The sequence below is a fragment of the Planococcus sp. VCh962 genome, assembly GCF_057748275.1.
Genome location: NZ_JBYLHS010000006.1, coordinates 1 through 115,343 on the forward strand (window position 1 = coordinate 1; position 115,343 = coordinate 115,343).

Consider the following 115,343-nt stretch of genomic DNA (forward strand, 5'->3'; position numbering starts at 1 on the left):
TCCAAGCGAATGAAACCCTTCCGGACAGAAAAAATGACCGGAAGGGTTTCGGGGAAAGTCTTAAGTTGACAGCTATGTCACGCCGAACTAACTCGGGACTGGCGCCCGAGTGGATTTCGGCACTTCGCTATCCCGCTGGAGTCGCCGGTTTCCGCTACGGAACCTGGCATAACCTTAGAGGAGTATCATTATATTATTGCAGAAGCTGGGATGACTCTTAGTATGTCCCGAGTTGGAGAAGAATAATGATATACATTGAATTTTATAATGAAGAACAATACCAAGAGAAATTAAATAGCCCAGCACCGTTAGAATATCGGTACCAGGCTGTGGCATAGACTTTTTATTTTTCACCGTTTAACAAGGCGCAGTTCCTCATCCTTCCTGACCTAATTCAACCCATACTCCTTCATTTTCTTATAAAGCCACGGCCTGCTAATACCCAATAACTTACTAGCCCTTGTTTTATTCCCATGCGCCTCCTTCAAAGCAGACGCAATTGCTTCTTTTTCGGTCATATTAATTTTTTCCTGGTAATTATAAGTCTTCTCGGTGGATATTCCTTCACTATTTACCGGAATAGAAGAGAGGTCATCCACCTCTATATAATCCCCAGTCTTCAAATTAGCCGCTCGCTCCAAAACATTTTGTAACTCCCTCACGTTACCGGGCCATGAATGGCTCATTAATTTTGTCAGAGCAGAATGTGTCACACCTCGAATATAAAAACCATCTTGATTCAGTTGCTGAATAATGTGATTAATAATATCTGGTACATCTTCCATCCTTTGGCGCAATGGAGGAATTGTTAAGGTCACAATGTTTAGGCGATAGTATAAGTCTTCTCTGAATTTGCCATCCTGGATTAATTCTCTTATATTTTGATGGGTTGCTGCAATTATTTTCGTATTTAAGTGAATCTTTTTAGGACTCCCAATTGGTTGAAATTCTTTTTCCTGTAATACGCGCAGCAATTTTGTTTGTAGTGGGAGCGGCATATCACCAATTTCATCTAAGAAAATTGTGCCATTTTGTGCAAGTTCAAATTTCCCTTTCATCCCGCCAGGCTTTGCACCTGTAAAAGCGCCGCCTGCATATCCAAAAAGCTCAGATTCTAGAAGTTCTGACGGAATTGCAGCACAATTTATTTCTACAAATCGTCCTGCTTGATTAGAAGCGGAGTGGATTCCTTGAGCAAACAACTCTTTTCCCGTACCAGTTTCCCCAGTGATCAAAACGGTAGAAAGACTTTTCGATGCTAGCATGGCATCATCTTTGACCTTCTGAATGACCTTTGATTCCCCAACAATATCATGCAACGTATATTTCGTTCCTTTGCTGTTATGGATTTCATCTTTATAGGCAGAAACTTGCTCTTCTAATCTTCGTACCTTTGTAAGTGCTTCTTGCAGATTTTTTAATCCGCGAAAAGAGATTTTACAAATCGCACTATTTACTTCACCGTTTTCCCTAATCAACTTGATAGAAATGAGGCATTGCTGGCCACCTATAATTTGCGGTATGTTGCTAATGCTTGTGCCGTGTTTCATAATATTTTCAATTTCTAATTCAGGGAATAATTCTGAAGTAGATTTAAACAAAACTTCCTTACTGCTTAGCTGAAACAACTCGGAGAAACTGTTATTAACCATTGATACTTCCGCATTTTTATTTACAAGAATCATAGCATCGTAGGCAAAATCGATGAGAGAGGTTAATTGATTATGAACGATATTATAGGAATCCAATAATTCCTGGGTTGAAAGTAAGCCAATCGGATTTCCTTCCTTATTGATTACAGGGGCATGTCCAACATTATGTTTCAATAAATAAATTCTTGCTTCTTCTCGAGAGTCCATTTCACTTAAAGATATCGGATCAGCTATATAAAAATCCCTAATGCTCGTCTTGAATGATATTTTGCTTGCTAACAGGCGAAAAATTTTATTTTGTGTAACGATACCTATTAAAACATTTTCCTCATTCACAACTGGCAATATTTTAGAAGGTGTATTTAAGAACTTTGCGGTCACGTCTTCTAATGTCTCTTTCATTGTACAGCTTACAAAGTTGGTCGACATATAATCTGTGATTAACAAATACGTTTCCCCCTTACAAAACTTAAATCCATTATAACGAATTAATAGGAAAAGTGAAAATTTTCTGTTAATTAAACTTATCAATTTACACTCAACTGTTAACAAGTATTAACAAAGCACTGCATATATTCCTTGTTACTCAGCCAAAAATAATTGGCATGATTCTTGCTACATATATAAGTAGGAGAAGAATAAATGGAGAGGGGTATATACTGTGGAATTAAAAAATAAAGTAGCAATTATTACAGGTGGAGCGAGCGGAATAGGATGGGCTTGTGTTGAGAAACTTTCGGAAAAAGGTGCACAAGTAGTCATTTTTGATTTGAAAGTAGATAAAGTAAAAGAAGAAATGTCTAATAAGAAGATAGAAGGACTAGCAATGGCTGTAGATATCACTAATAAGGAGCAAATTGAACGTGGTGTAAAAGAGGTCATTAAGGAATATGGGAAGATTGACGTATTAGTTAATAATGCTGGAATTTTTAGAGATGTTAGACTTGTAAATATGTCCGAGGAAGATTGGGATGCGGTAATGAATGTAAATTTAAAAGGGTTGTTCTTTGTATTACAAACTGTAGCCCCATATATGTTACAAAGTAAGTATGGCAAAGTTGTAAACATATCATCCATAGCTTATAAAGGTAATTTTGGTCAAGCAAATTATTCAGCCTCCAAAGCGGGTGTAGTAAGTATAACTAAGACAGCTTCAATAGAACTTGCACCTTACATTACAGTTAATTGCGTCGCTCCTGGAACAATTGACACTCCATTATTACATTCAATGGATCCTAAAGGAAAAGAAAAGATGCTTAAAAAAGTTCCATTAGGTAGAATTGGGACACAACAGGAAATTGCAAATACTGTATTGTTTTATGCTTCTGATGCATCAAGTTATATAACAGGGACAGTTTTAGATGTTGATGGGGGAATGACACAAGGTATGAATTTAAGGTAGTGATAGATAGTAAATTGGCCAATTGTTGATTTGGGCGAGGGAGTTGGGGGAGAGAAACGGTGTCTGCGAATCATGTCGGCAGAGGGCTTTGTGAAATGAATTCAAACCAATAAAAAAGACAGAAAACGGTAAATTCTGGGTCGCTTTCTGTCTTTTATTTTTAGTAAAGCTTAAGAACTTTTAATATTTTCCTTAAACTACTCTTATTTTAACTGATTAAATTCTTAAGCCAGTTGCTCAATATAGGTATTTCATCATTATAGATTGTAGCAATGACATTATTTCCATCTGTTATGATCAGGGAATCCAAAGGTACATTGTTTGCCTCTACAACTTCAGATATTCCACTAGCCGGCCAGTTAGTTCCACATAAAAAGGGTGGCTCTGCTCCAACTAAAAATCTTGAAGGGTCTTTTTCCAACTGTGAAATCAACTTATCATTGAGATCATAACCTGCAAATTCATACCCTTTATTATTTACTTCTACGATAATTGTTAATTTATATAATGATGTTCTAAACAATCTTTTTTGTTCTTTAATGTCAGGTTTAATCATAAAAATTACTTCTTTTAGTTTCAGTGATTTCGTTTTTTCTACATGAAAAGTTGCTTGGTCTAAATTCATAGGCACTTCCATCGTCTCAGTCCTTCATTGACATTTTGTTGTTCCATAATCTAGCCCGTTTGTTGAAGATTGACCTTTCTTAATTGCATAATGAGTTAATCTAACACGTTAATAAGCCATAATATCAACAGCCTCATTCATACTTTCTTTCAATAAACATACCATTTAAGTACAGAAATTAGAAGATTGTCAGTATAGGGTCTTGCTGAACGAAATCTAGACTAATTTGAAAAACCAGGAAGCGGCAAAATGTCTGCTGCTTCCTGGTTTTTATTTAGGGATTTTATACTGCAAGAAAAATCCGTTATTAAATAAAATAAATATTCAGAATATTTAATAATTAATAAATTTTTTATGATACAATATTGATAATTTTAATTCGAAGAAAGGAGCGATACCGGGATTGATAGTTAAGCTTTAACGTAAAAAACCAGAATAAAAAATGCAGAGTGGAGGAGAAAAAATGAAACTTGGTCTTATTCCTAAATTATTACTTGGTCTTGTCATTGGAATTTTAATTGGATTGTTCGGTCCGGATTGGATGATCCGTTTTACAGAAACAGGGAACATGTTATTGGGGAATCTAATTAAATTCTTCATTCCATTAATAATCTTTGCATTTGTTGCAGCAAGTATCGCAGAGTTTTCTTCAAAGGCTGGTAGATTGCTTAGCTTTACAATTGGTATTTCTTATTTAGATACGATTCTTGCTTGTATGCTGGCAGCCATAGCAGCTTATCTAATCGTACCAGGTTTCGCTTTACAGGCTAACCAGGCTATAGCAGCTGTGGAAATCGGCGCTCCTTTCGTGGAGTTGGATATCCCGCCTATTATGGGAATCATTTCAGCGCTTGTATTAGCAATTGTCATCGGGATGGCATCATCTTGGGGAGAAGCGAAAGTTCTTTCTGCTGCGGTCATAGAGTTTAGAAACGTAGTTGAACGTGTTATAAGAGGATTTATCGTTCCAGTTATCCCGATTTTCATTGCTTGTATATTTGCGGGCTTAGCTGCAAAAGGAGAGCTTTTCGGCACAATGGCGGTATTTGGAAAGATGCTGGCGTTAATTCTGATCTTACAGGTAGTATGGCTGATTATTGAATATGCTGTAGCGGGTGTAATTTCGAAAAAAAGTCCGTTTACAATGTTTAAAGCAATGCTTCCAGCATATTTTACAGCTATGGGTACAATGTCGAGTGCTGTAACAATGCCCGTTTCCCTTAAGCAAGCACGAACGGTTCCATACCTCAATAAAAAAATTGCAGACTTTGTGATGCCATTATGTGCCAATGTTCATCTTTCGGGGGCGGCTATGACATTGACGATCAGCGCCATTACGGTTTCACTATTGACCGAAGGAAGCTTACCGCCGGTTGGACTGATTATTTCATTTATACTGATACTGGGTGTGATTGAAGTTGGTGCAGTTGGTGTGCCAGGAGGTTCTGCTTTAGCAGCCATCGGTATTTTACAATCCACACTTGGCTTTGATGAAGCAGCAATCGGACTTATGCTCGCTTTGTTTATGATTCAAGACAGTTTTGGCACTGCAACCAATATAGCAGGAGATGGTGCAATTGCTATGATCGTTAACCGTTACTTCGGCAAAGAGGATGAAGATTCCGAAACCGTCGAAGAACCGGAAGTTGCTCTTGACTTGGAGGAAGCAAGACCATGATAAACAGTTATCTGGATTTACGAAGCGATACAGTCACCTTGCCGAAAGCCGAAATGATGGACGCCATTGTGAATGCCTCGCTTGGAGACGATATTATGGGGGAAGATGCAACGGTAAATGAATTGCAGAGAAAAGCAGCGGACTTGCTTGGCAAGGAAGATGCGCTGCTCGTCACTTCAGGAACGATGGCCAATCAAATAGCTATCATGAATTTCGGACAAAGAGGCCAGGAAGTCATTGTAGGAAATGAATCTCATATCCTAAATCTGGAAGGTGCAGCGTTAGCAGCAGTTGCACAAGTCCAAGCAAGGCCCATGCCTGTTACAAATGGATATTTTGATCCCGAAGTGGTGGAATCGTTAATTTCTGCTGGAGACATCCAACGAGCCAAAACTGCTTTAATCTCTATTGAAAATACGTACAATTTAAATGCCGGACAAATTGTTTCCATAGAAAACATGAAGGAAATTAAAGAAATTGCCGTTCAAAATGGTCTCCCTGTTTACTTGGATGGCGCAAGAATCTTTAATGCTGCCGTCGCTTTAGGGGTAGAACCGAAAGAATTGTGCAAGCATGTGGATGCAGTACAATTTTGTTTGACGAAAGGGTTGGGCTGTCCTCTTGGATCAATTCTTGCCGGCTCAAAAGAATTTATCCAACATGCAAAAATGAATCGCCAACGGCTCGGAGGCGGAATGAGGCAAGCAGGGATTATAGCGGCACCGGGAATTTATGCGTTGGACCATATGATTGACCGCTTGAAAGAGGATAATCAAAAAGCCTATCAGCTTGCGAAGAAGTTAACGGCCATTGAAGGGATAAGCATTAACCTAGACAATGTCCAAACGAATATTATTGCTGTAGATATTATTAAAGAAGGCATGGATGCGGATAAATTTATTGAGCTTTTGAAAGAAAAGAAGATTAAAGTGAAAAAGATAGGCAAGAAAAAAGTGCGGATGATTATTCATTATTTGATTACTGAAGAGAACCTCGAATATCTTTTCGAAAGCATGCACGGCATTATGAGCGGCAGTCGAACTGTTCAACATCAGCTTTTTGATTGAAAAAGGAATATGTCTTTTATGCTTTAGATATCAAATTGCTCAAAGAAGTATTAGAATAATCGGGTGCAGAAATGTAGACAGTGAAGTATTTTGAAGAATTTATGAGGAAATAGCGCAAGGGGAATTACAATTGCTTAAGCTAAACAAGAAGACCTGAAACGCAGGAAATGCGCTTCAGGTCTTTTTTGGTAGTGAAGAATTTAGGTTTCTCTTATTTAAAGAATTGCTTCCGCAATCAATTTATCCAGTTTGCGGATATCGACTTTTTTGTTCAAGTTCAACTTGAACTTTCCTGCTTTCGTCCATAATTCTAGCTCTGCATTCAAATCGAAAGTTCCTCCGTTTTCGGATGAATACATGATGATCGATTTGAACGGAATTGTATAGACTTCCACTTTTTTGCCGGTCATCCCTTGCTTATCTGAAATAATAATCCGCTTGTTTGTCACCACTGCTACATCACGGATAGTTTTATAGGCGATATGTGCTTCTTCACCTGTTATTAGTAAATCATTGATGGAATCAGGTATATCGATTTCTTGTGTAAATGTCCATGCCATCATGGAAGTTAAATTAGTCATTATATATTCCTCCTTTTATTTTTCCTTCAGCACACCTGCCGCAACTAAGTTAGTTAACGCACCTTTGTTTTTGAATCTAAAGTAGCCGCTCAAGCGGTTCAAGTCTTTCTGGGTCAATGAAGAGTGATCAATGACCAGCTCATAGTCGTCTTCCAGTTTCGCAAGCAGCGTCTTAGCAAATTCAATCTGTTTAGTGGTTAACGGCTTGTCTTCTTTTTTCTCTGTCTCTTTGTTGTTTTTTTCTTTTACCGGTGTTTCTTCGATGGCAAGTATGGTTTGCTGGATTTCCGCCGTATAAGTTCCTGCTTTGATCCAAGCAAGATCTTCTTTAGTTAAAGCAAACCATTCCCCTTCCAGTCTTTTATCTGAAAAATGCTTATGGAAAGCAACTTCTGTTTGATGATGATTTCCAGTTTTAATAAGGTAAATAAGCTTATTCTCAAAAGGCAGCTTTACGCCAAAAATGTTCATTCTTTTTTCTAAGTTTTTCGTCTTGCCGATTTTAAAAGAACCATTCATGTACTCTTGGACAAAATAAACATATCCAGGAGCTTTGCCCGGAAGGTCAGGAGATTCGATGATTTGTTCAAGTTCATGCTGGTTTGATTCAAAAAGATAGATTTTATGTAGCTGAGCAATAGGTGGGATGTTTGATGGTTTTGAGACAGGGTTATTAGACAAGAATTTATTCAATAGGTTTTTAATCATTACAAAACAGTCCTCCAATAATCGTTTGAGGTTAGAATTCAATTATATCCTAAGTATAGGTCTATTTGTTATTTATTATCAAATATATGTAAAATATATAATAAAAAAGAACCTATCGAATTAAGTTATTAAATAGCTTAATCAGTTTTACTTAATTTCTATACCGGAGTTTTCAATAAAAATGAAAATTATATCAAATAGAATGAGAAATTAATAAAAGTGATGAAAAATTAAGAAAAGTAAGTTCAAGAAAGGAAAATGATGCTAATATAAATGTAATAAGAGACAGATATTTACATCGAAAGTAGAACTGAGGTAATAGCTAATGATTGTTTATGAAGCGACAAAACAGGAATTCCTCCAGCACGTTCATCAAGACGTGTTAGTCACGCGGATCATAGAGCAATTTGAGAAAAAGCTCGGTAAATCAAACAAATCCGAAATTCGGGCATGGGATAATTCCATGCTCCATATGTATAGAGTCCTGAACGATGAAGAAATACCTGATGACGCAGGTGTGGCGATTGAGTATAAAATTCCCTACACCTCAAAACGAGTCGATTTTCTGCTGTCAGGCCATGACGGAGACCGGGATACAGTGATTATCGTGGAATTGAAGCAATGGTCGGAAATGGAATTGGTGGAAGGCAAAGAAGCGATTGTAAAAACGGCGATCAACAGTGGTCTGCGGGAAGTTGCGCATCCTTCTTATCAAGCCTGGTCCTATGCGGCTTTAATCGAAGACTATAACGAGAACGTCCAGACGCAAGATATCCAATTGAAGCCTTGCGCGTATCTGCATAATTACCGGAAGTCTGCTCACCAGGAAGACCCGCTGACCCACAGCAGCTACCAATACTACATGGACTTAGCACCAGTCTATGCTAAAGGAGACGTTGATAAGCTCCGGGCGTTCATCAAGAAATACATTCGCAAAGGCGACCAAAAAGAAATCTTGTATCAGATCGAACTGGGACGCATCCGCCCATCCAAGTCTCTTCAGGACGCCTTATTGAACATGCTTCAAGGAAATGAAGAATTTATCATGATCGACGAACAAAAAGTGATGTATGAATGGGCGCTTCAACTAGCCAAAGAAGCGGTTGAAACCGATAAAAAGCATGTCTTGATCATCGAAGGCGGCCCAGGGACAGGGAAATCCGTTCTTGCCATTAACCTGCTTGTTGCACTGACCAATCAATCGATGACTGCTTAGTACGTGACGAAAAACGCAGCACCGCGACAGGTGTATGCCACAAAATTGAAAGGCGGCTTTCGCAAGAACCACATTGACAATTTATTTAAAGGGTCCGGTAGTTATACGGAAACTGCTGAAAATGAATTTGATGTCCTCATTGTCGATGAAGCGCATCGCTTGAATGAAAAATCAGGCATGTTTCAAAACCTGGGTGAGCACCAAGTAAAGGAAATCATCCACTCATCGAAACTCTCCATCTTCTTTATTGATGAAAACCAAAAAGTGACGTTAAAAGATGTGGGAAGCATCGAGACCATCAAGCATTTTGCGAAAGAATACAACGCCGATGTTGCAGAAGGGTTTCTCGCATCCCAATTTCGCTGCGATGGATCGGATGGCTATATTGCCTGGCTGGATGACGTTCTGGAAATACGAGAAACTGCCAACGCAAACGACATGGGCGGCGATTACGATTTCCGCGTTTTCACAGATCCGAAAGAACTCCGAAATACAATCGAAGACTTGAATCAAACCAATAATAAATCCCGCATCGTCGCAGATTATTGCTGGGAATGGCCAAAAGCCAATAGAGGGAAATCGGATATGCACGACATCCTGATCGAAGAAGAGGACTTTGGCATCAGCTGGAACCTTGATAGTGGCGAAACCTGGGCCATTGATGAAAATTCGATAGCAGAAGCAGGCTGCATCCATACAGCCCAAGGGCTTGAATTTGATTATATCGGCGTGATTATTGGAGACGACATGCGCTATGAAAATGGTAAAGTCATTACTGACTATACAAAGCGCGCCAAGACAGATCAGTCGTTGAAAGGCATCAAAACAATGGCGAAAGAAAATCCGGAAAAAGCGCAGGAGCTTGCAGATCAAATCATTCGGAATACATATCGGACTCTTATGACTCGTGGGCAGAAGGGGTGTTATGTGTACTGTACAGATGCTGCTCTAGCTGAATATTTGCAAGAAAGATTAAATCAAGAGTTTATTTATGGGGAGTTGGAAAGAATGGAGATGAAGGTGGCGGAAAAGAAGAAATAATCTTATTATAGAAAGTTGTTTTTGAAGAAATTACTAATAATTTGAGGTGATTTAGTTGATAATGATTAAAGAAATGAAATACAAAAATATGTTGAGAATGACTGAATATCTGCAATCAAATAATTATTATCTGTCAGAAGAAAAACTGGTTTTTTCATTTTCAAACTTGAAATTTATAGAACCTGCTGGAGCTATAATATTTTTACTAACAATAAATAAAATAGAAGAAAATAAAATACCTTATGAATTAGAAGCAATTGATAATCTTCAAAAGCCAGCAATAACATATGGAGAAAGAATGGGGATATTTCAAAAAATTGGACTATCGAATGCTCTAAGTTATAGTGAAGGACCGACATACATAGCACCGACAGAAGTAAAGATAAATGAATTATTTAAAGAATTGAGGCTTCAAGAAACAACTATTGAAAACTATTACGATGATATCTCAGAGAAAATTGTTAATAAAATTTTAATGCAATTTGAAGGAGTTACTGATGAAAATGTTAAAGATTTATTTTCATTTGTAATTAGAGAAATGGTTAGGAACATTTTTGATCATTCTAAAGCGCCTAGCTTCTTCTATGGAGCACAGATGTACCCTTATCTTGGATACGTTGAAGTAGTATTAGCAGATTTAGGAATAGGATTAAAAGAAACAATTCCATTTGATGAAGAAGAGGTATGGTATGAAAAGGATACGGATGAAGCGGCTATAAGAAAAGCAGTTGTGCCCGGTTTATCGGCTTGGTCTAACCATTCTTATGCACCGGAAGATTATAAAAACTCTGGTTATGGTTTAGCATTAGTGAAAAGGATAATAGAACAAACAGAAGGAGTATTGTGCATAGCATCAGGTGCTAAGTCAATAAGTTTTTCGTATGATAGAGAACAATTGAGCGATTGCGATATAGAAGGAACGGTAATTAGAATGAAATTATATCCCGAGAAATTGAGTCGAGTTAATTTTTCTCAAATATTAGCAGATGCTGAAAAAGAGGCTACAGCTAAAGGTTTTAGCAATGCTCCTTCTACTGCATCAAAAAGACTCAAAAGCAAAACTGTATAGTTCAATTCAAAAAGGGCGATTAAACAATTCTAAAAGATTTTGATCATACACTACAGTAGTTGTTAAAAATACATTGAGATAAGGAGAATTAGAATGGGGAAAAAATCTAGTGCTGGTAAAGAGACAATACTATTGGAAAGTTTTGAAATTTTGAAAGAAAATTTGGAGAATAACCGCTCAAAGTTAGGGGATATTGTAGTTAAAATTGGAGCGAAAAATTTAGATTTAGCTGTAGAAATGTGGAGTTACTTAGTAAGTCATCCAAAGGCGAACCTAAAAGAAGAAGGCCATTTTTTCACATGTCACATTATGAGTGAATTAGAAAAGAAAGTGGGAATTGAAAAAACCCTAGAAGTTTTAAAAGAGAATCTAGATATTTTTGAAGCATGCTACGCTAAATCAGATTCCGTGAATCATTATGGAGTTTTTGATATGTTGAAAGCTGGCGAATATGATATGGCAGATGAAGCATTTAAATTGATTAAATCCAATCGGTACAAAGAAGAAACTTTTGCCTCTTATTTGGAAGATATTTGCGAGGCGTTTGTAGACGAATTCTCGGAAATCAATGATTTCGATGAAGAATGGGACGATAAAGAAGAACATGATCAGAAAGTAGCTATAGCAGGCGAAGCAAGTTCTTTATTGTTGAAATGGGTGAAAACAATTTCTGATAAGCAACAAAAAGCTCGTCTAAATGTGACGTTGATCGATTATGTCTAACTCATTAGAAAAGGTGATTTATCAGTTAAGCGATGAATTCTTGCTTGAAGCAAAGAATTCGCCTCAATTATTTTCAGATATGGCCGCAATGGAATCGTACATGGCTGAAAGTTATGGAGAAAGAGTCTTTATTGAAATGCTTCAGAATGCAGATGACGCGAGGGCGACAGCTTTCTACATTGCTGAAAGAGGTAGGCATGTGTTCATAGCGAATAATGGAAAACCTTTTAATGAAGTAGATGTTAAAAGTATCTGTAGATCAGGAGCGAGTGAGAAAAAAAGAGGAGAAACGATAGGATATAGGGGTGTAGGATTTAAAAGTACAACACATTTATCAAATACTATTTATATCCACTCAAACGATTGTACATTTTCGTTTTCTAAATCGTTAGCTGCTAAAAGTCTTGGTCTTGAGGATGAGAAGCGCGTACCAACTATCCGTATACCATTCCTTATAGAAGCAGTAGAGGATGAAATTCAAGATGTGCTGGAAGAATTGAAAGGAAAGGGTTTTACAACTATCTTTGTTTTTTATAAAGCTAAGAAAGAAATTTTGCTTCAAGAAATAGAGTCGATAGAAGCTGATTACTTCTTATTTTTACGGAATATTAGCAAAGTGAATATCGACGTTGCCAACAATCATACAACTAGTGAAATAGAGAAAGCTACAGATAAAGTCTCGATTCATTTCCATGGGAAGCGTTATTTATGGCAAGTAGTAAAAGGAGAATATGCACAGATTGCTTTTGCATTGAATGAAGATGCAGAAATCTTGCCATGTGAAAAGGAAGAAGCAGTGTTTCATTGTTACCTGCCTACTTATGAACCAAGCCCATATTCCTTTAAGATTAACAGCGATTTTTCGACTGATCCAAGCAGGAAGCACATTACGTTGGATTCTCGTACAGAAAATGCGATTAAAGATAGCGCGCTAATCTTGTTTCATATGCTAAAAAATGCAGCCAATTCACACCAGTATAATCTCATTAATCTTATTGAAATCGTCAAGCAAAAGAATACATTCGCAAAAATTCCCCGATATTTTGAGCAGCAGTTCATGGTTTTGCTTAATACGGATTGGATCACTATGAAGAATGGTACGACAATCGCGCCAGCTGATTATGTGAAAAAAGCTAATTTCCTTGATGAAGCAGAGTGGAATTGGGTTCGTCAAAACACGCCATTAAAGGATACGCTGCCGTTGGTAGAAGGTAATGATTTAAGCGCATTAGATAATTACCTTAAAGATTTTGCGAACGAGACATATTCGATTAATCAGTGGACCATTATGTTGAGTAATGAAGGATTTATAAAAGCTTTGCCAGAACCGCTTTTCATCAAACTATATGCAAATGTGCTAAAACAAGTGAGAAACAAGTATTTGGTTAAAAAAGAGAAGTTTGATCTAAATAGTTGCCTTTTGCAGAGCGGGGATCAAACAATCCGATTGGCTGATAGTGATAAAGCTTTGCTAGCTCAATTCGTTAGAGCGCTAGAACGGCATTTAGTTTCTGGAGAAGTGATATGGCTACAAGAATTTTTTAATATAGGAAACATTGTTCTTCAGGAGACTGATGATAGCTCGCCAGCAATTGAGTCGAGCAAAGATTTAAATACTGAAGTGAAAAAGCAAGTCGTTTCTCGCTGGAGGGCAGCAGAAAAGCAATGTATAGAGTTTGAAGAGATGCAGGGGAACAAAGCAAAAGATGTAAGTAAACAAAATCTAGGATACGATGTGTTAAGTGTCACGCCAGATGGCATTGAAAGATATATCGAAGTGAAATTTGTAAAATCTCGTGGCACAAAAATATCCATGACGAATAACGAGTATACAGCTGCTCATATTCACGCTGATAATTATTACATTTGCATCATGTATGAAGACTCCGAAAAACTTGCATTTGAGTATGTTCAAAACCCACTTGTTAGTCTTAGTCTGGAAAAAGTAGTGAGGCAGTGGGAATGGATTTGCGAGCGCTATAATGGAGAAGTATTCAAAGTGAGTTATGAATAAATTTATTGAAAATCGCGTCTATTGGAAAGAAAAAATTCCAAACGATTTGACAACAATTACTCGAAAAGAGAATAAAGTATTGTTTCAACAAATTATAGTTTGGCTTTCTTATTTATTCATGTTTATGTAAATTAAGAAACTCTATGGAGATACAAAGAACCCGTTTGAGACAATACGTTTATCTAGTAAAGTTGAAACTGTCACCGCTTGGGTTATTTAATATCCGAGTAGGTGGCTTTCGTTTGTAGTTTTGAAGTTTGATAACACCAAAATGATTGAATTGAGCATGGAGGAATACATATGACCAAATCCATTCTTTAATGTACAGTCGCTTCAATAGTTATGTTATTAGCAACTCTAATTTTTGTAGCGGGGATTACACGAAAATGGAATAATAAAAAAAGATGAACTGCTATCAAATGGACGGTAGTTCCAATGAACATAATTATGACACTGCTTGCTTTCTGCATTACTGATTTTATTTAATAAAGGAACTCTTTAAGTATTTGCACTGTATGAAATATCAATATGGACAGTAAACTTTATTACTAAAAATTTAATAAAGTTGTTTCTTGAAGTGATGAAATAGACCAAACGCTAAAATACTCCTGATCGTGATTCGGGAGTATTTTTTGTTTTCTAATAAGCATTCTATACTAATACTTTGATAATTTACTTGTTACAAAATTTACAAGTTGTATAGATATAACACCATAATAGGTGATATGATTAGATGAAAAATAAACGACGGGGGAATTTTTATGATAATTTTTGGATGGTTTGATGACCTCTTCAAATATATATCTGAGAGAGGTTTAGATCCTTTCACGAATGGATTTATGGGATTTCAGTTATTTGTGTTTGCAGGTTTGATAGTCCTACATTTAGCAATGAATTGGAATAACTATAGCTCAATGAAAAAGGTGAAAAATGGGCTTAAGGAATTGGATTCGCAAACTAACATTGAAGAGCTAAATTTTGAAATCAATAAAATATTTGCTGCAACTTCTGATAAGTCCCTTTATAGAAAACAGTGGGAAAAATATTATAAACGAATTAAAAAAGGACAGGCAGTAGATGAAAAGATCCGTGTAGAACCTTTCTTTGGATATGATGCTTTGCATGATACTTTAGGCAGAAGGCATATCTTAGATTACGGTGGAGGACTTCATGTATCTCTAGGAGTTTTAGGGACTTTTATAGGACTAGCCATTGGTTTATCTGGCCTGAACGTTATTGACCCTGAAGTTTTAAGAGAAGGAGTTGCAGGCTTAATCGGTGGGATGAAAACGGCATTTTACACGTCGGTGCTTGGTGTTGTTCTCTCATTAATATGGATTTTTGTGGATAGGGCTATATCAACTAAAACAAATAAAGATATTGATTGGCATATCGATCGGCTGCATTATTTCTTGAATGCAGATGACGAAGAAATTTTCTTGAACCGTCTTGAAAAAATTACTCAACAGCAGTCAGAACAAATGAAGACTCTTTTAACAGATGCGTTGGAAAAAGCGATGAATCCATTTATCCAGACGATTGAAACAGGAAATAGAGAAATTGCCAACCATTTGATAACCCAATCAGAAACTTCAAAAGAGCATCTCGATATCATCAAAAATCAAGGAGACGAATTAACTTCTAAGCTTATAGAGCAAGTAACAGCTGCTACAAGTGAAACCATAGAAGATTTCAGTAAGCTATTACGCAATTCCCAAAACGCTCAACAAGAAATGTTTAGCTCTATGGATGGAGTCGTCAACCAAATCAAGGATGCTTCTACAACAAATGTAGAAATGCTTACTAGAACAAATGAAATGGTATCTGGTTTTTCTTCGCTTACTGAGCAGATGAATTCTACGCAAAAGAATTACGCAGAGTCGCAAGAACAAATTGCCAACCTTGCGGCTGATTTAGGGTTGATGCAAGGGATGATGATGCAACATGTAGAATTGCAAGACGGCCTGAATCAGCAAAACCAAGAATTTATGTTTAAATCAGATGAACTAGTAAATCAATTTGTTGAATTTGGAAATAAAATGAGTGAAGTCCAACAAACAATGATCGAAGAATTAGTTGAAAAGACAGACATCGTTTCCCGGCGCTTTGAAAATCTTTCTAATGAATTAGTGAAATCATCAGAAATGCAGATGGGCGCCTCAAAAGAATCAGCAGAATTTATGGAACGGGCAAAAGTGGCTATTGCCGAATTGATTCCGTTAAGTTCATCATTAACAGAAACCGTTACAGGGTTGAGCGGGTTAGCTCAATCATTAATGGAAATGAAAGAAGTGCAGAGCGAATTGATTCCGCAGCTTGAAGGATGGAATGGACATTTAGCTAATCGAATGACAGAGTTCATGGGAATAACCGAAACGAATTTAAAAGAAACAACTTCTCAAATCAAATATTCCAAAGAACAGTGGGATTCAACTGCTAAAAACTTTGCAGCAGTGAAAAATGAATTATCAAATTCATTAAGCGAGTTTAAAGTGAACATTGAATCAGGCGTACAAACCACGTTCCAACAATTTGACCAAGAGCTAAAAGAAGCGGTGCAGCACTTTAAAGTTATCTCGAATAATTACGGGGATTCTATTGAAATTCTAACTGATTATGTAGAGCAATTAAGAAATAAGGTTGAATTAGAAGTATGAGAAGACAAAGAAAAGAAACGAATTACTGGATGTCGTATGCCGATTTAATGAGTGCGATGCTGATGGTATTTGCTCTTTTGCTGACAATAGTTATTCTGGATTATCGGGAAGATATGGTAGAGAAGCAAAAACAAATAGATGCCGTAACCAATGTGAAGAATGATATCATTGCTGCGCTGACTGAAGAATTCAAAGGTTCTAATTTGAATATTGAAGTGGATGCGCAAACAGGTGCAATCCGGTTTCCAGGAAACATCCTTTACAAAACTGGGTCAGCAAAAGTATCAAAAGAAGGAGAGAAATTCTTAAGCACCTTTGTTCCTAAATATTTCAGTATTATTTTGCAGGATAAATTTAAAGAAGAAATTTCTTCAATTATTGTAGAAGGCCATACGGATAAAGAAGGCCCTTATATTTATAACTTAAACTTATCGCAAAGCAGAGCATTCTCAGTGGTAGAGTTAATCTATTCTGATGACTTTAAGGACTTTCCTTCGAAGGAGTTATCAAAAAACTATTTAACTTCTAACGGCAGAAGTTACATGGTCCCAATCAACAACAAAGATGGATCTTATAATGCTGAAAAGTCCCGGCGAGTAGAGTTTTTGTTTCGTTTAAAAGAAGAAGAAAGAATTGAGGAAATTCAAAAGTTGGTGAATGAAGAATGAATTTCGTATACAAGCCGGTTTTTATTACAGACTGGGTAAACCGCGAAATTAAACACCGCAGGAGAACTGAATATGATACTCCTGAATTTCAGACGCTGCTAAATGAGTTCAAAACTTGGATTTATCATTATGCGGAGAAAGAGTTTAAGGAGTTTGAAAATTGGTTTGAAAGGATAAATCCAAAAAACTTAAAAGTATTCCCTTTTATCATGGAACATATTTCACCGAAAAACAGATGGCAGCTAGTTCAAGATAAGTTGTTAGAGCGGAGCAAGAAAGATTCACGGTTGTTTGATTATGCGTTAGAAGCTTGTTATATCGATCATCGTTTTGAGGGCAATTGGCATATTGTTTGTGAAAGTTATATGGAGAATAAAGCAGCAGTAATTCAAGGGTGGTCATCTCGAAAAAAAGTTTTTTGGGACGACTTTGTAAAAGTGGAAAATCGGCAGCAACATTTCATAGTTGGTGAAATGAAAAAATCGCTGAATTTTAATGATTTAATTGATTTTCTTATGCTGAAGGAAAGCCATAGTTTTTATAATAGTGTCCTATTAGAGTTATTTTCCAATGGTACTCAAGAATTTTATAAAGACCAACAGGAAAAGTTCATTGAACTAATGAATCAGTCAGACAATGTAAAGCAGCAAATACTTGCTAGAGGATTTATTCGGTCGAATAGTGTTTATAAGCTGCAAAAAATTAGCCAAGCCATTTATAAAAATCTTGGAACTTACGTGCGCCAGCCAATGAAGTGGTCAGATGTTGGCGAGAAAGAAAAAATCGCTTTTCATGGCTGGGTAATGTCCAAAGAACTTAAAAACTTCTTCGGTAACTTAAACCAGAACCATGAAAGATTTAAGTATTGGGAGAAGTTCGCTACGAAATTAGAGAAAGTAGTGGTCTTGAATCACGATAACACAATGTTAATGTATTTCAATGATGTTGTAATCATTGAAGTATTAGGCATTGGTGCAGTATATGTATATGAAAATGAATTTTTTAATCAACAGTTTGGTAAACGCATCGAAATGCATGAAAATCAAGTTCAGTTAAACAGGTCTGCTTATTCAAAAGCTGTTGTCAAAAGATCGTCACTGATGGAAAAAAATCGGGTAGTTCCAGGCGGCTGGCTATCACATACCTACGGATGGCAAGAAAATTTTGACAGGTTCCTTAGCAGAAGACTAGGTTGGGAAGTGAATGAAAATGAAATTATTCGCAAGCAGAAAATTTTCGATGATATGTGAGTATAAAGTTGAGAATGGAAAGATCAGCTTCGAGTTTTTTGAAAAAGTGAAATCACAGCTTAATCCTATTAACGTGCCGTTAACAGATGCTGATTTCCGGAAGTATTATAAGCATGAAGGTTTTGATCAGTACGCAGCTTTTGAGGAATTAAATGAGACTGAGTACATGGAAGAATCCTTTTTGCCCATTGAAAACTATTACAAATTAATTAATACAGAAGATTTTAAGCCCATTCTAACAAGAATGGGCTTACCTGTATCCTTAAAAGAAGTGAAAGCAAAATTGAAAATGATTGGGGATTCCGGCCGAGACCCAGTATTTTCTTTGAATCTGTACAATAACAAAAACGAATTGATTCAGTATGAAGGGAGAGTAGAATATCCCTTTTACAAAACAATAAACGATACATATTATCTGCCGAAAGAGGTATGGCAATTGCATGAGGCTATTGAAGATTCTTCTTTTTCTTCGGGGTATGAAAAGATTGCAAAGATACAAAAGATTGCCCGGTTGAATAATTTTGAAACTGACGATTTTTTGGAAAGAGAAAACTATGAGTATGTAGAAGAAATTACAATTGAACCTGAAATGCTCAATCCTGATTCGATGAAATTAAAAATTGTGGGAGAGAGTTCCGAAATTACAGCACACCTTAACGAGAACTTACAGAACTCAACGATTCGTAATGGAGATAATAGAACGCGCATCGCTACCAGTAAAAAGCTGCGTGAAGACATTTCGGTAATTCAATCTCATGACGTGTTACAGGGGGATGAAATTCCTCAGTTCTTCGAAAATCCAAAGTCTTTATTTCCAGACCATGAATTCAGTTTTGATATTGAAGCTTTTTCGGAAAGAGTAAAAGGGTTTGTAGTCATAAAAAAACCGCGCCCTGTTGTTCGGGAAGGAAAGTTGCAGTGGTTTGATGCTGAAACGGGTGAAGAAATTCTATTTGATGAACAAGCGTTAAAGGACGAAATTACAAAGAGTCCGGAGAAGAGTTTTTACCAGCTTAATCGTGAATTCATATATGCAGATAGTAAACTAAAAAAAGCTTTAGGATTCGGCAATGAAGAAGAGAAGCGGGACAAAGAACGAATGGCGCTTGATATTTTTGATAATGAGCAGGCTCTTGAGTTTAATACGACAGCTGCTTCTGAAAAGGCATATGAAGATTTTACGGTTCCTGCTAATCTGAAAGCATCTCTTTATGATTATCAAAGAGAAGGATTTAGTTGGATAGCTAGCCTTGAAAAAAGTAATACAGGCGGATTATTGGCAGATGATATGGGACTGGGCAAAACGCTTCAGGTTATTGCTTTTCTGCTTTACCAGGAGTCGCAAGGAAAGCTTGCCCCTTCCCTTATTATTTTACCTATAGCCCTTATTGAAAACTGGAAAAATGAAATCAAAAAGTTTGCTCCATCGCTTGCTAATCAAGTCTATATTCATTTAGGCAGCCACCGGATAAAAGATGTAGAATATCTAAAGAGCCGGCCAATAACATTTATAAGCTATGATACTTTAAAATTGGACCAGCTGATTTTTGGACAAATTAAGTATAAAAATATTATTGCAGACGAAGCTCAAAACGTAAAATCTCATGGCACTTCTAGATCGAGAGCTATACGAGCCATGCAAGGGGATTTTCGGTTAGCGATGACAGGGACTCCTGTCGAAAACAGCCTTGAGGAATTATGGTCTATTATGGATTTTGTAGAGCCTGGAGCAATGGAATCACTTGCAGATTTTAGAAAACAATTTATAAAAAATCGGAATGATGAGCTGTTAATGGAAACATTAAAACCTTATTATTTACGGCGTACGAAAAAAGAAGTGTTATCAGGGAAGTTGCCAGCCAAACACCTTTTAGAACCGAAATATTTAGATGCATCGCGAAAACAGAGTGCACTTTCTGAAGCGATCGTATCTTCATTGCGTTCAAAACAAGGCATGGTTTTGAACGCTATTATGAACTTGAGACAAATTTATGCACATCCGGCAGTCATGTTTAGTGAAGAACCGATATTAGAAGACTCTCCAAAGCTCGTCGAATTAATGAAGTTATTGAAAACAGTAAAAAAGAAAGAAGAAAAAGTATTAATCTTTACAGAATTTAGAAAAGTACAATCTATATTGAGATCAGAATTAACAAGAGAATTTGGAATCCACGTTCCAATCATTGATGGCATGACAAAAAATCGTGCTGAAGTAGTAGAGTCATTTAATAATATAACTGGTTTTGGAGCAATGATACTTTCTCCAAAAGCAGCTGGCGTAGGATTAACTATAACAAGTGCGAATCATGTTGTTCACTATACAAGATGGTGGAATCCAGCGGTAGAAAACCAAGCTACCGATCGGGCATATCGAATTGGCCAGACTAAAGACGTCTATGTTTATCAGTTTATCACGCAAGACAAGCGTAACTTTCCGAATGGTACAGTAGAAGAAATTATGCATAATTTGCTTCTCGAAAAATCAGAACTCGCCGAGAATGTGATTATTCCATTCGATACGGCGTCTTTTCAGAATCAAGTGCTTCAACAGATTCAAAAATAAAGTGAAGTCAATTTCAAATAAGCGGCTCCATTCGGAAGCTCCTGAATGGAGCGGCTTATTTCTTTGCATATCTTAATGTAATGAAAGTACTATTTTTGTTTACTAACTTTTGCTTTAAATGTCGCGTCCATATGCACTTAAGGATTCAGTCAATATAATGCAATTATATAGAAGAAAGCCGCCTTCAATGAAATCAATCGATTTCGAAGGTGGCTTTCATTGTTACTGTTGAATTTTGAGTGCAATTTTCATAAAAAGGGTATGCTAAAATCATATAATCATGCTATGAATCACCTAAACGAAAATACTTCTGAGAAAGAAATGAGGAGAAGAAAGTGGAGTACATCCTTCCAATAGCAGCCATTCTATTAATTTTAGCAGCTCTCCTGTTATTTTATTTCAGCAGAAAAAAAGCGGTCCCTTCACCTGTTGACGAGAGGCCTGACCAAGAAAGCGTTGCGGAAACCATAAATAGTGAGGCAGAGCCAGAAATAGATCCTTATATTGACTTGATGCCGCACGTTTCGGAAGTGGAAAGCGAAGAAACGGTAAAGGACCGTTATATAAAGATTGAAGTCCCTGCCGTTTTGAAAACGGATATCCTGCAAACTCTGTCAGCTGGGGCAGTGGTGGTCCGGGATCAAATAATATACAAGGTGGAATTCAGCCCTGAAGTTGTAAAAGGGCTAAAGGATAAAAGCATGACGCTGATTGAAAGAGTAAGCGGCAAGGCGTATCTGCCTTCCGGAAAAAAAGAAGGTGCGACAGGCATCTATAAACAAGCCGTGCTAGTGAAAAATATCAATCCATCTCTCGTGGTGCATGCAAGTGCCAACCTGTTGACAGCGGTCGTCGGGCAGCAGCAACTGATTGAAATCCAAAGGTCCTTAAAGAACATGGAAGAAAAGCTGAATACAATCATCCAGTATAGGGATAACGATTTTTTCGGCAGCATCGAATCGCGGTTCACGTACTTTAAGGAAATTGTCGAGCGGTTCAGAACCAACGGCATCAACCTGGGAGGCGTGGAAGATCAGAAAATAGAAGATTTCTACGCTGCAACGCTTCAAGACTTGAAGGTTTTAAATAAGGACCTTAAAGACATTGGCGACAGCATTGATCGGTTGAAAGAGCATGAAACGATCCGAAAATGGGGCGAAGCCGCCGTTATAAAGGATTACCGGAAACTGATCGAGGCGTTCAACAGCAAACAGGAGCTCGTATTGCTGAATATCAAGTTTATTGAAGAATGTTACGAGCCTTATTTGACTGCGATAAGAAATTACCAGGAAGGAGCTTCAAAATCCCGCACCTTGGATGAAATTATGGCTAACAACGACAACATCATCAGTGCCATTGAAACGAAAGTGAATAACATTGAAGAAAATTATAAAGTGAAAATGAACTTTGGTGTGAAAGCTTTGAAATACAGAAATCTGGAGAGCTTAAAAGAAGTCGCTCCGTTGAGGATCAGCCAGCAAAAACTTGCTGCAAAAGAGATTCCTTCCGAGCTGCTGTTTGAAATCACAGATGAAGAGAAAGTGTACGCGTATGTGCCTGAATAAGGAAGATAATCACTTGATATTCAGAGTTGAAGCCACAAAAAAGCCCGATTTAGCTGGACTCTTCCACACTAGATCGGGCTCTTCAAATTAAACGGTAATCTTTGATTTCTGGACAGTGAAATCGGTTTTCGGGTAATAGGCATCTTTCACTAACAAATTCGGCCCCAGGCATTTTGCCGCCGGGCAATGGCAGCCGATCGTTTTGGCTAACGGCCGATCCAGCCAGCGGTCCAGCATGGCCGGCAGGGAATCGTTCTGGATATTGCCCATCGCAGGGGTATCGCCAAAATCAGTGACGATGACTTCGCCGGTGAAAATATTGACGTTTAACCGGGAGCGGCCATCCGGATCATTCCGGACGGTGACGTTTTTGCTGGCATGGATGCGGTTCAGCAATTTGGTGTCTTCTTCGTTTTGGCTGCACGGGTAAAACGGCAATGTGCCGAATAACATCCAGACATTTTCATCACGGGCATCTAGTAGTTCATGAATGGCTTTTCTCGTTTCATCCAGCGATAACACTTCCAATTGGCTGGCGAAATCGCTTGGGTACATCGGATGCACTTCGTGGCGCGCGCATTTCATTTCTTCAACGATCTGCTTGTGGATGCTCTGTAAATGAGGCAATGTCCGTTTATTCAGCATCGTTTCTGCCGACACCATCACGCCTGCCTCCGCCAGCGCGCGGCTGTTGTCAATCATTCGCTGGAACTGTTCGGCCCGCCGCTCTCTGGAAGGTTTGCGTTCCATATTGGCAAATCCGCCATCGACAAAATCATCGATCGTGCCCCAGTTATGGGAAATGTGCAGGACATCCAAATAAGGAGCGATTTCCATATAGCGGTCAAGCGGCATCGTCAAATTCGAATTCATCTGGATGCGGACTCCGCGTGCATGGGCGTATTTTAATAGAGGCAATACATAATTGGCTACCGATTTTTTTGAAAACATCGGCTCTCCGCCCGTCAAACTGATCGTCCGCAAATGCGGGATTTCATCCAATCGCGCAAACAGCAGCTCGATCGGCAAAGCATCCGGATCTTTATGCGCCAGCATATAGCCGACAGCGCAATGTTCACAACGCATATTGCATAAATAGGTCGTGGTAAATTCGATGCTGGATAAGGTCAGTTTGCCGTGTTCTTCAATATCCATATACGCTTCCCACGGATCGTATTGCGGTGTAATTTTAGTAAGTGTTGTTGCATTGTTTTCCATATATACCGAACTCCTAATAATTTTCTCGACTATTAAGTATGCGCTTTTCGAATTGCTTGCGCAAGGGGCGGTTGTTAACTCTTGGTCCAATTGATAAATTGTGCCACACCTTGGGAAGCTGAATTTAAAACAAAATTTAAGACCTGCCATCCGATTTCGAGTGGCAGGTCTTTTCTTCTTATTTGAAGCTATGTGATTAATTATTGATGAACACCAGTAATCTCTTCCATCAACCGAATCCAGTCTTCTCTCTTAAAATCATACATATCCAGTTCGATCTTCCGCAGAACCAAATGGATGCTATCGAACTTTTCATCTGACCGGAATCTCCACCAGCTTTTCACTGTGGGAGCTTTAGTGCCTGGCGGGTAATACATCAAAGTGCCTTCCGGGTTTATGATGTCCTCGACCCGGTCAACGTCCAAAAGATTGTGCGGGAAATCAATATAAAGGCCGAGGGACGCTTTATGGGGCGTGATAGACCCAATTTTGTGCATCGATTCCGCGTCCGTTTTCTCAAGAGAATCGCTCCAGGGAACCGGGTTATGGCTGGCAATCAAAATCTTGCCTTCTGCATTCGTTTCAATCTTGCAATTCGGAAGACTGTTAAAGACTTCAAGCATTTCGTCCATTTTTTTCGTTACTGATTTATTCACTTTGCCACTCCTTCAACTAACCTATTCGTCCTATCATAATTCAAAACCCCACTACTTGTAAATGTGAACAATATCTTTAGCATTTTCGTCTCTCTGTGTAAAAAACAATTCCAAACGATTTTGACCATTCACTGCGATTTATGCTTTATACATTTCTGTCCCCGTAGATAAGTGTTTAAGAAGTGGGTTATTCATTTCTTCATTTTGCTGTAATAAAAATAGCTAAGAAAAAGCTGTCCCTAAAAACTTCCCGGGACAGCTCTTTTTATACGATAGAATAAAGTCCTTAATTCCGTTCCAAAACATTGGTGAGCATATGGTGGACGACTTCATGGTCGCGCGGGTCGTTTAGGATGTATTTCCCGCCCGGCAGTGTATACCATTCTTCGGCGCCAACATACGTGATTGAAAGCGTTAAAGCCCCGTTTTCATCGCAGCTTGTTCGCAATTCGAGTTCACCGCTAATTACGCCGACTTCCTCGGTCATGACTCCATGGGACGCTGTGAATACCGATGATTTTGTTTCCAAATCTCCACCTCCATCTTCTGGTTAACTACTGAAATTTAGTAAGAGCATGAGTAAAGCATCGTTTGCAGGGCTGTTTTTTCTGATGACTGTAAGCTCATGTCGTAGCTGTACTTCGTGTTGATCCACATCTTTGCATAAGCGCACTTTGCTCCCGCACGCGGAGGCTGCCATGTCGATGGGTCCTGGTCACCTTTCGAACGGTTGACGCTTGCTGTCACTGCAATTAGCTTTGGCCCGTTCAGATCATTAGAGAAATTTTGGCGTTTTGTCTGGGTCCAGTTGCTTGCACCTGAACGCCATGCTTCAGCAAGCGGGACGACATGGTCAATATCAATTTCTGAGGGTGAATATACGGTGACACCATCATAATAACTATACCATTTGCCGGATGTGACCGGGCAACTTCCGCTGTAGTAGTCGGCGTCGCGCTTCAGCACGACTTGGCGCGTATCACAGCCTCCGCCTTGGCTGATCCAGTGCGGAAATTTGTCCCGCGAATAGCCGGTCATGGAACCCTCTGTCTTTACGGTCAGAGCGTTCAGCTGGGTTTGGGCGTCAGCTTTTGTCGGAATGCCAGGAGGCAAGCCGGCAGATGCAGAATTCGGATTAAACTGAAAAACACTGAACATCAAAACGAGAGTTGCGGCAAATAAGAAAAACTTTTTCATTACAGAAATTCCTCCCTTGTAGTTTATATGTATCACCATCCATCCTGAAACTAATGAGATGCTAATGCCTCGGTGCAATGGTGCGGTTAAAGCAGCAGATAAAATAATCCTATATCCAAATCGTAATGCATAAACCGCCTATATAAAAGTAAATAATAGTAAATATTATGTAAATATTTGAAGTGGTGAAGGATTTCTTAACCACTAGCCTTACAGTTGGCTGGGGTTTTCCACTTGGATAACTGTTGAACATTTAGTCGAAGCATATCTCGATATTTGTTTATAAAATCCTCCTACACAATTAACTCACGGAGTATTACGAAAAAAGGTCATATAGGAGTGGCTCTCAAAATGCATAGAAAAAAAGCCACCTTCAATGAAATCAATTGATTTCGAAGGTGGCTTTGTATTTTTATGGAGTTGGCAGGTATTCATAATTGGGCCGGCCGCAGGGACCATTTAGTACTGGTCGGTATAAGGTAAAAGAAGAAAAATTAGCTTCCTAATCGAAGTTTTCAGCATATTCCTCCTTGAATCTGTAAAACGTTTCTATAACAATTCCCGTGCCAGCAACCGGTAGACATCCAACCGTTTTTCCTGGGAATGCGGGATGCTGCAGATCATGGCTTCTTCAAAACCGTATTCCATTTGCTCCCGCTGCAATTGAAGGGCCACGTCTTTGGCGGAACCAACTAAATGGATTTTGCGGCTTGCCTGGATTTGCAAGCGGTCCATTTCCGTCAGTGCAGAGTTTTGCGCTTCTTCCGGTGTCATGAGCGGCATGATGCGCCCTTTCATCAGCATCAGGCGCGAAATGTCCTGCGGCAATGCTTCGTATTCCGCTTCTTCGGCCGTTTCGGCGGTTGTCACTAAATACGACACCGAAATTTCAGGTTTTTCCATAAAAGCGGAAGGGACGAAATTTGCCCGGTAGGAATCCAAAATGTCTTTCGTCATGCCGCCGTTGAAGAATTGTGCAAATGAATAGCCGACGCCCATTCGTCCCGCCTCCAATGCGCTATTGCCGCTGGAGCCGAGCAGCCAAGCTTCCGGCAGCTTGATATTTGTCGGAGAAGCAATTGTTTTATTGTACATATTATCTTCAGGCACTTCGTCGTTGATCAGTTTCAGCGCCGTGTCAAATTTCCCATACATATCATCCGTCATGGCCCGGCGTCCTTGAGACAAGGCATAGATGGAACTATGATCGCCTCCCGGTGCGCGTCCCACACCGAAATCGATGCGGCCTGGCGCAAGTGCACTCAGTGTCTTGAATACCTCTGCAAGTTTCAAAGGCGAATAATGCATCATCATCACGCCGCCTGTACCGATCCGGATGTTCTCTGTTTTGGCGCTCAAGTAGGCGGCAGTGACTTCAGGAGCGGAGCTGGAAAATGCGCCTGAGCCATGATGTTCCGCCATCCACATCCGGCTGTAGCCTAACTTGTCGGCAAGAACCGCGAGTTCCACCGCTTTTTTCATGGCATCTTCTGCCGTGTTTCCTGTCGTCACGGGAGCTTGGTCCAATACGCTTAGTTTCATCTATATAACTTCCTTTCTTGAATTGCAAGTTTGCATAGTAAGGAGTATAACAGTCCGGCATAATGGAAATCATGTCATCTGCCTGTGAAATGATCACGTCCCTGTGTTGAACACAATTTCCACTATACAAGAAAGCTGCATATCGATACCCATGCTCGCCGATTAAAGGAGTGACGATTGTATCTTTATAGAGGGAAGAAATCATTCATAATTTAGCCGTACACAGGGACCATTTAGCAACCACTGGAAAAACGTTGAAATAAGTAAAGTAAATACTATAAAAACGCCACTCCGAGGAATACTCATTTCCTCGGAGCAGCGTTTTTTATTTATACTTATAGATTAATGAGAATTAGATTGATGCCTGGCACTGGGACACTTCAATTTAAAACGCCCCAGATCCTCCGCCACCGCCACCAACTCCTGCACCAGAACCTGCCGTTCCGCTGCTTGCACTGGCGGCAGTAGTCGAACCGGCTGACACGAAAACGGCCGTCATGAATATCGGATTCATGACAAAGCTTGAATCGTCTGCTGTCGTTTGGGCGATAGTGAAAGCCGCAACTTTCCGTTCGGCGGTTGTTGGATCGCTGCCGAGCAAGTAGGCATAGGCGCGCTGCTTTTCATCCAGCGTCAGCCGGTGCCATTGTTCTTCAGGCAACTTTGCCATGGCCGCTTTCAGTTTTCGCCAATGATGGCGGATTTCATGCCCTTCAAATGTGATAGGCGTATAGCCGATGGCAAAGCCGAACGCAAGCAACGCCAAAGCGATGGAAGCAGCCATCCAAGGGAAGAGCTGGTAGATGCCGGTATAGATGGCGAGTCCGATGAATATGGCACCCAGGATGCCGGCAGCTCCTCGCAGATCCGGGTGTTTTTCGTAGTAATTCTTTTCTTTCACTTCAAGGCTGACGCCTTTATTCCATTCGGCTATGGCGTCGTTATACCCCGCATGATTCAGTTTGTTTTTCGTGAATTCTTCCACTTGTTGAAGCGTGAATTCCTGGCCGTCGCCGATGCGGTCGAATAACAGCTCGATCAAAGTTGCTTCATGAGCATGATCGGTTTTTCGGTGAATCAGCTCAAAATGATCTTCCGTGAGCTGCCGGATATTGCCTTTTCGCATAAGCTCCAGGATGGCTGCCGAGATGGCGTTTGGCGCTAGGAACACTGAGTTCGTGAAATAAAGCAGCGCCGGAATGCTCATCGACTCTTTCGGCACAAAAAATTCATAAGGGTAGTTGCGGATTTGCCGTTTCCGCTTGTAAGTACGCATCCACGAGAGAAATATCCCGGCCAGCAGCAAGGCACCAAGAATCGTGAGGGCTGGAATCCCGACGTTCTTTGCAGTTTGCTGATTCTGGGCGAAAGCCGCCGCTTCGTTTTCCAGGTTCACGCGGTCTTTGGCAAGATCATCACGGACCGTACCAGCGAGCTGCGCGGCACCCGGGAACAGCTCGGGTTCAAAAACCGCCCGGACATTGGCGTTTTTACCGTACGGCACATAGCCCAACTCGAACACTGCAGCACCATCATCTTTGACACGATCTGTGCCGAACGCCTCCTCGTAGCCAAGAGCTTCCGTATTTTCAGCCGGAGCAGGGGGAGTGACGGCAATCGTCATGTCGCCATATTCGCTTTCGTTGCTTTCGTCGAAGAACGCCCAGTAAAACTGCGCACCGTCTTCAAATTTTTCCACCGCATTGGCAATTTCATAATTCAGTTCGATTTCAATGGTGTCGCCGTCTTCACCTGAGCGGTAAATCTTGTAAAGGCCATCTTCCATTTCCACCCTCAACGATTTACCGTTTTCCGAAGCCGAGAAATTCTCGATGGCCGTTCCTTCTTTCTCGATGAGGCTACGGGTGATGCCATTAAAATCATCATCGAATTCGTACGTAAAGCGTTCCGTGACATCCGCTGTGCCGTCCGCATTTAACTGCGCATCAATCCGGACTTCCTTAATGTCAAAATCAATCGCGTATACCTGCACCGGAACCAGCAAAGCTAAAATAAAAACTAATACGTATGGAATGATTTTTCTCTTCATGATCCATCACCTCTTGTACAAGCATACGGATGGCGCTTGGAAAAGTTTCAAGAAGGGAGTCACGAAACGATATAGAGCGCAAGGAATTTTGAGGAAAGCTGAAGAAGAACGATCAGCTGTATTTCTTGGCGGACTGCTGTAAACCCTTAACTCCCACCTAGAAAAGAACAACTCCCCCCAACTGGATTTGTTCTTTTTTAATTTTTATTGAATGCGAAGTAATGGTTAAAATAAATAAGTTTTTTGAATAATAAATCTTTTAATTCTGTTAATTCGGATGTATTATATATCTAATAGATATATATCTTTTAGATAGGGTGAGCGGATTGAAAAATTACAACTATACGACATATGCGATTCTTGGAATATTGACGACAGGTTGCAGAACCGGCTACGCAATCAAGCAAATGATCGATCGCAGCCTGAATCATTTCTGGAAAATCAGTTACGGGCAAATTTACCCGACGCTGAAATTGATTGTTGATGAAGGCCTGGCAACAGTCAGTACTTCGCCGGATGAGACCAAGCCGGGGAAGAATGAATATTATCTGACCCCGAAAGGAAAAGAAGTGTTGAAAAACTGGCTGGAAGAACCGATTGAGCAAATACCGGTTGAACGGAATGAGCTTTTGCTGAAACTGTTTTTCGGACGCCATCAGTCCAACGAAAAAACGGTTCATCAACTGGAAGAATACAAACGAAAACTGGAAACCCGCTACGCTACTTATACAGGCATCGAACAAGCGATCACAAATGATTTAGGGAAAGGAGCAGATGCGAGGTATTGGCTGTTTACATTGGATTATGGGAAACGGGTAACAAAAGCCGCAATCGAATGGTGCACGTTCACTCTTGAAGAGATTTCGAAGGAGGAGTAGAAATGGGACAAGAAGTTCTCACCGGACGTTTTACGACCGAAAATAGCGAAAACATCGTCGTCTTTCTTATCGGAATGCGAATCAACAACCGTTTAGCAGTGAATAAATGGCTTCCTGTTTTTAACGCCATGCCCGGAATGATAAAAGAGCTTTACACAAACAAGGACGAGCTGGGCTTTTTGTCAATGGAAAGCTATTTCGGGTTGAGAACGACTGTCATGATCCAATATTGGCGGTCAACGGAAGATTTGATGGCTTATGCGAAAAACGAAAAACATCTGACTGCATGGAAAAACTTCAACCAAAAAGCAGGGAATAATGAAGCAGTCGGAATTTATCACGAAACTTATGAATTAAAAGCGGGGAATTATGAATCCATTTATGGCAATATGCCGCTCTACGGATTAGGGAAAGCATTGAAGCATGTCCCAATCACTGTAGAACGCGGCTCGGCCCGAAAACGGATGGGCAACGGGAAATTCAAACAGACAAACACTCAATAAAAATCGTTTTTGGTATATAGAAGGCCAGGTGAAAAAACAGTGAAATCTTACATTATCAGAATTGAACTCGAACACTCAGACCCGCTGATTTGGCGGCAGGTAATCATGCCAGCAGGAGCCACGTTCAATATGCTGCATGACGTAATTCAGCAAGTAACAAATTTTCAGAGCGGTTATCCTTTAGGAGGGTATCATCTGTTTGAATTCGATTTGGCGGAAGATAACATCCGGGTGACGAATGACGAAGAAGCTTACAGGGAGCATCAGTATTTCAAGAAGAACTGGAAAGAGTTCGCAGAGAGATTAAAGAATATGGAGCCGGGGCATAGACAATTCGAGGAAGTTTACCAAAAGCGACTTTCGACGGTGATTCGGAAACCTTCAGGTATCAAGATTGATGAATATTTAGAGAGGCAAGGTGAGCTGCTTTATAGGTACGATTTTGGCGAAGGGTGGGAATTTCAAATTCGGCTGGAATCGATTGTCGATGACTACTATTTCGGTTTTCCAACACTGCTTGATGGCGCAGAGACGGCACCGCCGGAAGATGTGGGCGGCCTTCCTGGATTTTATGAATTTCTGCGGATTTACCGTGATCCGCAGCATCCGGAGCACAAAGAGATAAAGGCGTGGGCAGATAGCCAGTATTTCAGGGAATATGACGCTGACTGGATAAATAGTATGTTGAAAAGCCGGATGTACAAAAAGACGGAGTGGAGCAAAATCCATCATGAAAACCACCGGGTGATTGAGGATAAATACCGGAAGGGTTGAGGGGGCTACTATTGTCCAGCTATGAAGAGAAACGAGGTTTGAGCGCAAAGATTCCCGGTTCATAAAATCGCGCCTCTGTGAACAGAATGATGCAGTTTATAAGCTGCAATTGCATAGGAAAAAAGCCACCTTCAATGAAATCAACTGATTTCGAAGATGGCTTTTGTATTTTTAACGGGTAGTGGTCAATCGATAAAAAATATCTTTAACTAAGGTTTTGTCTTTAAACGAATGTAATGGCTCTGAAAACAGAAAAACCCCAAATGGCCCACTTTGTTAAAGTGTGTACCATTCGGGGTTCAGTTTAATCTGCGTTACTCCATAGAAAATTGATATTATTTTTTTGCGTTGCTGTGTTCGGGAGGATTGCCATTCTTTTGGCCGTTTCCTTTATTGCCATTTCCTTCTTTGCAAACACCAAGTGCTTTTCCTTTTCCATTCCCTGGTTTCTCACACGCTTCTGATGATGCAGCCATGTTTCCGTTTTTATCAAAATAGATCGTTTGAACATCATCGTAGACACGGCGTTCTGTTTTGACCAAGTCATAGTTGTCATCAAGAATCGGGAAAATATAGACGGGTGATAGGGTTAACTTCGCACCGTTTGGTGTATTGACGAAGTCCATCTGCAAATGGCCATAATGCAGTCCACCGTCGACCAACTGTTTGACGCCATTTTCATTCGTCTTCCATAATTCGGGCTCATTTCGGCTTGCACTCCACTCGCTGTGCGTATTGTAGTCCAGCGGTACAAGCTTTCCGTCTTCATTTCGGACCATTTTTTCGCCGCGTAAGCCATCCCCGGCTACACCGACGTCATATGAATGGAAGCCGGTGCCATCCTTGTTTGAATCAACCCAGCTGCGTTCAAACATTTCATCATGTCCAGACAGGACCACAGCTACACCGTATTTTTCAAACATCGGAGTATACACTCTCATGGCCACACCAGATTGGCTGTCCGGGTGCTCATGATTTGGCGGCGTGCCATGGACTCCATTTGAATACGCAGCATGGTGGAATTGGACAAGAACGATTTGCCCTTTTTCGCGTGCATCTTTTAATTGTTCTTCTGCCCATTTGTATTGCTCCGTTCCTGGGTTGAAGTTCGGCAAATCGGAATCTTCCGGGCTAGTCCCTTCGAATACTTCCGTGAACGCTTCGTTATAGGCTTCAGCTGTAAATTCATTTTGCGTGTCTGTCGTATAATACGGATCACCCGCAGTGCCTTCTTCTGCCCATACCGCTTCGTTCAAGACAGAATCATCTTCGCTGTATTTTTCGCCAGTCAACGTTCCTGTTTTCGCTGATTCATCAGGAACGCCATTTGTGGAGTCCAATGTCAATAAAGTCACCGGACCGATATCTGTTCGGTAATAAGAATCTTTATACTGCGGATTATTCGCATCCCCAGGCGTATCGAAATATTCATGGTACCGATTGCGCGAAATCACGGGAGGTGTCCGGTCAGCATCATTGCCATATCCACCGTTCAGGGAGGCATACGTTTCCCAGTTTCCTAAAGCAGGCAATAAGGGGGTGCGCGAAGCCAAATCTGTGTAGTCACCTGCAAAATGACGCCAAAATTCATCCCAGGCAGGCTGGAAGCCTGAACCTTGTCCAAGGTCACCTGCGATAAGCAGTGCATCCGGGTTTGCCGCTTCGATATGGGCTAAATTTTCATTTAACGCCGTTTGCTGATCCAGTGGATAACGGACTAAAAACATATCATTGCGTGATTTGTTTCCATATTTCTGATCAAAGGCGGACCCTTTGCCTGGACGTTCCTCTGAACCCGGTGCATAGGTGTTCACCGGATGCGATTCCCATTCCCGGTGCTCTAATGCCCCGTATGGTTCTGTTTCCGAATCAGAAAAAGCGACTAGTGTTAAATCATCCCAATCATCGCGTTCCGGATACGTTTTAAACGTGGCATGATGTGTTTCTTCTCCTTGCTTTACTTTATACGAATAGGTGGAATTCGGCTTTAGCCCTTCAATGGACACCGAATGCTTATAATTGGCATTCGATTCCAGCCATGAGCCTTGTGGAATGGTTTCTGTTTTGCCATTTCCGCTGTCATACGTTAATTCCTGTTTTAATTCTTTTTCGGTGTACTCCATCAAATCCATGTAATATGGATCGGACGTGACGGTTTTCTTGCCTTTGATTCCCGGGCCGGTGACCGTAACCGTACTCGGTTCATCCAATTCGGATACCCAGCTGATCTTCATCGATGTACTCGCTGGAGACTGCAGATAGGGCAAGACCCGAAATCCGGTTTCCGGTTCACGCAAGGTGAATTCAGAACTGTCCGGACCTTCCTCTGCCATTGGGCTTGTGGGGAGCAGGCCCGAAATGCCGATTAATAGAGCCAATGTTGAAATGGTCAGCTTGTTTGAAAATTCCTTCTTCACTCGAACACTCCCTAACTTCAATTGTCTCTATCATTTTAGCAATCTACTATTTCTGGAAGGTGACCCCACTGTAAAGGACTGTGGAGTTTGTGTAAATAAGCCGCAAAAAACGCGTCCTAAGAAAGAAACAGATCAAAACGATTTTGATTATAAACTCCAAGTTAAATTCTATACATTTGCCTGTCTATAAAATTAGATTTTAAAGCGGCGGTTCTTGAGTTTTATTCAAGATGAATAGATCGTTTGGAAAGTTTGTTGTTTCTTGGAAAGCAACATTAAACTTTTGAATCTTTTGCAGCTGTGTTCCGTATAATTAAAGCGAGATGGAAAAATACTCATCTTCTGAAGAGGTGCTTTTGAAAAGTCTTATCTAATCTAATGACTTTTTACAGTATCGTTTCTCATTTACTCTTTGCGAAAGGCATGATTTAATGGGCACAGTTTCACTTGTCATCTTCCTCTTTTTTCTTCCGTGCGCCTGGTTTTTCTGGACCAGCATGAGTTTGAAAAGCGGCAAAACCGGGAAATCCCGCTGGAGAATATCCCTAGCGGCTCTTATTGCAGTGGTCCTCATCAGTGTTGTTTTGAACTACTATTTTTCCAATGCCTATCAGCTTTCTTTTTTCCAGAATGGTTTTGAAAGCACCATGGCCATCATTGTTACCGCAGCGTTTCTGCTTGTTATTACCATCATTAATGTGATTGTAAGCATCCTATTCAAAGGCGCCCCAAAATCCTTTCATAACCCTAAAGCGGTATGGATTTTAGCAACGGTATTCTGCGCAATAATCCTGTTTTTCACGATGTGGGTTTATCCGTTGGCGGAGAAAGCATCCTATATCCAGAAAGTTGAAAAGGCTTTAGCTCTGTCCGAGCAGCAAGCCGATGAGGAAATCACCGTCCTGTTTATGAGCTCTGAAAAGGACTGTTTACGGACTACAAACTCAAATTGCACTAACGATAAATATAAAAATGCATTTTTCCTTAAAAACAATTTAGATACACAGAAAGAGATCCAAGTGCGGATTCGGGCACTGGACTCCGAACAAAAAGAATTGAAGGTCATCGAATCCGATATCATGACGCTGGAAGCGGGAGAGTTGAAGTTGGTCGAGACGGAGGAATCTTCTGATATGGAAAGCATCTGGAGCCGTTCTTCCTTTGAAACTGATTACCGGGTTCATTCCCATGAATCTTTATACCGGTACCGCGAGACCAACTAAAAATAAGGCGCCGGTGTCAAAGACAATTCAATAAATCTGTATAAGAAATCCGCTCTATTCAACGATAGAGCGGATTTCTTTTTTATGGATGTTTAACATTCCTTCCATCGTAAATGCAACAGGTGCATTCAAGCTTGATTGTATTCGCTAAGACTAGAAATGCTATGGGAAATAATCGTCTTCTAATATTCTCCGTATATAGCGACCCATGTATTCACGCCGACAATGCCGTCGACTTTCAAGCCTTTGTCTGCCTGGTATTGCCGGACATTCTTGTCGGTCTCGGGTCCAAAGATGCCATCAACCGCCGTTTCTAGTCCATACTGATTCAATGTCCATTGGAGGAGTTTCACTTCAATGCGCTTACTGCCTTTCCGCAGGATGAATTGATGCTCTGGAGCGATATCCATTAAATTCCTCAGTTCGGCCGGCAGCTTGTCTTCCTTCACTGCAGCTGCCTGGTTTGTGGCTTCCACCGGCTGTAAGGAGAAGGGAGAGGCAACCAATAACCCGAATGCCAGCAGCATTGAAATCCATTTTTTCTTCACGGCTGATTCCTCCTGAACTTATAGTTGCCTCATATGTACCCAGTCGCTTATTAAACGAAACGGTCATATAGAAAAATAAAGCGGCTGGGATTTGCAGCTTTTTTGGACAGTTGAAAAAGAGGCGAACCCTAACGAACAGCCATTTATTTTTTCTAATACTTTACATTTATGGTGAAAGCTATAATTTTGGTTGCCAAGAGGGTATACTTAAAAAAAGAAGCATACAGGAGGCGTACGTCTTGGGTTTATTCGATAAAATAGGTCTTTTTAAAAAGCCGGAAAAAGAAGAAAAGATCAGTGGCATCTCATTGAAGAAAAAAGCGGCAACGATTGTGTTGGAGAAGAAGAAGTTGACTGGGGTTTCTGCCAGAGTCGGCGTAGTGCTTGATATTTCGGGGTCGATGAGAAAACTGTACAACGAAGGTGTTGTACAGGATGTGGTAGAGCGGGTACTGGCAGTCGCAAGCCAGTTCGATGATGACGGCGAGTTGGATGTCTGGGTCTACGACAACGAATTCTCACGGCTGCCGGCAGCGACCGAGGCGACGTTCATGGGCTATGTGGAAAAAAACATCCTGTCGAATACGGGCGTCCACAAATTCGGCCGCAACGACGAGCCGAAAGTGATGGAAGATGTCATCCGCAAGTATACGAAACAGGACCCGAGCGATGAGCCGGTGTTTCTCGTCTTCATCAATGATGGCGGATGCAAACCGGGCATCAAGAAATTCATCGTGGAATCATCAAACCAGCCGATTTTTTGGCAGTTTGTCGGAATCGGCGACTCGAATTTCGATGTCTTGCGAAAACTCGATACGATGGGCGGGCGCGTCGTCGACAACGCGAACTTTTTCCATCTTGACGACATCAGCCAAGTATCGGACGAAGAATTATACGATCAGTTATTGAACGAATTTCCAATGTGGCTGAAGGAAGCGAAAGAAAAGCGGATTTTGAAGTAAAAAATCATTCAAATGAAAGATTACGAACACTGAAAGTCTGTGATTTCAATAAATAACAATAAAATCCAAACGATTTTCACCGGTCATGGTATGATTTGAATAGAGCCGTGTTTCACGCAGTGCTAAAATCGCTGTGTTTGCCGTCTGTACGAGTTCAGTTGAAGCGGAGGGTTTATTATTTACACATTGGGATTTGTCATCAGCCATAAAAACAACGAAAAACGCCGGGCGATTTTGCCGAAGGATATGGCGGGCATCAAGTTTCCTGAGCGCCTGTATTTTGAACAGGGCTATGGAGAAGCATTAGGCATAGCGGACGAAGAATATGCGGCGCACGGCGTCCATATCGTCTCGCGCGAACGCGCATTGGAATGCGAAGCGATCGTCGATGTGAAACTTGGCGACGCCGATTATTTCGACCAAATCACTGAAGGCAAACTATTGATCGGCTGGGCGCATGCTGTCCAGGACATCCGTTTCACTGATGCGGTCCTTGCAGGGAACCACACGGTCATCGCATGGGAAGAAATGTTCGAAGGCGGCCGCTATATCTTTTACCGCAACCGCGAAGTAGCGGGCGAAGCGGCTATTCTTCAAGCGTACCAGCATGTCGGCAAAATGCCGTATGAAACGAAAGTGGCAATCCTTGGCAACGGCCATACCGCCAAAGGCGCAATGCGCATCCTCCACGGACTGGGCGCGGACGTTGATGTGTTTGGGCGCAGGCTTGAATCGCTGTTCCGCGAGAAAATGACTGAATACGATGTTCTCGTAAACTGCGTCATGTGGGACACGAAACGCACAGACCGCATCATCTACAAAGAAGACTTAAAGCGCTTGAAAAAAGGCGCCACAATCATCGATGTCAGCTGCGACCCGGAATTGGAAATCGAAACGTCACGCCCTTCGACGATCGACAATCCGGTGTACACGGTTGACGGCATCATCCATTACACAGTCGACAACACGCCGGCCATGTTCCCGCATACCGTCACGAAAGTATTGAGCGAAGGTTTCTGGAGCATGGTTGATGACTTGACGGAAGGCAATTGGTCCGACATGGTCAAAGAAGCAGTCGTCATTGAAAACGGCCGCATCATCGACCCTCACATCACCGAGTTCAGAGAAGCACGCGGCTTGTTGGTGAAATAGATTAAAGCAGACTCCCGCACAGAAATTTGGTGCGGGAATTTTTTTGAAAAAACGCTTCTCTGGATAATTGCTGATTGATACTAAACATACGGGTTGTGAAAACTGTTATACAAATAAAAACGGCAATGCCTAAGCATCACCGTTTCTACTTCTATCTAGATCAACTCTTGCATATGGTTAAAAACCGTGAACCTCATAAACGGTTCTTCCGCTCACTTATTTCACTCCAAGTCCCAGCTGCTTACTCACCGACCATGCCGTCATTATCATTATCCCGCATATAAGGGTATAACCAATGATCGCTCATGATCGGCATACTGAAACCGGCATCTTTTGCTTCTTTGATCGTCACTTGTCCATTGCCGTTTGTATCAACGCTGGAAACATCTCCACCTGTGTTTGCAGGGGCTGACTCCGCAGGGGCACTCTCTGTGGCTGCAGGGCTGGAATCAGCAGGCTCACTGCCTGTTAAACCGAGTGATGCGTTTACTTCATCCGGGTTCACGTTGTCAAAGGTGTCAACGGCTTCGTTGCCCATGACTGTATACGTATACTGGTAACTGGAAGGGATCTGCGTTTCCGTATCTGGATAGGTGATGATGGCTTCAAAATTCGTTGCGCCGCCTGCATCGCGAATCACTTTTTCCATATAAGCCTGGTCACCATGCCGGTTGAGCGTACTTTCCTGCGGGGTGATGTTATAGGCATTCGATACCCCACCAAGAGAATCCGCAATGACATGCCCTTCATCTAAAATATCACTTTCGACGCCCGGAACCTTCGCCTCATCCGAGTAGTATCGGCCAGACGATGTTACCGGTTCGCTGCTGTCATCTTGCAGAACGAGTTCGTCCGCAATGACACGCACAAGCTGCCCGTATTCATTCGTAAAGGCCCAGTATTCACGGTCCCCATACCCGATATCAACGACGACGTTGGCTTCGCGGTATCCAGACACATCACCGCCATCCACTTCAATCAGGTCATATCCTGCGAACAGCTCATTCTTTTGTTGGGCCGCTGCTTCTGCAGCTGCTTTTTCTTTAGCTGCCAGTTCCTGCGCTTCTTTCTCTTTCGCAAGCTCCTCAGCCGCCGCTTTCTCTTCGGCTTCTTTCTCTGCCGCCAGACGCGCTTCTTCTTTTTTCTTATCTTCTTTAGCCTGTTTCGCAGCTTCTTCCTGAGCAAGACGCTGTTCTTCGGCTTTTACCTCAGCTGCTGTATCTTCTTCTGCAGCCGTCTGTTCACTTTCGATGCCTTCTGCAGTTTCTACTTCATCTGCTGTAGATCCGACGCCGATAGCAGAACCAATAATCACTGCAAATGAAACACCTGCCGCTAGGCCAGCTTGCTTAACAGTCAGCCCTTTTTTGAACAAAGCACTGACGAGCAACATAACGATGCTTGCAGCAAAAGCCAGTAAGGCAGCCAGCAGCAATAAAACAAATAAAACGCTCATTTATTATTTCCCCCTGTTTTCTCTCTTTCTAGATCTATATTGCTATTTTCCAAAGATGACTATAACATGATTTAGAAGGGAAATACTAGGGAATGTTAAATTTATGTTTGGAAGTATTTGGCTCGCTGTTTTGAAACGCTTCCTCTGTAAAAAAACTAAAGGTCATCGAGTCTCATATCATGACGCTGAAAGCGGGAGAATTGAAGTCTATGAATCGTTGTACAAATACTGAGAGGCCAACTAAATTAAATTTCCTGTGTCGAATACATTTCACTCTATCTAATAAACGCCAAAAGAAATCCGCTCTATTGTTGAATAGAGCGGATTTCTTTTATGGATATTTAAGCTTTATTCATCGGGTGCGTTTAAGCTGGCTCGTATTCGAGTGAACCAATCAGTTTTCCGCCTCCTGAGCGGCTTTCACGCTATTCGGATCAAAAAACTTATCGACTAAATCATAAATCGTAATGAGCTCGTAAAGAATCGTGAATTCTGGCGGGAATAGGGTAGGGTGCATGGCATCGCTTGCCGTTACGCCTTTGCTGTTCTCCCAAAACAGGTCGGTAATCCGTTTTAATTGGTGCTGATGCTTTTCGTGGTCGTAGTCAAGGGAATGCTGCAAGTCGTTCGCAAGCTCCGTAACGGCTTGCATAATACTATTCCGCTCAGTTATTGTCCATTTCAAATCATGCAGTGGGATGCGAAGCAAAGCATCTAAATGGAACTCGAGATTATGTAAAAACAGCAATTGCCTTTCTGCCATCTGAAGCTCCGCCTCTCGACCCCGAACCCATGGATATAAGCTGAAATCATCCCGCTGGAAATGGATTAATTTCTCCGTCTTTCTGATTTCCGTAGTCAGCTGCTTCACAATCTCCCGATCTTCTTGAAGGTTCGCATCACCATCAAACAGGATGGTCCGAAATGTGTGTTCCAGCATACTTCCGGCACGTTCACTGATGCTTTGGATGCTTTTTAGAATATCGCTCCGATAATTTGGCGGAAAAATGAGCATGTTGACAGCGGTAGATACGAGCAGCCCAATCGTCGTTGTGCCCAGTCGGATGAAGAAAGCGATTAAGAAATGATCGTGGATGACTTCGACCATCGCAACGGATGTCAATGTGGCAACGAGTAAGCCGGCATGCAGATTAAGTTTATAACAGACTGAAATCGTGGCAACAGCAGCGAGTGTATAGGTGATCGGGGAATTCCCGAAAAGTGTAATAAAGAAAACAGCGAAGGCAGAACCAATCGCAGATGCGGGGAACCGGACAAGCCCTTTTTTGATTGAATCGCTGACCGTCGGCTCAATCGTAACAATGGCCGTGATGACCGCAAAGACAGGAGGCCAATTAAACCATTCGCAAATAATGGCTGTTAAAAAGATCGCTATCCCTGTTTTCACAATCCGGCTGCCATTGAAATGAAAGGATCGCATCATCTTTTAACCACCCTCCTTTACGTAGTATTTTCACTGTAATTCAGTATATCATCCGTTTTCTTATGTATTCCAACACCATACATTGCCACATCCACTGCATTTCAGTTGCGGGTGTATTTTTTAATTCTTCTGCAAAAAATATGAAGGGATTGGGCGGTGCGCGGTGAACATCCACTATTTCCTGCATTCATTGGTTAATTCGCTCGAATCCGTTTAACGTGTTTTGTGAAAGGAAATGTGAATAAGAAAGGTGGAATCAACGGTTTCATCTCTTAAATTCAAGGAGGTTATTTGATGAAGAGAATTCCGCATTCACGACTTGCTGCTCTGGAAAATGCGAATTTCCATACTTTGAAAGCAACGCCGGAAACTGTGCATTGGGGTTATTTTGATAATAGTATGCAGCCGGTACTGACCATCGATTCAGGGGATCTTGTTTACGTGGAGACGGTAACCCATCATGCTGGAGACGCACCCGACCTAATGATGGATGAAGGGATACAGAAAATTTACGATACGATTACGGAAGATGAACGCAAACCTGGTCCGCATCTTTTGACAGGACCAATTGGAGTGAAAGGCGCGAAGCCGGGGGATGTGCTTGAAGTCCAGATTTTGGCGCTTGAACCACGTCTGCCTTACGGATCCAATCTGGCAGCGCCATGGGGCTATTTAGCTGATGATTTCAATAATGAGGAGCGGGTCACCATTTATAAAATCGATGCGGAAAAAAACTGGCTGACCGCCCAGTTTGCTTATCAGTATCCCACAGGTTATTATGTAGCCGGCAAAGTTTATCAGCCTGAGGAAGTAAAGCGGGTCGAGGCACTCAAGAATATGCAGATCCCCGCAAGGCTCCATGTCGGAACAATCGGCGTGGCTCCACCCTGGAATGGCAGAATTGATACTACTCCTCCTGATGTTCATGGAGGCAATGTAGATAATTGGCAAATTGGCGAAGGTGCGACGATGTATTATCCTGTCCATACCGACGGTGCTTTACTTTCGCTTGGCGATTCCCATCTGGCACAAGGAAATGGCGAATTGAGTGGAACCGCTGTCGAAACATCGCTCAATTGTCTCATTAAAGTCACATTGCGGAAGGATCTGTCGCTTTCGCTTCCGGTTCTGGAAACGGATGATGCTTGGATGATTCATGCTTTTCATGAAGATTTGGACGAAGCTGTCAGAATCGGTGCCCATGAAACGCTGAAATTCTTGAAAACCTATTATGGCATCAGCAATGAAGACGGCTATTCGTTCCTCAGCGTCGCGGCGGACATCAATATCACTCAAGTTGTCAATCAAAACAAAGGAATCCATGTCACTGTCCCTAAAAAATTTATTTTGCCGAATACTGATTTCAATGTCGAGCCTGAATGAGTTTTTTAAAAATGGCCATATTAAAAATCGCGCCACTGTGCATGGAACAAGTCAGCTTATAAACTGCAATTGCATAGAAAAAAACATCTTCAAATGAAATCAATCGATTTCGAAGACGGCATTTGTATGTTCAGCGATTTTGATAAGTCTTCATAATTGAGCCGCGCACAGAGGAAAGTTGGTATTAATCGTGAAAGGGGAAAAAGTAAAGTTAATACTATACAAAATGCCGCTCCGAGGAAATAACTATTTCTCGGAGCGGCATTCTGTTATTTATGCATTCATCTCTCCAGCAGCAGATAAAAAGAAGCGCAAACAGATTTGACTCCAAAGGAGGGGAGTATGGGCAATAAGACGAAATTTATCCATTGGCTGAAAGAGCCGATTTTCTCAAAGAAAGCAGATCCATTCATCAATTTTCTTCTCGCCTTTTTAGGTGCAGTGCTCGGTACTTTAATGTATCCAAGAACAGAGATGCCCTTCTGGCAGTTCTAAATCTGAATGATTCCCATCGCTGTTCTGTTAGTCTTCATTCTTAAAGTGCTCGGAACTGTTTGGAAAAATAACAGAAGCAGCGTCATATGAAATAGCAGTCCGTGCAGCTGAAGAATACATAACTAGAAAACCTTGCTATAGCAATAAAAACGACTAGCAAATTAAGGTGCAATTTGCTAGTCGTTTTTGTTTTTAAGTTTTGTAATAAGAAACGGTCCTGCTCAACTGAAGTCTTTTTACAACTCAGTCGAAAAGGAAGATCAAGGAGTTCGGTTATTGTTTCTGTTTGTTAATTTATTGTTTTCATCAGGCATGTGCGCTTGATCTTTCAACGATTGGTTCTTTTGTTCTTGTGGATTGGAATTTTGTTTTTCTGAAGTTTCCTTGTTTTTATCTTCAAGGAGTTCATTCATTTTTTCGATGTTTGTTTCTTGTGTAGATGATTTGTCCTGGCTCATAAAATACCCCTCTCTCAGTTGTTTTTATTTGTATTCCCGGAGGACATAGAGATAAACGCTGGACGGCGAAGCCGAACGAACGATAAAGGAACTTCGGAGACTGCTGACGGCTAAAGAATAACAAGCAGCATGTGAATAGTCAGAACCGCAGCTGGTATGAGATGCCGGCTTGCGGTTTTTATGCTGTATTACCATAGGCTTTTTACTTTTCTCTTGCGGTGTCTTTTATATTCCTCTGGGTTTACACGGCGAGAATCCTGCCGGTTCTGGCAGCCGTCTTTCTTGGAGGCCTTCTGCAAACCCTTGTTACGCATAAAGTGGTCAATGAAGAAGAGTTTCCATTTTCCACGTCGTTTGAATTTGCCCAGGATGCTGGAACCGCGAAAATGCTGGGGCTGTCCCTTCTGACGGACGGCTTTATAGGTACGCATTTCATCGCCGCCTTGACCGATTGGGGCATTTACATTTACATCGTTATTTTGTTAGCAGCTTTATGGATTGGCTGGCAAAAGTTTTCCCGGAGAATAAAAAACGCGGTGAAGAAAATTCGGACTTGGCGTTGAATCGGGGGGATTGAAAACAGCCAAAACAAACTCCTTGATAGTAGAGTCAGAACGCACGCTCTCCCGGTTTACAAAATTCCCTTCCATTGGTATAGTGGGCGTGAATGCGATAGTCCACAAATACAGTTGAGGAAAAGAGGTTGGAAAAATGGATGTGAAATATCCAATTGGAAAATTACAGGTTCCGGAAAATGTGAAAGTGGAACATATCCAGGAATGGCTCGGGAAAATCGGAGATTACACGATGCGCCTGAGAGAAGTCGTCGATTTATTGGACGAAGAGCAATTAGGTAAGAAGTACAGAGAAGGCAGCTGGACCGTCCGCCAGCTCGTGCATCATATTGCGGATTCGCAACTCAATATGTATCAGCGCCTGAAACTGGCTTTGACGGATGACAATCCGACGGTTCCGGCTTTTGATCAGGAAAAATGGGCGGCACTTCCGGATAATGATCTGCCGGTGGAAAGTTCAATCCGAATGCTGGAAGGGCTGAACGTACGGATCGTCGCACTTGGGCAGCGTGTGACGGACGAGCAATTGGATCGCGTCTTCACCCATGAAACGAATGGTGAAATCAGCGTCGCAACCAAACTGGCGAAACTGTGCTGGCACGAAGAGCATCATTTGGAGCATATCAAGATCGCCTTGGCGAACTGAATCGTGTCCATATGCCAAACATAATTTAAGCTATACCGTGACATCACATTAGGAATCCGCTCTATTTACCAATGGAGCGGATTCCTATTTTTGCTTTATGAACCATGCAGAAGAGTGGTTGTAGGGTTTACACCTTTCAGATCCGGAAAATACATTCGCTTTGTGACATGTACAAAAATCAGCGTCCGGACATAAAAGACAGGATAATTTGAGTTTGAAATCAACTAAGCGTAGTCTTAAAGCAGAGATGAGAGGAGTGAAAGTGAATGGAAAAAGCAATACCAGAAGTGACGTTGAACGACGGAACCATGCTGCCGGTTACTGGACTCGGTACATATGGCCTTTGGGGCAATGCAGGGGCGAACGCAGTCAGCAGCGGAATCAATGCCGGCTATCGGCTGATTGATACGGCTTATAATTATGAGAACGAAGGAGCGGTGGGGGAAGGCATCAAGCGCAGTGGCATATCCCGCGAGGAATTGTGGATTACTTCCAAGCTGCCAGGCCGTTACCATAATTACGACAAAGCGTTAATTGCCATTCAGGAATCGCTGTACCGTTCGAAGCTGGATTATTTTGATCTGTACGTAATTCATTGGCCGCTTCCAAATCAAAACCAATACGTGGAAGCGTGGCAAGCCTTGATCGATGCGAAGAAATGGGGACTCGTCCGGTCGATTGGCGTGAGCAACTTCCTGCCTGAACACCTGGAGCGCATCATCGGGGAGACCGGGGTAACGCCGAGCCTCAACCAGGTGGAATTGCATCCGTTCTTCAATCAGGAAGAACAGCGGCAAGCGCATGAGAAACACAATATCCAGACACAGTCATGGAGCCCGCTTGCTCGGGCTGCAGATATTCTGTCGAATGAAACAATCCGTAACATCGCCGGGAACCACAATAAGACGGTTCCTCAAATTGTGCTGCGCTGGCATTACCAGATTGGTTCTGTCTCGATTCCAAGATCCACTTCTCCTCAGCGGCAGCGGGAAAACCTGGAGATCTTTGATTTTGCCTTAAGCGAAACCGAGATGGCTGAAATAGCCGGGTTGTCACGGCCGGACGGCAGATTATTTGATATGGATCCCGCTACCCATGAAGAGTTTTAAAATAAGCAACATCATTCCATCAATCGCGCTTCAAGGAAAGAACCAGTTCTAAACGAATTGGACAATGCACGGCCATTTATATTTCGTACCAGGATACACCTGCTGCAGCACACTGGCGGGTGTGTTTTTTCATGTTCCTTGGCTGGATTTTACAGGGAAACAGTTTTACCAAAAAGTTAATTCGGGAAGAGATAGGGGAGGAGGGGGATACGAATGGATTCTTTTAAAGCGATTGTCGTCAAAGAACAGGAAGACGAAGTGATTTACGGAGTGGAACAAATAGGCGAGGACCGGCTATCAGACGGTGAGGTCTTCATCAAAGTGGCGTATTCTTCGATCAATTACAAAGATATGTTGGCGGTACAGAAAAAAGGGGGCGTGATCCGGAACTATCCGATGATTCCCGGGATCGATTTGAGCGGCACCGTTGTCCAGTCAGCAGATTCTCGTTTCCAGGAAGGGCAGGAAGTCATCGTCACCGGATTTGAAATGGGCATGAGCCACACAGGCGGATTCGCTGAATATGCCCGGGTGCCTGCAGATTGGGTGGTACGGTTGCCGGAAGGTTTAAGCCTGCGGAACGCCATGGTCTTCGGAACAGCCGGCTTCACAGCCGCATTGTCCATCCTGGCATTGGAACAGAACGGCATGGACCCGAAAAACGATCCTGAAATACTGGTGACTGGATCTACTGGCGGAGTCGGCAGCACCGCGGTGCAGATGCTTGCTAAAATCGGCTATAAAAATATTACAGCGCTGGTCCGCAAAGACCATCAAGTGGACGTAGCGAAATCACTCGGCGCGCATACCGTCATTTTCCCAGACGACTTGGGTGAGTTGAAAAAGCCGTTGAACAAAGAAAAATTCGATTACGTACTGGATACCGTCGGAGGAGACATCACCTCTGTTTTGATTCCGCAGCTTTCCTACGGCGGCAGCATGACCACCTGCGGAATGGCAGCTGGTATTGAGTTAAAAGCAACTGTCCTGCCGTTTATCTTGAGAGGAGTGAACCTGCTCGGCATCGATTCCGTTAATGTACCGATCGAAAAACGGCCTGCGATCTGGGCGAAAATAGCGAATGACTGGAACATTGCCGAAACGACGCTGGCAGACGAAATCTCAATCGAAGAAGTGCCGGGCACCATTGAAGCCATCAAAAATGGAGAGCATTTGGGGCGGACAATTGTGAAGGGTTAGCGGGGGGACGGCTGATTCCAAGCTTGCATAGCCTGGTGCCGATTTTGTAGAGATTTTCTTTGGACGAAAGAAAAACAGCTAGCGAGAGGAACGGTTACTATGGATGAAAACACGCTGAAAAAAACGAAGATATTCACCGTTTTAAATCTGGTCGTTTATTTTTCAACGCTCGGCGTCAACTACCTCGGATCTTCAGGATTTTTTTATGGAAACAGCCAAAAGGATATCTCAGACAAATACATGACGCTCATATCTCTGGCACCTTTTACTTTTTCCATTTGGGGAGTCATTTATAGTTTGCTGCTGATTACGCTAATCTACTTGTTCATAAAAAGAAAAGACAAGAATGTCAGCAGGCTAGTTTTTTTGATTTCTCCATTATTCATCGTGAGCTCTTTATGCAATATGAGCTGGATTGTCGCTTTTTCCTATGAACGATTAGGTGTATCTACGCTGCTGATTTTCGGGATGCTGTTTTCCTTGCTCACCATCGTGGAAAGGATCTATAAAAATCGCTTTGAATTTCCTTCCACGCTTGCAGGGCTCAGTTTCACCTTCTATGGCTCGTGGGTGTTCATTGCGACCATCGTCAATGTCTCTTTGTTTTTAGTGCAACTGGAATGGAACGGATTCGGGATTTCCGATTCCATCTGGACCATCATCGTATTGGGGATGGCCATTGCATTTGTCCTCTTTTACCTGTCACGATATAAAAATGCCGCTTTCCCGATTCCTCTGGCATGGGCGTTCTTTGGGATCTATAGTTCGTATGCGAGCGGACAACTCGATCCGGCTATGTCCACGGCCATTCAAGGAGTTCTTCTAGCGGGGATCGGGATCTTTGTTATTGCTGCTGTGTGGAGATTCGTTAAAAATGGTAACGCACTTTTTTTGAGACATACGGTTTAAAGGTGCTCTTGACAGACAATTGAATTCAGAGGAGGAAGTTGCATGGAGTTCTTGAAAGTGGAGGGCAAGATTAGCCCTGGAAAACTGGCATTGAGCATCATGGTGCCGGTTGTCGGCGGCTCACTAGCCGGCGCGTTCGCAAACCGCAATACCCAAGAAGAGTATGCTGAATTGAAAAAGCCTTCCTTTTCCCCGCCGCCTTGGATTTTTCCTTTGGCATGGACCGCTTTATACACTTCCATGGGGATGGCAAAATACCGTGCGGCTCAAAAAGCCGCGTTGAAAAACGAAGCGGGGAAAGTGCTGGTCCCTTACAATCTGCAATTGGGCCTGAACTTCCTGTGGTCATTCCTTTTCTTCAAATGGGGGCTGCGCGGCACCGCGCTTGCGGAAATGGTTTTGCTGCTCGCAACGATAACGTGGACGACGTATGAATTTTACCAATATGATCAAACCGCCGGCAATCTCATGGTCCCTTATATCGCTTGGGTAATGTTTGCAATGGGCTTGAACAGCTCAATTTGGAAGCTGAATAAATGAACGACAGAAAAATAGCTTCCCAGTGAAAGAAAAATTTTAAACGGTTTTGGCCCCATACACTAAAATTTATATCAGATAAATAGCCGCTCCGAGGAATTCAACATTCTTCCGAGCGGCTATTTGTTTTATTCTTACTGATAAATTGTTTGGGAATTGTATGTTTTCATGGACTGACTTAAAGAGCTTTCCCATCGTCTTTAGAGGAAAGCGGGAAGTTCGAATCATATTCGGTATATAGCATGTTACGATGAACGGTATAATCTATCTTAAATAAACTAATATAGAAGGTGACGATGAGATGTTTTATATTAGTACCAAAAAGCTTTTGGCAGCAGGCATGATAGCAGGCCCGTTATTCACCTTTTCTTGGTTAATAGATGGCGCTGTCCGTGAAGGATATAATCCCCTGCGGCATCCTGTCAGCTCATTGTCTATCGGCAGCAACGGCTGGATACAGGCCACTACCTTCCTTATTGTCGGCATACTGCTTTTGGGGTTTTCACTTGCTCTTATTCGGATTTTAAAATCTCAAGGAGCACGAGTTGGCGGTCCGCGTTTTCTCACATTATGTGCAATAGGGTTGATCGGAGCTGGCCTGTTCGTATGCGACCCTTTGAGCGGTTATCCATCGGGATTACATACAGCTCGTTCGGATAGAAGCATTTCCGGCATATTGCATGATATTTTTTCTGCGTTTCTCTTCTTTGGGTATCCAATTGCGGCTTTCAAGTACTATAAAATATTCGTGCAGAAAAAAGAGAGGGCTTGGGCGAATTACACCATAGTTTCAGCATTTGCTTTTATTTGTTTTTTTATAGTAACAAGTATGGGTTTTGGCCAAGTCACCGGCTTTGTTGAGTACGGAGGATTATTTCAGCGTATCACGTTAACGATATTTTGGATTTGGGTAACGTTAATTTCTTTCTATTTTTTGCAGCGAGACAGAAAAGAGAGAATGAAATAATTAAAAAGCGTGCTTTGATAATAAGGGGAACTCTTCTTTTATGAGTTCCTGCTTCAACATACGGTGTATCATTCTCAAGGAAAGCAAGCACAAGTAACACGTCTGGCATTTTGCCGGATGTGTTTTTTTCTTCTGGCAAAGGCCAAGACCTGCGAGCTAGAATTCTTGTAGTCGGTCGAAGCCTATGCTAATTTGGATAAATGAACCAAAAAAGAAAAGAGGAATATAGATGAAACCACAATATAAAGCTTTATTCGAAGAAATCACTTTACCGAATGGCGTTGTATTAAACGACCGTTTAGGCGTTGCGCCGATGACTACATATTCAGGGAATCCGGACGGCACGGTATCGGACGAAGAACTTGCCTATTACCGCCGCCGCTCGAATATCGGCAGCTTGTTCATCTCTGCATGCATCGCGGTTTCGGAAAATGGCATCGCGTTCCCGGGACAATTTGTCGCGTTCAGTGAAGATGTCATGCCACGTTTGACGCGTCTGGCGACTGAGATGAAAGCGAACGGCAATAAAGCGATTCTGCAGATGCAGCATGGCGGACGCCAAGGGCAGCCGGAATTGATCGCTGCGAACGAAACGGTTGCGCCGAGTGCAGTCGGAGGGACCGCTCATAAGCCGGCACCGCGAGAACTGACAGCGGAAGAAATCACAAACATCATCTGTGATTTCGGCGAAACGACGCGCCGCGCGATCGAAGCCGGTTTTGACGGAGTCGAAATCCACGGGGCCAATACGTACCTGCTCCAGCAATTCGTATCGGAAATGACCAATCGCCGGGAAGACGAGTGGGGAGGCAGCTTGGAAAATCGCATGAAATTCCCGCTCGCTGTTCTTGCTGAAGTTAAGCGCGTGGCAGCTGAATATGCGAATGAGGAATTCATCATCGGCTATCGTGTGTCACCGGAAGAATACGGTGAATTGGGAATCGGCTATACGATTGAAGAAACCAAAATTCTGACCGAGAAATTGATTGCGGGCGGCATTCATTATCTTCACGTGTCGCTGATGGATTTTAAAAAGCGCCCACACAATGAAGAAATAAATCGCGGCATCGTTGAAATCCTCTCCCAGCAAATTTCTGGGCGTGTGGCATTTGTAGTCGTCGGCAGTGTTACAAAACCGGAGGACGCAATTGCGGCACTCGAAGAAGGTGCGGACATCGTCGTGATGGGACGCCAAGTGTTGGCAGATCCGGAATGGACGGAAAAAGTGAAACAAGGCAAAGAAAACGAAATCTATGAGAACATCCCGAAAGAGCGAATCGGCAAGCTCGATATTCCGGAATCTCTTTGGGAAAAGATCGTTCAGTACAAGATGGTAGAAGTTGAAGAAGGCGTAAACGTCTAAGTTCGATTAAGAATTAATAAAGCTCTCTGGCCAAAAGGCTAGGGAGCTTTGTTTTATTGTTCATTGGTGTTCTTCATGTTTCTGATGTTTGCACTGTCCTTGAAAAACAGCTCGCTTTATCGATTTTAAAGTTTTTCCACATGCTCGAATACTTGCAGCGCTCTGGCCAAATTCACTTTTAACAACTGCTGACCGGCATATATACTGGAAGAGGATTTTTCAATTTACATAAAGTATTTTACACTCTCTCCTTGTTGGCTTCCAAAAAGCTTTGTATGGTACATATGTTTATCTGCTTTTTTGAATATCTCTTGAATTTCAGATTCCTCATTATTCTTCGTTTCATGGCCAAATGAAACAGATATAGTAATTGAGCCTACTTTTTCTAGTAATGATAGTTCACTGATGCGCTTGATAATTAGCTCTGCTTCAACAGCACTTGTTTTAGGCAATAGAATAACAAACTCATCACCGCCGATTCTGCAAATAATATCATCCGTCCGGCAGCCTCGTTTAATTACTTCAGCAGATTTTTTCAGCAACTCGTCACCCATGGAATGTCCATAGAAGTCATTGATCAGCTTTAAGCCATTTACATCTCCAATTACTATAGTCAAAGGCAGGTTTCTTGTTGTATCAAGTCTTTTTAATTCTTCTTCGTAAAATCTTCTATTATATAAACCTGTTAATTGGTCATGATAGCTAAGATATAAAATCTCTTCGTTTTGAAAGATCAGCTCTTTATTTGCAGTGACTAGCTCGGCTGCACGTTTATCTTTCTCACCATTTTGAAAGACCAGCTCTTTATTCGCGATGACCAGCTCGGCCGCCCGGTCTGCTTTTTCATTGTTTTGAAAGACCAGCTCTTTATTCGCGATGACCAGCTCGGCGGCCCGTTTATCTTTCTCGCCATTTTGAAAGACCAGCTCTTTATTTGCAATGACTAGTTCTGCTGCACGGTCTGCTTTTTCTTCAGTTTGAAAGGCCAGCTCTTTATTTGCAATGACCAGCTCGGCCGCCCGGTCTGCTTTTTCTTCGGTTTGAAAGGCCAGCTCTTTATTCGCAATAACCAGCTCGGCCGCCCGGTCTGCTTTTTCTTTGGTTTGAAAGGCCAGTTCTTTGTTCGCAATGACTAGTTCTGCCGCGCGGTCCGCTTTTTCTTTGTTGTGAAAGTAAAAGTCATTTCCCATATAACACTACACTCCAATTTGTTTTTTATTGGGATCTCCAGAATTCTAAGCATCTTTAGGCAACACCCATAAGTTCATTAAATTTTTCTGCCATCTTTATTGAAAATGTTCTGACGTAAATAGAACTTCCATGCCTGTTCAAATAATGACGACTTGGTTTTTGCCCTTTTCTTTTGCTGAATACAGCGCCTTATCCACCCACTCCGCCATGGAGTTAAGGGAAAAGTCGCCTAAGAAACTTTTACCGCCGATTGATACGGTGACATCAATTAGGCAATTGCTTGGATTTATGATTTTCAGCTGTTGGATATCACGGCGTAGTCTATTTGCAAGTAGCTTTAATTCTGTTTCACCGGTGTCAGGCAAGAGGATTGCAAACTCGTCTCCGCCTATACGTGCTGCAGTATCTGAAGATCTTGCTACATCCGCAATTTGAAGCGCCAGTTCTTTTAATACTTGGTCGCCTGCAGGATGGCCATAAGCATCATTAATTTCTTTAAAGTTGTCGGTATCAATGTATAACAAAGACAGGCAGGTGCCGTGTTGAATAGCGCGACTCACTTCTGTTGTTAGTTGTTCTTCGAAATAGCGTCGATTAAACAGAGAAGTCAAAGGATCTTTTTCTGCGTATTCCTTCAGTTCGAGTTCCAGAAGCTTTTGTTTAGTAATATCCACATGGCGAATGACCACCCCTGCAATAGCCTTGTCGTTTGTTTGAAGAGGGGTAGCTTGCATCAAGAACCATCTTTCTATAGAAGGGGAATGACAAGGATATTCAAAGTTGAAACAGTCTGCGTCTCCTGTCAGAATAGCCTGCAAACCTTGAGTTACCACCGGTTCTTTTTCGCACTTGTTAAGGTAATTTGTTCCAATTCCACAGCTGGATAATGTTCCGCCATTGCGTAACGCAAATTGATCCCATTCTTTGTTAGCAAAACAGATAATTCCGGTTTCATTAATCAAACAGATTTGATCTCTTAAGGAATTTAGGACGGACTCGCCTATTCTTGGGAACATTGATAAAAAAGTTTCTGCATGTGCTTTCATTGCCATCACCATCTTTCTGTAGGAGGGAAGAGTTTACGGTGCAGTTCTTCCATTCCTTTTTCTTTTAATGCAACCCTTGCAGATATTTTCTGTCAAAAGCTTCTGGCGACAAAGGCTTGTCGTGAAAATAACCTTGATGGATAGGACAGCCATTCGCTTGCAGGAACCTGGATTCTTCTGAAGTTTCCACTCCTTCAGCGAGCAGCTCACAGTCAATGCCTCTTATAAACTGGATCAGAGATTTAAGAAACACTTCAGATTTGGTGTCCTGGCCAATTTTATTGATAAACGATTTATCCAATTTAATCTTGTCGATCGGATAATCCACCAAATAGGCCAGCATGGAAAAACCGGTGCCAAAATCGTCCAAGGCAATTGAAATTCCCTTTGATTGGCAGTCCAACAAGTTAGTTAGCGTGATTTCTGAACTGATCAGCTCTACACTCTCTGTGATTTCCAGTTCAATCTGTTCAGGGGAAATGTGATGGTTTTCCATCAGGAGAAACAAATCCTCAAAAAACGTTTTGCTTGTGACCAAGGACGAAGTCACATTAATAGCGGCTTTAGGGAAATTCCCACCCTGTTCTTCTTTGTCTTTAATAAAGGAAAAGACTTCCTCCAGCAGATGGTTTGTTAAACGTGAAATGGTTCCTGTTTCTTCGGCGATGTCAATGAATTCAACAGGAGAAATAGGGCCGAGAATAGGGTGGTTCCATCGCGACAGCACTTCGATACCGGTAATGCTGCCGGTTTCGCAGTTAATCTGCGGCTGCACAACAAAATGGAAGCCGAGTTCTTTGAGGTCTCCTGATAGGCTTTTTTCGATTACCAATCGCCTGGCCAAATCAATTCCCATATCAGGGCGGAAAAGGGAATAGGAAGAACCGGTTTGCTTTTTAGCAGTCCGCATGGCTGTTTCAGCAAATGCAATCAGCTCTTCGGTGCTATCAGAATCCTGAGGATAGGAAGATATTCCGATGCTGGCATTTACAGCAACCGACTGAAAGTCCTCCAATACAACAGTACTGGTAAAGATTCCTTTCACTCTTTCCGCGAACTCCGTAATCTTTTCGCCTCTCTGAGGCAGGCGGAGAAGGATCAGTTCGTCACCGTCAAGGCGGCCCACTATATCCTGAGAATTAAGTAGTTTCTCTAATTCTTTCGCTATGCTTCTGATGACGTCATCGCCTGTATTGTGATTGTAAAGCGTATTGATGTGTTTGAAGTTATCTAAGTTAAGATAAAGGAGGGAAAAGGAGGATTCTTCTTGCAGGATTTGCTCTATCTGCTTCTCGAATTTTCTGCGGGTTGGCCAGCCGGTTAGATAATCGGTGCAAGAAACCTGTGAAAGTAAAGTTTCTATTTCCTCTTCTTTTTTGATTTTCTGGTAATATACCGCCAATCCACCGTCTGTAACCGGGGACACTTTTACACTGAACCAACAATCCATCGGCGCATAGTATTCCTCGAATTGGAGGGTAAGGCGGGTCTGCATGGCCCGGTTATAATTGGAGTAAAATTCGGTGCCGACAGCTTTTGGGAAGCAGCTCCAAATATTACGGCCAATCAGCTCTTCTTTTTTATACCGGAGGACTTTTTCGGACTCGGAATTTAAAAAATAAAATCTCATCTGATTATCGAGAAGGAAAAAGGCTTCTGTCATACTTTCAAGGATAGTTTCTGTATTCAAAGAACTTACGACAGAGGCATTGGTCAATAACTGCTTATAAAGGATGATCCCTTTTGTATTGCTGCCAAGTGAAAACAGCTGATATTTTACGGACAAATAGTCCGTTGCTTCTCTGTTGTAAAACAGTGACAGTTGCATTTCTTCCTCTGCGATTCCAATTAATACATCATCTATGCATTGAAGCTCGTTGAATTTCTGCATTTCTTTCAGACAACTGAGGTAATTCTCTCCAACCTGCCAAAGAGCCGTAGGCAGTTGATGCATCTGACAATAATCCATCCAATTTTGATTAGAATGGACGATGACTCCGTCTGTATGAAGAAGAACAACAAAATCTCCTCCTATTTCATTTAATTCATGTTTTTGTTGTCCCATGATTTGCATCCTCAGCCACTCCCATCCATCTAAGTTGTCTTTAAATTGCCAACGGGCTTTTTAGTTCTGCGCTTGCTAATAATTAAAGCTGCTGCAGTGATTAAAACCGGTTCGAATCGGACACATGGTTATTGCCAGACACATTTATATTCCTGTGCGGATAAGACATCGATATCCAATGTATTCAATAGATTGCAGACCTGATAAAAGGCCTGGAGATTTTTAATCACCAATCCTTTTTCTTTATGTTCATCAAGATAGACAAGAAGTTCTTTCCTGCTATCGAGAGAACGTGCTGCGGTGTAAAAAGGCGCCCTTGGTCTAAATATATTTTTTCTGTCGGATAAATCAAATTTTGAGAGTTGAAAGATGTCCGTTAAAAGATAATGGCCTTCCAAGGAACAGACAAGCACCATGTCATAACTTTTGAGAATATTTAACGTATCGTCCTTTGATGCCAACATTTTTTCAATGGTTTGGCTGACGAAATTCTTTATTTCGTCTAATTCCGGATCCGTTAATGAGAAGTTCTTTTTAAATATAAACATGGTTCTAACCTCCCAATGAACTTTCAAAAAAATCGAGTAGATTAGATTTAAAAGTTATAAATTTTGTTTTATAGTATATTTTTTTCATATTAAAGAGTATCATATGCTTATATTGTATAACTTAATATAGGTAAAAATAACTAATATTATAATGTTGTAATTTACAGATTTCTCTTGTTGTCGGATTCAGGTTGTAATGTTTAGAGATTTTTCACTTCACTCTAATGAACCGATAAAATCCCGAATTCTCTAGTTTCAGCCACTCCATATAGAAGCAACTTCTCCAAATAAAAAAGGTGTGCAGCTGCACGCCCTTTACGTCTGCCGACCTTTACTTTTAAGAACGTTTCTCTATATTTCTAACGTCTTTCACAATCGCATAGCATTAGTCTAGGTCAATCGACAAAACGTCCTTCTACAAAACAAATTTGAGAACTAGAAACAGACGGTCAATAAACACAAAATTTCTTCCGAAGCTCCTCTTCGTGTTGACTATTCTTTAACTTCAAAAGGAGAAGAGTTCATTGCTATCATTTTACCTCTATAACAAAAAACTTATAATTTATAAATAAGAAATGCACTCACAACTAGCAAATGAAAAGAGATGAATTAGAAGGCATAACAACAATGAAATTGAATAATCTAAGACCATCTAGAGGACAAAGGATGCGGTATTTGACTTATAAAAGTTTGCAGATCATGGATTGCGGGAAGAGAAGAAGCTGAAGCTGCTTCTTCTCTTTTTACTGGAAACTTGTACTTCTGCGAACGCCATAAGAAGATCACATAAAGGCAGAAGTCCGATCTCTAAGTAATAGAGAAAAATTAGAGGAACAGTTCTAATGTTTCTGTGAGGCATTAGACACTTCCTTGGTTTTAACGGCTTTATCAGCGTTGCATCCGAATCACATTCGAGGCAGGGAAAAGTAAATTAAAAGAACTGCATAAGAGTGGTTCGCCGCCTTATGTTTGAAGAAAATATCAATATACTGATATAATGAATAGCCGTAAAAAGCAGATACAAATTGTATAAAAGGAGAGGAAAGTATTATGAAAATCAAAGCTGCAGTCACTCCCGAAAAGGGACAAGCTTTTAAAATCACTGACGTTGAATTGCCTGAACTTGGCTCGAAAGATGTCTTAATAAAAGTAATGGCATCCGGGATTTGCCATACGGATGTTTCAGGAAGAGACACAGATATGGTCAATCCACCCTCTGTTCTTGGCCATGAAGGCGCTGGAATTATTGAAGAGATCGGGTCTGAAGTTACTGAACTTCAAAAAGGAGATCATGTAGTTGTGTCATTTGCCAGTTGCGGGGAATGTGATAATTGTTTAGCTAATCACCCGGCACATTGCCGTTATTATGGTGACCTTAATTTAAATAGCCATATCGATCAAGACACCAATCAATTGGTTGCCAGATTCTTTGGCCAATCTTCATTTGCAACATACTCACTTGTTAATCAAAGAAACGTTGTGAAAATTGATCCGGACATGGACTTAGCTTTAGCAGCTCCACTAGGTTGCGGCTTACAAACAGGAGCTAGCTCTGTTCTGAATGTGCTCAAGCCTGAAGCAGGCAGTTCGATTGCGGTGTTTGGAGTGGGGGCCGTTGGATTAAGTGCCATCATGGCGGCTAAAATTGCCGGCTGCAAAAATATTATTGCCATTGATCTCCATGAAAATCGCTTGGAACTTGCTAAAGAGTTGGGAGCAACAGCTACGATAACAAGTGGCAAAGATGTAGATATTGCAGGGAAGATCCAAGAAATTACTGGAACTGGCGTGCAGCATGTACTGGATACGACTGGAGTAGATGTCGTAATCGCACAAGCTATCTCATCATTGGACACTTTTGGAAAAATAGTTACGGTCGTTACTGATTTTAGTCTTTCTATCCCTTTGGAAGCTTTAGCATTAAAAGGCGGCAGTATTATCGGAACCAGCCAAGGCGATGCAACTCCACAAAAATTTATTCCGGAAATGATTTCTTACTATAAAAATGGACAATTTCCAATTGACCGAATGGTAAAATACTATGAGTTTGATGAAATCAATAAGGCCTTTGAAGAATCAGAGAATGGTTCCGTTATTAAACCTGTTTTAAAAATTAATCAATAAATTTTAAATGAATGAAATGAAAAGCACCTTTCAGGCAGTTTACAGCTGTTTGGAAGGTGCTTTTTCTATGCTTTTATCCCATAAAAAAGTGGAATGAATTTCAAGGGAAGGATGAATAATTACGTTAACGGAATTTTTACCAAGAATATATTTAAAAGAAATGGGTTCTTGTGTATAAATAAAGGCAAAAATGAAGCGGGATTAAATGAGTTTAATATGACGCATTATCAGCAGTTTTTATACACGGAGCATATAATTCAAAAGCCAGTAACCTCTCTATGTAGGGTTACTGGCTTTTTCAAATCCATGCAAAATAAAGCTTACACACGACATCCATCACTGATAGATCAGTGGATATCCCGCTTTCTAAAGCTTCCGCCTCTGACTTCAGCTACGTCGTACACGGCAATGAACGCGTTGCTGTCGATTTCATAGATGATTTCTTTCATCTTGCTGTCTTCGAGCCGGTTGATGATGCAGGTGATTTCTTTGTGTTCCTCGTTCGTGTAGGCACCTTTGACGATATTGTAGGTGGCATTGCGGCCGAGGCGGTCGTAGATGGTCTGGACGAGCAGCTCCGGTTCACGCGAAATGATTTTATATGTTTTGGAGCCGCTGAATCCTTCTTCAACCAAGTTAATCACTTTGGATGCAATGAAATAAGCGATTCCGGAAAGGAAAGCACCTTTCAGGCCGAAGACGAAGGAAACGATGATAAAGACGAATACATTAAGGAATAGGATCATATCACTCGTTCCAAATGGTAATTTGCGTGACAGCAGCACAGCCAGCATGTCGATGCCGTCGAGTGCTCCGCCGTTCCGCAGGGCAAGGCCCATGCCAATGCCGATAATGATTCCGCCGATGACGGTGACCAGCAAAGTATCGTTTTCAACGATAGTCGGAACATGGTGCATGACAGTCGTTGCATAGGCAAGAGAAGCGATGCCGATGACGGAATAGATGGCAAAGCTTCTGCCGATTTGTTTATAGCCTAAATAGACGAACGGAATATTCAGGACAGCAATCAGCAAGCCGAGCGGCAGTTCGGATAATTGGGAGCCGACGATGCTGATGCCCGTGATTCCGCCGTCCGATACATTGTTCGGAATCAGCACGGCCTCAAGGCCATATGCGGTGATAAAGGCTCCGATGACAATAAACAGCGCCCGCAAAAGCATTTTGGTCCGATTCGTTTTTCGTTTTGTGTCTGTTGCACTCATTCTATTTTCCCCTTCTCTGAAGTCTCATGATGGAATTTTTTCACGCTAATTATTAAATATAACCTTTTTTTGGCTATTTTAGTAGGGGAAACTTGATTGAAACAGGTAAGGAGGAAAGGCAGCTGATCGGCAATCGAATAATTTATTAAAAAAAGGGATTGGATCCGGTTGTCTTGAATTTTATTAAGGATGAGCAAAATCATAGCAGAAGTTAAAAGTTAAAGGCTGCAGCCTTAAAAAGGAGGAATTTCCATGCGCTTTATGTTGATCGTCAAAGCTTCGCCCAGTTCAGAAGCCGGAAAGCGCCCAAGCAATGAGTTGATAGAAGCCATGTCCAGGTATAACGAGGAGTTAAAGGAAGCGGGCGTTCGGATCATGGCAGAAGGGCTCTATCCCAGTTCGAACGGAATTCGCCTTTCGTATGGGAAGCCTGGTGAAAAGCCTGTAATTACAGAAGGGCCTTTTGCAAATCCAAAAGAATTAATTTCCGGTTTCATCTTGATTGATGTGAAATCGAGGGAAGAGGCCATTGAATGGGCCAAGCGGATGCCGGACCCGATTGGATATGGCGAAGGTGAGATTGAATTGCGTCAATTGCACGAAGGGCCAATGGAGACGCAGAGTTTAGAAACGCTGTCCGAATAAGCTTCACTTGGTAATGGCATGGCCGGTGGCTTTTCACCGGACAAAAAAGGGGGACGGAAAATGAAAGCCATGGTCTGCACCCGGTACGGGCCGCCGGAAGTTATGGAACTTCAACAGCTCGGCAAGCCGGTGCCGAAAGCCGGTGACATTCTGATAAAAGTTCGTGCGTCCACTGTAACAGCAGGGGATTGCGAGATCCGGAGCTTTAAATTTCCGGTGCTGCTGTGGGTCCCGCTGCGGCTGTTTTTCGGTGTGCGAAAACCGAGGCTGAACGTGCTGGGACAGGAATTTGCCGGAGAAGTCGAATCCGCGGGAAATGAGCAGACGCTATTCAAGAAAGGGGACCGTGTATATGGCGCGACTGGCTTGAAGTTTGGCGCGTATGCCGACTATCTCTGCCTTCCCGGCAGTTCTGCCATTGCCCACATGCCAGAAGAGCTTAGTTTTGAAGAAGCCGCCACCATCCCAACCGGAGGAATGAATGCCTTGTTTTTTCTTCGGAAAGCGGGAATCCAAGCTGGCCAGAAAGTGCTCATCATCGGAGCCGGTGGAAGCATCGGCACGGTGGCCGTTCAGCTCGCCAAAAATTCAGGTGCAGAAGTGACGGCCATCGACAGCAAGGAAAAGTTGGACATGCTTTTATCCATCGGCGCGGACAAAGTGATCGATTACCGGCAAGAAGACGTTACGACAAGTGGCGAAACTTATGATGTGATTTTCGACGTCGCGGGAAAAAGCCCGTTTTCGAAAACCGTCAATTTATTGAAGCCAAAAGGCATCTACTTGATGGGCAATCCGAGCCTTGCCCAAATGTTCCGGAGGCTTTTGCCGACGAAGAAAGGCGACCGTAAAATCATAGCGGGAGCGGCCAGCTACAAAGCCGAAGATTTGCGCTATTTGAGCAAACTGTTGGAAGAGGGCAAGATCAAACCGGTCATTGATCAAACATTCCCGCTGGAACAGCTGAGTCAAGCGCATCATTATGTAGAGAGTGGAGTGAAGAAAGGGAATGTTGTCATCAGCAATCAATAATGCCAGCCAATCTGTTCTGAATGCGCTGGTTATCCAGGAAAAAGATAGGATAACTAAATAACCGCCATTTCGAAAAGAAATGGCGGTTATTTAGTTTAATTGATTTCGAAGATGATGTTTTGGCCTTAATCCATTGAACAACAGCCATTCACAAATAACCCGTAAAAAAATCAATCCAGGATAATTGCCTTCCCTTGTTCACGCAAGGTTTTTAAAGAGGCAAGCATGTGGTTGATTTCTTCATCAGAATGGCGTTCCCAGGAACCTAATTCAGCGACGATCTTTAGCGGCGATTTGGACCGGTACGAGCGTGTCGGATTGCCTGGAAACCGTTTGTCGGTCAAGTTCGGATCGTTCTCGAAATCCCCCAGGGGTTCGACCAGGTAAATCCGTTCTTTGGCATCGGACGCTGCAAGTTCGGCGCCCCATTTGGCAGCATCTAGAGTGGCTGTGAAATAGATGTAATTGGATTTCTTGTCCTGATAATTAGATCCGTATTGCGCCTCTAACAGATCGCCGATATTCAATTGGGCTTTTGTTCCGTGAAAGAAAGCGCCGCGATCTAAAACTTCTTTTTGGTCGTTCATCCGGATTTGCCTCCTGTGCTAATAGCGTTGTATAGAATAGTATAGGGCAGGGATTCGGAGAAAAGTAGTCTGTAAATATTTTTTTATTGGGAGTATAATGGAAGTAGAGAGAATCGAAACGGCTATTAGAAGTGCCAAAGCGAGCAGTTTAATTCAAAAGCAGTTTGGAATTCCAGAGAATTGAATCGCTTGCTTAAATGAATTACAAAGTTATGTCACCGGAGCCGCAAGAGAAAATGGACTTTTACAACCGATTTGATGACAGATATTAAAGGAGAGCGGAGCTCATGTACTATTTATGTGCTGCTATAACTTTAATTAGTGCGTCAATCAGTTTGTTTTTTTCTTCGCTAGCAGTGGTGAAAAGTAAAGGTGATGCTGAGGAAAAAGCTTTGTATGTAACTGCACGCAGCATTGCCTTCTTTGTCATTTCTATCGTACCTTTCTTTATTATTTCAAAGGAAATAGTAGTCATAACTGCTGCAGGGATGATTATTGTGCAAATTTTGGATGGATTTATAGGGATTAGAATTAGGGATAAGGCTGAAACGTTTGGGCCATTTATAACTGCAGTTGTGCATTTGATTGTTTTAGTGCTTTTCCTTTTAAGGTAAGTTGCTTCATTACATTTCCATTTAGATTCCAAACACTGCCACACTCGCTGCATTAGGCTGCCGGGTGTGGCTTTTCATTTTAGTCGCCATTAAAGAAAGCTATCCGGAAAAGCCGTGATTTACGGCCTTTCCGGATAGCCTTTATTAGAGAGAGCATTTCCAATCCATTAGGCAATATAATCTTTTGGATTCACATCTGTCGCTTCCACTTTCTCATAATAAGCGCCTTTTGTGATCAGCGCCAAAACTACTGTCATGACAGCTGCCATCATTGCGGCTAGGAAAGCGGCGGTGCTTTGGAGGAAAAGTCCGAAATAACCAAGTGCGGCAACGGTTCCGATTATAGTCGGTACAAGAAGTGAAACCACGCCGACGGGATTCCATTTAAACAAATTCTCTTGCCTTGCGTCGTAATATGGGGGTCCGATTTTCAGCAGTTTTTTGACGATGAGCGCATCGGTTACGAGAATCGCTGCCCACGACATTAGCGCTACCCCCTGGAATGTCATCGCTGTTTGCAGGTGGTCGATGATGCCGCCAAGCATCAGCGCCATGGCCGTAACTGCTGCCATGACTACCCAGAAGCGCCGGCCTGGAGTGAACCGGAACATATTTTCAAAAAAGCTCGATAGGGAAAGCGAAGCGCTGTAAATATTCGTGATATTGATGCGGACTTGCGTCAATGTCGTAAACAGGACGCCGCCGAGTCCGAGCAGCACAACGATATAGACACCGGGGTTCGATTCGCCTATTCGGACCCCGAACCAGATACCGAGGCAGCCCATGACGCCGAAACAGAAAATTTGCGGAATAAAACCGATTGCGATGGAGCCGATTTTCAAATCTTTCGGCTTCAGGAAACGCGCATAATCAGAAGCGATCAGCGCTGTCAGCCCCATGATGCCGTGCTGCATCCCGATGCATAATAATAAAGCTGTGCCGCCGATCTGGGCACCTTCCGGCATATACGTCCAAAAACTTCCGTCGTATCCGGACGGACGGTTGTAGGCAACGACGATTGCCGCGATTAAAAAAATACCGAAAATCGGCAGCGACCATTTTTGGAGCTTATCCAATTGTTTGATGCCGAACCAGTTCAGCGGGATGACCAGTGAACCAAAGATGATGATGAGAATCCACTGGGGGATTACAGGAAAATATGCATGGATTGCGGATACCAGAATCATGCCTTCGAAAGCACAGTACATGATGAAGTTTGACGCATAAATTAAAGAAGTAAGCGAGGCTCCGATGTAACCGAATCCTCCTCGGGATAGTAAATTGACGTTCATCCCCGACTTGGCAGACAGGTAGACGATAAAGGAACCGACAATTCCCGCTGCAATAATCGCATAGGCAGCTGAAATGAGGGCATTCGCCGCTCCGAATTGAAGTGCCATAACGCTGCCCATCTGGAAATAGAAAATGGCAGTTGCGATTCCGAATGTAATGTTCGTGATGCTTAGCCAGCCCATTCTCCGATATTCCCGCGGAATTTTGTCCAAAGAATAATCCTTTTTTCTGTTTGCTTCCATTTCTCGTTCAAGATCTGCAGCAGAATCAGTTCTCATGTCAGCTCCTTCTTTCCTAGTTAGATTTCTGCAGTGCCTGTTTTGTACATATAAAAAGCAATGAAATGTACGACAGTCTTAAAAATCAATGCCAAGAAAGCAGTCGTCCTCTTGATGGAAATAATCCGGAACGGTTTCAGTAATTTGTTGTCCATATCATTCCGTACCCGCTATTTCAGCATTTTAGGCATCCTATTGATGCCAAAGAGGCGGCGAAGTATACGGTCATGCCATCAGCAAGTTTTGAGCAGGAGATGGGATGCAATGATTACGAAAACATAAAAAACACCAGGAAAGCTAGCGATTCCTGGTGTGTTGTATGCTTATTTCGTTACTTCGAATTCAATATTCTGTGCTTCTGAAAGGGTCTCGTAACTGTCAGTCGCCATTGACTCACTTAAGACAACTCTCACTTTTTCTACTTTGCTTGGATCAGTTTTAATGACTACTCCAACTTCTCCGGTCTTGCTGATGGCGCCGTAATAGTCTGGATCTTGTGCTTCATCGTAATCGATAAAGTCTTTCCAATCATAGGCGACATCAATTTTTTCTTGTTTTCCTTCTGAAAACAAGACGATTTCGTCGATTCCGTTGAAAGTGACGTCTTGGTCAGCGGTGTTCTCTGCATTGTACTTGATATAGAAATAATTGAACTCTTCACCTACAGGTTCATCTGAATACATGCTGTTGATGCTGTCCTGCTGATCTTCTGAAACATTCATCGCTTTCTTAAAAGAAACTTCTTCGAGTGTCACGTTTATCGGTTTTGCGTCATATGGCTTGTTTTCAGCTACCACGGTTAGAACTTCTGACGTTTGTTCTGGCTGTTCTTCAGTTCCTTCAGTTTCTCCCGCTGCGTCACTGTCTTCACTGAACATATCTTCCAGCTGAGAGATGTTCGCAAAGACCGCTTCTGTTAAATTCTCGTCGTCTACAATTTTGAAGTTTCCTTCTTCATCTTTTTCCGAATTGAATTCAACTGTTCTAGTAGCAAGAGCTGCATTTTCAGCGGTCATGTGCTTAACCATGGTCTTTTCAGTCATTTCTTCTAAAGCTTTTTCTGACTCTGGCGTCTGTTCATCAAAAGCACTGGCAAAAGCTAAAGGCATGATTTCCGCCATCGTGCTGGCCATCACCGTTCCCATATCAAGAGAAGTGATTTCAGCTTTCACAACGGCTTTGTCGCCATCCGCTGATACTTCTTCAATCTTTTTAAAATCATAGTTTTTAGAGATGTTTTCAAGCATGGTTAATGCCAGCTCTTCATCGGTTGCTTCCTGATCGGCAGTCAAACTCTCGGTACCGCCTTTCACAAAGGTCCCTGCTTTTTCTAAATCATTTTTTTGGATGGCAGTTAAGAAGCCGTCAACAGTAGCGCTGGGTTTTTCTGCTCCACAGCCTGCTAGAAGGACTAAAGTTAGTGCGCCAAACATTAAAAGGGTTAAAATCTTCTTTCTCATCTTTGCGATCCCATCTTTCATTTTTACTATAAATCCTAATAAATAGTATCATCAAATGTATTATATTGGAATAGTAATTATGACATTTGTAGTAACTATATATTTTATTTTGGGAATATCTTTATATTCCCAAAAGAGTGTAAGCCGTAACTGCGTATGTATGAAACTGAACATCTCCAGAAATGGCTCGGAAAAATCCAAACTCACACAACCTGTCTGAAGGAAGCCATTGATTCGTTAGACGAAGAACAATTGGACAAGAATTACAGGGAAGGCAGCTGGACAGTTCGTCAGCTGGTGCCTCGTATTGAAAATTTGCAATTACAAGTCTAAACGATTCGCCTTTGCACGGAAATTTATATTCCATACATTGCCACACTCGCAGCCTCAGCATTGCGGATGTGGTTTTCTATTTTATTCATCTATAAACCCGCACGGCAATTAATGCTTTGGTGAAAGCTGAATCTCTTAAAAAATAACAGAAAAATAATCCCGAGCATTCCTATAGATTTTATTGACTTCATTACTCATGACAGATAAAATAAAATTTGCCTGACTGACTGGTCAATCAATAGGGGGTGGGTCATATATCTATAAAAGAGCAAGCTTCTAATCGAAGAGAACAAATTTTGGAGATTGCCTTAAAGCAGTTTTCTGAATATGGCTATCACAAGACAAAAGTAGCGGATATCGTTAAAGCGGCAAAAGTTTCCCAGGGGACTTTTTATTGGCATTTTGAAAGTAAAGAAGCTATAGCTTTAGAAATTATTCATAAGAAAGAAGCCGATCTTTTTGAAGTAGTTTCACAAGGATATAGGGAGTCCAGAGCAACTGTACAGGAAGTGGTTAAGAATTCAGAAACCTTATTCGAGAATTTTTTTCTGTTCTCTCAACAAAACAAGTACTTTATGGGACTGCTTATAAAAGGGATGGAAACAGAAGAATCCGTTCAATCTGCCATTCTGGAAACACGGAAAAAGCTTGAAAATGCTTTTCAGAAAAACATAGAAAGGGCAGCTGAACTAGGCATTCTCCCTCAAAAGGATCCAGTGATACAGTCTGCACTTTTGGTAAGTCTTTTGGAAGGCATGCTGGAGAGATGGTTATTTATGCCGCAGCAAGAATATTCGAAGCTGCAAAGTAAAACTGCGAAAGAACTGGCCAAAGAGGTCGTTCAGTTTGAATTTTTTGGATTGCTTGGTATTTAAGTTTAAAAAAGAAAGGGAGATTACGATGAAGAAAAGATCATTTTTACTAATTGCACTGACGGCATTTTTTGCTTTAATACTAACTGCTTGTGGGTCAGGTACGGAAACAGGAGAAGGCGGAGCAGCAGAGGATACGAAGACAGAAGAAACTACATTGCTGGATCAGATTAAAGAAGATGGCGTCTTGAGAGTAGGTTTGATGGGTACGTACCGGCCATATAATTTCTTGAATGAAAATCAGGAGATGGACGGATTCGATGCCGATATCGCCAAAGAAATTGCTGACGGCTTAGGAGTAGAAGTTGAGTTTGTGGCGCAGGAATTTTCAGGGATGATTGCGGGCTTGCAAGCGGAGAAATTTGATGTGGTAATCAGTCAGATGACGATTACTGACGAAAGAAAAGAACAAATGGACTTCTCAGATTCATATATCACAAATCAAGTTAAAGTGATTGTTAGTGAAGATAACGATGAAATCACTTCAGTGGAAGATTTCAAAGGGAAGAATATCGGCGTTGGCTTAGGAACAAATGATGAAACTTACTTAAGAACGGTGCTTATGCCTGAAGTCGGTGAATTTAATATCATGACCTATGATGATGTTATCACTACATTGAAAGATCTGGATTCTGAACGTATCGAAGCGACAATCAATAATATGTATGCGATAAATCCAGTTGTAGAGCAAAACGGTTTTCAGATCAAAGCTGTAGGTGAGCCGATTAAATCTGACCAAGCCGGAGTTGCAACCCGTAAAGGGAATCAGGAACTCATAACTGAAGTGAATAGCATTTTAGCAGAAATAAAAGAAGACGGAACTTATAATGAAATCTTTGTGAAATGGTTTGGGGAAGAGCCTCAAGAATAACAGAAAGGAATTTTAAAAATGGATATTGTAATTGATAATTTGCCATTTTTGTTCCAAGGAGCATATTATACGCTCCTGATTACCATTACTTCAATGGTTTTCGGCTCTATCATTGCAGCGATTGTTGCAGTTGCCAGACTAAAAGGGGCTCGGCCAATCAGATGGCTGGCCAGAGCGTATGTATCGATCATTCGAGGAACCCCGACCTTGGTTCAGATTATTATTATTTATTATGGGCTCGTGGATTATGGGATTAAGCTGCAGCCGCTAACAGCAGCAATCATCGCTCTCAGTATAAGCATCGGGGCTTACTTATCAGAAACCTTGCGTGGTGCCCTGCAAGCCATTCCGAAAGGGCAGATGGAGGCGGCTTATGCGTCAGGAATGACACCGTTTCAAACAATGAAACGGATCATCTTTCCGCAGGCGATACGAATTGCCATTCCTCCCGCCGGTAATACATTTATAGGGATGCTGAAAGAAACATCGCTGGTTTCTGTCATTACAGTCACGGAATTGCTGCGGTCTGCGCAGCTATTGATTGCTCAATATTATGTCTATATGCCGTTTTATCTTTCGATCGCACTCATGTATTGGATTATGAGTACAGGTTTTTCATTCATATTAGAACGATTGGAAAAGAGATTGTCCATTTATGTATAAAAGTTGGTGTTGACTAATGATCACAGTAAATAATCTATTAAAGAGTTTTGAAAAACTGGAAGTGCTTAAAGGCATTAATCTGGAAGTGAAAAGCGGTGAAGTCATCGCTATTCTAGGGCCAAGTGGATCAGGGAAAAGCACGCTTCTGAGATGTTTGAACGGATTGGAAAAAATGACCAGTGGTGAAGTTGTAGTAGCAGGATCCACACTAAATACGAACGACAGCAAGAAAAAACAATTAAAAGCAGTTCGTCAGATCCGTTTGCAAAGCGGGATGGTTTTTCAGCAGTTTAACTTATACCCACATAAAACAGTACTTGAAAATGTCATTGAAGCCTTATTAGTTGTGAGAAAATGGCCGAAGGAAAAGGCTGTTGAAAAGGGAGAAACATTACTGGCAAGAGTCGGACTGGCTGAAAAAAGAGATGTATATCCATCGCGATTATCCGGGGGGCAACAGCAACGGGTAGCGATTGCACGCGCTTTGGCTGCAGAACCTGAAGTGATGCTATTTGACGAACCAACCTCTGCGTTAGACCCTGAGTTAGTTGGAGAGGTATTAGCAGTCATAAAAGAACTGGCCCAAGAGGGAATGACCCTGGTTATTGTCACCCATGAAATGGAATTTGCCAGTGAAGTGGCAGATCGCATCATTTTCATGGATGACGGGTTTATTGTTGAAGAAGGTTCGCCAGACGACTTCTTTAAACAACCTAAAACAGAGAGAGCGAGAAAGTTCTTGAAAAAAATGTAGGCTGAACTTATGCTGCTGTATGGCAAGCTACATAATAGAGATTACATGAAGTTAAAGTGGAACCCGGCTACGGAAGCGTGTTCTTAGGAAGGAGTGTCTGCAATGAAAGTGCAAACAAAATGGAATGGACAACGGGCTTTCACAGCAGTAGGCGATTCCGGGTATGAAATCAACATGGATGCTACTGAATTGTATGGTGGGGAAGGACAAGGTGTAACTCCCACTGAAATGCTGCTTGCCTCTGTCGCAGGCTGCATCGGGATTGATGTAACCATGATTTTAAAACCGCATCTTGATGCTATTGCTAAACTTGAAATAGAAACAGATGGAACGAGAAAAGAAGATCTGCCAAAAGGATTTACGGCCATTGCTGTAACCTTTGCCATTGAAGGAGATATAGATGCCAAGAAAGTTTGGAGAGCTATCAATCTGGGGAAACAGAAGTATTGTGCTGTTTCAGATTCATTAAAAGCTGATATTTCATTCCATCTGCTGTTGAATGGAGAAGTTTCAGAAAATGTTTATTAAAAATGGGATTGGTGTTTGAAACCGCCCCGCAGGCAAATGGACAACCATCATAGATGGAGAAAAAAAGCGTAACGCCATTGAAGGAGAAACCCTCCAGGTGTTGCGCTTTTTATATTAAACAATAATTATACTTTCCTAATATCTTCTGCCAGAAACTCCCTGTCGGTGGTAAACTTAAAAGAAAGAAGAATCAAAAATAACCCGCTCTTGAGTTGGCAGCTCTGCAGGTTATGTAATGTAAAAAATCTGGATGCTAATCCCTTAGAGTGACCTGTTTGTTGCTGGACCATCTGGTGTCAGGCGCATCGAACAGCTTTTTGTTTTCTTATAGGTGTCGTATACCCGGATTGATGAAGTTTGATGCAAGCAATTTCAAATGTGCCATTGATATATTTAAGGGTATAAAAGCTATTCATAATTCAACGGAATATAAGAAAGTGAAATTCTAAAGCTTTCATCCAATCAGGTAAGGAGGCCAATCATGAACATCGGAATCATCGGAACAGGCAATATTGCCACGTATTTATTGGAACAAATAAACTCCAAGCACTTGGCAGATGGAAGAATCACAGCCATTTTCGGGCGCAATCAGGAAGTGGGGCAGCGGCTGAGCGAACAGTTTGAGGCCGATTTTTATACAGATCTTCAAGGTTTTTTGAATATGCCGCTCGATATTGTGGTGGAGGCAGCGACGGTGGAAGCGGCTAAGGTTTATTTGAAAGACGTGGTCGCCCATCAAAAAGATATCGTCGTCAGCAGCATTGGCGTCTTTAAAGATGTCGCTTTCTTAAATGAATTGAAAAGTTTGTCAGAGTTCAACGGCACGCATATCTTCCTGCCATCCGGTGCGATTGGTGGATTGGATGTGCTGCAATCGGCGAAAGCGGCTGGTGGGTTAGAGCGGGTCCAAATCACGACACGGAAATCGCCTGCATCACTTGGGATGGAATCGGACGAAGAAAAGGTGCTATTCGAAGGCTCCGCATATGAAGCCGTTGAAAAGTTCCCGAAGAATGTCAACGTGGCATTGGTGCTGGCACTTGCCGGAATCGGAGCCGAGAAAACGAAAGTGCGCGTCATCGTCGATCCGGCTGTCGAGCGGAATACCCACACCATCGAAGCGGAAGGGGATTTCGGCAGGATGCAGCTGCAAGTCGAAAACAATCCGATGCCGAGTAACCCGAAGACAAGCCTGCTCGCTGCCTTGAGTATTCTGGCGGTGCTGCAGAATAAAGACCAGGCTTTGCGAATCGGGAACTGAGTTCTTGTTCTGAACATGAAAAAGTAGCCGGACCGGTGAGTTTTTATGTTTCCTTACTCATCATTTCCAGACTTTGTCTACAGTCTGTTTAAGCAATTTGCCTTTGAATCTTTTTTTTATTGAAGCATCTCATTTTTAAAAATGAAAGCGACAGCCGGACATGCGATGTCCGGCTGTCGCTTTTTTAATCGGGTTGAATCCCCGTTTCTGAATGAGTTGTCCCAAATAGCTTTTGATAAACTGCAGGGCATCTTAAATGGATTATCTGATTTATTTCTTTTGCCTTTGCCTTAAAATAATAAAAGCCGTAACGGTCCCTCCGACTAACCCATCGATCATATCAATCATGGTGTCATCCGGGTTCCGTCCTTGGATTGTAAAGTTAAGCAATTTATCTCCAGCGAACTCCATCAATTCCCAGACCGCTGCAGAAGCAAGCGAAAAACAAATGATGTAAAGGCCGATAAAAGCATTTGGCAGCCGGGCTGTCAACTGTTCTCCCACCATTTTCTGCAAGATGATCCAGCTTCCAACCGCCAGCATGATTCCTGATGCGATATGAAGAAAATCATCAAAATGCGGAATATCATAAAAACCGCCAAAAGTACCCAACCCCACTGAAATAAAGATAAAGCCATAAACGATGTTCACAAAAAAGCTCGGCAGCGAAAGTTTAAGCCGTCTTTGCGCAAAAGCGATCGCTCCCATCAGTATAAGTGTGAAAATGCCCATTATCACTTTTGTGTTTTCTCCACTGGCAAACATATAACCCGTGCCAATGGCCAGCAAAATGAAGACACTCCACCAAACAGTTCTTTCCCCTGTTTCCCCGTGGCCGTTCTTCAATAATTCCATCTACGTTCATCCTTTCAAAAACCTTTCAAAAAATGCCTATTAAATCATTTTACTTCATATCCGTCTCAAAGGGTTGGATTTACTATTGAATCGCGATTCAGTGGCGTTGTTCATTTGGGCTTTTAAACTTCAATGAAAGCACAATCGCAGTACCTCTATGGACCCGAAGGCGGCTCTAATTACCGGTTCGATTGTGACGGTAAACCGCCACAACTGGAATTTAAGAGTAAATTCAGGGAAAAAGGGTATGTATTATACGGTAGGGCTAAAAAAGTCCAGCGAGTGAGTATCAAACGGATTTTTGTTTGGTATGGACACTGGCCATAAAAAATGTGCTCCTGTCACTTCCTTTACATCGCTGAGCTATTGTTTAGCAGGATGGCAGATGGTTTGATGCGGGCGTTGATTTGTTGGAGATTACCAGGTATACAGTATTTCCAAGCTTGCCGTTATTGCTAAAAAACGGCGGTGACGGAAGAATTATATGGAGTAGCATTTCGAATAATAAAAAATGGAGTGGATGTAATACATGGAAAACGTCATCATTAGTTATTTTAAAGTGGAAAGCGAAGCTTATCAGGCGTTATCGGATTTGAAAAAAGCCAGTACATTCAATGAGAATTTTACATTGTCACAAGCGGCATTATTAAAAAAATCAAATGGGCAGATCATCATGCAAGATGGTTTTGACACAGGCAAACGGACGCAAAATGATACGTGGAAAGGCGGGTTAATCGGTTCGCTTGTTGGGATTTTAGGCGGTCCGCTTGGCATGCTGCTTGGCTTCGGAATCGGGTCAGTGGTCGGAATGGCCAAAGATACAGGCGAAGCCAGGGAAGAATCGAGCCTTATTACAGCGATCTCTACCCGTATGACAGAAGGGGAAGTGGCAATTGTGGCAATCGCCCAAGAGCTGACTGAAGAATCCTATAATCTGATTTTAGAGAAGTACGGTGCGGTAACAGTGCGTTACAGTGCCAGCGATATCCAGGAAGAAGTGGAACATGCTCAGAATGTGGAGAAAAACCTCCAGGATCGGGCAAAAGAAGAAATGCGGCAGAAACGTTCTGAGTATCGTAAATAAAAAGCCAAAGAATAATACGGCAAGTTCATGGAACAGTTTGAAAACCTCGAAAAGCGGTTTTTTCCTCGGCTAAGCTTGAATTGAGTAAAAACGACGCAGGCTGCAGGAATGTTTGAGAATGTCTGCTGTTGAGTAAGAAACGAAATAAACGGATACAAAAGTAAACCGCCATTCCTTTTTCGGAATGGCGGTTTTTCCCGTAATTGCAAGACTCATAGGAAGTATTTAAGAAATGCTGGATAACTATAAAATACAGTAAAAGAAAACAATCCGATGCCGAGCAATCCGAAGACAAGCCAGCTCGCTGCCTTGAGTATGCTGGTACATTCAATTGGTTATTAAATTTAAACCGATGGACCAAAGACACCTGTCTCAGAGAATCTCTGAGTTCCAAAGCGGGTATCTTTCAATTAACAGCATTTTATTGGAAGCAGGCTGATCTGCTATGGCACGCATGCTGGATTCGGAGTTGTATATCAAGTGTGGTTTGGGAGCGGCATCCCATAAAGTGAAGGAGAATTAAGATTGAATTCGAAAAGCGATCAAAGAAAATATTTTAACGTCTAGAAAGAGTTTCTTAGGTGAAATTGGGATAAATAACGGGAATATTAGAATCAACGGAGTACTGGAAAGATGGGATGTCCATGATTACAGAGAAGCCATTGGTTTCGTATGATAAAGGTATAGCAGAACAGAAAACTGGCCAATTTATACAAACAAATTAAGGTTTGGAGGGTGTGATCAAAATGAAGGTTAACCATCAAAGATTAATGGATCTGCTGGATGAATTGAACCAGATCACTTCGGAAGGTGAAGGAATCACTCGCCTCGCTTATACGGAACAAGAACAAGCGGCGCTGGACTGGTTCATTGAAAAATGCGAGCAGCATTCCATTAGGACGCACCGTGATGCCATCGGCAATGTATTCGGGACCATCGGGCCGGACGGCGAAAAAGGGATTCTGATCGGCTCACATCTTGATACGGTGAAAAACGGCGGAAAATACGACGGAGCACTTGGTGTTGTTGCGGGTTTGGAAATATTGATCACACTTTTGGAAAACGGTGCTCAATTAGAGAAGCCGGTGACGGTCGTTTCGTTCCGCGGTGAAGAAGCGAATATTTTGGGCGGCACATTCGGCAGCCGTGCATTTTGTGGAACCATTGAAATTGATGACGATTTTATCAAGAGACTGGAAAGCACGCCTTTCAGCCTTCAGCAAGTGAAAGAGACTGCCGGAGCAGAACGGTACAGCAATTATCTGGAACTCCACATCGAACAAGGGAAAAAGCTGGAGAACAATGGCGCGGACATCGGAGTTGTGCACGCGATTGCCGGCATTAAGCGGCTGGACGTTACGGTCCACGGAGAAGCTGCGCATTCCGGGACGATGGGGATGGAAGATCGGGACGATGCGCTGATCAACACAGCAAAAATCCTGCTGGAATTCGAGCGTATCGTCAAAGCATATGGTGAACCGAATGTCGGGACAGTGGGGGAATTGTACGTGCATCCGAATTTGCCGAACGTCGTGCCGGGGCGGGTGGATTTCACCCTTGAAGTCAGAGGGACGGACATCGAGACCATGCGTGAAATAGCAGAGCGGTTTTCGGACTATGCCTCCACTTACCACCAGGTGGCCATCAAGCCGAATATCGAAAAGCACCCGTCCGACCTGTCGCAAAAAATAGTCTCGGCTGTCGAACAAGTTTGCAGAGAAGCTGGCATGGGCTATCGGGTGATGATGAGCGGTGCGAACCACGACGCGAATTCACTGGCGGCCGTCATGGATTCCGGCATCATCTTCATCCCGTGTGTCAACGGTGTCAGCCATAATCCGAATGAATGTGTGGAAGCAGGGGATATTGAAAAAGGTGCGACGGTATTGTTCCGGAGTGTTTTGAGCTTGTTGAAGTGATTGTTTTCACCGCAGCAGAATGGATGATAAATAGAAATAAATGAAAAAACCGCCATTCCTTTATTGGAATGGCGGTTTTTTGCATGGTCTGTATTGGTTGTTGACCAATTGAAGTAAACATTTTTTCGCATGCCTGTATCAAAAGAAAGGCAGTTTATTAACTGCAATCGCATGATTCTTCAAATTTCAATCATTTTAATCGTGGATGCGATTTCCTCTTCTGCTGTCTGCAGCTCCCATTCATGCGGGTAGTACCCAAGCGGATTGCAGATCACTTCAATGTTTTTGTAATGCTCATGATAGCGTGTATGGGTATGCCCGAAAATAACCTTCTTGACCTTATACTTCAACGCGAGTTCACCAAAGCGGGAGCTCCCCATCATCGCGTTGAAAAAGTCCCAGCTCGGATCGTCCTTTACTTGCAGAAAATGGGCGAACGGCACAACATGCGTGACTAGGATGATGTTTTTGCCGCGGTATGCTTTTAGCCAGTCCTCCATTTTGGCCGCGTAGCGCTCCGTCAAGGCAGCGTCGGACAACGGCCAATGGGCATGCGTTTTATCGGGCCAAGTAAAATGGCCGAAGGTGCCTTTGGAAAATTGCGGTTCGGTGAAACCTGCAACGCCGAATGTGTAATCGTACCAGCCGCCATCACCGATGACGACCCAGCCGTCGTTCAATTGCACCGGGCCATTCCCCAGATTGCCGCGGAATCCGAGCAGGTGGGCGTAGGCAGCGGCAGAATCTTCGGCATAGACATCGTGATTGCCATGAACGAATAAAAGCTTGGTTGCCGGAAAACTGTTTTGCAGCCGATTTAATAAAGCCAGGCTTTTTTCAGGGCTGGCAGCCATATCGCCACTCATGATGAATACGTCGGGTGAGTTGTTTTTTACCCATTGTTCCACTATAGCTAAAATATCCACTCCTGTTTTTTTACGGTTTAATCCTTCATGGATATCCGACAAAATAGCAATTTTCAATAGCGCTTCCTCCTGTTCCGAATGCATCTATTATTCCGTTTCAACCCAACATTCCAAAATAAAAAAACTGAATTTCGAAAGCATTTTCTTACATTATAGCGCAGATGTGGAGCTTGATGAATTATTCAGTGGATTAGATGGACACTGCTAGTTGTGACTTAAGTAAAGTATATGAAATCAAATTATTTATGAGTGGGCGGCTTTCGACAGCGGAATTGCAAATACCAATAAAAAGGATATTGAAAAAGCGGTAGCGAATTATACTTGTGAAAAAGAATTTCGAATTTTCCGTTTTTTAAGCGTGTAATGATGGAGTCTGCTGACCTGCAAAGAAATGGGAGGTATTATTTATGAACACAGCTGCTCGAGATGAAATGATAAAGCAATTGGATTTTTTCATCGGCAATTGGAACATGGAATTGATTCACCCACATATTGAGCCAAATCCGATTTCAGGCCATACCAGCTTTGAATGGATGGATGAGAAGTACGTCATCCAGCGCACGCATATCAATAAAAGCGAATTTCCCGACTATACGATCATTTACGATTGCAATCCGGAAACGGGTCAGTATTTGATGCATTATTTTGATTCGCGTGGAGTCACCCGTTTGTGTCCCATGAGTCTGGAGAACGGGGTTTGGAAGTGGTGGAGAGACACTGCCGATTTTTCGCCTTTGAACTTTTATCAGCGTTTTACCGGGAAAATTGATGAGACTGGAACGGTCATAGAAAGCATATTGGAAAAATCGGATGATGGCACAAATTGGGAGCATGATTTTAAAGTTGTGTATAGAAAAGAATGAGGTGCGAAGAGTGGAACAGCTTTAAAAAGCCCGTGAAGTTTTCTTCTCAAGCTTTTTAAAGCTGTTCTAAAACTAACGGATGGGAATGCGGCGGCTCATGGAGCAGCTTCAGTTGGTGGAATAAATATTTTTTCATTATCCGGCATCAATCACGGTTCTCCTTAAAAACTTCTGCCATGGAATAAGCAATCTGGATTCTTTTCGGATTGAAATAAATTTTATGATTGAAAACGCCATTGCCTCCTATGAAAAATTCGGTAGATTCGTTTCTTTCTGCGATGTCCTCCAATTGCTCAAACAAATGGGGATTGTGTTGGAACGGTGCTGCAGTTGTTGCAGACAATACTAGTTTCTGTGGGTGCAATCGCTGTACTAAGCACTCAATCGATGACAGCTTCGGGGAAGGCCCAGCTGCGATTGTTTGCCACCCATGCATCATCGCCTGGAGCAAAATGATGTGCAAAGGAATTTCATGTGTTTCGTGAGGCAGACAGCACCCGAGCATGAGAGGGGAACCTTCCGCAAGATCAAAATTTCTTCGGATCTGCACCAAAAAATCACGGACGACCAAACTCGTGATGGTTTCTTGGCTTTCATCCCACTTTCCGCTCGCCCATAGGTCACCGATTTCCTGCATCAACGGCTGGATTGTGGTGCTTAAGAATTTCTCCAATCCGTGCCGGTGAAGTGCTTGCTTCAATAAAAGCAATAAGCCTGCCTCATCGTAGACAGCGCCTTTCGCTAATAGGGCAAGCACATCTTCGCTGACAGGCATTTTAGGAACAGGCTCTGGCGTCTGGTGCGAACGGAACAAGTGCAGCGCTTCTTTCATTGAATGGCCTTGGTTCCGCAGTCTGCAAATCTTCATCAATGTTCCTACGTCTTCGCACGTGTACAACCTATAGCCATTGTTATGCCGTTTCGGGCAGATCAGTCCATAGCGCTCTTCCCATTTACGGATCACTTGCGGAGATAAACCAGTAAGTTCAGAAACTTCTTTTACAAGAAGACCATGTTCGTGGTTTGTTTTCATTGTGCCGGCCTCTTTCCTCGAAGAAATCCTAGTATTTGTTATATACTTACCTTATACTAATGCTATATAAACATTATACAAAAATTAAACAAAGTAGGTTTCAAACCAAATGTGAGGGGTATAAAAGGTACTAATACACTGTACATTCAGGGGTATCTGTAAAAAGTTCCGACAGAACCTTGTACAAGTAGAGCGTTAGACTAAAAGTGAGAAACGAGGAGATTCGTTTGAAAAAGAGTGTTAGTGTCGTCGGGGCGGGCGTGGCTGGTCTTGCGAGCGCTTGTCGGTTGCAGTGTGCTGGATACGAAGTTACGTTATATGAAAAAGAAGCGATGGCCGGCGGGAAGATGCATCGGATCGAGCAAGACGGTTATCAGTTCGACTTAGGGCCAACCATTGTCATGATGCCGGAACTTTACCGTGAAGTATTCGAAATGTGCGGCGTTGATCCGGACGACTATATTCCGATGCAGCGTCTGGATCCTATGTACAGCGTCTTTTTTGAAGGCGAGAGGGATGAACATTACGAAATCAGCTCAGATTTGATCAAGCTGACGAAAACACTCGAGCAATTTGGAGAAGAAGATGCGCAAGGATTTTTTAAATACATCCAAGAAATCTACAGCCGTTTCGTAGTCGCAAAAGAACATTTCCTTCAAAAACCTTTCCGTAAACCATCTGATTTTTACAACCTGTCGGTGCTGCGCCAAGGCTTAAAATTAAAAACCTTCGATAACGCGGATACGTTCATCAGCAAATACATTAAAAACGAACGCTTGAAGCAAATGATCAGTTTCCAAACCTTGTACATCGGCGTGTCGCCTTACAGCGGACCTTCTCTTTATACGATGATCCCGATGATCGAATTCCTTTATGGCGTGTGGTTCATCAAAGGCGGAATGTATACGCTGGCCAAATCGCTTGAACGGTTATTCCTAGAAAAAGGCGGTACCGTTCATTACAACTCCCCGGTGGACGAAATCGTGATTGAAAAAGGGCAAGCGATCGGCATCCAAGTGGACGGGGAATTCATTCCGTCAGACTTCGTGATGTGCAATGCCGATTTCCCTTATGCGATGAAAAATCTCGTCACCGAACCAAAGGCAAAAGGAAAATACACGGATAAGAAAATCGACAATATGAAATACTCTTGCTCTTGTTTCTTGATGTATCTTGGAATGGATAAAAAGTATGAGGAAGTGCCGAATGCCCACAACTTCATTTTCAATGAAGAACTGGAGCAGAATTTGAATGATATCTTTTCAGGAAAGCGTCTCGACACCGCCTCATTTTATGTCTACATCGGTTCCAAGCTGGATCCGAGCCTTGCGCCTGAAGGAAAAGATGGGCTGTATGTGCTCGTTCCGGTATCTGACAAATCATGTTCTCAGTACGAATGGAATGATGAAACAATCCAGCATTACCGCAATAATATATTAAATGCTTTGGAAAAAATCAAAGGCTTCGAAAACGTGAAACAGGAAATCGTCTCTGAATCGTATATGACCCCGCCAGATTTTGAACGGCGCTTTAACGCATACAACGGGGCCACTTTCGGCCTTCAGCCAACACTTGCCCAAAGCAATCACCTGCGCCCTCAAAGTAAAGCCACTCATTGTGAAAACCTTTACTTTACTGGAAGCAGCACTCATCCGGGCGCTGGTGTTCCGATTGTTCTACTGTCCGCACGTATTGCCACGGAAGAACTTTTGCATGATGACAAAGGGATCCTATTCCACACCCGCTGAAAGGGGCGCTTTTCATGACTGCTCAATCGTCTGTCCGAGAGGACTTTGCGTTTTGCGAAGACATCATTAAACGACATTCGAAAAGTTTTTACTATGCCTTTTCAAAACTTCCCGAGGAAAAAGCTCAAGCTGTTTACGCCCTTTATGCCTTTTGCCGGACAGCGGATGACAGCGTTGATGAAAACCTTGGAAGTGCCGCTCAATTAAAAGCTTTGGACGAACTGAGGGAGGAACTCGATCGATTTGCCCAAAAACAGGAAATCAATCATCCTTTATGGCGGGCATTGCGAGTTGTCTTCAATAAATATGAAATGGATCTCGAACCATTTTATGACCAAATTAAAGGGCAACGCATGGACATCTCTTTTTCCGCCCCTCAAACGCTGGAAGATGTGGAAACATACAGCTATTACGTTGCCGGTTCAGTTGGCCGCATGCTGTTGCCGATCATCGCATCCGATTCGAAAGTGGATTGCACAGATTCGGCCGTCAGCCTGGGCGTGGCAATGCAATTGACGAATATTTTACGGGATGTCGGAGAAGATTACCGTGGGAAGGGAAGAATCTATCTTCCTACAGAGGAATTAAAGCGAGCTGGATACCGTGTGGATCAACTGGCCAATGCAGAAATCACCGGCAGCTTTATAGAGGTTTGGGAAGGGATGGCGAAGCGTGCAGAAGATCTTTACGATGAATTTCTTGAATGCGTGGCGAACTTTGACGAAGACAGCCGCTTTCCTGTCCTTGTCTCGGCTCAAGTCTACCGAGGGATTCTAGGAAGTGTCCGACAAAACAACTACGATTGTTTTGCCCGGAAAAACTATGTGACCAAACGTGAAATGGTGCGGATTTTGAGTGATTCAATTATATAAGTTTAGTTAATAATCATCACTTTTTGATATTCCGCAAAACAGCTCCGCTTTCCTGCAGGCTCGCGCCAAGCCTCCTCAGGCGCTTCGCAACTTGCGGGGTCTCGGCTGTCTCGTCGCTACGCTGCCCTGCGGGAGTCTTCGCTGTTTTGCTCCATATCTTCTAGTTAAAAAGAGAAATAGCCTCTGAATACTTCTTACAAAGCAATTTCTTTGCGACGAGCTTGAGCAGGAGCACAAGTCTTTGCTTTACTTAAAGCGGCCGAAGCGGTATGAAAAAGTGAATTTCTTATTCAAGTTATATTGATGAAAAAAATTCCGGAAAGAAGGACGGTGCATATATGGCGAATCCCAACAAATCCGTACTCGTTATCGGGGGAGGTCTCGGCGGCTTATCTGCCGCTATTTCTCTCGCGCAAAACGGGTACGCTGTTTCTTTATATGAGAAGAATGCGCATGTAGGCGGCAAACTGAACCGTCTGGAACAGGATGGTTTCGGCTTTGACCTGGGCCCGTCCATTTTAACGATGCCGCACATTTTCGATAAGCTGTTTCGCGGCAGCGGGAAGCGGATGGTTGATTATGTATCGATCAAGCGGCTTAACCGGGAGTGGCGCTCGTTCTTTCCGGATGGCACGGTGTTGGATTTGTATGGAGACCTCCGGTTAATGGAGCGGGAAAATCCGTGGCTTACCCGCAAGGATATGAAAGAGTATTACGCGTTTTTAAAGTATGCGAAACGGATTTATGATACGACCGAAGCCGGTTATTTTGAAAAAGGCCTCGATTCGACAAAAGAGGTGGTTGCTGAACAAGGGGTTATTGCGTCTTTAAAAGGGTTTGATGTGTTTTCGACGGTGCACGGAGCGATTTCCAAACGGATCAGCAACCCGCATCTGCGCGACATGCTGTCGTATTTCGTCAAATACGTCGGGTCTTCTCCGTACAACGCGCCGGCTGTCCTCAATATGATGATTTACATGCAGCATGCTCAAGGCTGCTGGTATGTTGAAGGCGGCATGCATAAATTAGCGGAAGGCTTGACGAAACTTGCAAAAGAAGTGGGCGTTCAACTCCATACCGGTCTTGGCGTTAAGCACGTACACACGGATAACAACAGAAAAATCACAGGCGTGGAACTGGAAGACAGCACTGTAAAGACGGCCGATTATTATGTATCGAATATGGAAGTGATTCCGTTTTACAAAAAAATGGTGGCTGCGGATAAGAAGTTTGTACGGAAGCTGGAAAAGAAGTTTGAGCCGTCAAGCTCCGGCCTTGTGCTGCATCTGGGTGTGAAGAAGGAATATCCTTTTTTGAATCACCACAACTTCTTCTTTTCAGAGAACCTGCATGAACAGATGGAAAAAGTATTCAAGAAACACGAGTTGCCGGACGATCCGACGATTTACGTTGTCAATGCCAATAAAACCGATCCGTCACAAGCGCCTCCAGGGCACGAGAACTTGAAAATCCTGCCGCATATCCCGTATATCCAAGACCATCCGTTTACTCCAGAGGATTATGCGAAGTTCGAACAGCGCGTCCTTGAAAAATTGGAGCGCATGGGACTTCACGGATTGCGGGACCATATTGTGACGCGCGACGCCTGGACGCCTCATGATATCGAACGCATATACGGATCGGACCGCGGAGCGATTTACGGGACCGTTTCGGATAAAAAAGTCAATAAAGGCTTTAAGCATAAAAAACAAAGCGAACTGTACGACAATCTTTATTTTGTCGGTGGTACGGTAAATCCTGGCGGCGGCATGCCGATGGTGACACTCAGCGGCCAGCAAGTGAGCGAGAAGATTGTGAAGCGCGAAGCGTCGCGGAAATGATAAAGAACAACTTCATTCGGCGAGGGCGAAATGCCGAAACCTAATCAAAATGCCGAGGTGATTCACGCATGCCTTTAATCGAATTATCTATCGGATGGCTTGTGTTGGTGGATGCCGTTGCATGGGCGATTTTCCATTTCGGTATTTCTTATTGGGCTTATAAAATCCCTTCTCAATGGTTTGACCGCCAGAGCCGGCTGTTTCGCTCTTTCCGTTTTGAACAGAATGGTGATTTTTGGCAACGGTTTTTTCGAATAAAAGCGTGGAAACAACAACTTCCGGACGGAGCCATGTTTTTCAAAAGTGCTTATAATAAGCAATCGCTCCACGGGTTTGATAACCCGTCTTTGACTCAATTTGTCATCGAATCCAGAAGAGCTGAATTGACCCATTGGCTGTCGATGATTCCGGCTCCACTGTTCTTGCTGTGGAATCCGGCCGGGGCATTTTGGGCAAACGTGGCGTATGCGGTGTTGTTCAATATGCCGTTCATCCTGGCTCAGCGGTATAATCGACCGCGCCTTGAGCGGCTGATCATTCAAAAACAAAACAAATCCCATGCTATGTCGTTTCGCTGAAGGAGGATTTTAGCCAGCATAACCGTTAATACCGGCACGCTCTGATGAAAAAGAGTGTGCCTTTTTGTGTTGGGAATTGTCCGGCGTGCCATATTTCCAGCAAGCCAATATGTTTAATCTATAAGAAGAGAATGGCTATTCCTGGTATAAAATTGCTGCGGAATAAAAGAAGGTGTCAAGTTGTAACGAATACTACTATACTGAAGGAGTTAAGGTATATTTTATGAAGAAAGGGATGGGAACATGAACACGATTTTCATTGCTGGCCACTCCCGGTTGCCCTCTGGAATGGCAGCCCAGAATATGTACGAAACGTTGACGATAACAGCAGAAGTGGATAAAAAATATGGGGTGATCGTAACAGCCAGCTGCACTTTAGCAACAGCGCACGGACAGGAATTTATTCATCAATTGCTCAGAGGATACAGCCTTCAAGATGGGATAGAAGAACCGATCGCCAAATTGAAGAACCACTACTTAGGAAAAGCAGGGAATGCATTGATTTCTGCCTTAAAGGATCTGCACAATCAATATGAAACCCGCAAAATTAACGCATGAAATTTCAGATTATTTATTTTTTTCTGTTTACAAGCGAGATTTAATAGTTTAGGATGAAAAGTACGAATCATGCCGAAACGCGAACGCGTTCGTCCCGCATGATCAAGTATTAGCTTTATAACCCCATACTGCCTAGTCTGCCGAAAACCTCTTCCAGGTTTATCGCCACAGATAAAAGCCAGTTCAATTTTGACCAACAGCTTGCTGTAGTCTCTTTGAACTGGCTTTTTTGTTGTCATGAAAGGAGTGAATTTATGTCTGGAGCATTAGAGAACGTCAAAGTCCTCGATTTATCGCGTGTACTGGCAGGTCCCTATTGCACGATGATCTTAGGCGATCTCGGAGCAGAAGTCCTGAAAGTGGAAGCGCCGGGCGGAAGTGATGAAACCCGATGGTGGGGCCCTCCCTTCAAGGAAGATGTGAGTGCTTACTATCTCAGTGCCAATCGAAACAAAAAAGCCATCACAGTGGATCTGAGAACGGAAGAAGGCGTAGAAATCGTTAAAACGCTGGTTTCGGAAAGCGATGTGGTGATCAATAATTTCAAAGCCGGAAAAATGGAAAGCTTCGGGCTGGGGTATGAGACATTGGCGGAGCTGAATCCGCGCCTCGTTTATTGTTCGATTACCGGGTTCGGGGAGACAGGGCCCGAGCGGGATATGCCCGGCTATGATTTTATCATCCAAGCCATGAGCGGGTTAATGAGCATAACTGGAACGAAAGAATCTGGCCCGCAAAAGTCGGGGGTGGCGATTGTCGATGTATTGACAGGATTGTATGCGTGCATCGGCATCCAGGCAGCCTTACTGGAACGGACCGTTTCGGGGAAAGGGCAGAAGCTCGACATTTCCCTTTATGATTCTGCGGTAAGCGCTTTGATCAATATTGGCAGCAATTACTTGATGTCAGAAAAAATTCCGACGGCTCTTGGAAATTCCCATGCCAATATTGTTCCGTATCAAACATTCCGTACTGCTGACGGCGAGATGGTGATTGCAGTCGGAAACGACCATCAATTCGCGGCGCTGTGCAAGGTTCTCGGGAAACCGGAGCTTGCCTTGGATGACAAGTACAAATCGAATCCGGTGCGTGTAGAGAATCGGGAGCAGCTGATTCCAATTCTTCAAGAGCAATTAATGACGGAGAAAACAGCTTTTTGGCAAGAGCAGCTGAAAAGATGCAATGTTCCAAGCGGGCCCATCCAGAACTTGGAGGACGTTGTAAATGACAAGCAGCTTCAATCACGGAACATGTTCATCGAACACGAGCATCCGACAGCTGGCCGCATCAAAATGATCGGCAGTCCGCTGAAATTGTCCAGAACACCCGTGGAAATTAAACGCCATCCGCCGATGCCAGGAGAACACAATGAAGAAGTATTCAACCGGTTGAATAACATGAAAAAATACATTTGATAAGGGAGAGAAAACAGATGAACTTTAACTTTACTCAAGAACAGGAATTATTGCGCAGCGCTACCCGGAATTTTGTCGACAAGGAAATCATGCCGTATATCGAAGAATGGGACCGCGAAGGGCAATCGGACCCGGCCATTTATTCCAAACTTGCAGAACTTGGACTGATGGGTGTATGCATTCCGGAACAATATGGCGGCAGCGGGATGGATTATAATTCATTGGCCATCGTCTGTGAAGAATTGGAGCGCGGCGATACGACTTTCCGGACAGCGGTTTCGGTCCACATCGGATTGAACAGCATGACCCTTCTTCAATGGGGTACCGAAGAACAGAAACAGAAGTACTTGACGCCGCAAGCCAGAGGAGAAAAAATCGGGGCATTTGGATTGACCGAGCCTGGCGCTGGATCAGACGTGGCCGCGATGCAGACGACTGCCAAGAAAGATGGCGACCACTATATTTTGAATGGCCAGAAAACCTGGATTTCATTATGCGACGTGGCAGACCATTTCCTGGTTTTCGCTTATACAGGTGACCGTTCAGAGAAGCATAAAGGGATTTCGGCATTTATTGTAGAACGGACATGGGAAGGTTTTTCATCCAAAGCAATCAAAGGGAAACACGGCATCCGGGCAGGCAATACAGGGGAATTGTTCTTCGAGGACGTCAAAGTGCCGAAAGAGAATTTGCTTGGCGAAGAAGGGGAAGGCTTTAAAATCGCGATGGCGGCACTCGATAATGGCCGCTTTACTGTAGCAGCAGGAGCGGTAGGGCAAATCATGGCTTGCTTGGAGGCGAGTGTCAGTTATTGCCACGAACGCGAAACCTTCGGAAAAGAGATTGGCAGACACCAGCTTGTCCAGCAGATGATTGCCAAAATGGAAGCAGGCTATCAAATGAGCCGCCTTCTTGTGTACCGGGCCGGCGAATTGAAAAACGAAGGCAAGCGCAATACGAGAGAAACGTCATTGGCCAAATGGCAAGCTTGCGATTTTGCCAACCAAGCCGCCGACGACGCTTTCCAGATCCACGGCGCTTACGGCTATTCAGACCAATACCCGGTCAGCCGCTTTTTGCGGAATTCCAAAGCGCCGGTCATTTATGAAGGGACACGTGAAATCCATACCATTATGCAGGCGGAGTATGTCCTGGGCTATAAGGAAGACAAACCGCTCGGAAAGACGCTTCCGGCTTGGCAAGACGATTCTGTAATGATTTAATCTGGTTCAAGCAATAGGTCAGGCAAGTGAAAGAAGACTCCTTTAGCCGAAAGATATTCTTTTCGGGGCTAAAGGAGTCTTTATAAAGTCGCCTCAAGAGAGCGAAGTTGAACCTGTGAGGGGCTAGCGGGCGGCTTACATTATCATAAAGAAATAAACGATGACCATAATGACCATGATGATTAACATAGAGGAAATCAGCGTGATGCGCATATTCGAGGGGATGAAAGTCTCGTTGATCAGCTGCTCGCGTTTCTTATTATAGTTTTGTGTTGCCGAGAATATGATGGTGAGGCCGAAAATACAGGCAAAAATGCCAAGCGCAATGGTGAAGAAATCGACAAATGGGTTGCGTGTAGCACCCATCGTGAAATGCAGGCTGGTCGCGAGGAAGCCGACGCCAACGATAGAAATGGCGGTACGGATCCATGCTAAATAGGTTCGTTCATTGGCGAGATGCTGCTGTGTATAGCTAAGCTGGTTTTTTTCTTTTTGGTCAGACTGCCGTGACATTGGTTTCCCTCCTTCTGGCAATGATTATTTCTGGAACTTCAACACGTTTTGTTGAAGTATAGGCGCATTTTAAGGAACTGCACATTTTTAAATGATTCGGGCTTATACGGCACTTCATAATCCCTACATTATCATATCTTCTGTTTCAGCTGTATTTTTACTCCTTACAGTGTCCTGGAATTGCCTGGCCGATAGGCGCAGCATTTAGCAAACGGGAAGGGAATGCAAAAACCAACCGCCATTCCTGTTTCGGCATGGTGGTTGGTTTACATTATCTGTATTGGTTCTTGACTAAATCAAATATATCCGTTTTTTCAAATACGCTTCTGGAGCAAGGACGGCCACTGTAATGACGCTATTTTTCAATAAAGCTGGCGAGATTCTCAAGGGAGGAATTCAAACCGGCATCATGGTCCTCTTTCCGTATCCCTGGAGGCACGTTTTCACATATGATTGTGACCTTAGTTCCTGCTGAAACGGCTTCCAAATACCACGTCTGGACCATCTCGCCTGAAAACGCCGGATCTTCAGAATCAAAGTTTCCGGAACAGACAATTTTAGTGTCCGGCACCAACGCCAAAAACTTTCCTTCGGTTACGTCCGTATTTTCCGAAGTCTTTCCAAGGGTCGAGTGATCTGTTTCGTACGTGAGGGTCATCCGATAAGTTCCGCCTTCGCGCGGTTCAAAGACGTCCATATGGGCCGACATTCCTGTTGGCGGAAGCCAGAAACTCAAAGATTCAGGGTTTATGAATGCTTGGTAGATAGCATTTGGCGCTGCCTTAATCACCCGGGAAGCGGAATCGATTCTGTAGCTCGATGGAGTTGCCAAATTTAAAACCTCCTGATTGAGTTTTTTGCTTGTAAATTTTTCGGGAAATTAATAACTGTGTACGATTTGTACAGCCATTTTTAAATTCATTGTAAACATATTAATGCTCCTACACACTATATGTCACTTTTAAGAGATTAAAAGATAATTTTTTGTTACTTTTGATATAGACTAAAAGGTTTATTTATTGTAATATATAGGAAAAATAGTAAGATGAGAGATGAGGATTTGAAATGACAACGTACAATTCTAGTATTCAAAGCAAGCAGGGGCTTACAAGTGAGCAGTTATTAATCATTCAACAGGAAATGGAAACAAAAGCTAAAAAACCATTGATTGCCTATCTATTGTGGTTTTTCTTAGGAGGAGTTGGGGGTCATCGCTTTTATCTTGGCAATATTGGCATGGGAGTCTGCATGATTCTTTTTGGCTGGATGACGCTTTTCATTTGGCCGCTTGTAGATGTTTTTTTCATCGGAGGACGCATTAGAGCCATTAATGAACAAGTGGAAATAAATGCAATCAACCAAGTAAAATCTTTTAACTGAAAATTCTTAGGCTAAAATCCATTGAGAAAAGCGTGACCGAAATCTTTTCGGCACGTTTTTCTTTATGATTTCTTGAAAGAAAAATATACAAAGCCTGCTATGTTAAGTGATGACAAAATCCATTAGTTAGAAAGAGGACTGAAGATGAAAATCAAAACCATGACAAAAAATATTGTCTTATTCAGCACGATCACAAGTGTGACTTTGACTGGCGGAGTGGGAAGTGCCTTTGCTGCAGAAACGCCGGCCAACTTCAATATCCAATTTGACGAAGCGCAGCATATTGAGCAGGATGCCAAGTATTCGAAAAAAGTGATGAGAGCGGTCCGGGTTAGTTTGGGAGTGGATGCGAAATCCACTCAACTTGATGGCGTAATTCAAAAGATGCCGAAGGTAAACGTCATGGACCATTACTTAGCTTCATTTGGTAAAAAAGTCAAAGGCAATGAAGTCCGTCTGGCAGTAAAAGAAATTTTTGATATTGACCTGAACTATGTTTCGAAGATGGATTATGGCAGCAAACTGGCTAGCTATCCTACAGCTGTGATGGAAAGCTTGCGCGTTTCCCGGAATGAAGAACCGACATCGGCTAGGCAAGACGCGCGGATTATGAAAATGACGAAGAATGAAGTGATGGACCGCTATCTGAAAGAACAGGATTACGCACTTACTGGAGCGGAGAACCGCACGCTAATCAATCAAATCTTCGGCGTTAATCTGGATGGCATTTCTACCTTGGAACATATGCAATTAGCGGTTAGCTCAAAAGGGCAATGGATTGTGAAAAGTGAAACAGATTTATTCGTTTTGGAATCCAGTCTGGATGATGTGGATGTTTCTATCTACACGACACCTTATTTTGAAAAAGTGACAGGCAGCGACCAACTGCCGGAGCCATTAAAAACGAAATTAATGGACCTTGGCTTTACGCATGACGAAGAAGCGAATCTGCTGTACTACAAGAATCCGAACGGCGAGTCCGTGCCGGATGCATTCAAAGGCCAAGTGATGGGAATTCTTATTGGCACGATTATGACGGATTATAAGAACTGATAGAGGGAAATTACGAAGGACGAGGAGGAGACTCTTGGTCCTTTTTCTGTTCATTTTTTTATTGATCAGGACGGGAGATAAAGACACTATTTTATAATGAAAATGATTTACAAGATATGTAATAAAAAGCTTTATTTGATTGACCCCCATAAAAAACAATGCTATATATATTAAATATCTGATTATTCAGATAAATTAACGAGAGAGAATTTATATTTTACTTTGGGAAATAAAAAATTTCATAGGAGGGATGTAATGAACGTTGTCAAAAAAGACGTTACGTTCGCAAGTGAAGGATTGAATTGTAAGGGGTGGCTGTATCTTTCGGAAGGAGACGAATTGGGTAAAAAACCAGCCATTGTAATGGCGCATGGTTTTAATGCAGTGAAAGAGATGCATTTAAAGAACTTTGCTGAACCATTTGCAGAAGCAGGTTTTGTCGTATTAGTTTTTGATTACCGATTTATCGGGGAAAGCGAAGGAGAGCCAAGGCAGCATGTTATCCCTGTGGAGCAGCACAAAGATTATAGAAATGCGATCAGTTGGATATCGACCCATGACCAAGTAGATGAAAATCGAATCGGCATTTGGGGAGCGGGATACAGCGGAGCTCATGTCTTGCATTTGGCGGCGATAGATTCACGGGTGAAGGCGGTAGTAGCCCAAACACCTGTAGTGAACGGATGGAAGAGTGCTCAGCGATTGATGAGAAGTGATATATTCCAAGGATTCGTCCAGAATCTAAGCGCGTACCGATTAGCCCGTTATATGGGAGCAGAAATTCAGCGTGTTCCGGTAGTTGCGCCAGAAGGTGAAGTAAGTGCTTTGCCAATTCCTGATGCTTTTGAGTGGTTTACTGAAACCGGAAACACCATTGCACCGAACTGGGAAAATGAGGTTACGCTCGAAACAATGGAAGCCCTTTTGGAATATAGCCCAAGCAGCACCATTGAAACCATTTCCCCGACGCCTTTACTCATGTTGGTCGCAGAAAATGATCTGTTGGCGCCGGCCGATTTATCCATGGAAGCTTTTCAAAAAGCACACGAACCTAAGGAATTAGTTGTTCTTTCCGGCGGCCATTATAGCGCTTATACAGAGCCGGGATTGACAGATTCTCTTCCGCCGCAAGTGGAGTGGTTCAAGAAATATTTATAAGACAGATTAAAGGGATCCAATCATTGGCCATACCTAAAAAAGATGTCGCCTTCGACTTCATCGAAGGCGGCATCTTTTTTTTTAACTGCAATGGCAAATAGTCGGATAACCAAAAAGGAATAGCCGAGTGGTGCCGAATTTCTTTAAAGAGCGAACGGCATAACATGCATAACCAGGATGATGTTTTTGCCGTAATATTCTTTTAGCCAGTCCTCTATTTTAGCCGTATAGCGTTTCTTCAAGGCAGCGGCAGAGTCTTCGGCATAGACATTATGATTAGTGTCGCTTCATAGGAAATGGTATTCAGTTTATTCATAAAGCCATCAAAATAGATGCCAATTTATTTTTCAATAAAGCTGGCGAGATTTTCAAGGGTGGAATTCAAGCCGGCATCATGGTCTTCTTTCCGTATCCCTGCAGGAACGTTTTCACATATGATCGTCACCTTGGTTCCTTCTGAAACAGCTTCCAAGTACCAGGTCTGGATCATCACTCCGGAGAATGCCGGATCTTCAGAGTCAAAGTTCCCGGCCATCACAATTTTTGTGTCTGGCACGAGCTCCAGAAATTTCCCTTGAGTAACGTCCGTATTTTCCGAAGTCTTTCCAGGGTTCGAGTGATCGGTTTCGTACGTGAGGGTCATTCGGTAAGTTCCGCCTTCGCGCGGTTCAAACACATCCATATGAAGCGACATCCCTTTGGGCGGAAGCCATGAGCTCAAGGATTCAGGGTTCATGAACGCACGGTAAATCACTTCTGGCGGCGCCATGATTACTCGTGAAGCGGAATCGATTCGATTGCTTGACGGACTTGTCATGATTAAAACCTCCTGATTGAATTTAAGGTAGTATACCCTCTTTGAATCGGAAACTATTCTAAACGATTCTAAAAATACCGTGTTTGCTGCTGTTCTAAGAAAAAACCCCGATTTCTCCTGGAAGAGATGGAGAAATCGGGGTTTGCCTTATTGCTCACTACTATTGTCAATTGTTTTCATCAGCTTCGCCGGCACTCCCGCCACTACGCTGTTCGGAGGGACATCTTTCGTCACGACTGCTCCAGCGGCGATAACGGAATTGGCGCCGATTGTCACGCCGGGCAGGATGGTTGCGTTTGATCCAATCCAGGCATTCTCGCCGATGACCACAGGCGAGGAGTAGGTGGTATTCCGGGTTTTTAAAGGCAGTCCGTGATTCAGTGTAGCGATGTTGACATTCATGCCGATTTGCGAGCCGCTGCCGATCTGGATTCCGCCCCGGTCCTGGAACGAGCAGCCGGTGTTGAAAAAGACGTTTTTTCCGATGGTGATGTTTTTGCCGAAGTCGGTATAGAACGGCGGGAAACACATAAACGACGGATCCACGATGCTGGCGGTCAGTTCACTGAAAATCTCCACGATCTCTTCTTTGGAATGATAGGAAGTGTTCAGTTCCATGGTTATCCTTTGGGCTTCAAAGCTGCATTGCACCAATAATCCATATAATTCCTGATCGTCGGCTGGGATGGAGTTGCCTTTTCGGCAAAAGTCGATAAACTCATTCATATCCATTGTTAGTGCCACCTTTCATTTATCAATTCATACTCGCTGCAAAGCCGGGCGTTTCTATCCGATATAATGGCGATTACTTTATCGTTAATTGCCACCTGTAATTCTTTCTTTAGGTTTATCTTTTTGATTTCATCATAAGGTGGTACGATTCAAATATCCAATACCTATATCAAATAATTTGCCATGCCTTTTGCGTATAGAAGAAAGGGGAGCTGTTCATGGAAATCCGGGTGCTGCGTTATTTTATTGCAGTAGCGAATGAAGCGAACATTTCGGCTGCGGCGAAGCAGCTGCATTTGTCGCAGCCGACATTATCCAGGCAATTGAAAGACTTTGAATCGGAACTGGGAACCGCTTTGTTCGTCAGGGGCAACCGAAAAATCACCTTGACGGAAGAAGGCATGTTCCTGCTGAAGAAAGCGAAGGAAATTGTGGAGCTGGCGGATAAGACCGAAGCCAATCTGAAGAGATCAAAAGAAATCATCAGTGGAGACATCTACATTGGCGCAGGCGAAACAGAGGCGATGCAGTTGATTGCCAAAGTATCCAAAGAACTGCTTGCGAATTATCCGGGTGTCCGGTTTCATCTTTACAGCGGGAATGCAGATGACATTGCCGGGAAATTGGACAGCGGATTATTGGACTTCGGAGTGGTCATCGAACCGACCGACAAGCAAAAATACGATTATATGAAACTGCCAGCCACAGATGTTTGGGGTGTATTGATGCGGAAGGATAGCCCGTTGGCACAGAAGAAGGCCATCGAACCAGCAGATTTGGCCGACAAGCCGCTGCTGGTGTCACGCCAGACCGCCGTCAGCAACGAATTGACCGGATGGTTCGGCCAGGACATAGAAGACTTGAATCTCGTCGCGACCTACAACTTGATCTACAATGCTGCCCTCATGGTGGAGGAGAATGTCGGCTATGCCTTATGCCTTGATAAATTGGTCAATACATCAGGAACCAGCAAGCTCAGCTTCAAGCCGTTGAGCCCAAGGTTAGAAGCGAACTTGAATATTGTCTGGAAAAAGCACCAAGTCTTTTCGAATGCAGCTGCTAAGTTTCTGGAACAGCTTCGCATTGAGATTGCGGTATGCAGCAAACACCGATAGAAAGTCCGAAAACACCGATAGAAACTTTAGAAACGTCGATAGGAATCGAAGAAACACCGATAGAAATCAAAAATGTGTCGATAGAAACCATCAGAAACGCCGATAAAGCTTTGGGGCCTTGGCATTTTGCTTCAGCAAAATGCGGTTTGGGGTGCAGGAGCCTTTCGCCAAAGCGAAAGGCTCTTCCAAACAAGCTTTTGACCTTATTTTTAGGAACAGCTTATCTTAAAAACCTGCACTTATCCGGAAGAAAATGCCGTTATCTGCCGAAGATGGATGAGGGAATTTTCTGATGCAATTCAACGTATTTGCATCAATTTTTTAGAGCTTAACAAGCTAATTTTCAGCAATAGATGATATGATGATTAGATGAAAAAAAGATCGGGCCGATTTATTTAATCGTGTCCGGGTCTTAATAGAATGATTCAATAAGAGACTTCTTTAGTTTTACAGAACAGGTGATTAAATGGTTTTAGCAAAAGCAGATACATACAGAACTTCATTACGAATGACAAAGACCGCTTCGGAAAAAATGAGAGGGTTCGGTATTAGCGAACGCTCATTTTTTATGGCGAATCAGGCTTTTAACGTGTTTATCGAAAGGTATCCTTCCAGTCCGGATGCCTCTCTTTCGGTTGCTCTGATTTTTGATAAAGTGGAGAATTCCCGGTTAAGCGAGAAAGAGATAGATCAATTGATCGTCTTTCATTGCGTCGTCAAGAACCATCAATTGCTGGTGACGAATGTGACGCTCCGAAAAGTGTACGGAGCGCTCGGGACGAACTGGCAGCGCGAGGCATCCATCGTTTTCGATAACTCCCGGGACCCGGCTCCAGTGGCGCTTCTCAATGTGTTCAACCGCATGAAGCCGGCGAAGGAAAGTTCCGATTATGTGAAAAAGCGGATTTCCAGCTGGGAAGGCTATTTGAAGATCCAAGAGCGCGGCATGGATATTCCGGATATCAAGACGACGTATTCCAAATTGGCGTTCAGCCACGATTTCAGCCGCATTACATTGACCGGCTGCCAAATGAAAGACAATGAATGGAAAACGCTGAAAGGTTTGAGTGTGCGGCTTACCGGGATGGACGGTGATGTTGGAACGGTGATCAAAGCAGCAAACCGGACCGTTGAAATCGAGCTTCAACCCTACGTCATCAAACAGCTTCGCGAGAAAGAACATTCATTGAATAAAAGAGAAGTGGTGTTCAGCAATTTTGCAGCGCTCAGCCAAATCAGAAGGCTTCGCCAAGGATTCACCAATCTGGAAAAAGGCCTCGCAGTCAATCCGAACCTCGACCGCCTGCTGTTTGAAGAAAAGCCGCCGGTGCAGCCGCTCCGGAAAATAGAGCGGCTGGCGTTTCAAAGCCGGTTGAATGAGTTTCAGCAGCAAGCGGTTTCGGGTGCGATGGCGGCGGAAGATTTATACGTTATTCAAGGCCCGCCTGGTACAGGGAAAACCACAGTTATTGCAGAAATCTGTCTCCAAAATGCGAAAAAGGGATTGAAGACGCTTGTCGCTTCACAATCGAATTTAGCAGTCGATAATGCACTTGGCCGGTTGCTGGCCAATAAGGATATCCGGATTCTGCGTGTCGGCCGGACCGAGAGCATCGAAGAAGAAGGCAAAAAATTCATCGAAGAAAACGTCGGCCAGTACTGGAAAGACAATACTTTGAAAGAAATTTCAGCTCAATACGAAACGCGGAAAAACCGTGAATCCGAATTGGAAAAGGAACTGGCGGCAACGGAACAGGCTTATGAAAATCTGCAGCCGATTTACGAAAGTTTAGCAGCAGCCGTCGAAGAAAAGAAAAAAGCGCATGAGAAACATCGCGCAATCGAAAAGCTGCTGGAAGAAGAGCAGAACAAACTGAAGGCATTCGAGCTGGTGGAACAAAAGGCTATGGATGAGCAGCGGGAAATGACGCAAAAGCTGCAGGCGCTTGAGCAATTGCTTCACAAAGAACAATTCTTGATTGAAAACAAAAGCATCAAGTGGTTCGACGAAGAGCATAAACGAATTTCAGAAAAAATCCAACAGCTGGAACGTGCATTGCTGGCTAAAAAGCTGGAACAAGAACTGGCCGGTAAAAAGCGGGATATCGCTGCAATTGCGGATAAGCGCCAGCAAGTAACGGCGGTTATTGAGCAGAAGAATACTTTAGTGGAAGATGCGGAACGCGTGAAAAAAGTGGACGGTCTGATGCAACTGATGGCTGAGCAAAAAATAGAAGAAACACCCGCTATCACCTATTCACTCAATAAGTTAGAGACAATCCGTGAAAAGATGAACGAGTTTGAAAAATTGCGGAAATACAACGAATTGATTGCCGCTGCAATTTCCTATGTTGAGCAATTACTGGCGCCTTTCAATCCTTCTATCGATGAGATGAAGCAGCATGCTTTAGCAAAACCGGAAGCGTATCGTTCTTCTGAAATTGATTCTTTCCTCGAAAAGCTGAGGGAAGTGCTGAAGAGTCCGCGGCGCAGTGAGCCGGCTGTACTGGCAAAAGCACTCACCGGTTTGTACAAGCGGCAACAGAATCTGTGGCGAAGAGGCGCGAAGCTGAAATCTGCTGAAGCGTATATCGAAGATTCCAAACGGACTTTCCAGGAACTGCAAAAGGCTGTATGCGGAGAGCTGTTAAAACAGCAACAGCATTATCTCGAGTTGGACCGGAAGTGGCAGGCGGAACTGGAACGGAAGCAGCAGGAGCTCGCTCCGCTTGAACTGCAGTTTAAGCAAATGGCTGTTGAGGCCGATATGCCTGAAGATATTGAAGCAGCCATCCCTGAACATAAAGCTGGACTTGTTGAACTCCAAAAAGACAAAGCCTTGTATGAGCAGGCAGAGCAGCGGATAGCAGAACTTCAAAAGGACTGTGCACAAGAAACAGCGGCTTTAGAGAAAAATAAAATCACAATAGCCGGAATAAAGGCTGAAACCGATCAATTGCAAGAACAAATGGCAATGAAAGAAAAAGAAGCGGCCGCTTTAAAGGAAATTCTTTCTTCGAATCCTGAAATTGAATATGAAGAAGCGGCGAAAAAAATCGTCAGCCTTTCATTTGATCAGGAATCCCTCAAACAGGAAAAGAAGAATCTGCCTTTGATGCAGTCCATCCAGAAGAAATGGCTGGATTTATTGAAAGATGCAAACAATCATGATTTGGACGAAATCCGTAAATTGTATATCAAGCATGCCAATGTCATCGGGACGACATGTGTCGCTTCTGCCCGCAAGGACTTTATCGACAATTACCCGGTATTTGATGTGGTGATCGTCGATGAAGTATCGAAAGCGACACCGCCGGAATTGTTGCTGCCGATGCTTAAGGCTAAGAAAATCATTTTGGTCGGGGACCATCATCAGTTGCCACCGCTTCTTGGAAATGACACTTTGGAAGAAACGCTCGAGGAAATGATCAAAGAAAACAGCGGCTTTGAAGAAAAGCGGGAGCTCGAGAAGCTCTTGGAAGAGTCGCTGTTTGAGCGTCTGTACAAGAACTTGCCGGAATCCAATAAGACGATGCTCGCAATTCAATACCGCATGCATGCAGATATCATGGAGACAATCTCGCCGTTTTATAAAGGGGAAAACATGCAATTGCAATGCGGGCTTCTGGATTCCGACCTGGAACGCGATCATTTCCTGGAATCGCCTTCAGTGAAGCGCAGCAACCATCTGATGTGGCTGGATTTGCCGAACGAAGCGGCGTATTTTGAAGAACGGATGAGCGGCGGCAAAAGCCTCTACAATCCATCGGAACTTCAGGAAATCAGTGCGCTGTTGGTGGAAATGAACGATGCAGTAGCTGAAGCGAAGCGGACAGGAAGAATAGCGGCAGACGAATTGAAAAGCGTCGGCGTCATCTCTTTCTACGGCGAACAAGTCAAGCGGCTGCAGCGCATGATCGATCAGGAACTGCGCTTGCCGCATTTGACGATCCGAACCGGAACCGTTGACCGCTTCCAGGGAAGCGAAATGGAAATCATCCTGCTCAGCATGGTGCGCAACAATCGAAACAACCACGGCGATATCGGATTTGCCAAAGATTACCGCCGCTTGAACGTGGCGTTGTCACGTGCCAAGCAATTATTGGTGCTCGTCGGCAGTTCCGAGATGTTCACGCAGCGTGCGAAAAAAGACGAAACGAAAAAAATGTACCGACATGTATTGGAAACCGTCAAACAGAAAAATGGCTTGAAGCTATTGCAAGGAAGTAAGGGGTGAGCGAATGGATCAACTAATAAAAGAACTGCGGTCGAGTCTGTTGGCAACTCCTGATGTATCCATTATAAAAGACCAGCTTTGGAAGCTGCCAATTGTGTCCTATGACGTAAGTTTTAACCGGGTAAAGCGATTGAAGATGGACATCTTGATGAAAATGCTGCTTTTTGCTTTTCAGGAATCGGATATCCGCAGGGCCGCCACTTTAGCAGAAATGCTGCTGGTGGAAGAACTGTTTGTCCGCGATTTGATCGACAAGATGCAGCGTGGCCAATTGATCCAGCTTGAAAAAGCGGGTTATAAACTGACGGCTAAAGGATATAGCTACTTGGAAAAAGGCATTTTTGATGAAGACATGGAAGGGGATCAAACCTTGATTTCCTATAGTGCCGTCCATGACAACTACCTGTTATCGGCAGGAACTATTGATTCGGAAGCTGAAGAGAAACTTCCGCTTTACCGCTATGATGCAGCAAAAGGAACTTTGAAAAAGGACCGCATGCAGCAGCTTCTTGCCAAGGAAATGGTGTATCCGGAAGAAGAAAGTTTTCAAATCATCGTGACAGACATTACAGCTTGCATTGAGCACAAAATGCACTGGATTCCGTGTATCGAATTTCAATTATATGATCAAAAGCAGGACGTCTTTTATGCCCGTGTCTGGAATACGCTGAAGGATAGCTGGGATGAGAGGGTTGCGAAGCAGATTGAAGAGCGCGAAGTGGTGAAATGGCGCAAAGCGATGGAGCAACGGGAATCTTCGTTAAAATGAATAACTATATATTATAAAGAGAGCTTTCATGGGGAATTTATTTCCGCTGAAAGCTCTTTTTTATATTTAAAAAGGTGCGTTATCCGATACATACTGGATGAATTCACGGACTGCAGGTGAAGGTTTTTTCTTCTTTTTGGATATGAGGCCCAGTTTCCAGGGGAAGATGGGATTAACGATGGGAATCGCTTTGATTAATTCTGGGTTGAATTTTTTCTCGATAGGTTTCGGACAAATTGAAACGCCCAAGTTTTCGCTAATCATCTCACTGATGAAGCCCCATTCGGAAATTTCATAAGCAATTTTTGGCTGAAAACCGGCTCGCTGGCATTCTTGGACAATCAAGCTATGAAAGAGTGCTTGTTTAAAAAGGATGAAGGTTTCATTTTCCAGCTCTTTCATTTCCACTTTTTCCTTCTGTGCGAAGGGATGGGAATGATGAACGAAAAGCGCCAGTTGTTCATCGACCAAAGGAACTGCATCGAACTCCTTGTCATCCACTGGCAGAATCACCACACCGAGATCCAATCTTCCGTCTCTAACATCCTGTTGAACTTTTTTCGAGTCATCTTCCGTAATTTTTAGTTTGATATCGGGATATAGACTATTAAACCCTTTAATGATTTTCGGGAAAAACAAAAACCCGATGACTGGCGGGATGCCGATTTTTATTTTTCCTTTTTTTAAGTTCATCAAATCGTAAAGGTTAACAGACAAATCATTCAGCGACTCCATAATCAGCTTGCCTTCAGCTAAAACAATTTCCCCCGCCTCTGTTAATTCAATTTTCTTTGTCGAACGATCAATCAGTTCAATATTCAATTCGTCTTCCAAGTCTTTGACTACTTTACTAAGGGTAGATTGTGACAAGTGGAGGGATTCGGACGCTTTCGTAAAACTTCTATATTTAGCTACTTCAATGAAGTAAGTGAGGTGGCGTATGTCCATCTTCAAAATCTCCTAACTATGATTAATATAGATAATTATCATTCTAAACATTCATTTTACTCATAATGAACGAAATTGTATACTATATGGGTCGTTGACAATTTAATTTAGCAATAAAAGAAACGGATGGTGAATGAATAAGATTTTTCAAAGAATTTCCGTTTTATTTTCATAAGGCGTAAAAGTGGATTCTGCATTGCATGGAGATATTATGGCACTTAAGAGTTAAATATCTTGAATTCGAGATATTTTGCCATAGAAGAAGAGAGTAAGCGTTGCGCGCGCATATTAAGCAAGTTTTCTTAGACAGGTAACTACTAAAAAGTAATGAGGTAGAAATTAAATGGATATATTAGGTTTGCTGGGAATTGGATTAGGGATCCTGACAATCATTCTCTTTATTGTGAAAAAGTTCAGCATCATCGTGGCAGCTCCTATTGCAACGATTGTCGTCCTGCTGTTCAGCGGAGTCCCGATACTGGAGACGGTATTCGGCAAAGAAAATTCCTATATGACGGCACTTGCCGGATTTATTGCGGCCAACTTCGCCATCTTCTTACTGGGGTCGATCTTGGCGAAATATATGGACAAGAGTGGGGCGACGGTATCGATCGCTGATAAAGTCTTGTCGGTCGTCGGAACAAAGAACCCGTACAATGCCTTGGTGGCGTTGTTCATCATTTCCGCCATCCTTACGTACGGCGGCATCAATGTCTTCGTCATCATCTTTGCGTTGATTCCGATGGCGAAGCCGATTTTCCAGCAGTTGAACATTTCCTGGAAATTGGTCATTATTCCGGTTTTCGGCGGTACATCGACGTTCACCATGACGATGCTGCCGGGGGCACCATCCTTGCACAATATTGTGCCATCAACCGGCTTAGGTACATCTCTGACAGCGGCACCGCTGATCGGGATTGTAACATCGATTGTTGCGATTGTCTTCATCCTGGTTTTCATGAAATGGTCGCTCAATAAGAGTTTGAAGAAGAACGAGACTTTTGAAGTGAAGGCAGGCGTTTTGAAAGATGAGGCGATTGTCGACCGTGAACTCCCTTCCTTCCTTGTCAGCTTGCTGCCGATTGTCACTTTGCTGGCCATCATCCTGATTTTCAGTTCAGTGAACAATATCATCATCGTGGCATTGATTGTGGCAATTTTACTAAGTGCGGTTTTATTCCGTAAACAAATCACTCAGCAACGGGAAGCGTTAAACGAAGGGGCTGCCGACTCTTTGGCATCTACAATTACGACTGGTAGTACCATCGCATTTGGGAGCATTACCACCAGTGTTCCGGCGTTTAAAGGCGTCTTCCGAATGATTCAATCGATTCCGGGGCCGCCGATCCTATCGCTGATGATCGGTACCGGATTGATCAGCGGGATTACGGCTTCTGCTGTTGGAGCAATCGGAATCGCGGTTCAGAACTTCGCGCCGATTTATCTGGAAATGGGCATGGATCCGGAAACGATCCACCGTACAATTGCTATTTCAGCAGGTGCATTGGCCATCGTTCCTTACTCTGGTTTCTTGATTATTTTCAACAGCTTAACAGGATTGCCAATGAAAGACACCTTCAAAAATGCCTTTATCAGTATTAACGTCACCCACTGGATTGCGCTTGCAGTGATTATTGTCATGACGCTTGTAGGCTTGGCTTAATCAAGAAACAGCAAGAACATTGGAACAATTGTTTACAAGAAAAATTTCAACACATTATTAGGAGGAATTCAACATGAGCAAAAAAATTGGATTTGTAGGACTAGGAACGATGGGCTTCCCAATGGCAGTGAACTTATTAAAAGCCGGTTTTGAAGTAATCGGTTATGACGCATTCCCAGCGGTTTATCCGAAAGCGGAAGCAGCAGGAATCACGATGGTTAAGACTTTGAAAGAAGTAGCGGAACAATCCGACGAAGCGATCATCTCGATGGTTCGCGACTATGCGCAGAATGTCGACATCATTTTTAGTGAAGGTGGCTTGTTATCGGCTCAACCGAAAAACAAAACCATTATTGTTATGAGCACATTGGATCCAGAGACGATGAATCAATTAAGCAAAAAGGTTGAAGAAGAAAGCGATTTGACATTGATTGATGCAGCAGTGAGCGGCGGTGCATCAGGTGCCCAAGCAGGTACATTGTCAATCATGACTTCCGGTTCAGAAGAAATCGTGAAATCGTTCCAGCCTTACTTTGATGCGGTTGGTTCGAATACATTCTATTATGGAGCAGAAGTCGGCAATAGCCAGGCAGCCAAATTGATCAACAATTTAATCCTCGGCATCAACATGAATGCCGTAGCAGAAGGCCTTAAATTAGGTGCACATTACAACTTGCCTGAAGAAGAAGTCTTGAACTTGTTGAAAGTCAGCACAGGCGACAGCTGGGTAGTACGCAATTGGAGCGATGTTTCTGAATGGACATCTGAAACTGCATTGGCTGTTTTGCTGAAAGACTTGATCGCGGCTTATGGCCAAGGGGTTAAACACAAGGTGCCAATGCCATTCAATGCTTTGTCGTCAACTCAATTATTTGCTTCGATGCAGAAAGAAAAGCCGAAAGCATAATGCTTCTGTCATTAAAGTGATCATTTTATAGAAAACAGTTATATGAAAAAACGCCACCTTCGATGGAATCATTTCGAAGGCGGCGTTTTATGTTTAAAGACGTTAATAGAAAACCTGCATCTTCCGTCCAGGAAAGATGCGGGTTTTTATGCTCTATAGCCGAATGCTTGGGAAACTTGTTTTTGCATGTCCAGTAAATAATGGCTGATGGGATCGTTGATGTCTTTCGGGATATCGGGCGTGAATCCGACCACTGTGATGGTTCCGATGAGCTCGTTATTATAAGACAGCACTGGAATCGAGACAGACGAAATAGAGGCCACTAATGGTTCGATGGCAAAAGCGATTTTTTCAGAAGCAATTTTCTTAAATTCTTCATCGCCGTCTTCCATGGCGGGTTCTGATGCTGTGCGCCAGTTTTCCGTAATTAATTTATTATGGAAAACATTATAGATTTTCCCGGAGGAAGAGTTCTTCGGCAGCACTGTGCCAATTTGCGCCCCGATATTCAAGGACTGACTTGGCTGCCAGATTTTCACGACGACCGGCCCGTTTGCTGTGGCGGAAGCAAGCAGCACCGTGCAATTGGTTTGCTGGCTGATGTTCTGTAAATAGGGATTGATGATTTCAGTGGCATCCTGGTTGCCGATAGCGCTGGCGCCGTAATGAATCAGTTTCGGTCCAAGGTGGAACAGTCCGGTGGAATTTTCCCGTATCACCAGTTCAAGTTGCGTCAATGTATTCATATATTTATATAAATTACTTTTAGTCATTTCCGCCTGTTCTTGAATTTCATTAAAACGCATCGGCTTTCCATTTGCTATAAGGATGTCTACAATCGCGATGCCGATTTTCAGCGATTGGATAGTGGCAGTGTCTTTCTGGATGTGCATTTTTTCAATCTTCTCCTTCAATGTCATTCCTTAAGTATACCAAAAAGACAGGATAGGACAAAAAACCTGTTTTATGAATAGAGAGAAAATTCTTTATTGACATCATATATCTATATAATATACTTATAGTGTACAAAGTGTCTTATTAGTGGAAATAACATTGAAAGCGCTTTAACACAATTCCAAATGAAATTTATTGGATTTACATGGGCAATGACAAAACTTTACCACTTATCAAAACCGGCGGAGCCAGTGAAGCTCGGCAACAGTTCTTGTTATGATGGCTGACAAGAGAACGCTTACATTAAATTGTTTAAAAATTCATTCATTTGTCAGCGGAGAAGAGAGAGGCAACCAATTTACACACTTACCGGCCATGTTGTTCGCAAGTCCGTTGATGATTGCTGCAACCGGAAGTTGCGTTGTCCAGAAGAGAGCAAGGGCGTCCAGTAAACGGAAGCCCTGCAGAGAACTGTTATATTAGGGAGGAATATTCTTGGCTAAAATTAATACGAATGAAGTGATCGACAACAGCAAATTCAACGGGTTCCATTGGACCTTGCTTTTATGGAGTTTCCTGATCATCGCTTTTGATGGCTACGATCTGGTGGTTTACGGTACTGTGGTACCGGTATTGATCGAGAACTGGAACCTGACTTCAGTGGAAGCCGGCGCAATGGGCAGTTATGGATTGTTCGGCATGATGTTCGGTGCAATTTTCTTTGGAACATTGGCGGACCGTGTGGGCCGCAAAAAAGTGGTGCTGCTGACGGTTATCCTTTTCAGTTTGTTTACAGTGCTATGCGGTTTCGCAAGTTCACCAACAGAGTTCTCAACTTACCGCTTTTTGGCAGGGCTAGGGCTGGGCGGCATCATGCCGAACATCATTGCTTTGCTGACGGACTACTCGCCTAAAAAGATGAAAAGCATGATGGTTTCCATCGTCTTGTGTGGCTATTCCGTGGGAGGAATTTTAGCGCCTCTCCTCGGTATTTACTTGATGCCGCAATTCGGCTGGGAATCGATTTTCTGGATTGCCGGGTTGCCGCTTCTGGCATTGCCGTTGATGTACAAGCAATTGCCGGAGACTGCCAGCCATTTGATCCGTACCGGCAATAAAAAAGAGCTTTTCCGGATCCTGAAAAAAGTGAGCCCGGAGTCGGAGTTCAATGAAAATGATGAAGTGCTGGAACTGGAAAAAGCGGACACGAAAGTACCGCTTGTCGGCTTGTTCAAAGACAAGCGCGGCTTGAGTACGGTCATGTTCTGGATTGCTTTCTTCTCTTGTTTATTGATGGTGTATGGATTAAATACATGGCTGCCTAAATTGATGATGGATGCAGGCTATGCATTGAATTCAAGTCTTGGCTTCCTTATCGCATTGCAAAGCGGCGCCATTATCGGAACTTTGATTATTGCGCGTCTTTGCGATAAATACGGCGCTAAAAAATTGCTTGTGCCGATGTACGCATCAGGCGCAGTCGTCCTGACTTTGCTTGGTTTCGGCGGCAATATTATCGTGATTTATATCTTGGTGGCAATTGCAGGAGCAGCAACAATCGGCTCACAAAATATTGTCCAGGCATATGTCTCGCAATACTACCCAGCTTATATCCGCTCGACTGCTCTGGGAACGGCATCCAGCATCGGCCGCATCGGGGGCATGCTCGGACCGGTTCTCGGCGGCTTCCTGTTATCAATCAGTTTGCCGATCCAGATGAATTTTATCGCTTTCGCGATTCCAGGATTGATTGCCGCGATTGCCTTGGCGATTGTCCCTGAAAAAGAGTCGTATGCGAAACAGAAAGATATAATGATACAAACTTCGCAAACAAGCGAGTCTTCTATATTATAGGAAAAAGCCGCATCCTTATTGGATGCGGCTTTTTTTGTATTTTGAATTAAACTCTCAAAGCGCCGCGGAATCCTCGGGCAGCATAATAGGAGTCTGCGCCGTTATGATACAAAAAGACTTGCCCGTAGCGAAGATCGCAGAAAAGGGCGCCGCCGCGTTCTCTGACCTGTTCGGGGGTTTGTACCCAACTTGAGGTTTTCATATCGAAATTCCCCAGTTTCTGGAGTGCGCGGTATTGTTCTTCTGACAACAGCTCGATTCCCATGTCCGTTGCCATGCCGATGGCGCTGTTTTCAGGTTTGTTTTTCTTGCGCGCTTCCAGTGCTTCCGGGTCATAGCAAACGCTTCTTCGGCCATTAGGGCTTTCCGCTGAACAATCAAAGAAAATATATTCATCCTTCGCTTTGTCGTAATCCACGACATCCGGTTCTCCACCTGTTCGTTCCATTTCATAAAGCGACCACAGTTTTTCCGGGTTTGCTTCCAGCTTAGCTTGGATGTTAGCCCATTCCAGCCATTCATGGCGAGTGATGTTATTCTCGAAACGGTCTTTCAAAACATTCATTAATTCTTCGCGCTGGTCTGGTGATAATTCGTTTGTCTTTGTCATGGCGATTTCCTCCTTCGGTTTTGTACATATTGGTAATGGTTTAAGTATATCTAAAAATGTTGCTTCTTTGGAAAAAAAGGAATGTTCACTCCCACGGTAGAATAATATAAGCTGATAGCTGCAGAAGGCATGCTCGTGATTCAATCTTTAATAAACCTTTTGAGAAAAGAAAGGGGAATGGACATGGAAATCTTGATTCTCGGAGGCACTCGTTTTTTAGGGCGTTTTCTGACTGAAACTGCGCTTAGGAGAGGGCATGAAGTGACGCTGTTCAATCGAGGGAAAGCGAATCCGGAATTGTTCCCGGAAGTTGAGAAGCTAATTGGGGACCGGAACGGCGATTTAAAGGCATTGGAAGGGCGCACATGGGATGCAGTGATTGATACTTGCGGTTATGTTCCGTGGACTGTCCGGGAGTCTGCAGAGCTGCTTAGTGGCGCAGTAGGGCATTACACTTTTATCTCGAGTGCCTCGGTTTATACAGAGTTAGAAGAGCCGGGGATAGATGAAAACCATGCGGTCGGACAGTTGCCGCCCGGAAAATTGGAAGACCTCAAGAAAATGGATGCCGGACAAGCGATCAGCCAACATTACGGCGAGTTGAAGTTTTTATGCGAGCAGGAAGTAGAGCGGGCATTTCCGGGACGCAGCTTAACTATTCGGCCGGGGCTGATTGTCGGGCCGTATGACTTCACGGACCGCTTTAACTACTGGGTAAATCGTATCGCAAAAGGCGGGGAAGTGCTGGCGCCTGGGCGGAGAGACAAAGAAGTCCAGTTCATCGATGCCCGCGATCTGGCCGAATGGATTGTCAATTTGGTGGAAGCACAGACGACTGGAACTTTCAATGCAACGGGGCCAGAAAAGAAGTTGACGATGAAGAAGTTCCTGGAAGTGTGCAAGGCGGATGCCGAAAGTGATGCGGAGCTGATCTGGGTAGATGAGAACTTTCTATTGGGGCACGGCGTCGAAGGATGGTCGGACATGCCGCTATGGATACCGGACCGTGAAAAGATGGGTGGGTTCCTCGCGGTGGATATTCGAAAAGCCTTGAAAGCGGGGCTGACGTTCCGGCCTGTAAGTGAAACGGTCCGCGACACGCTCGCCTGGGAAGCCACCCGGACGGTAACAGACCGCAAAGCTGGCCTGGATCCGGAGAAAGAAAAAATGATACTGGAAGATTGGAAACAACGAGCGCTTTGAAATGAAGGGTAGAATTTGGATGTTAACAGGATGGCTCCTTGTTATCAAAGGGGCCATTCTTTCATTTTATAATTTTAGATGGGGACATCACTGTGCAAGGCCAATTTATTATCAAAGCTTAAAATTCCAAGAAGCTTTAGGGATTGCTGTGAATAAAACAAGACAAGTGATTGTTCCATTGCGCAAAGCGAAATTTAAGAAGAGCACCAGATAGTTGCAAGGAAAAAGTGAAAAGAAGTGGCTATTCGCTGGGAACTTTAAATCGGAAGAATCGTTCCTAGAAGTAGAGGCTTTAACACTTTTAAATCAATAGCAGTGACGGCGAAAAACTTTAAACTGTCATTTTTAGTGATATTTTAGTAAAATAGAGTTTGTCATTCTTTGTAAGAAACTCTCGCTTGGAGTCATCTATCTTCAGGCTTTTTTAGTTCAATGTCCAAACAGTTCCCGTGAAGTTTAATTATAAGAAGGTGCAATATGGAAAAAATTAAAACTACGAAAAACAAAAATTTCAACAAGTATGTGCCTCTTTTTCTCTTAGCTGTAGTTATGCTTTGGCTAAAGACCTACTTGTCCCAAAAAACACAATTTAAATTGGATGTCGATGGATTCCTCCAAGAGTTCCTGCTGTTTATCAACCCCCTCGGATCCGCGCTATTGCTTTTAAGCCTGTCGCTGTTATTTAAAGGAACACGAAAGTACATATCGCTTCTAGTGATTTACTTCCTGATGTCTTTCTTTTTGTATGCGAATGTGGTCTACTATCGGTTCTTCAGTGATTTCATCACATTGCCGACTTTGTTCCAGACGCAGAATTTCGGGGATTTAGGTGGCAGCATTGCTACGTTGATACAGCCGACCGATATTCTTTTCTTTGTAGATGTCATTTTACTGGCATATCTGGTGTTCTCGAAAAGAGTCGAAAAAGAGTCCCGGAACATTCGGAAAAAAGCGGTTATTCCGGTCATCACGTTCGCGTTGGCCATTTCGTTCTTCAATCTGGGCTTGGCCGAAGGAGACCGTCCGCAATTACTGACCCGCGGCTTTGACCGGGCTTATATCGTGAAGTATTTGGGCATGTACAATTACGCTCTTTATGACACAGTTGAAACGCTGAAATCCTCTTCACAACGAGTGCTGGCGGACAGCGATGAAGTTACAGAAGTGTTGAACTACACGAAATCCAATCATGCGACTCCGAATGAAGCATATTTCGGTGCAGCTGAAGGAATGAATGTCGTTTACTTGCATCTGGAATCGATGCAGACATTTCTGATGGATTACAAATTGAACGGGGAAGAAGTGACTCCGTTTTTAAACTCGATGATCAAAGATAAAAATACCCTGTATTTCGATAATTTCTTCCATCAAACCGCTCAAGGCAAAACAGCGGATGCGGAATTCCTGCTGGAAAACTCGCTATTCGGATTGTCGAAAGGTTCGGCCTTTATTACCAAAGGTGATAATACGTACCAGTCAGCTCCGGCCATTTTAAAGGACAAGGGCTACACTTCAGCGGTATTCCACGGCAACAATGGAACGTTCTGGAACCGCTCTGAAATCTATAAATCTTTCGGCTATGACCATTTCTTTGATATTGAGTCTTATACCGGCCTGACAGAAGCGGATATGGCTGAATATGGCGTAATGGATAAGCCGTTCTTTGACCAGTCAGCGGAACTTTTAAAGACCTTGCCGGAACCTTTTTATTCGAAATTCATCACAGTGTCGCATCATTTCCCTTATAAAATCGATCAGGAGTTGACGACGATTGAAAAAGGCACCACTGGCGATGCAAGCGTCGATAATTATTTCCAGACGGCGCGCTACGCAGACGAAGCGCTTCAGCAGTTCTTTGCAGATCTGGAACAATCCGGTTTAGCGGATAACACCATGATTGTGATGTACGGCGACCATTACGGAATTTCTGACAATCACAATAAAGCGATGGAACAAGTGCTTTCTAAAGAAATCACACCGGTTGAAAACACCAAGCTGCAGCGGGTTCCGCTGTTCATCCACGTGCCAGGCATGGAAGGCGGCATCAACCATACGTATGGCGGCCAAATCGACCTTCTGCCGACTGTGATGCATTTGCTTGGAGTGGAAACACAGGATTATATCCAATTTGGTACAGATCTGTTGTCCGAGGAGCATGAAGAACTGGTCACTTTCAGAAATGGCGATTATGCCAGCCCGGAGATCTATTCAATCGGTGACACCTTCTATGACCCAGAAACCGGTTTGCCAATCGAAGAAGATCAGTTGGAACAAGCGCAAAAACTCCAACAGTACGGAAATTACGAATTGCAGTTGTCAGACCGGGTAGTCAATGGCGACTTGCTGAGATTCTATACGCCTGAAGGATTCACGCCGATTGATCCAGCTGATTACAATTACTTGAACAAGCCAACTGTAAAACCAGTTGAAGTACCAGTTGTAGAACCGATCGAAGAACCAATCGAAGAACCAATCGACGAACCAATCGAAGAAACTGAATAACTGATGAATGAAAAAGGTATCCTGGAAGCTGTTTTATTGGCTTTTGGGATAGCTTTTTTTCTTTTGCTTGCTAAGAACAGTATCTCAAAAGATTGATAAGAGAATGCAAAGAGAGTGTAAAGAATTGTGAATGTTTGGACCCGATTGCAGCGCTAAATAGTGTTTTACGGCTTAACGGATTGTTGCCGTTCATGAAAGGAATAAGCTGAATTGAAAATGAATTTTCATTTCGGTATATAATTAGTAAAAAAATAATATTAAGAAAACATTGACTTTGGCATATTGATAGGCTAAATTAATCAATAAGGTTTCGCAATTGAATAAGCAACTAAATCTCTTATCAAGAGTAGCGGAGGGACTGGCCCTATGAAGCTCGGCAACCATCTATGTTAATCACATGGAAAGGTGCTACATCCAGCAGAACTGAAAGGTTCTGAAAGATAAGAGAGGATGAATTTTACGATAAATTTGTGCCTCTCTTTCTTTATGGAAAGAGAGGCTTTTTCGTATTTCGGGCTTAAAAAACTATTGGGGGATATTAAAATGGAAAAACTTGGAATCTTTACAGCGTTAACTTTATCAGCAGGTTTATTGGCAGGATGCAGCGGCAATGCCGAATCAACTGAATTGAGTGAGGAAAAATTAGTGGTTGGCGTTACTTCAGGTCCCCATGAGCAAATCATGGAAGTGGTATCGGAAGTGGCGAAAGAAGATGGCCTGGAAATTGAACTGAAAGTCTTTACGGATTATGTATTGCCGAACACAGCACTGTCCGAAGGCGATTTGGATGTGAATAGCTATCAGCATAAACCATTCTTGGAAGCTTTCAATGCTGACCACGGAACAAATTTGGTAGCCGGCGCTACAACGATTCTAAATCCGATGGGGGTTTATTCAAACGAATATGACTCTATTGAGAAGTTGCCAAAAGGCTCCACTTTCGGCTTGCCGAATGATCCGACGAACGGCGCCCGTGCCCTGTTCATCCTGGAAGAAGCGGGAATCATCACGCTGAAAGAAGGAACGGAAGAAACGGCATCGGTTTTTGATGTAGAAGAAAATCCGCTGGAACTTGAATTCATCGAATTGGAAGCAGCACAGATTCCGAAGCAGTTAAGTGAACTGGATGCAGCGGCCATCAATACAAACTGGGCGATTGAAGCCGGATTAAACACGCTGGAAGATTCAATTTTGCTGGAATCTAGCGACTCTCCATACGTCAATCACATTGTGGTAAGAGAAGAGAATAAAGACGATGCGGTTCTTGAAAAGCTGAACGCGGCTTATCAGTCTGATAAGGTCAAAGCCTTTATCGAAGAAGAATTTGATGGGTCTGTATTGCCAATCTGGTAAAATTCGGAGAGCCGCGTGGCATTTATGCCACGGGCCTTTCCTATTTAGAAGGAAGTGTAACGAGCATGATTCAACTAGAGAACGTTTCAAAAGAATTTAAATCGAAAAAAGGGATGATCCGGGCAGTGAATGATGTATCGCTGCATGTGAAAAAAGGGGAAATCCATGGTGTCATCGGCTATAGCGGAGCCGGGAAAAGTACGTTGATCCGCTGTGTGAATTTACTGGAGGCTCCGACCACCGGAAAAGTCCGGCTGAATGACCGGGAGTTTACGGAGCTTTCGAAAAGCGAACTATTGGAAGAACGCAAAAACATCGGCATGATTTTCCAAGGCTTTAATTTGCTGCGGACAGCTACAGTCGAAGAGAACATCGCCATTCCCTTGAAGCTGATCGGGGTGGAAGCTGTGGAAATTCCAAAGCGAGTGGAAAAGTATTTGGACATTGTCGGTTTGACGGAAAAGAAAAATGCCTATCCGGCCCAGTTGTCAGGCGGACAGAAACAGCGTGTCGCCATTGCCCGCGCTCTTGCACAAGAGCCGGATGTTTTGCTCAGCGATGAAGCGACCAGTGCGCTCGATCCTGAAACCACTGAATCGATTCTGGATTTGCTGCTGAAGATCAATGCAGAATTCGGCATCACCATTTTGCTGATCACCCACGAAATGCATGTCATCCAAAAGATATGTGACCACGTCTATGTGATGGACGGCGGGGAAATCGTGGAAGGCGGCCCGGTAATTGAACTGTTTTCAAAACCGCAGCATAAAACGACACGGAGTTTCCTGAATACCATTTCACAGCGCAAATTGTCGAAGGAATTCGTCGGCAACTTGAAGAAAAGTGGATCGGTGCTGCGCTTGACGTTCCGCGGAGAAGCTACGGGAGATCCGGTACTGGCGGCTATGGCAAAAGAATTTGACGTAAAGCCGAATATTTTAACGGCGAATATCATGGAATTGAAAAATGGGGTTATTGGAAACCTCGATGTACATATTGCAGGAGCAACAGAAGAAGTTGGCCGCTCTTTGGAATTTTTGAAAGACAAAGGCGTAGTGATTGAGGAATGGGATGATCAATATGGAAAGATATAATACGTTCGTTGAACAATGGCTGCCGGTGATCGGAGCCGCAGTTGTCGAAACAGCACAGATGGTGTTGATTTCATTGGCAATCTCCGCTGTGCTTGGGATACCGTTAGGGATTTTGCTGGTATTGACGCGCCGCGGGCAAGCTTGGGAAAACAAATGGGTTTATCAAATCCTGAATCTGGTCGTCAATATTATCCGCTCAGTGCCATTCATTATTTTGCTGTTTTTCATCTTGCCATTTACCAAACTGATTGTCGGTACAACGATTGGCGTCCAAGGCGTCATCGTGCCACTCGTCATCTATACAGCACCATACATAGCCCGCTTAATGGAGTCTTCTCTATTGGAAGTGGACAGCGGGGTCCGGGAAGCTTATGAAGCCATGGGCATCAAAACAAGGCATATTATCTGGAATGTATTATTGCGCGAAGCACGCCCGTCGATTGTCCTTGGCTTGACGATTGCTACAGTCGGACTGATTGGCGCGACGGCGATGGCGGGGCTTGTGGGAGCAGGCGGCTTGGGCGACTTGGCTTACCGTTACGGCCATCTGCGCTATGAAGTCGATGTCATGTATGCCACTGTCTTCATCTTAATCATTCTGGTGCAAGGCGTTCAAAGTCTCGGGAATTATTTCTCGGCACGCTTAAAAAAAGATTAAAAAGAGGAGTTTATTTCAATGCAAAACGATTTGTATTTGGAGAAAGACGGGGCGATCGCGACACTCGTGATCAACCGCGCAGACCAGCGCAATGCATTTTCGCTGGATATGTTCAAGCTATTGCCTTCCTTGCTGGCTGAAGCAGCTGAAGATTCTTCTATCAAGGTTCTGATTCTTAAAGGCGTCGATAACAGAGCTTTTTCAGCAGGGGCGGATATCAAGGAATTCATGGACAATCGCTTGTCTCAGCAAAAAGCGAAAAACTATAACGACCATGCATTAGCAGCGATCGAGCAGCTATACCGTTTCCCGAAGCCGACCATTGCACTGATCCGCAAACTGGCCATCGGCGGCGGATTGGAATTGGCGATGTCCTGCGATTTCCGCATTGCGTCAACCGACAGCAAATTCGGCATCACAGCTGCGCGTCTCGGCATCATCTATAACCTGCGGAGCACGAAACGCCTGTTGAATGTTATCGGTCCGGTTAAAACCAAAGAGTTGTTGTATACCGGAAAATTGATCAAAGCGGAAGAAGCGAAGGAACTCGGAATCGTGCAGCAGCTGCACGAAGGAGATGCGGCTAACGAAGCTGCATGGAGTTTTGCACAGGAGCTGGCTGCTGTGTCATCAACGGCGATGCATGGCAATAAAAAAGTGATTCAAGCCATCATTGACGGGGCACAATCGGAAGATGAACAAATAGCTTCGCTAATTTTGGATTCTTTCGAATCTGATGATTATAAAGAAGGCATTCAAGCTTTCCTAGAGAAAAGACAACCGAATTTCACTTGATAAAGGAGCGAAAAGGATGAACAGCAGATTAGAAGGAGATGCGTTTTTAAAAAGCATCGTCTCTCAAAACGATTCTCCGCTGACGCATGAAGAGTGGGAACAAAGCGCAAGACAGAAAATGAAAGCACATGAGTTCGGGCATATCCGTTCAGGTGCTGGAGCAGAAGAAACGCTGCGGCGCAACCGCTCCGCGTTTTCAAAATGGGCCATCCTGCCTCGCATGCTGAATGACGTTTCTGCTATTGATACGTCCATCACTTTATTCGGGCATAAGTACGAACATCCTTTTCTGCTGGCTCCGATCGGCATGCAAAGACTTGCCCACGAAGACGGAGATTTGGCTTCTGTCCGTGCAGCTGCAAAATGGAATGTGCCTTTTATCGCCAGTACCGTTTCCAGTTATTCATTGGAAGATATTGCGGAAGCGGCAGGTGCTAACCCGAGATGGTTCCAGCTGTATTGGTCGAATAACGAAGCCATTTCATACAGTATGCTGAAACGTGCTGAACAAGCCGGATATGAAGCCATTGTAGTGACCGTAGACACGGTCATGCTCGGATGGCGGGAAGAAGATTTGCGAAACAGCTTTTCCCCGCTGCGTGCGGGTGTAGGAAAAGCGAATTACGTCAATGACCCAGTATTCATGGACTCTTTGGCTGATGCAAGTGAGGCAGGAATTATCCAAGGCATTTTGGAGAATATTCATCATCCATCATTTGATTGGAAGAAAATCGAAGAAATCAAACAAGCGACCAAGTTGCCTGTCTTGCTGAAAGGCATCCTCCATCCGGATGATGCGATTTTGGCTGTAGAAGCAGGGATTGATGGCATCATCGTCTCTAATCACGGCGGCCGCCAGTTGGACGGTGTGTCGGCATCACTCGATGCTTTGCCGCTGATTGCCGAAGCGGTTAATGGAAGAATCCCACTCTTGTTGGACAGTGGCATCCGAAGAGGGACGGATCTTGTAAAAGCATTGGCGCTTGGTGCAGATGCCGTGCTGCTCGGACGGCCTTATATTTATGGACTGGCTGCTGCTGGGCAGGCGGGCGTCGAACAAGTACTGGAAAACTTTATCGAAGAAACAAGAGTGTCGCTGGCATTAGCCGGCATTTCCGATATGTCCAAATTAGCTGCTGTGAAATTGATCAGGGAATAAGGAGAGGGTAACGGTGAAACAAGCTGTGCAAGGCTTGCGTGTAGTGGATTTAACTCAAGTATTGGCAGGACCTTATTGCACGATGGTGCTCGGTGATATGGGGGCCGATGTCATTAAAGTCGAAAAAGCGGCGGGCGGGGACGATACCCGTAAAATGGGCCCTTATATAAACGAAGAAAGCTATATGTACATGATGGTCAATCGCAATAAACGCGGCATGTGCCTGGATTTGAAAACGCCTGAAGGACTGGCTGTCTTTAAGGAATTGATCGGGACAGCTGATGTGGTGATTGAAAATTACCGGCCGGGAGTAGCGGACAAATTGGGAATCGGCTACGAGGCCTTGAAAGCTGTTAATCCTGCACTCATTTATTGTTCGATTTCCGGATATGGGCAGACCGGTCCCTATAGCCAAAAAGGCGGCTACGATATCATGGCCCAAGGACTCGGCGGCTTTATCGATATGACCGGCGAGAAACAAGGCAAGCCGGTGAAAGTGGGAATTGCCATCAACGATATCGCAGCTGCCCAAACAGCCATTCAATCGATACTGGCGGCCTATATCCATCAGCTTAAAACGGGAGAAGGGCAATACATCGATGTATCGCTGGTGGATTCCGGATTGGCATGGACGGTATGGGAAGCGGCTGCTTATTTTGGCAAAGGTGAAATTGCTTCCCGCAACGGCACGTCTCACCGGGTTTCTGCCCCTTACCAAGGATATGAAACCAAAGACGGTTCGATTCTGGTAGGTGCCGGCAACCAAAAACTATGGGAGAAATTCTGTCTCGAAGTTGTGGAGAAGCCCGAATGGCTTGAAGATCCGCGATATGAAACGAACAGCAAACGGAATGACCATTCGGAAGAGCTCGAACAAGAAATCGAAACCGTTTTTGCCGAGCAATCTTCTGAACACTGGCTTCGATTATTGGAGAAAAGCGGCATCCCTTGCGGTCCGATTTATTCTTATGATCAAACCTTGGCGGACCCGCATATCAACTTCCGCCAAATGATCCAGCAATTTGAGCATCCTGTTGCAGGGATTGTGAAGACTCTCGGCTTCCCAGCAAAATTCTCTGAAACGCCAGGCCAGATCAATAGGCCGGCGCCGACTCTTGGCCAGCATAACGAGGAAATCTTGCAGGAACTTGGATTTTCAGAAACGGACATTGAAGAGTTGAAAGGGAATAAAGTTTTTCTTTGATTTTGTTATATAGAAAGTGAAAGCCTCTCCGGTATTTTTCGGGGAGGTTTTTTAATTAAGGAAACCTGCTTTTATGCTTTGCCGCTGGATAGGCTTTCAAGAAGAAAAAAACTCATTAAGAACGCTTTTTGAGGTGCGCGAAAAGAAGTCAAGCCCTTTATCGTTATATTTCAATAATAAAGGAAGTCTTTATATTCTCCATAATCCCTCAACAATCTTTATGAATAGTTATTAGAGGCTCCATATTGGCTTAATGTTTGTTTACTATGATTATCACTGTAATCAAATGAAAACAAACAAAAACAAACAAACGGAGGTTCTAAAAATGGTCTTTAAACAGATTTTAAAACGAAGCATGTTGGGGATTATGGCTGTCAGTCTGCTGGCGGCATGTTCTGATAATAATGAAAATGTGAGTGCCCAAGTTGATGGCAACTCTTTGACAAAAAAGGAAGTAGTGGAAAAAGCGAAAGCGGAAGGCGAAGTGAATTCTGTAGGCATGCCTGACACTTGGGCAAACTGGGAAGAAACATGGGATGAAATTGAAACCGAATTTGGCATAGCCCATACCGATACCGATATGTCGAGTGCGGAAGAACTGGCAAAATTTGAAGCGGAAAAAGACAACGCCTCTGCGGACATTGGTGATGTCGGAATCGCTTTCGGACCTATTGCAGAAGAAAAAGGATTGACACAAGCTTATAAAACAAGTTATTGGGATGATATTCCGGAATGGGCGAAAGATGATGAAGGGCACTGGGTAGTCGGATATACAGGCACGATGGCTTTTCTGACAGACACGGGCAATGTTAAAAACCCGCCAAAATCATGGGAAGACATTAAAAACGGCGATTATGTCGTAAGCATCGGCGATGCCTTAACGGCGAACCAGGCACAATTTGCGATTTTAGGAGCAGCAATGGCTTTTGGCGGAGATGAAAATAACCTGCAGCCAGGCATCGACTTTTTCGCTGAATTGGCAGAACAGGGACGCTTGCAGGGAGATCCGACGGTGGCAAACCTTGAAAAAGGGGAAATCGATGTGGCCATCATGTGGGATTTCAATGCATTGGGCTACAGCAACCAAATTGATGAATCCCGATTTGATGTCGTCATTCCTGAAGAAGGATCGGTCACTTCCGGTTATGCCACTGTGATCAATAAATATGCCCAAAATCCGCATGCGGCCATGTTGGCAAGAGAGTATATCCTATCTGACGAAGGGCAAGAAAACTTGGCAAAAGGCTATGCACGGCCAATTCGCGAAAATGTGGAACTTGCACCGGAAGTGAAAGAGCTGCTCTTGCCGGATGAAATGTATGAAAATGCAAAACCGGTCGAAGATCAAGCTGCTTGGGAAGAAGCCACGAAGAAAATTCCACAAATGTGGCAGGAGCAGGTGTTGATCCATGGCAACTAATCGAGTCGTCTTAATCGTCGTAGATGCTCTCCGGTTTGATACAGCTTGCAGCCATATGGGCTATATGCAGCATTTAGTGGAAAGCGGTGTAGCGGCACGTTATAAAGTGCGCTCAGAAGTTCCATCCCTTTCCCGTCCATTATACGAAACCATTTTGACGGGTACGCCTCCAATCGTCCACGGCGTCAACAGCAATCGGACAGTAAGGTTATCGACTCAGCAAAGCTTGTTCCATTTGGCGAAAAGCAGCGGCAAAAAAACCGCTGCCGCCGCTTATCATTGGGTGAGTGAATTATATAATTCAGCTCCATTCAATGAAATGCAGGACCGGATCCAATTGGATACGGCATTGCCGATTGAAAACGGCTTGTTTTATTTTGAAGACCATTATCCGGATAGCCACCTTTTTGCAGAAGCTTCGTGGTTATTGGAACAGAAAGAACCTGATTTTCTCTATATCCATCCTATGAATGTGGATGATGATGGCCACAAGTTTACGGCGGATTCAAAAGAATACCGGAATCGTGTACTTTCTGTCGATGCCTTGCTTTCAGTCTTTCTGCCATTATGCAAGGAACGGGGATACGATGTCATCGTCACGGCTGACCACGGAATGACGGCAGACGGCAACCACGGCGGAAATACAGCCGAAGATCGCCATGTCCCGCTATTTGTGTTATCGGATAAAGTCGCAGCCGAGGTATCTGATGAGCTTGTTTCCCAGTTGGAGATTGCCCCGCTGGTCTGCCGGTTACTGGGAATTGAACCGTCAGAAGCCATGGTTTCTTTAACGCTCGAAGGGTGTCGCTAATCCTAGGAATCAGTATTTTCTTCGAAAACTAAGATATCTAAGTTGAACTA

General features: G+C 43.2%; 101 protein-coding genes, 1 pseudogene and 1 riboswitch. Of the genes and pseudogenes, 68 read left to right on the forward strand and 34 right to left on the reverse strand.

The features are described from left to right. Positions 1 to 221, forward strand: a 221-nt coding sequence (locus tag AC3AQ9_RS14950; protein ID WP_488308290.1) for a hypothetical protein, incomplete at its 5' end; no start/stop codon positions are given. A gap of 168 nt (positions 222 to 389) precedes the next feature. Here the strand turns inward: AC3AQ9_RS14950 and AC3AQ9_RS14955 are convergent. Then, the gene (locus tag AC3AQ9_RS14955) at positions 390 to 2,099 is read right to left on the reverse strand and encodes a sigma 54-interacting transcriptional regulator (RefSeq protein WP_488308291.1); all 1,710 of its coding nucleotides are present in this window, start codon (positions 2,097 to 2,099) and stop codon (positions 390 to 392) included. A 214-nt stretch (positions 2,100 to 2,313) separates the two neighbouring features. Here AC3AQ9_RS14955 and AC3AQ9_RS14960 point away from each other — a divergent pair, with 214 nt between their 5' ends. Continuing rightward, entirely contained in the window at positions 2,314 to 3,054 is a 741-nt protein-coding gene (locus tag AC3AQ9_RS14960; protein ID WP_488308292.1) for an SDR family NAD(P)-dependent oxidoreductase, read from the forward strand. A 208-nt stretch (positions 3,055 to 3,262) separates the two neighbouring features. On the opposite strand, the gene AC3AQ9_RS14965 is transcribed toward AC3AQ9_RS14960, so the two are convergent. After that, positions 3,263 to 3,691, reverse strand: a complete 429-nt coding sequence (locus AC3AQ9_RS14965) for a hypothetical protein (RefSeq protein WP_488308293.1) — start codon at positions 3,689 to 3,691, stop codon at positions 3,263 to 3,265. 451 nt (positions 3,692 to 4,142) lie between these two features. Between AC3AQ9_RS14965 and AC3AQ9_RS14970 the strand changes: the two genes are divergently transcribed. Both AC3AQ9_RS14970 and AC3AQ9_RS14975 read left to right on the forward strand, forming a co-directional pair. After that, the gene (locus AC3AQ9_RS14970) at positions 4,143 to 5,357 is read left to right on the forward strand and encodes a dicarboxylate/amino acid:cation symporter (protein ID WP_488308294.1); all 1,215 of its coding nucleotides are present in this window, start codon (positions 4,143 to 4,145) and stop codon (positions 5,355 to 5,357) included. After that, entirely contained in the window at positions 5,354 to 6,424 is a 1,071-nt protein-coding gene (locus tag AC3AQ9_RS14975) for a threonine aldolase family protein (protein ID WP_488308295.1), read from the forward strand. The genes AC3AQ9_RS14970 and AC3AQ9_RS14975 overlap by 4 nt, the downstream gene beginning before the upstream one ends. Before the next feature lie 215 nt (positions 6,425 to 6,639). Here AC3AQ9_RS14975 and AC3AQ9_RS14980 read toward each other — a convergent pair whose 3' ends face one another. Next, positions 6,640 to 7,005: a PH domain-containing protein gene (locus tag AC3AQ9_RS14980; protein WP_488308296.1), complete on the reverse strand. Its 366-nt coding sequence runs from the start codon at positions 7,003 to 7,005 to the stop codon at positions 6,640 to 6,642. Between the two features lie 15 nt (positions 7,006 to 7,020). Further along, positions 7,021 to 7,713: a GIY-YIG nuclease family protein gene (locus tag AC3AQ9_RS14985; RefSeq protein WP_488308297.1), complete on the reverse strand. Its 693-nt coding sequence runs from the start codon at positions 7,711 to 7,713 to the stop codon at positions 7,021 to 7,023. 325 nt (positions 7,714 to 8,038) lie between these two features. Between AC3AQ9_RS14985 and AC3AQ9_RS14990 the strand changes: the two are divergent. The 9 genes and pseudogenes from AC3AQ9_RS14990 (at position 8,039) to AC3AQ9_RS15030 (ending at position 22,479) form a co-directional block, all read left to right on the forward strand. Then, positions 8,039 to 9,970 (forward strand): annotated as a pseudogene (locus tag AC3AQ9_RS14990) (DNA/RNA helicase domain-containing protein). Positions 9,971 to 10,031: 61 nt separating this feature from the next. Continuing rightward, complete coding sequence (locus AC3AQ9_RS14995) at positions 10,032 to 11,039, forward strand: hypothetical protein (RefSeq protein ID WP_488308298.1); 1,008 nt, start codon at positions 10,032 to 10,034, stop codon at positions 11,037 to 11,039. 93 nt (positions 11,040 to 11,132) lie between these two features. After that, positions 11,133 to 11,762 (forward strand): hypothetical protein, encoded by a 630-nt coding sequence (locus AC3AQ9_RS15000; protein ID WP_488308299.1) that lies wholly within the window; start codon positions 11,133 to 11,135, stop codon positions 11,760 to 11,762. Then, on the forward strand, positions 11,755 to 13,776 hold the full coding sequence (locus tag AC3AQ9_RS15005; protein WP_488308300.1) for a protein NO VEIN domain-containing protein: 2,022 nt from the start codon (positions 11,755 to 11,757) through the stop codon (positions 13,774 to 13,776). The genes AC3AQ9_RS15000 and AC3AQ9_RS15005 overlap by 8 nt, the downstream gene beginning before the upstream one ends. Before the next feature lie 761 nt (positions 13,777 to 14,537). Next, on the forward strand, positions 14,538 to 16,433 hold the full coding sequence (locus AC3AQ9_RS15010; RefSeq protein ID WP_488308301.1) for a hypothetical protein: 1,896 nt from the start codon (positions 14,538 to 14,540) through the stop codon (positions 16,431 to 16,433). Then, positions 16,430 to 17,101: an OmpA/MotB family protein gene (locus AC3AQ9_RS15015; RefSeq protein WP_488308302.1), complete on the forward strand. Its 672-nt coding sequence runs from the start codon at positions 16,430 to 16,432 to the stop codon at positions 17,099 to 17,101. The genes AC3AQ9_RS15010 and AC3AQ9_RS15015 overlap by 4 nt, the downstream gene beginning before the upstream one ends. Then, positions 17,098 to 18,351 carry a hypothetical protein gene (locus tag AC3AQ9_RS15020; protein WP_488308303.1) on the forward strand — a complete coding sequence of 418 codons (1,254 nt, stop codon included), beginning with the start codon at positions 17,098 to 17,100 and terminating at the stop codon, positions 18,349 to 18,351. The genes AC3AQ9_RS15015 and AC3AQ9_RS15020 overlap by 4 nt, the downstream gene beginning before the upstream one ends. After that, positions 18,305 to 20,914 carry a DEAD/DEAH box helicase gene (locus AC3AQ9_RS15025; RefSeq protein ID WP_488308304.1) on the forward strand — a complete coding sequence of 870 codons (2,610 nt, stop codon included), beginning with the start codon at positions 18,305 to 18,307 and terminating at the stop codon, positions 20,912 to 20,914. Before AC3AQ9_RS15020 ends, AC3AQ9_RS15025 begins: the two co-directional genes overlap by 47 nt. Before the next feature lie 335 nt (positions 20,915 to 21,249). Continuing rightward, complete coding sequence (locus tag AC3AQ9_RS15030) at positions 21,250 to 22,479, forward strand: DUF1572 domain-containing protein (RefSeq protein WP_488308305.1); 1,230 nt, start codon at positions 21,250 to 21,252, stop codon at positions 22,477 to 22,479. A gap of 87 nt (positions 22,480 to 22,566) precedes the next feature. Here AC3AQ9_RS15030 and yfkAB read toward each other — a convergent pair whose 3' ends face one another. From yfkAB to AC3AQ9_RS15060, 6 genes are all read right to left on the reverse strand, one after another. After that, positions 22,567 to 23,697, reverse strand: coding sequence for a radical SAM/CxCxxxxC motif protein YfkAB (gene yfkAB, locus AC3AQ9_RS15035; protein ID WP_488308306.1), 1,131 nt, complete (start codon positions 23,695 to 23,697; stop codon positions 22,567 to 22,569). Positions 23,698 to 23,897: 200 nt separating this feature from the next. After that, entirely contained in the window at positions 23,898 to 24,353 is a 456-nt protein-coding gene (locus tag AC3AQ9_RS15040; RefSeq protein WP_488308307.1) for a hypothetical protein, read from the reverse strand. Between the two features lie 286 nt (positions 24,354 to 24,639). Then, on the reverse strand, positions 24,640 to 24,882 hold the full coding sequence (locus AC3AQ9_RS15045) for a hypothetical protein (protein WP_437150869.1): 243 nt from the start codon (positions 24,880 to 24,882) through the stop codon (positions 24,640 to 24,642). Between the two features lie 35 nt (positions 24,883 to 24,917). Further along, complete coding sequence (locus tag AC3AQ9_RS15050) at positions 24,918 to 25,550, reverse strand: HNH endonuclease family protein (RefSeq protein WP_488308308.1); 633 nt, start codon at positions 25,548 to 25,550, stop codon at positions 24,918 to 24,920. 549 nt (positions 25,551 to 26,099) lie between these two features. After that, entirely contained in the window at positions 26,100 to 27,092 is a 993-nt protein-coding gene (locus tag AC3AQ9_RS15055) for an MsnO8 family LLM class oxidoreductase (RefSeq protein WP_488308309.1), read from the reverse strand. Positions 27,093 to 27,477: 385 nt separating this feature from the next. Further along, on the reverse strand, positions 27,478 to 29,142 hold the full coding sequence (locus AC3AQ9_RS15060) for a DUF2207 domain-containing protein (RefSeq protein ID WP_488308310.1): 1,665 nt from the start codon (positions 29,140 to 29,142) through the stop codon (positions 27,478 to 27,480). A gap of 326 nt (positions 29,143 to 29,468) precedes the next feature. On the opposite strand from AC3AQ9_RS15060, the gene AC3AQ9_RS15065 reads away from it, so the two are divergent. From AC3AQ9_RS15065 to AC3AQ9_RS15075, 3 genes are read left to right on the forward strand one after another with little or no spacing between them, the layout of a single operon-like run. After that, entirely contained in the window at positions 29,469 to 30,020 is a 552-nt protein-coding gene (locus AC3AQ9_RS15065; protein ID WP_488308311.1) for a PadR family transcriptional regulator, read from the forward strand. Positions 30,021 to 30,022: 2 nt separating this feature from the next. Beyond that, positions 30,023 to 30,523, forward strand: coding sequence for a DUF4188 domain-containing protein (locus AC3AQ9_RS15070; RefSeq protein WP_488308312.1), 501 nt, complete (start codon positions 30,023 to 30,025; stop codon positions 30,521 to 30,523). Between the two features lie 39 nt (positions 30,524 to 30,562). Continuing rightward, the gene (locus tag AC3AQ9_RS15075; RefSeq protein ID WP_488308313.1) at positions 30,563 to 31,297 is read left to right on the forward strand and encodes a plasmid pRiA4b ORF-3 family protein; all 735 of its coding nucleotides are present in this window, start codon (positions 30,563 to 30,565) and stop codon (positions 31,295 to 31,297) included. Positions 31,298 to 31,632: 335 nt separating this feature from the next. Here the strand turns inward: AC3AQ9_RS15075 and AC3AQ9_RS15080 are convergent, their stop codons facing one another. Next, positions 31,633 to 33,714, reverse strand: coding sequence for a metallophosphoesterase (locus AC3AQ9_RS15080; protein ID WP_488308314.1), 2,082 nt, complete (start codon positions 33,712 to 33,714; stop codon positions 31,633 to 31,635). A 431-nt stretch (positions 33,715 to 34,145) separates the two neighbouring features. Between AC3AQ9_RS15080 and AC3AQ9_RS15085 the strand changes: the two genes are divergently transcribed. After that, positions 34,146 to 34,937: an APC family permease gene (locus tag AC3AQ9_RS15085; protein ID WP_488308315.1), complete on the forward strand. Its 792-nt coding sequence runs from the start codon at positions 34,146 to 34,148 to the stop codon at positions 34,935 to 34,937. A 182-nt stretch (positions 34,938 to 35,119) separates the two neighbouring features. On the opposite strand, the gene AC3AQ9_RS15090 is transcribed toward AC3AQ9_RS15085, so the two are convergent. After that, positions 35,120 to 35,485, reverse strand: coding sequence for a peptidoglycan-binding domain-containing protein (locus AC3AQ9_RS15090; RefSeq protein ID WP_488308316.1), 366 nt, complete (start codon positions 35,483 to 35,485; stop codon positions 35,120 to 35,122). Positions 35,486 to 35,778: 293 nt separating this feature from the next. Between AC3AQ9_RS15090 and AC3AQ9_RS15095 the strand changes: the two genes are divergently transcribed. Both AC3AQ9_RS15095 and AC3AQ9_RS15100 read left to right on the forward strand, forming a co-directional pair. Next, on the forward strand, positions 35,779 to 36,447 hold the full coding sequence (locus AC3AQ9_RS15095) for a vWA domain-containing protein (protein WP_488308479.1): 669 nt from the start codon (positions 35,779 to 35,781) through the stop codon (positions 36,445 to 36,447). Between the two features lie 186 nt (positions 36,448 to 36,633). After that, entirely contained in the window at positions 36,634 to 37,599 is a 966-nt protein-coding gene (locus AC3AQ9_RS15100; RefSeq protein ID WP_488308317.1) for a N(5)-(carboxyethyl)ornithine synthase, read from the forward strand. A 241-nt stretch (positions 37,600 to 37,840) separates the two neighbouring features. On the opposite strand, the gene AC3AQ9_RS15105 is transcribed toward AC3AQ9_RS15100, so the two are convergent. Both AC3AQ9_RS15105 and AC3AQ9_RS15110 read right to left on the reverse strand, forming a co-directional pair. Beyond that, on the reverse strand, positions 37,841 to 39,055 hold the full coding sequence (locus tag AC3AQ9_RS15105; protein ID WP_488308318.1) for a DNA/RNA non-specific endonuclease: 1,215 nt from the start codon (positions 39,053 to 39,055) through the stop codon (positions 37,841 to 37,843). A 394-nt stretch (positions 39,056 to 39,449) separates the two neighbouring features. Continuing rightward, a complete protein-coding gene (locus AC3AQ9_RS15110) occupies positions 39,450 to 40,496 on the reverse strand; it encodes an aromatic acid exporter family protein (protein WP_488308480.1) in 1,047 nt (348 codons plus the stop codon). A 297-nt stretch (positions 40,497 to 40,793) separates the two neighbouring features. On the opposite strand from AC3AQ9_RS15110, the gene AC3AQ9_RS15115 reads away from it, so the two are divergent. Continuing rightward, positions 40,794 to 41,882 carry an acetamidase/formamidase family protein gene (locus tag AC3AQ9_RS15115; protein ID WP_488308319.1) on the forward strand — a complete coding sequence of 363 codons (1,089 nt, stop codon included), beginning with the start codon at positions 40,794 to 40,796 and terminating at the stop codon, positions 41,880 to 41,882. A 342-nt stretch (positions 41,883 to 42,224) separates the two neighbouring features. Next, the gene (locus tag AC3AQ9_RS15120) at positions 42,225 to 42,377 is read left to right on the forward strand and encodes a hypothetical protein (protein WP_488308320.1); all 153 of its coding nucleotides are present in this window, start codon (positions 42,225 to 42,227) and stop codon (positions 42,375 to 42,377) included. 260 nt (positions 42,378 to 42,637) lie between these two features. On the opposite strand, the gene AC3AQ9_RS15125 is transcribed toward AC3AQ9_RS15120, so the two are convergent. After that, positions 42,638 to 42,835, reverse strand: a complete 198-nt coding sequence (locus tag AC3AQ9_RS15125; protein ID WP_488308321.1) for a hypothetical protein — start codon at positions 42,833 to 42,835, stop codon at positions 42,638 to 42,640. 218 nt (positions 42,836 to 43,053) lie between these two features. Here AC3AQ9_RS15125 and AC3AQ9_RS15130 point away from each other — a divergent pair, with 218 nt between their 5' ends. From AC3AQ9_RS15130 to AC3AQ9_RS15165, 8 genes are all read left to right on the forward strand, one after another. Then, positions 43,054 to 43,398, forward strand: coding sequence for a hypothetical protein (locus tag AC3AQ9_RS15130; RefSeq protein ID WP_488308322.1), 345 nt, complete (start codon positions 43,054 to 43,056; stop codon positions 43,396 to 43,398). Positions 43,399 to 43,546: 148 nt separating this feature from the next. Further along, the gene (locus AC3AQ9_RS15135) at positions 43,547 to 44,056 is read left to right on the forward strand and encodes a YfiT family bacillithiol transferase (protein WP_488308323.1); all 510 of its coding nucleotides are present in this window, start codon (positions 43,547 to 43,549) and stop codon (positions 44,054 to 44,056) included. Between the two features lie 266 nt (positions 44,057 to 44,322). After that, positions 44,323 to 45,165, forward strand: a complete 843-nt coding sequence (locus AC3AQ9_RS15140; RefSeq protein WP_488308324.1) for an aldo/keto reductase — start codon at positions 44,323 to 44,325, stop codon at positions 45,163 to 45,165. 213 nt (positions 45,166 to 45,378) lie between these two features. Next, positions 45,379 to 46,365, forward strand: coding sequence for a YhdH/YhfP family quinone oxidoreductase (locus AC3AQ9_RS15145; RefSeq protein ID WP_488308325.1), 987 nt, complete (start codon positions 45,379 to 45,381; stop codon positions 46,363 to 46,365). 99 nt (positions 46,366 to 46,464) lie between these two features. Further along, the gene (locus tag AC3AQ9_RS15150) at positions 46,465 to 47,274 is read left to right on the forward strand and encodes a TspO-related membrane protein (RefSeq protein ID WP_488308326.1); all 810 of its coding nucleotides are present in this window, start codon (positions 46,465 to 46,467) and stop codon (positions 47,272 to 47,274) included. A 42-nt stretch (positions 47,275 to 47,316) separates the two neighbouring features. Further along, positions 47,317 to 47,814: a TspO/MBR family protein gene (locus AC3AQ9_RS15155; protein ID WP_488308327.1), complete on the forward strand. Its 498-nt coding sequence runs from the start codon at positions 47,317 to 47,319 to the stop codon at positions 47,812 to 47,814. 298 nt (positions 47,815 to 48,112) lie between these two features. Continuing rightward, complete coding sequence (locus AC3AQ9_RS15160) at positions 48,113 to 48,778, forward strand: DUF998 domain-containing protein (protein ID WP_488308328.1); 666 nt, start codon at positions 48,113 to 48,115, stop codon at positions 48,776 to 48,778. A gap of 229 nt (positions 48,779 to 49,007) precedes the next feature. After that, positions 49,008 to 50,141: an NADH-dependent flavin oxidoreductase gene (locus tag AC3AQ9_RS15165; protein ID WP_488308329.1), complete on the forward strand. Its 1,134-nt coding sequence runs from the start codon at positions 49,008 to 49,010 to the stop codon at positions 50,139 to 50,141. 224 nt (positions 50,142 to 50,365) lie between these two features. Here AC3AQ9_RS15165 and AC3AQ9_RS15170 read toward each other — a convergent pair whose 3' ends face one another. The 4 genes from AC3AQ9_RS15170 to AC3AQ9_RS15185 all read right to left on the reverse strand — a co-directional run bounded on the left by AC3AQ9_RS15170 (position 50,366) and on the right by AC3AQ9_RS15185 (position 54,991). Then, on the reverse strand, positions 50,366 to 51,331 hold the full coding sequence (locus AC3AQ9_RS15170) for a GGDEF domain-containing protein (protein WP_488308330.1): 966 nt from the start codon (positions 51,329 to 51,331) through the stop codon (positions 50,366 to 50,368). Positions 51,332 to 51,469: 138 nt separating this feature from the next. After that, on the reverse strand, positions 51,470 to 52,384 hold the full coding sequence (locus AC3AQ9_RS15175; protein WP_488308331.1) for a GGDEF domain-containing protein: 915 nt from the start codon (positions 52,382 to 52,384) through the stop codon (positions 51,470 to 51,472). Between the two features lie 58 nt (positions 52,385 to 52,442). Continuing rightward, entirely contained in the window at positions 52,443 to 54,443 is a 2,001-nt protein-coding gene (locus AC3AQ9_RS15180) for a putative bifunctional diguanylate cyclase/phosphodiesterase (RefSeq protein ID WP_488308332.1), read from the reverse strand. A gap of 128 nt (positions 54,444 to 54,571) precedes the next feature. Next, entirely contained in the window at positions 54,572 to 54,991 is a 420-nt protein-coding gene (locus tag AC3AQ9_RS15185; RefSeq protein WP_488308333.1) for a hypothetical protein, read from the reverse strand. Positions 54,992 to 56,041: 1,050 nt separating this feature from the next. On the opposite strand from AC3AQ9_RS15185, the gene AC3AQ9_RS15190 reads away from it, so the two are divergent. Further along, positions 56,042 to 57,115 (forward strand): NAD(P)-dependent alcohol dehydrogenase, encoded by a 1,074-nt coding sequence (locus AC3AQ9_RS15190; RefSeq protein WP_488308334.1) that lies wholly within the window; start codon positions 56,042 to 56,044, stop codon positions 57,113 to 57,115. A 347-nt stretch (positions 57,116 to 57,462) separates the two neighbouring features. Here the strand turns inward: AC3AQ9_RS15190 and AC3AQ9_RS15195 are convergent, their stop codons facing one another. Continuing rightward, a complete protein-coding gene (locus AC3AQ9_RS15195; protein ID WP_488308335.1) occupies positions 57,463 to 58,338 on the reverse strand; it encodes a YitT family protein in 876 nt (291 codons plus the stop codon). Positions 58,339 to 58,590: 252 nt separating this feature from the next. Between AC3AQ9_RS15195 and AC3AQ9_RS15200 the strand changes: the two genes are divergently transcribed. Continuing rightward, a complete protein-coding gene (locus tag AC3AQ9_RS15200) occupies positions 58,591 to 58,983 on the forward strand; it encodes a YciI family protein (RefSeq protein ID WP_488308336.1) in 393 nt (130 codons plus the stop codon). A gap of 60 nt (positions 58,984 to 59,043) precedes the next feature. Next, on the forward strand, positions 59,044 to 60,015 hold the full coding sequence (locus AC3AQ9_RS15205) for an NAD(P)-dependent alcohol dehydrogenase (RefSeq protein ID WP_488308337.1): 972 nt from the start codon (positions 59,044 to 59,046) through the stop codon (positions 60,013 to 60,015). 170 nt (positions 60,016 to 60,185) lie between these two features. Here the strand turns inward: AC3AQ9_RS15205 and arr are convergent, their stop codons facing one another. Beyond that, complete coding sequence (arr, locus tag AC3AQ9_RS15210; protein ID WP_488308338.1) at positions 60,186 to 60,602, reverse strand: NAD(+)--rifampin ADP-ribosyltransferase; 417 nt, start codon at positions 60,600 to 60,602, stop codon at positions 60,186 to 60,188. Between the two features lie 287 nt (positions 60,603 to 60,889). Between arr and AC3AQ9_RS15215 the strand changes: the two genes are divergently transcribed. Next, positions 60,890 to 61,216, forward strand: coding sequence for a hypothetical protein (locus AC3AQ9_RS15215; RefSeq protein WP_488308339.1), 327 nt, complete (start codon positions 60,890 to 60,892; stop codon positions 61,214 to 61,216). Positions 61,217 to 61,383: 167 nt separating this feature from the next. Here AC3AQ9_RS15215 and AC3AQ9_RS15220 read toward each other — a convergent pair whose 3' ends face one another. The 3 genes from AC3AQ9_RS15220 to AC3AQ9_RS15230 form a co-directional block, all read right to left on the reverse strand. Further along, positions 61,384 to 62,787, reverse strand: a complete 1,404-nt coding sequence (locus AC3AQ9_RS15220; protein ID WP_488308340.1) for a purine-cytosine permease family protein — start codon at positions 62,785 to 62,787, stop codon at positions 61,384 to 61,386. Between the two features lie 20 nt (positions 62,788 to 62,807). Further along, positions 62,808 to 62,942, reverse strand: coding sequence for a hypothetical protein (locus AC3AQ9_RS15225; protein WP_488308341.1), 135 nt, complete (start codon positions 62,940 to 62,942; stop codon positions 62,808 to 62,810). 168 nt (positions 62,943 to 63,110) lie between these two features. After that, positions 63,111 to 64,247 (reverse strand): hypothetical protein, encoded by a 1,137-nt coding sequence (locus tag AC3AQ9_RS15230; RefSeq protein ID WP_488308342.1) that lies wholly within the window; start codon positions 64,245 to 64,247, stop codon positions 63,111 to 63,113. A gap of 629 nt (positions 64,248 to 64,876) precedes the next feature. Between AC3AQ9_RS15230 and AC3AQ9_RS15235 the strand changes: the two genes are divergently transcribed. The 6 genes from AC3AQ9_RS15235 (at position 64,877) to nadX (ending at position 69,529) form a co-directional block, all read left to right on the forward strand. Continuing rightward, positions 64,877 to 65,455, forward strand: coding sequence for a TetR/AcrR family transcriptional regulator (locus AC3AQ9_RS15235; RefSeq protein WP_488308343.1), 579 nt, complete (start codon positions 64,877 to 64,879; stop codon positions 65,453 to 65,455). 25 nt (positions 65,456 to 65,480) lie between these two features. After that, positions 65,481 to 66,323, forward strand: a complete 843-nt coding sequence (locus tag AC3AQ9_RS15240) for a substrate-binding periplasmic protein (RefSeq protein WP_488308344.1) — start codon at positions 65,481 to 65,483, stop codon at positions 66,321 to 66,323. A gap of 18 nt (positions 66,324 to 66,341) precedes the next feature. Further along, positions 66,342 to 66,986: an amino acid ABC transporter permease gene (locus AC3AQ9_RS15245; protein ID WP_488308345.1), complete on the forward strand. Its 645-nt coding sequence runs from the start codon at positions 66,342 to 66,344 to the stop codon at positions 66,984 to 66,986. A gap of 16 nt (positions 66,987 to 67,002) precedes the next feature. Further along, positions 67,003 to 67,740, forward strand: coding sequence for an amino acid ABC transporter ATP-binding protein (locus AC3AQ9_RS15250; RefSeq protein WP_488308346.1), 738 nt, complete (start codon positions 67,003 to 67,005; stop codon positions 67,738 to 67,740). A gap of 102 nt (positions 67,741 to 67,842) precedes the next feature. Next, a complete protein-coding gene (locus tag AC3AQ9_RS15255) occupies positions 67,843 to 68,268 on the forward strand; it encodes an OsmC family protein (RefSeq protein ID WP_488308347.1) in 426 nt (141 codons plus the stop codon). Positions 68,269 to 68,749: 481 nt separating this feature from the next. Then, entirely contained in the window at positions 68,750 to 69,529 is a 780-nt protein-coding gene (gene nadX, locus AC3AQ9_RS15260) for an aspartate dehydrogenase (protein WP_488308348.1), read from the forward strand. A gap of 270 nt (positions 69,530 to 69,799) precedes the next feature. On the opposite strand, the gene AC3AQ9_RS15265 is transcribed toward nadX, so the two are convergent. Beyond that, positions 69,800 to 70,384, reverse strand: coding sequence for a DUF2238 domain-containing protein (locus AC3AQ9_RS15265; RefSeq protein ID WP_488308349.1), 585 nt, complete (start codon positions 70,382 to 70,384; stop codon positions 69,800 to 69,802). Positions 70,385 to 70,913: 529 nt separating this feature from the next. Here AC3AQ9_RS15265 and AC3AQ9_RS15270 point away from each other — a divergent pair. Both AC3AQ9_RS15270 and AC3AQ9_RS15275 read left to right on the forward strand, forming a co-directional pair. After that, positions 70,914 to 71,468 carry a DUF1269 domain-containing protein gene (locus AC3AQ9_RS15270; protein WP_488308350.1) on the forward strand — a complete coding sequence of 185 codons (555 nt, stop codon included), beginning with the start codon at positions 70,914 to 70,916 and terminating at the stop codon, positions 71,466 to 71,468. A gap of 746 nt (positions 71,469 to 72,214) precedes the next feature. Beyond that, positions 72,215 to 73,387 carry a Zn-dependent hydrolase gene (locus AC3AQ9_RS15275; RefSeq protein ID WP_488308351.1) on the forward strand — a complete coding sequence of 391 codons (1,173 nt, stop codon included), beginning with the start codon at positions 72,215 to 72,217 and terminating at the stop codon, positions 73,385 to 73,387. A gap of 179 nt (positions 73,388 to 73,566) precedes the next feature. Here the strand turns inward: AC3AQ9_RS15275 and AC3AQ9_RS15280 are convergent, their stop codons facing one another. After that, entirely contained in the window at positions 73,567 to 74,370 is an 804-nt protein-coding gene (locus AC3AQ9_RS15280; protein ID WP_488308352.1) for a metallophosphoesterase, read from the reverse strand. Positions 74,371 to 74,720: 350 nt separating this feature from the next. On the opposite strand from AC3AQ9_RS15280, the gene AC3AQ9_RS15285 reads away from it, so the two are divergent. Then, positions 74,721 to 75,176, forward strand: coding sequence for a hypothetical protein (locus AC3AQ9_RS15285; RefSeq protein ID WP_488308353.1), 456 nt, complete (start codon positions 74,721 to 74,723; stop codon positions 75,174 to 75,176). A 145-nt stretch (positions 75,177 to 75,321) separates the two neighbouring features. Here AC3AQ9_RS15285 and AC3AQ9_RS15290 read toward each other — a convergent pair whose 3' ends face one another. Beyond that, positions 75,322 to 76,209, reverse strand: coding sequence for a MerR family transcriptional regulator (locus AC3AQ9_RS15290; protein WP_488308354.1), 888 nt, complete (start codon positions 76,207 to 76,209; stop codon positions 75,322 to 75,324). A 227-nt stretch (positions 76,210 to 76,436) separates the two neighbouring features. On the opposite strand from AC3AQ9_RS15290, the gene AC3AQ9_RS15295 reads away from it, so the two are divergent. The 7 genes from AC3AQ9_RS15295 (at position 76,437) to AC3AQ9_RS15325 (ending at position 84,444) form a co-directional block, all read left to right on the forward strand. Further along, positions 76,437 to 77,957, forward strand: coding sequence for a phytoene desaturase family protein (locus tag AC3AQ9_RS15295; RefSeq protein ID WP_488308355.1), 1,521 nt, complete (start codon positions 76,437 to 76,439; stop codon positions 77,955 to 77,957). Positions 77,958 to 77,971: 14 nt separating this feature from the next. Next, a complete protein-coding gene (locus AC3AQ9_RS15300) occupies positions 77,972 to 78,829 on the forward strand; it encodes a phytoene/squalene synthase family protein (protein WP_488308356.1) in 858 nt (285 codons plus the stop codon). 338 nt (positions 78,830 to 79,167) lie between these two features. Beyond that, entirely contained in the window at positions 79,168 to 80,670 is a 1,503-nt protein-coding gene (locus AC3AQ9_RS15305) for a phytoene desaturase family protein (protein WP_488308357.1), read from the forward strand. Positions 80,671 to 80,738: 68 nt separating this feature from the next. Then, positions 80,739 to 81,248, forward strand: a complete 510-nt coding sequence (locus AC3AQ9_RS15310) for a glycosyl-4,4'-diaponeurosporenoate acyltransferase CrtO family protein (protein ID WP_488308358.1) — start codon at positions 80,739 to 80,741, stop codon at positions 81,246 to 81,248. Positions 81,249 to 81,491: 243 nt separating this feature from the next. Continuing rightward, the gene (locus AC3AQ9_RS15315; RefSeq protein WP_488308359.1) at positions 81,492 to 81,806 is read left to right on the forward strand and encodes a DUF3870 domain-containing protein; all 315 of its coding nucleotides are present in this window, start codon (positions 81,492 to 81,494) and stop codon (positions 81,804 to 81,806) included. Between the two features lie 254 nt (positions 81,807 to 82,060). After that, positions 82,061 to 83,221 (forward strand): CaiB/BaiF CoA transferase family protein, encoded by a 1,161-nt coding sequence (locus AC3AQ9_RS15320; RefSeq protein WP_488308360.1) that lies wholly within the window; start codon positions 82,061 to 82,063, stop codon positions 83,219 to 83,221. A 17-nt stretch (positions 83,222 to 83,238) separates the two neighbouring features. Next, positions 83,239 to 84,444, forward strand: coding sequence for an acyl-CoA dehydrogenase family protein (locus AC3AQ9_RS15325; protein ID WP_488308361.1), 1,206 nt, complete (start codon positions 83,239 to 83,241; stop codon positions 84,442 to 84,444). 135 nt (positions 84,445 to 84,579) lie between these two features. On the opposite strand, the gene AC3AQ9_RS15330 is transcribed toward AC3AQ9_RS15325, so the two are convergent. Further along, positions 84,580 to 84,957 (reverse strand): YidH family protein, encoded by a 378-nt coding sequence (locus tag AC3AQ9_RS15330; RefSeq protein WP_488308362.1) that lies wholly within the window; start codon positions 84,955 to 84,957, stop codon positions 84,580 to 84,582. Between the two features lie 355 nt (positions 84,958 to 85,312). Beyond that, entirely contained in the window at positions 85,313 to 85,789 is a 477-nt protein-coding gene (locus tag AC3AQ9_RS15335; protein WP_488308363.1) for an SRPBCC family protein, read from the reverse strand. Between the two features lie 233 nt (positions 85,790 to 86,022). Here AC3AQ9_RS15335 and AC3AQ9_RS15340 point away from each other — a divergent pair, with 233 nt between their 5' ends. From AC3AQ9_RS15340 to AC3AQ9_RS15350, 3 genes are all read left to right on the forward strand, one after another. Further along, positions 86,023 to 86,337 carry a TM2 domain-containing protein gene (locus tag AC3AQ9_RS15340; protein ID WP_488308364.1) on the forward strand — a complete coding sequence of 105 codons (315 nt, stop codon included), beginning with the start codon at positions 86,023 to 86,025 and terminating at the stop codon, positions 86,335 to 86,337. A 144-nt stretch (positions 86,338 to 86,481) separates the two neighbouring features. Further along, the gene (locus AC3AQ9_RS15345; protein ID WP_488308365.1) at positions 86,482 to 87,390 is read left to right on the forward strand and encodes a hypothetical protein; all 909 of its coding nucleotides are present in this window, start codon (positions 86,482 to 86,484) and stop codon (positions 87,388 to 87,390) included. 255 nt (positions 87,391 to 87,645) lie between these two features. Next, the gene (locus AC3AQ9_RS15350) at positions 87,646 to 88,548 is read left to right on the forward strand and encodes an alpha/beta hydrolase (RefSeq protein WP_488308366.1); all 903 of its coding nucleotides are present in this window, start codon (positions 87,646 to 87,648) and stop codon (positions 88,546 to 88,548) included. Positions 88,549 to 88,888: 340 nt separating this feature from the next. Here the strand turns inward: AC3AQ9_RS15350 and AC3AQ9_RS15355 are convergent, their stop codons facing one another. Next, positions 88,889 to 89,365, reverse strand: a complete 477-nt coding sequence (locus AC3AQ9_RS15355) for an SRPBCC domain-containing protein (RefSeq protein ID WP_488308367.1) — start codon at positions 89,363 to 89,365, stop codon at positions 88,889 to 88,891. Positions 89,366 to 89,512: 147 nt separating this feature from the next. Beyond that, a complete protein-coding gene (locus AC3AQ9_RS15360) occupies positions 89,513 to 90,097 on the reverse strand; it encodes a sugar O-acetyltransferase (protein ID WP_488308368.1) in 585 nt (194 codons plus the stop codon). 218 nt (positions 90,098 to 90,315) lie between these two features. Here AC3AQ9_RS15360 and AC3AQ9_RS15365 point away from each other — a divergent pair, with 218 nt between their 5' ends. From AC3AQ9_RS15365 to AC3AQ9_RS15375, 3 genes are all read left to right on the forward strand, one after another. Then, the gene (locus AC3AQ9_RS15365; protein WP_488308369.1) at positions 90,316 to 91,212 is read left to right on the forward strand and encodes a LysR family transcriptional regulator; all 897 of its coding nucleotides are present in this window, start codon (positions 90,316 to 90,318) and stop codon (positions 91,210 to 91,212) included. A 466-nt stretch (positions 91,213 to 91,678) separates the two neighbouring features. Beyond that, entirely contained in the window at positions 91,679 to 95,449 is a 3,771-nt protein-coding gene (locus tag AC3AQ9_RS15370) for a DEAD/DEAH box helicase (protein ID WP_488308370.1), read from the forward strand. Between the two features lie 4 nt (positions 95,450 to 95,453). Then, positions 95,454 to 96,218 (forward strand): hypothetical protein, encoded by a 765-nt coding sequence (locus AC3AQ9_RS15375; protein ID WP_488308371.1) that lies wholly within the window; start codon positions 95,454 to 95,456, stop codon positions 96,216 to 96,218. A gap of 66 nt (positions 96,219 to 96,284) precedes the next feature. Here AC3AQ9_RS15375 and AC3AQ9_RS15380 read toward each other — a convergent pair whose 3' ends face one another. Further along, the gene (locus AC3AQ9_RS15380; protein ID WP_488308372.1) at positions 96,285 to 97,166 is read right to left on the reverse strand and encodes a LysR family transcriptional regulator; all 882 of its coding nucleotides are present in this window, start codon (positions 97,164 to 97,166) and stop codon (positions 96,285 to 96,287) included. 343 nt (positions 97,167 to 97,509) lie between these two features. Between AC3AQ9_RS15380 and AC3AQ9_RS15385 the strand changes: the two genes are divergently transcribed. Together AC3AQ9_RS15385 and AC3AQ9_RS15390 are read left to right on the forward strand one after the other, a co-directional pair. Beyond that, positions 97,510 to 98,829 (forward strand): GntP family permease, encoded by a 1,320-nt coding sequence (locus AC3AQ9_RS15385; RefSeq protein ID WP_488308373.1) that lies wholly within the window; start codon positions 97,510 to 97,512, stop codon positions 98,827 to 98,829. Between the two features lie 73 nt (positions 98,830 to 98,902). Beyond that, positions 98,903 to 99,736: an NAD(P)-dependent oxidoreductase gene (locus AC3AQ9_RS15390; RefSeq protein WP_488308374.1), complete on the forward strand. Its 834-nt coding sequence runs from the start codon at positions 98,903 to 98,905 to the stop codon at positions 99,734 to 99,736. Between the two features lie 146 nt (positions 99,737 to 99,882). On the opposite strand, the gene AC3AQ9_RS15395 is transcribed toward AC3AQ9_RS15390, so the two are convergent. Then, complete coding sequence (locus AC3AQ9_RS15395) at positions 99,883 to 100,629, reverse strand: IclR family transcriptional regulator (protein WP_488308375.1); 747 nt, start codon at positions 100,627 to 100,629, stop codon at positions 99,883 to 99,885. 496 nt (positions 100,630 to 101,125) lie between these two features. Here AC3AQ9_RS15395 and AC3AQ9_RS15400 point away from each other — a divergent pair, with 496 nt between their 5' ends. Beyond that, the gene (locus AC3AQ9_RS15400) at positions 101,126 to 102,484 is read left to right on the forward strand and encodes an MFS transporter (RefSeq protein WP_488308376.1); all 1,359 of its coding nucleotides are present in this window, start codon (positions 101,126 to 101,128) and stop codon (positions 102,482 to 102,484) included. Positions 102,485 to 102,530: 46 nt separating this feature from the next. On the opposite strand, the gene AC3AQ9_RS15405 is transcribed toward AC3AQ9_RS15400, so the two are convergent. Beyond that, positions 102,531 to 103,094 carry a DUF4256 domain-containing protein gene (locus tag AC3AQ9_RS15405; RefSeq protein WP_488308377.1) on the reverse strand — a complete coding sequence of 188 codons (564 nt, stop codon included), beginning with the start codon at positions 103,092 to 103,094 and terminating at the stop codon, positions 102,531 to 102,533. Positions 103,095 to 103,277: 183 nt separating this feature from the next. On the opposite strand from AC3AQ9_RS15405, the gene AC3AQ9_RS15410 reads away from it, so the two are divergent. From AC3AQ9_RS15410 to AC3AQ9_RS15455, 10 genes are all read left to right on the forward strand, one after another. After that, positions 103,278 to 104,297, forward strand: coding sequence for an NAD-dependent epimerase/dehydratase family protein (locus AC3AQ9_RS15410; protein ID WP_488308378.1), 1,020 nt, complete (start codon positions 103,278 to 103,280; stop codon positions 104,295 to 104,297). 477 nt (positions 104,298 to 104,774) lie between these two features. Continuing rightward, positions 104,775 to 106,799: a lipoteichoic acid synthase gene (ltaS, locus tag AC3AQ9_RS15415; RefSeq protein WP_488308379.1), complete on the forward strand. Its 2,025-nt coding sequence runs from the start codon at positions 104,775 to 104,777 to the stop codon at positions 106,797 to 106,799. A 334-nt stretch (positions 106,800 to 107,133) separates the two neighbouring features. Beyond that, positions 107,134 to 107,246: riboswitch (SAM riboswitch) on the forward strand. Positions 107,247 to 107,342: 96 nt separating this feature from the next. Next, positions 107,343 to 108,152: a MetQ/NlpA family ABC transporter substrate-binding protein gene (locus AC3AQ9_RS15420; RefSeq protein WP_488308380.1), complete on the forward strand. Its 810-nt coding sequence runs from the start codon at positions 107,343 to 107,345 to the stop codon at positions 108,150 to 108,152. A 65-nt stretch (positions 108,153 to 108,217) separates the two neighbouring features. Beyond that, positions 108,218 to 109,246, forward strand: a complete 1,029-nt coding sequence (locus AC3AQ9_RS15425; RefSeq protein ID WP_488308381.1) for a methionine ABC transporter ATP-binding protein — start codon at positions 108,218 to 108,220, stop codon at positions 109,244 to 109,246. Continuing rightward, a complete protein-coding gene (locus AC3AQ9_RS15430) occupies positions 109,233 to 109,904 on the forward strand; it encodes a methionine ABC transporter permease (RefSeq protein ID WP_488308382.1) in 672 nt (223 codons plus the stop codon). Before AC3AQ9_RS15425 ends, AC3AQ9_RS15430 begins: the two co-directional genes overlap by 14 nt. Positions 109,905 to 109,922: 18 nt before the next feature. Beyond that, positions 109,923 to 110,699 carry an enoyl-CoA hydratase/isomerase family protein gene (locus tag AC3AQ9_RS15435; protein WP_488308383.1) on the forward strand — a complete coding sequence of 259 codons (777 nt, stop codon included), beginning with the start codon at positions 109,923 to 109,925 and terminating at the stop codon, positions 110,697 to 110,699. A gap of 16 nt (positions 110,700 to 110,715) precedes the next feature. Further along, complete coding sequence (locus AC3AQ9_RS15440) at positions 110,716 to 111,858, forward strand: alpha-hydroxy acid oxidase (RefSeq protein WP_488308384.1); 1,143 nt, start codon at positions 110,716 to 110,718, stop codon at positions 111,856 to 111,858. Between the two features lie 13 nt (positions 111,859 to 111,871). After that, positions 111,872 to 113,062 carry a CaiB/BaiF CoA transferase family protein gene (locus tag AC3AQ9_RS15445; protein WP_488308385.1) on the forward strand — a complete coding sequence of 397 codons (1,191 nt, stop codon included), beginning with the start codon at positions 111,872 to 111,874 and terminating at the stop codon, positions 113,060 to 113,062. 325 nt (positions 113,063 to 113,387) lie between these two features. Continuing rightward, positions 113,388 to 114,482 carry an ABC transporter substrate-binding protein gene (locus AC3AQ9_RS15450; protein ID WP_488308386.1) on the forward strand — a complete coding sequence of 365 codons (1,095 nt, stop codon included), beginning with the start codon at positions 113,388 to 113,390 and terminating at the stop codon, positions 114,480 to 114,482. After that, positions 114,472 to 115,293: an alkaline phosphatase family protein gene (locus AC3AQ9_RS15455; RefSeq protein ID WP_488308387.1), complete on the forward strand. Its 822-nt coding sequence runs from the start codon at positions 114,472 to 114,474 to the stop codon at positions 115,291 to 115,293. Before AC3AQ9_RS15450 ends, AC3AQ9_RS15455 begins: the two co-directional genes overlap by 11 nt. The last annotated feature ends 50 nt before the right edge of the window (positions 115,294 to 115,343 follow it).

Excerpts from the sequence above, each read along its gene's own strand:
- AC3AQ9_RS15380 (WP_488308372.1), bottom strand. The coding sequence starts at position 97,166 with ATGGACATACGCCACCTCACTTACTTCATTGAAGTAGCTAAATATAGA.
- AC3AQ9_RS15115 (WP_488308319.1), top strand. The coding sequence starts at position 40,794 with ATGAAGAGAATTCCGCATTCACGACTTGCTGCTCTGGAAAATGCGAAT.
- AC3AQ9_RS14975 (WP_488308295.1), top strand. The coding sequence starts at position 5,354 with ATGATAAACAGTTATCTGGATTTACGAAGCGATACAGTCACCTTGCCG.
- AC3AQ9_RS15060 (WP_488308310.1), bottom strand. The coding sequence starts at position 29,142 with ATGAAGAGAAAAATCATTCCATACGTATTAGTTTTTATTTTAGCTTTG.
- yfkAB (WP_488308306.1), bottom strand. The coding sequence starts at position 23,697 with ATGGAAAACAATGCAACAACACTTACTAAAATTACACCGCAATACGAT.
- AC3AQ9_RS15370 (WP_488308370.1), top strand. The coding sequence starts at position 91,679 with ATGGTTTTAGCAAAAGCAGATACATACAGAACTTCATTACGAATGACA.
- AC3AQ9_RS15110 (WP_488308480.1), bottom strand. The coding sequence starts at position 40,496 with ATGCGATCCTTTCATTTCAATGGCAGCCGGATTGTGAAAACAGGGATA.
- AC3AQ9_RS15140 (WP_488308324.1), top strand. The coding sequence starts at position 44,323 with ATGGAAAAAGCAATACCAGAAGTGACGTTGAACGACGGAACCATGCTG.
- AC3AQ9_RS15440 (WP_488308384.1), top strand. The coding sequence starts at position 110,716 with ATGAACAGCAGATTAGAAGGAGATGCGTTTTTAAAAAGCATCGTCTCT.
- AC3AQ9_RS15430 (WP_488308382.1), top strand. The coding sequence starts at position 109,233 with ATGGAAAGATATAATACGTTCGTTGAACAATGGCTGCCGGTGATCGGA.
- AC3AQ9_RS15225 (WP_488308341.1), bottom strand. The coding sequence starts at position 62,942 with ATGGACAACAAATTACTGAAACCGTTCCGGATTATTTCCATCAAGAGG.
- AC3AQ9_RS15345 (WP_488308365.1), top strand. The coding sequence starts at position 86,482 with ATGAAAATCAAAACCATGACAAAAAATATTGTCTTATTCAGCACGATC.
- AC3AQ9_RS15410 (WP_488308378.1), top strand. The coding sequence starts at position 103,278 with ATGGAAATCTTGATTCTCGGAGGCACTCGTTTTTTAGGGCGTTTTCTG.
- AC3AQ9_RS15305 (WP_488308357.1), top strand. The coding sequence starts at position 79,168 with ATGGCGAATCCCAACAAATCCGTACTCGTTATCGGGGGAGGTCTCGGC.
- arr (WP_488308338.1), bottom strand. The coding sequence starts at position 60,602 with ATGAACGACCAAAAAGAAGTTTTAGATCGCGGCGCTTTCTTTCACGGA.
- AC3AQ9_RS15405 (WP_488308377.1), bottom strand. The coding sequence starts at position 103,094 with ATGACAAAGACAAACGAATTATCACCAGACCAGCGCGAAGAATTAATG.
- AC3AQ9_RS15175 (WP_488308331.1), bottom strand. The coding sequence starts at position 52,384 with ATGGCAATGAAAGCACATGCAGAAACTTTTTTATCAATGTTCCCAAGA.
- AC3AQ9_RS15385 (WP_488308373.1), top strand. The coding sequence starts at position 97,510 with ATGGATATATTAGGTTTGCTGGGAATTGGATTAGGGATCCTGACAATC.
- AC3AQ9_RS15285 (WP_488308353.1), top strand. The coding sequence starts at position 74,721 with ATGAACACAGCTGCTCGAGATGAAATGATAAAGCAATTGGATTTTTTC.
- AC3AQ9_RS15085 (WP_488308315.1), top strand. The coding sequence starts at position 34,146 with ATGGGCACAGTTTCACTTGTCATCTTCCTCTTTTTTCTTCCGTGCGCC.
- AC3AQ9_RS15155 (WP_488308327.1), top strand. The coding sequence starts at position 47,317 with ATGGAGTTCTTGAAAGTGGAGGGCAAGATTAGCCCTGGAAAACTGGCA.
- AC3AQ9_RS15455 (WP_488308387.1), top strand. The coding sequence starts at position 114,472 with ATGGCAACTAATCGAGTCGTCTTAATCGTCGTAGATGCTCTCCGGTTT.
- AC3AQ9_RS15275 (WP_488308351.1), top strand. The coding sequence starts at position 72,215 with ATGAAGGTTAACCATCAAAGATTAATGGATCTGCTGGATGAATTGAAC.
- AC3AQ9_RS15050 (WP_488308308.1), bottom strand. The coding sequence starts at position 25,550 with ATGAAAAAGTTTTTCTTATTTGCCGCAACTCTCGTTTTGATGTTCAGT.
- AC3AQ9_RS15355 (WP_488308367.1), bottom strand. The coding sequence starts at position 89,365 with ATGACAAGTCCGTCAAGCAATCGAATCGATTCCGCTTCACGAGTAATC.
- AC3AQ9_RS15000 (WP_488308299.1), top strand. The coding sequence starts at position 11,133 with ATGGGGAAAAAATCTAGTGCTGGTAAAGAGACAATACTATTGGAAAGT.
- AC3AQ9_RS15255 (WP_488308347.1), top strand. The coding sequence starts at position 67,843 with ATGAAAGTGCAAACAAAATGGAATGGACAACGGGCTTTCACAGCAGTA.
- AC3AQ9_RS15055 (WP_488308309.1), bottom strand. The coding sequence starts at position 27,092 with ATGAAACTAAGCGTATTGGACCAAGCTCCCGTGACGACAGGAAACACG.
- AC3AQ9_RS15120 (WP_488308320.1), top strand. The coding sequence starts at position 42,225 with ATGGGCAATAAGACGAAATTTATCCATTGGCTGAAAGAGCCGATTTTC.
- AC3AQ9_RS15170 (WP_488308330.1), bottom strand. The coding sequence starts at position 51,331 with ATGGGAAATGACTTTTACTTTCACAACAAAGAAAAAGCGGACCGCGCG.
- AC3AQ9_RS15025 (WP_488308304.1), top strand. The coding sequence starts at position 18,305 with ATGAAAATGAAATTATTCGCAAGCAGAAAATTTTCGATGATATGTGAG.
- AC3AQ9_RS15185 (WP_488308333.1), bottom strand. The coding sequence starts at position 54,991 with ATGTTTATATTTAAAAAGAACTTCTCATTAACGGATCCGGAATTAGAC.
- nadX (WP_488308348.1), top strand. The coding sequence starts at position 68,750 with ATGAACATCGGAATCATCGGAACAGGCAATATTGCCACGTATTTATTG.
- AC3AQ9_RS15180 (WP_488308332.1), bottom strand. The coding sequence starts at position 54,443 with ATGGGACAACAAAAACATGAATTAAATGAAATAGGAGGAGATTTTGTT.
- AC3AQ9_RS15230 (WP_488308342.1), bottom strand. The coding sequence starts at position 64,247 with ATGAGAAAGAAGATTTTAACCCTTTTAATGTTTGGCGCACTAACTTTA.
- AC3AQ9_RS15165 (WP_488308329.1), top strand. The coding sequence starts at position 49,008 with ATGAAACCACAATATAAAGCTTTATTCGAAGAAATCACTTTACCGAAT.
- AC3AQ9_RS14995 (WP_488308298.1), top strand. The coding sequence starts at position 10,032 with ATGATTAAAGAAATGAAATACAAAAATATGTTGAGAATGACTGAATAT.
- AC3AQ9_RS15270 (WP_488308350.1), top strand. The coding sequence starts at position 70,914 with ATGGAAAACGTCATCATTAGTTATTTTAAAGTGGAAAGCGAAGCTTAT.
- AC3AQ9_RS15265 (WP_488308349.1), bottom strand. The coding sequence starts at position 70,384 with ATGGAATTATTGAAGAACGGCCACGGGGAAACAGGGGAAAGAACTGTT.
- AC3AQ9_RS15320 (WP_488308360.1), top strand. The coding sequence starts at position 82,061 with ATGTCTGGAGCATTAGAGAACGTCAAAGTCCTCGATTTATCGCGTGTA.
- AC3AQ9_RS15450 (WP_488308386.1), top strand. The coding sequence starts at position 113,388 with ATGGTCTTTAAACAGATTTTAAAACGAAGCATGTTGGGGATTATGGCT.
- AC3AQ9_RS15390 (WP_488308374.1), top strand. The coding sequence starts at position 98,903 with ATGAGCAAAAAAATTGGATTTGTAGGACTAGGAACGATGGGCTTCCCA.
- AC3AQ9_RS15325 (WP_488308361.1), top strand. The coding sequence starts at position 83,239 with ATGAACTTTAACTTTACTCAAGAACAGGAATTATTGCGCAGCGCTACC.
- AC3AQ9_RS14965 (WP_488308293.1), bottom strand. The coding sequence starts at position 3,691 with ATGGAAGTGCCTATGAATTTAGACCAAGCAACTTTTCATGTAGAAAAA.
- AC3AQ9_RS15365 (WP_488308369.1), top strand. The coding sequence starts at position 90,316 with ATGGAAATCCGGGTGCTGCGTTATTTTATTGCAGTAGCGAATGAAGCG.
- AC3AQ9_RS15330 (WP_488308362.1), bottom strand. The coding sequence starts at position 84,957 with ATGTCACGGCAGTCTGACCAAAAAGAAAAAAACCAGCTTAGCTATACA.
- AC3AQ9_RS15395 (WP_488308375.1), bottom strand. The coding sequence starts at position 100,629 with ATGCACATCCAGAAAGACACTGCCACTATCCAATCGCTGAAAATCGGC.
- AC3AQ9_RS15310 (WP_488308358.1), top strand. The coding sequence starts at position 80,739 with ATGCCTTTAATCGAATTATCTATCGGATGGCTTGTGTTGGTGGATGCC.
- AC3AQ9_RS14970 (WP_488308294.1), top strand. The coding sequence starts at position 4,143 with ATGAAACTTGGTCTTATTCCTAAATTATTACTTGGTCTTGTCATTGGA.
- AC3AQ9_RS15315 (WP_488308359.1), top strand. The coding sequence starts at position 81,492 with ATGAACACGATTTTCATTGCTGGCCACTCCCGGTTGCCCTCTGGAATG.
- AC3AQ9_RS15070 (WP_488308312.1), top strand. The coding sequence starts at position 30,023 with ATGGGACAAGAAGTTCTCACCGGACGTTTTACGACCGAAAATAGCGAA.
- AC3AQ9_RS15015 (WP_488308302.1), top strand. The coding sequence starts at position 16,430 with ATGAGAAGACAAAGAAAAGAAACGAATTACTGGATGTCGTATGCCGAT.
- AC3AQ9_RS15425 (WP_488308381.1), top strand. The coding sequence starts at position 108,218 with ATGATTCAACTAGAGAACGTTTCAAAAGAATTTAAATCGAAAAAAGGG.
- AC3AQ9_RS15190 (WP_488308334.1), top strand. The coding sequence starts at position 56,042 with ATGAAAATCAAAGCTGCAGTCACTCCCGAAAAGGGACAAGCTTTTAAA.
- AC3AQ9_RS15010 (WP_488308301.1), top strand. The coding sequence starts at position 14,538 with ATGATAATTTTTGGATGGTTTGATGACCTCTTCAAATATATATCTGAG.
- AC3AQ9_RS15205 (WP_488308337.1), top strand. The coding sequence starts at position 59,044 with ATGAAAGCCATGGTCTGCACCCGGTACGGGCCGCCGGAAGTTATGGAA.
- AC3AQ9_RS15300 (WP_488308356.1), top strand. The coding sequence starts at position 77,972 with ATGACTGCTCAATCGTCTGTCCGAGAGGACTTTGCGTTTTGCGAAGAC.
- AC3AQ9_RS15125 (WP_488308321.1), bottom strand. The coding sequence starts at position 42,835 with ATGAGCCAGGACAAATCATCTACACAAGAAACAAACATCGAAAAAATG.
- AC3AQ9_RS15105 (WP_488308318.1), bottom strand. The coding sequence starts at position 39,055 with ATGAGCGTTTTATTTGTTTTATTGCTGCTGGCTGCCTTACTGGCTTTT.
- AC3AQ9_RS15360 (WP_488308368.1), bottom strand. The coding sequence starts at position 90,097 with ATGGATATGAATGAGTTTATCGACTTTTGCCGAAAAGGCAACTCCATC.
- AC3AQ9_RS14985 (WP_488308297.1), bottom strand. The coding sequence starts at position 7,713 with ATGATTAAAAACCTATTGAATAAATTCTTGTCTAATAACCCTGTCTCA.
- AC3AQ9_RS15340 (WP_488308364.1), top strand. The coding sequence starts at position 86,023 with ATGACAACGTACAATTCTAGTATTCAAAGCAAGCAGGGGCTTACAAGT.
- AC3AQ9_RS15220 (WP_488308340.1), bottom strand. The coding sequence starts at position 62,787 with ATGAGAACTGATTCTGCTGCAGATCTTGAACGAGAAATGGAAGCAAAC.
- AC3AQ9_RS15290 (WP_488308354.1), bottom strand. The coding sequence starts at position 76,209 with ATGAAAACAAACCACGAACATGGTCTTCTTGTAAAAGAAGTTTCTGAA.
- AC3AQ9_RS15135 (WP_488308323.1), top strand. The coding sequence starts at position 43,547 with ATGGATGTGAAATATCCAATTGGAAAATTACAGGTTCCGGAAAATGTG.
- AC3AQ9_RS15150 (WP_488308326.1), top strand. The coding sequence starts at position 46,465 with ATGGATGAAAACACGCTGAAAAAAACGAAGATATTCACCGTTTTAAAT.
- AC3AQ9_RS15240 (WP_488308344.1), top strand. The coding sequence starts at position 65,481 with ATGAAGAAAAGATCATTTTTACTAATTGCACTGACGGCATTTTTTGCT.
- AC3AQ9_RS15005 (WP_488308300.1), top strand. The coding sequence starts at position 11,755 with ATGTCTAACTCATTAGAAAAGGTGATTTATCAGTTAAGCGATGAATTC.
- AC3AQ9_RS15420 (WP_488308380.1), top strand. The coding sequence starts at position 107,343 with ATGGAAAAACTTGGAATCTTTACAGCGTTAACTTTATCAGCAGGTTTA.
- AC3AQ9_RS15215 (WP_488308339.1), top strand. The coding sequence starts at position 60,890 with ATGTACTATTTATGTGCTGCTATAACTTTAATTAGTGCGTCAATCAGT.
- ltaS (WP_488308379.1), top strand. The coding sequence starts at position 104,775 with ATGGAAAAAATTAAAACTACGAAAAACAAAAATTTCAACAAGTATGTG.
- AC3AQ9_RS15020 (WP_488308303.1), top strand. The coding sequence starts at position 17,098 with ATGAATTTCGTATACAAGCCGGTTTTTATTACAGACTGGGTAAACCGC.
- AC3AQ9_RS15350 (WP_488308366.1), top strand. The coding sequence starts at position 87,646 with ATGAACGTTGTCAAAAAAGACGTTACGTTCGCAAGTGAAGGATTGAAT.
- AC3AQ9_RS15200 (WP_488308336.1), top strand. The coding sequence starts at position 58,591 with ATGCGCTTTATGTTGATCGTCAAAGCTTCGCCCAGTTCAGAAGCCGGA.
- AC3AQ9_RS14980 (WP_488308296.1), bottom strand. The coding sequence starts at position 7,005 with ATGACTAATTTAACTTCCATGATGGCATGGACATTTACACAAGAAATC.
- AC3AQ9_RS15375 (WP_488308371.1), top strand. The coding sequence starts at position 95,454 with ATGGATCAACTAATAAAAGAACTGCGGTCGAGTCTGTTGGCAACTCCT.
- AC3AQ9_RS15250 (WP_488308346.1), top strand. The coding sequence starts at position 67,003 with ATGATCACAGTAAATAATCTATTAAAGAGTTTTGAAAAACTGGAAGTG.
- AC3AQ9_RS15435 (WP_488308383.1), top strand. The coding sequence starts at position 109,923 with ATGCAAAACGATTTGTATTTGGAGAAAGACGGGGCGATCGCGACACTC.
- AC3AQ9_RS15245 (WP_488308345.1), top strand. The coding sequence starts at position 66,342 with ATGGATATTGTAATTGATAATTTGCCATTTTTGTTCCAAGGAGCATAT.
- AC3AQ9_RS15160 (WP_488308328.1), top strand. The coding sequence starts at position 48,113 with ATGTTTTATATTAGTACCAAAAAGCTTTTGGCAGCAGGCATGATAGCA.
- AC3AQ9_RS15195 (WP_488308335.1), bottom strand. The coding sequence starts at position 58,338 with ATGAGTGCAACAGACACAAAACGAAAAACGAATCGGACCAAAATGCTT.
- AC3AQ9_RS15145 (WP_488308325.1), top strand. The coding sequence starts at position 45,379 with ATGGATTCTTTTAAAGCGATTGTCGTCAAAGAACAGGAAGACGAAGTG.